We start from the raw sequence: 110033 nt of genomic DNA on the forward strand, positions 1-110033 counted from the left end.
GCCTCGATGCCAGGGATGCCGTTGTCGCGGGCGCCTTCCATGACCGTGAGGCCGTTCTTCACGTCGACGACGTGCTCTTTTCCGTTGTGCTCGACATAGGTGATCGTCGCCATGATCCTGTCTCCTCAAAATTCATCCGGTCTTTCCTAGCAAGACTGCGCGCGGGATAAAGACCTTATCGTGCGCGGGATTGCGTCCGCCGATATTTGTTCTATATTTGTTCCCATGCAGATCGTCGCGCCCCGCACCGAGGCCGGATGGCCCCGCCCGCCCTCCTGCCTTGTCGCCAGCCGCCTCGAGGAGCCGCCCCAGGGTGCGCGTATCGCCGTGGCGGGGCTCGTGATCCTGCGGCAGCGTCCGGGAACGGCGAAAGGCGTGATTTTCCTTACGCTGGAGGACGAAACCGGCGTCGTGAACGTCATCGTCTGGCGCGCGATGTACGAGAAGTTTCGCCGCGCGGTGATCTCGGGACGGATGCTGCGGGTCACCGGCCGGCTTCAGCGGGAATCGAGTGTGACGCATGTCATCGCCGAGGAGATCGAGGATATCTCGTCCCTGCTCGACCGCCTGCTCGATCCGCCCGAGGCGCTTTCACGGAGCGGCGAAACCGGGTAGGCTTGCGCGCAAGCGACAATCCGAGGCCCGAGCAGCCCGATGACACCGATCCTTCTGCGGACATTCTGTCTTGCCGCCGCCCTTGCGGCGGCCGGGTGCACTCCGCTCGATACGGGCGAGGACGAACAGCGCCCGGATTTCAACACGATGGGCCTTGGCGACGACGATTCCCGGCCCGCCCCGGGCGGCGGCTGCGTTGCGACCGAACGCACCGATCCCACCTACAAGGAGGTGCCGCGCCAGGTCGAGGTGATCCCGGCCGAATACGGAGCGGACGGCGTCCTGGTGAACCCGCCGGTCTATCGCAATACGAGCGTGCGCCAGATCGACCAGGAGGGAACGGTCCTCCGCTTTCCGGCCCCCTGCCCGCCGGTCTACACCCCCGAATTCATCGCCTCGGTGCAGCGGGCGCTCGCCGCGCGCGGGCTCTATTCAGGGGCGATCACCAGTCAGCTCGACCAGGGAACCCGCGCCGCGATACGCACATATCAAAGCGCGCGCGGGCTCGACAGCGACAAGCTCGCGCTGGAGACGGCGAGAGACCTCGGGCTTGTCGCGGTCGAGCTTGAGGACGCAGGCACCTGAAACGAAAGAGAGCGGCGCAGATCGCGCCGCCCTCCTCTGGCAGACATATATTGCCTGCGATCAGTCCTCTTCGTCGATGCTGAGCGCAACGAAGCGTGGATCGCCCGAGCGGCGCACCAGCAGAAGGAGTGACGTGCGTCCCGCATCGCGCGCCTCGTCGATCCGGTCCTCGAGATCGGCGATCTCCGCCACCCGCGACTGACCCGCCTCGGTGATGACATCGCCTTCGCGAAGTCCCTTTTCCCAGGCTTCCGACGTATCGTCGACGCCCGTCACCACCAGCCCCTCGGTGCCTTCGTCGAAGCTGTATTCCTCAGCCAGATCCGGCGAGGTCGGCGTTAGCGTCAGGCCGAGTACATCGGCAGAGGAGGGCTCTTCGGGCTCGGCCTCGGGCGCGCTCTCGGTTTCTGCGCTTTCAGCTTCCTCGCGGCGGCCAAGCGTAACCATCAACGTCTCGGTGGCGCCTTCGCGGTTGACGACCACACGCACGGTCTTGCCAACCGCGGTGTTGCCGACCTGACGCACGAGGCTGCGCGTGTCTTCGACATCCGTTCCGTCGAACCGCACGATCACATCGCCCGAGAGCATCCCGGCTTCCATCGCCGGTCCTTCGGGAACGTCCGTCACCAGCGCGCCGGCGGTGCTGTCGAGGTCCATTGCCTCTGCCACGTCTTCGGTCACGTCCTGAATACGCACGCCGAGCCAGCCGCGGCGCGTCTCACCGAACTCCCGGAGCTGGTCGACGACCCGTGTGACCACGTTTGAGGCCATCGAAAAGCCGATGCCGATGGAGCCGCCGGTAGGCGACAGGATCGCCGTGTTCACCCCGATCACGTCGCCCGAAAGATTGAAGAGCGGGCCGCCGGAATTGCCGCGGTTGATGGCGGCGTCCGTCTGGATGTAATCGTCATAGGTGCCTGACAGCGCCCGGTTGCGCGCGGAAACAATGCCCGCCGAGACCGAGAAGCCCTGCCCGAGCGGGTTGCCCATCGCGACGACCCAGTCGCCAACGCGGGCCGCATCGCTGTCGCCGAACGTCACGAACGGCAGCGGCGCATCGGCCTCGACCTTCAGCAGCGCGATATCGGTGTTCGGGTCGGTGCCCACGACCTCGGCGGCCAGCTCCTCGCCGGAGAAGAACTCGACGAGGATCTCGTCGGCGCCCTCGATGACGTGGTTGTTCGTCACCACATAGCCGTCTTCAGAGATCACGAAGCCGGAGCCCAGAGCAGAGGACCGGCGCGGCCGGTCGCCCGGACCGTTGCGGTCCTGGAACTCGCGGAAAAAGTCCTCGAACGGGGAGCCCTCGGGCACGATGCCTTCCGGCACGGTGCGCCCTTCGACCATCGTTTCGGTGGTGATGTTCACCACGGCCGGGCTCACCCGGTCGGCAAGGTCGGCGAAGCTGCGCGGCGCGTTGCCTTGCGCGGCGGCGAAAACCGACTGCGCGAGGATAAGCACCATCGACAGGCTTGCGAGCCAGAAATAGCGCAGCGCGGGCTGGGACCGCGCGTCTTCCCTACGGGCGATGGCATGGGCGTGAGAGGTCAAGGCAGTCTCCCTTTTGTGATCCGGTCCGAGGGCGGCCTCTGCCGGGCAGCGCGCCTCCATTGTCGCAAAGATAGGCCCTTTCGCGGCGGGCTCAAAGGCCCATCCGCAGGGTCAAGAGGTTGTGAGGGACACGCCCGCTAGAACGCGGCCCAGAGAATGACGATTCCCGTCGCTGCGGTCACGAGACCGAGCGTTCGCCGGGTCTCGATCGGCATGGCGGCCAGTGCTTCGAGCAGGCGCTCCACAAGCGAAGGGGCCAGCGCATAGGCCAGCCCCTCCACGATCAGTGCGCCTGCGAGCATCACCAGGATGATGTTCGCGTCCATACTCGCCGGCTCAGTTTGTCGGCTGCGGATCGCTTTCCTGCGTATCCGTCGCTTCCGGTGTCGCCTCGCCATCGTCCGGCTCGGCACCGAGCGGCACGTCGGTCGTCTCGTCCATGGGCTCCTCAAGCGAGCCGTCGTCCCGAACCGGGCCCTGACCGTCCCCGTCGGGGTCGATCTGGTCGCGGGCGCTGTCCGGCAGATCCGGCGAGATCTCGGTTTCGGGGGCCAGCTCGCGCAGGCGCTCGATATCGGTATCCGAGATTTCCACCGCCGAAAGACCATCGGCGCGGATCGCATCGAAGAGCGGACCGACGAAGGCGCTGTCGGGCGAGATCACCAACGTCGAGTTGTCCCGCTGAAGCGAGCGCTCAAGCGCCGAGAGAGAGCGATAGAAGGAGAAGAACTCGGGGTTGTCGCCGAAGGCCTCGGCATAGACCCGGTTTCTCTCCGCATCAGCTTCACCGCGGACGATCTCCGCTTCCCGGCTCGCGTTCGACGTGGTTTCGACCACGGTCCGGTCGGCTGCTGCTCGAACGCGCTGCGCCGCCTCGTTACCACGTGCGATCTCGTCCGCCGCCTCACGTTCACGCTCTGCCCGCATCCGCGAGAAGGTCGCATCGAGGTTCTGCTGCGGCAGGTTCGTCTGCTTGAGCCGGACGTCGACGATCTGCAGACCAAGACTATTGGCCTCGTTGCGAGCCTGCTCGCGAATGCGGAGGGCAAGGCTCCGGCGCTCTTCGGAGAGGATCGTGTCGGAGGTCACCTGGTCTGCACCCAGAACCTCGCGGATCTGCGCGTTCAGGATCGAGGACAGACGGTCCTCGGCGGCACGGATACCGCCGACGCCCGTCGCCTGACGGAAGCGCACGACATCCGCGATGCGGTAGCGCGCGAAGGCGTCGACGACGAGACGGCGGTCATCGGACGGCGTCACCTCGATCGTGTCCGTGTCGAGCGACAGGATTCGGTCATCGTATTTCACGACTTCCTGGATGAACGGCACCTTGAAGCCGATCCCCGGCTCTTCGCGAACCTGCTTGATTTGACCGAACTGCAGGACCAGAGCCTTCTCGCGCTCGTCGACAATGAAGATCGCAGACAGGATGCCGACAAGCGCCAGAATGACGACACCGATGAAAAGATTGAGTTTCGTCATCAGTTCGACCCTCCACCGCTTTGGGTCTGCGTACCTCGGTTGCGCGACAATTCATTCAGCGGCAGGTAGGGAAGCACGCCCTGGCCGTTGCCACCGTTCTCCTGGTCGAGCACGATCTTGTCGATGCTGCCGAGCGTCCGTTCGATCGTTTCGAGATAGAGGCGGCGCTGCGTGACTTCGGGTGCCTGATTGAATTCCTGCGCCACAGAGATGAAGCGCGACGCTTCACCGATCGCTTCGTTCACGACCTGCGCGCGGTAGCCTTCCGCCTGCTCGAGCGTCTGGGCGGCCTGACCGCGAGCTTCTGCGAGAACGCGGTTGGCATAGGCGTCGGCCTGACGCTGGAGCCGGTCGCGTTCCTGTTCGGCCGCCTGGACTTCGCGGAAGGCGTCGATCACCTCGGCGGGCGGGTCCGCCTGGTCGAGGTTCACACGAACGACATTGATGCCGGATTCGTATTCGTCGAGCGTCTCCTGAATATTCTGAAGCGCCGTATCGGCGATCAGACCCCGGTCCCGGTTGAGGATCGGCGCAAGGTTCGACGCGGCGATGATCTCGCGCATGACCGACTCGGAGACCGCCTCGACGGTCAGCTGCGGATCGCGGATGTTGAACAGCAGCATCGCCGGATCCTTGATGTTCCAGACGACCTGGAACTCGATATCCACGATGTTGGCGTCTGTCGTCAACATCAGCCCGTCATCGTTCACTCCTTGGCGCTCACCGATATTCTCGGTCCGCTCGGAGGTGACATTGATCACCTCGTAGGTGACGAGCGGCCACGGCGCGAAGTTCAGACCCGGATTGCCTGTCGACGAATACTCGCCGAGGAACAGCTCGACCGACTGTTCTTCGGGCCGGACGGTATAGAAACTCGAGAAGAGCCAGACCCCCAGCACGATGGCGCCGCCGATCATCAGCGTGCTGCGGCTGAAGCCGCCGCCACCGCCGCCGGAGCCGCCACCGTTGTCGGAGCCGCCTTTGCCGCCCATCAGCACGCGAAGGCGCTCCTGACCCTTGCGGACCAGTTCATCGATCTCGGGCATCTGGTTATTGTCCGGGCGACGTCCGCCGCCGCCACCGCCTTGAGGGCGCTCGGGGCCGTTATTGCCGCCTCCCGAGCTGCCGCCGCCGCCCCATGGGCCGCCGCTATTCCCTGCCATCTGCTTCCTTCCCTTTGGACACAGTATTTCTCTTCACTCTAACTGTGCAGCTTGAGCCATATTTCAAGCTGTTCTGACCGGTTGGCGCATCGTCACCATCTCTTCGGCCATCGTCGGATGCACCGCGCATGTGCGGTCGAAATCCTCTTTGGTCGCGCCCATCTTCACCGCGATGCCGGCGAGCTGGATCATCTCGCCCGCATGCGGTGCGACGATGTGACAGCCCAGAACGCGCCGCGTCTCCTTGGAGACGATGAGCTTCATGAGCACCCGGTCGGGCTTTCCGGCGAAGGCCGAATGCATCGGGCGGAAGGAGGTGCAATAGACTTCGATCTCCTCCTGCTCGGCCGCCTGCGCCTCAGTCATCCCGACCGAGCCGTATTCAGGCTGCGTGAAGACCGCCGAGGGGATCAGGGCATGATCGACCGGCGTCTTGTTGCCTTTGAACACGGTCTCGACGAACGCCATCCCCTCGCGGATCGCGACGGGCGTGAGGTTCACCCGGTCTGTCACGTCGCCGATGGCGTAGATCGAGGGCACCGAGGTCTGGCTGTATTCGTCAACCTCGACCTTGCCACCGCGACCCAGTTTCACGCCAACCTCCTCGAGGCCCATGCCATCCGTATTGGGCTTGCGCCCCGTTGCGAACAGCACCGCATCGAAGATTTTTTCGCGGCCATTGGTGGACTTGACCCAGATCGGGCCTTTCTTCGAGGTCTCCGAAGGCTTGCCGGTCGACCGCATGCCGCTGTCGCCCACCAGCGCGCCCGCGTCCTCGACCGGAGCGCCCATATGCGCTTCATCGGCGTCGGTGTAATCGGCATCCTCGGCGCAGCGCATCTCGACGATGTTGGTGCCGGTATGAATGTCGATCCCGCGCGTTTCCATCGCATCCGCGATCAGCCCGCGCGCCTCGTCGTCGAAGCCGTTCAGGATCTGCGCGCCGCGAATGTATTGCGAGACCTCGACGCCGAGCCCGTGCAGGATACAGGCCATCTCGCAGGCGATATAACCACCGCCGATGATGAGGATGGATTTCGGCAGGTTCTCGAGGAGGAAGATATCGTCCGAGACCATGCCAAGATCGGAATTCACCATGTCAGGCCGCACGGGGTGGCCGCCATTGGCGAGCAGGATGTGCTTGGCGGTCTTGGTGGTGCCGTCCGCCAGCTCGACCGTGTGAGCGTCGCGCAGCTTGGCACGCATGTCGAACCGCTCCACGTTGGAGCCATCGAGAAGCTTCTTGTAGACGCCTTCAAGGCGGTCCAGCTCCTCGCGCAACTGTGACGAGAACTGTTGCCAGGAGAAGGTCCCCTCCTGCATCGACCAACCATATCCCTGCGCCTCTTCGGCAATCCCGTGGAATTCGGAAGCGAAGACCATGAGCTTCTTGGGCACGCAGCCCCGGATCACGCAGGTGCCGCCGTAGCGGCTCTCTTCGGCCAGCGCCACGCGGGCCCCGGCTTCACCGGCCGCCACGCGCGCCGCGCGCACACCGCCCGATCCGCCGCCGATCACGAAGAGGTCGTAGTCGAATTCGCTCATGCATCACCCCTATTGCCGTCGCGCCCGAGGGTAGATCACAGGCCGACCGGGAAGGCCAGACGCAAGGGGTGCGGCGCGGGGTCCGGGCCGCGGTGTCGGATGACCTACCGCTGGAGCGTGCGGGACGACCTGCGCGGCGCGCAAATCACGGCGCGATCCTCGGTGACGCGGGCGGGTTGTCCGCCCGATGCCCTCAATCGCCGAGGTCGCTGAAGAGGTTGTCGTCCTCGACGAAATCGAGCCGGTCCGTCTCGACCGTACCTTCATTGATGTCACGCGTCTCAACGCGGCCATCGCCGTAGCCGATGATGACCTTGTCGCAGATGTCGATGAAGAGCCCGTTCTCCACCACGCCCGGCATCTGGTTCAGCACCAGCGCCATCTGGCGGGGATTGCCGATCCGCCCGAGATACAGGTCGATTATGTAATTGCCCTCGTCGGTGATGAAGGGGCGCTGTCCGCTCATGCGGAGCGAGCTTTGCCGGCCCATCACATCCATCGAGATCAGCGTCTCTTCCAGAAGCGCCTGGGTTGTCTGCCAGCCGAAGGGCACGACCTCGACGGGCAGCGGGAAGTGTCCCAGCGACGAGACTTCCTTGGCGGCATCGGCGATCACGACCATCTGGTCGGACGCGGTCGCGACGATCTTTTCCTGCAAAAGCGCGCCGCCGCCGCCCTTGATGAGGTTCAGCTCGGGGTCGAACTCATCCGCGCCGTCGATGGTGAGGTCCAGCCACCGCGCCTCGTCAAGCGAGATCACTTCGATCCCGACCTCTCGAGCCAGCTCTGCGGTGCGGGTCGATGTCGGCACGCCCCGGATCTCGAGCCCGTCCTCGCGCACCATCTCTCCGAGGCAGCGGACAAGCCAGGCGGCGGTGGAGCCGGTTCCGAGGCCGACGCGCATTCCGTCCTCGACCAGGTCGGCGGCGGTCTTGGCGGCCACGTACTTGGCCTTGTCGATGGGGGAGAGCTCTCCGGTCATGGGGCGTTCCTTCATAGCAGCGTCGCCCTTATAGGCCGCGGGCGCGCATGGTGCGAGAGGCAATCACCCATTGCGCCCGCATGTTTCAAATCATCGACAATGTGCCGCTTTTCGTCAGGCCCCCTTGCACCTGTCCGGCTATCCGTGCCGGGATGTACTTTCACGAGGCAGGAGCCGACGTCGATGTTTCTATCCGTCTTCGAGATGTTCAAGGTCGGGATCGGTCCGTCCTCGTCCCACACGATGGGTCCGATGGTGGCGGCAGCGCGGTTTCTGGACGCCATGCGGGCCTCCGAATACCGTTTCGCCGGGGTCCGCGCCTCCTTGCACGGCTCCCTCGCCTTCACCGGCGTCGGTCATGCCACCGATCGCGCCGTCATCCTGGGTCTCGCCGGCTTTGCGCCCGACACCTATGATGCGGGTGAGGCCGAGGCGGCGCTGGCCCGGATCGCCGAGGAAAAGACCGTCACGCCCGAGGGTCTGCCGACACTCGCCTTCGACCCCAAATCGGATCTCGTCTTCGACTACGACGAGGCCCTGCCCGGCCACGCCAACGGGATGCGGATCGCGGCGACCGACGCGCAGGGCGATACGCTCCTGCAGGAAACCTACTACTCGGTAGGCGGCGGTTTCGTTCTGACCGAGGCGGAGCTTGCCGCCGGGAAGGATACCGATGACGGCCCGGCCGTTCCCTATCCATTCAAATCCGCCGCCGAGATGCTGGACATGGCGCGCGCCTCGGGCCTCTCCGTGGCGCAGATGAAACGCGCCAACGAGCTGTCGCGCCGTCCGCAGGCGGCGCTCGATACCGGCGTGGCCCGCATCTGGGAAGTCATGGAAGGCTGCATCGACCGCGGGCTCGAAGGCACCGGCCATTTGCCGGGCGGTCTCAACGTGCGCCGCCGCGCGGGCGCGATCCGCGAGGCCCTCGAGGCCGAACGCGGGCTGAACCTCACCGCGCCGCACACGATCAACGACTGGATTTCGACCTACGCGATGGCGGTCAACGAGGAAAACGCCGCGGGCGGACAAGTCGTGACCGCGCCGACCAATGGCGCCGCGGGCGTGGTGCCCGCGACCATCCGCTACTGGCTCGATTTCGTGCCGGGTGCGAGCCGCGAGAAGCTGCCGGACTTCCTTCTGACCGCGGCCGCGATCGGCGGGCTTGTCAAATACAACGCCTCCATCTCGGGCGCGGAAGCGGGTTGCCAGGCCGAGGTCGGATCGGCCTCGGCGATGGCTGCGGCCGGGCTCTGCGCCGTGATGGGCGGCACGCCCGAGCAGGTGGAGAACGCGGCCGAGATCGCGCTCGAGCATCATCTCGGCATGACCTGCGATCCGGTGAAGGGCCTTGTCCAGGTGCCCTGCATCGAGCGCAACGGGCTCGGCGCGATCAAGGCGGTCTCTGCGGCCTCGCTGGCGCTGCGCGGGGACGGGCAGCATTTCGTGCCGCTCGACGCCTGCATCGAAACGATGCGACAGGTCGGCGCGGACATGTCCGAGAAATACAAGGAGACCGCGCTCGGCGGGCTCGCGGTGAACGTGCCCAATTGCTGATTGCCCCCGTATCGCCGCGCTCGTAACCTCGGCTTGGTTCAGTGAGGCGAAAGGCGACGCATGACCTCCGAGACGGATGTGTCCGGCTACCGGCAGATGCTGATGATCCGCCGCTTCGAGGAGAAGGCGGGCCAGCTCTTTGGCATGGGCCTGATCGAGGGGTATTGCCATCTCTGCATCGGTCAGGAAGCCGTGGTTGCCGGGCTCGAGGCGGCGCTCCGCAAGGGTGATCGCCGCACCGCCTCCTATCGCAGTCACGGCCATATGCTGGCCTCCGGCATGGACCCGGCCCGGATCATGGCCGAGCTACTGGGACGGACGGACGGATATTCGCGTGGCCGCGGCGGCTCGATGCACATGTTCAGCCCCGACGACGGCTTTTTCGGCGGCCACGGCATGCTGGGCGCACAGGTGCCTGTGGGTGCGGGACTGGCCTTCGCCGATCGTTACCGCAAGACCAACGCGATCACCGTCGTCAGCTATGGCGATGTCGCCGCCGATCTGGGGCACGTGGCCGAAACCTACCGCCTTGCCGCGATGTGGTCGTTGCCGCTGCTCTTCGTGATCGAGAACAATGCCGAGGCGAGCGCGCCCAAGGGCATGTGTCTTTCGGACCGGGCGGCAGCTTACCGCATCCCGATCTCGCGGGTGGACGGCATGGATCTGCGCGCGGTGCGAGAGGTCGCGCTCGATGCGGCCTTGCATGTGCGCGCCGGCAAGGGGCCGTGGCTGATCGAGGCCGCGACCTTCCGCTACCGGGGGCACTCGATGGCCGATCCCGCGAAATACCGCACCCTCGACGAGATGCAGCGCGTGCGCGCCGAGCGCGACCCCATCGCCCGCGAACGCGAGAAACTTCTCGAAGAGGGCGCCACGGAGGCCGAGCTGCGCGAGATCGACGCCGAGGTGAAGGCGCTGGTGAACGAGGCCGCAGACCGCGCCCGTGCGAGCGACAGCCCCACGCTTGGCGACCTTGCCCCACACATCGCTGCGGAGGTCCGGCACGATGGCGCATGAGATCCGCATGCCGGCGATCTCGCCAACGATGGAGGAAGGCCGGCTCGCCCGCTGGCTGATCTCCGAGGGCGACCACGTGGAGGAGGGCGACGTCATCGCCGAGATCGAGACCGACAAAGCGGTGATGGAGTTCGAAGCGCCGCAAAGCGGCGTGATCGAGCGGTTTCTCGTGGCAGAAGGCGGCGCGCCGGTGGCCGTCGAAACTCCGATCGCCGTTCTGGCAGAGAATGCAGACGCCGCGGCGGAGCCCGTGCCGGATGCGCCCGCTCCCCGGTCTCAGCGCAAGACGCCGCGCAGCGGGGCGCCGCGCCAGACTGTGCGGGAAGCACTGCGCCGGGCGCTCGCGGAAGAGATGGAGCGGGATGCCGACGTTTTCCTCATCGGCGAGGAAGTCGGCGCGGCGCAGGGAGCCTACAAGGTCAGCCAAGGCCTCATCGAGCGCTTCGGCGCGGCGCGCGTCGTCGATGCGCCGCCGACCCATTCCGCGCTGATGGGGCTCGCGGCGGGCGCGGCATTCGCCGGGCTGAGGCCAGTGGTGGAAGTGCTGAACGTCTCCTACGCGCTGCAGGCGCTCGACCAGATCGTCAACACCGCCGCGATGAGCGAGGCGATGTCGGGCGGGGCGGTGACCTGCCCGCTCGTTCTGCGCGGACCGCAGGGCGGCGGCGAGCGCATGGGCGCGCAGCATTCGCATGACCTTGCCGCATGGCTGGCGCATGTGCCGGGCCTCAAGGTCGTCGTGCCTTATGCCGCCGAGGACGCCCATGCCCTTCTTGTCGCAGCGATCCGCGATCCGGGCCCGGTCGTTCTTCTGGAAAGCGAGCGGCTCTATGGTCAAAACTTTCCGCTGCCCGATGACGAAGCGGAGCCCGCGCGGCTCGGTGCAGCCCGGATCTGGCGCGAGGGCAAGGATGTCACGCTGATCTCCTGGGGCGTCGCAATGGCCGCGACGTTGAAGGCGGCGGACACGCTTGCTGGCGAAGGTGTCGAGGCCGAGGTGATCGACCTGCGCTCCCTGCGTCCGTGGGACCGCGAGACCGTGCTGGCAAGTGTTCGCAACACGAACCGCGCGGTGATCGTGGAGGAAGGCTGGCCGGTCGCCTCCTTCAGCAAGGAGATCGCGACGACGATCATGCAGGAGGCGTTCGACGATCTCGACGCGCCCGTTGCAACCGTCGCGGCAGCCGACACGCCCCTGCCCTATGCCGGTGCGCTCGAGGACGCGGCGCTGCCCGGGGCCGAGGCGGTGCTGCAAGCCGCACGCGCGGTGCTCTACACATGAGCGTCGTGGAGGTCCTGGGCCGCGATGCGGGGGCCGAGGCCTATCGCGTGCGCGCCGAGGGCTGCGTTGCGCTTGTCCCCGAATTCCTGATGGAGAGCCTGCGTCCTGGCGCGCGGCCAAGCCACCAGGACGCCTATGAATGGATCGCAGCGCATCGCAGGGCGATTGCACGCGCCGTGGCCGAGCTGTCGCGCGGGGAGACACCGAATGCACCGTTCGACGTCGTGACCTTGACCGAGGGAGGGTCGTGACGGTGCGTGTTGCCGCCTCTCCCCTCGCGCGGCGGCTTGCGAGCGAGCGCGGTCTCGATCTCGCCGAAATGAAAGGCAGCGGGCCGGGTGGCAGGGTCGTCGCGGCGGACCTCGAAAGGCGGGTCGCTGCGACCGAGACGGGGCCCTTCGGCACCGCTCACGCCATCATCCTGCGCGTCACCGTCCCGGCCGATGCGGTCGCGGCGCACGAGGTCGCGCGGGATGTCTCGCGCCGGGACCTGCTGGAGGCCCTCATCCAAGACGCGGCCCCGCCAATGCGACGCTCTGTCCAGGTGATCGACTTGAGCTCCTACGGGATCGAAAGCCTTGATCCGCCGGTGCCTGCCGGACATGACGCCGCGCTTGGCGTCGGAGAGAGCCACGATGCGCGCGTCACGCTGACCCTGTCGGTCGCGCCCGGCGCGATAGGAACCGAGGATGCGGCGGCCTTTCTCGGCCGGATCGCAGGCCTTCTTGGCGATCCGGCCTGAGAGTGGCCGGGCCTTGCCGACCCGGCACGATCAAGCCCCGGAGCGCGACGCGCCCCGAGGCTACGAGGATCAGAAGTTGATCTGGAACGAGGTCTGGATGCGGTCGGTGTCGTAGGTGTCGCCGCCGAATTCCTCGCGCTCCCCGTTGAAGTACTCGACGCCCAGCGTCGCGTTCTCGAGAAGCTGGTACTCAGCATTGAGGTGAACCGAGCGCAGGCGTTCGGTATCACCCACCGCGCCGCTCTTGTTCTCACGCACGCCGTAGATGCCGCGGAAGGTCCACTTCTCGCCGACTTCCTGAGTGAGGCCCGCATAGGCGGATTCCACTTCGATCAGATCGCCGTTGGCGTCCACGTCGTCACCGAGGAACACCAGATAGGACGCAATGCCTTCGCCATAGGTATAGGCCGCATCGAAGGTCGCGCCCTGCCAGAGCTGCGCCGAGGTCGAGACGTTGACGCCGTAGAAGTTCTCGTCATCGCCCGTCTCGTCGTCGATAGAGCCGGTGATGCCCGAGAGGCGCAGCAGCAGGGGGTCGGTGTCGTAGGCCATCGCGGCCACGAAGACCGGATCTTCGCTGCCGGTGTTGTGATCCTCGATCGCGACCTCGCCCACGAAGCCGTTGCCGAACTCGTGAGTATAGCGCAGCTGTTCCTGCCGGGCGAAGGGGATGCCGACGACGCCCTGGAAATCGAGCGTGGACGGGTAGGACGAGAGCGGCATGAAGGTCGTCCAGTACTTGCCGACCCGGAAGCCGCCGAGTGTCGCGGTCGCGTGGCGCAGGCGCGGCTCGGCCTCGCCATCGGAGAACGCGCCATCCGCGCCGTAGAAGTCGAGTTCAACTTGTGTGCCGAGTTCGCCCAGCGCGGTCTGCGTCGTGGTGCGGAAACCGAGGCGCGTCTGGTTCACGGTGCCGGTGAAGCCACCGTCTCTAGATACAATGCGTTCATCGTCGTCATTCAGAACACCTAAACTAACGAGCCCGAAAGTCGTGTTCCCGAGATTGTAGTCGAAATCGTAGATGAAATCGGTCTTGAAGTAGCCGTAGAATTCGAGCGTCGTGTTCGGCCCGAGACCGAAAGACAAAGGCTCGTTCCCGCTTTCTTCGAGGGCCGCAACGCGGGCTTCAAGCTCGGCGATCCGCTGGGCGTCGGTGGTTTGCGCGAAGGCCGGCGCGCCGAGGCCGGCAGTCAGGGCGATAACCGCACTCGCGGCCGGGAAGGTCTTGCGGGAATTGGAATATGTCACGTCGTCTCCACTGTCATTTCGTTTCGGACAGCGGGTGACGTGGCGCGGCTCACGGCCGCGCACAGACCTTTCAAGAAAACGTGACTATTGGTGGCGTATTTTTATGGATCCGACGCTGTTCCGCCGAACAGATGATCCATGCTCACCGACGGCTGGTCGCACCCGGCCTCACCGACGATGCGCGCGGGCACGCCCGCGACGGTCTTGCAGGGCGGCACCTCGTCGAGCACCACGGAGCCGGCCGCGATCCGCGAGCAGGAGCCCACTCGGATATTGCCGAGCACCTTCGCCCCAGCACCGATCAGGACGCCGTCGCCAATCTTGGGGTGGCGGTCTTCTTCCTCCTTGCCGGTCCCACCCAGCGTGACGGAATGCAGCATGGAGACGTTGTTGCCGACGCGCGCGGTCTCGCCGATGACGATGGAGTGGGCGTGGTCGATCATGATGCCCCGCCCGATATGCGCCGCAGGATGGATGTCGACGCCGAACACCTCAGAGCAGCGCATCTGGAACAGGAACGCCAGATCGCGCCGACCTTGCCGGAAGAGCCAGTTCGCCACCCGGTAGGATTGCAGCGCCTGGAAGCCCTTGAAGAATAAAAGCGGCTGCAGGAAACGATGGCAGGCCGGATCGCGCTCATAGACGGCGACGATATCGGCCCGCGCAGCCAGTGCCAGCTCGGGATCGGACGCATAGGCCTCATCACAAATCTCGCGCAGGATCTGCTCCGAGATCTCGCCCGACGTCAGCTTCACGGCGATCCGGTAACTCAGAGCGCGCTCAATTGTCGGGTGATGCAGGACCGAATAATGGACCATGCCGCCCAGCAGCGGCTCCTCCTGCACGGCATCCTCGGCCTCGTCCATGATCCGGCTCCAGACCGGATCGAATTCGCTGAGGTTGGTCTTGGTCTCGGCCATCGCGGTCTCCTTTGCGGGCACGAGAATAGCAGATAGTCTCGACAAGGAGAAACGCCAAGCGCTTCGAGGAGGAACATCGCCGTGACCGAAGCTGATCCCGAACGGTTCCGCGCGTTGATCAAGACGCGCCTTGCGGCTCTCGACGAGGAGGACCGGCTCGGCCGCGACGGGCAGAAGGCGGTCGAGCTCGACCAGCAGGCGGTCGGTCGGCTCAGCAGGCAGGATGCGTTGCAATCGCAGGCGATGGCAAAGGCGACGCAGGCCCGGCGCGATATCGCCAAGCGCGGCCTCAAGGATGCGCTTGCCCGGATCGACGAAGGCGAGTTCGGGTATTGCGAGGAGTGCGGCGAAGCGATTGCAGTCAAGCGGCTCGAGCTCGACCCGACCGCGCGGCGTTGCATCTCCTGCGCGCGCTAGCCGGCGATCTCGATCCGAGCCGCGGGCCCCGGCCCGAAGCGCGCCGAAAGCTGCGCGACCGAAAGGATCACCGGCCCGCCTGCGAGATCGGCAGCGCGTGCGGCGGCATCATAAGCCCAGCGCGGCGTCGCGGTCTCGGCCTCCCGGAGGATTTGCTGTCCGCGCGTGACCGTGACGCGGTAGGCCTCTCGCTCCTCACCGAGAGGCACTTCGGGCACCGACCAGTCGTCACCGTCGATGCGCGTGCGCCGGATCCAGCTGAGAGTGATCGCGTCACCGGTCTCTTCCGCGCGAAGATGCACCGGCGCGTAAGGGCGCAGACCGATCCCCTCGAACGCATGAACGACGTAAGTATAGGTTGGATCGTCGACGGGACGGGAGGCCGGGCCGACCCGCAAATGCATCTCCTGACGCCGCTGCGCCGACGTCATCGCGATCTGCTCGGGCGCGGAATCGAGCCGCACGATGTAGGAGCCTTCCGGCCAGAGATCCGGCATCACGCCGTCGCTGCCCGCCTGCCCGCGAAGCCGCGCGGAGAGAAGCCAGCGACCTGCGGACACCATCTGAACGTCGCGCGCCTGGAAAACTTCCCAGTTTCCCGGTGATCCGTCACCGATGGCAAAGGCGTTCGCGCCGGCGAAGAGCGCGGTATCCGAGACCGATTGCAAGGCTCCGGACCAGAGCCGTACCTGCAATGCGGGGCCGTGATCGAACCGACCCACGGGCGCGCGAAGTAGCGGGCTTTCGGTCATGCCCATGATCGCGCGGCGCGGGAAGACGCCGTTCACCCGGTAATCGGCATCGCTTGGGGCCGCGTAGATCGCGACGGGGCCCGGCCAGGGCGCGGCGTGCGCGGCGAAGTGCGGCGCGTGGGGCACCTCGTCGCCGGTCAGCAGGGGCAGGTCCATGAAGAGCGACGTCACAGGCGTCGCGGCCACGTAAGGGGACAGGGACGCAGGGCTATCCTCCATAGCGGGTGCGGCATAGATGTCGTTCTCGATCCGCACCGCTTCGACAAGCTGGCGATCAGTAATCTCCACCCGGTCGATGCGCGCGCGCACCGCGCCACCCGCGCCCGGTAGCGTCACCACGTCGCCTGCCCTCACCGAAAGCGCAGATGGCGGCAGCGCGAAGCTTAACGTGTCGCGGGCAAGCCGCGCCTCGGCGAGCCAACGCTCGACGATCTGCCGCCCTTCGGCGCGGGTGAGGCTCAGCGCGACCTCGCTCGCCGCGACAGCATGGGTGCGGTCATCCGGCAGAACCGCCTCTTCGGCAACGGTGTCGTGATCCCCCTCGGCTTCATGGAAGGAAAGACGCACGCGCCCCGACATCGCCGCCTCAGACGCGCGGGTTCGAGAGAGCTTGCCCTCGATCTCGTCGTGTTCAGCCAGCGCTTCGGGGTCGAGCGGCACCGCCCGGCGCCCCTCGCGCATGAGGAAGACGAGCGTGCCCTCGCGCTCGACCGCATCGAACCCGTAGGTCAGCATCAGAGGCTGGAGCGCTTGCCGCGCATCGCCCACATCGGGAATGACATAGCCCCGCACCATGCCGACGAGGTCGCTCACGTCGAATGCCGTCACGCCTGAGCGCGTGCAAATATCGGCCACGACGCATCCGAGCCGCTGCGAGGAAAGCCGCCCTGTGATCCAGTGTCCGCGCCGGTAGTTCGGCCCGTCCGACCAGACTTCGGAGAGCGAAGGGAACCACGGGAAGGGCCGAGCGTCCCAGGCCCAGACGAAGGCGTGATCCATATCGACCATCGGCCCCTCGTAGATGGCCGAGACAGGGTTGTGTCTTGGATCCGTCCAATGAAGGTGCATCGCGCGCAGATATTGCCGCTGGATATCCTCGTCGGGCGCACCGGACGATGCCCGCGGCAAGGCGCTTTCGGAGGATTTCGCGTCGAGGAACACGTTCGGCTGATTGGTGCCTTTGTCGACGGCCGGGCATCCGAGCTCAGTGAACCAGATCGGCTTCGATTGCGCGATCCATTCGGTGGGCTGGTCCTGCCGGATACCGCCGATGCGGTTGTGGTGGCTCTGGCCCCACCAATTCGCGAGATCCTTGTAGCGGAAGACCCAATCCTCGCCGTAGGCGGTGTCGCGGATCGGCGTGCGGCGCTGCGCGGCGATGGCTTCGGGACTGGAGTAATACCAGTCGAATCCTTCCCCGCCTTCGATATTGGCGTCGAGGTAGCTGAGGTGATGGACCCGGCCCGCGCCGGCATCGGCGTGCTCCACACCGTCCCGCCAATCGGAGAGCGGCATGTAATTGTCGATCCCGACGAAGTCGATCTCGGGCGCGGCCCAAAGCGGATCGAGATGGAAGTAGTGATCGCCTGAGCCGTCGTCGGGGCGATAGCCGAAATATTCCGACCAGTCGGCGGCATAGCCAAGCTTCACCTCCGGCCCGAGGATCGTTCGCACCTCGCCCGCGAGATCGCGCAGTGCTTCGACAAATGGAAAACCAGCGTTGTCGCGGATCTGCGTCAGCCCGCGCAGCTCCGAGCCGATACAGAAGGATTCGACCCCTCCGGCCGCTTTGCAGAGCGCGGCATAGTGCAGGATGAAGCGCGAAAAGCTCCACTCCGCTGGGCCGGAATAGCTGACGCTCTGCCCCGAGACGTGGAAATCGGCGGCGCGGGCGGTGCCAACGAACGCGGCGACCTCGGCCCGCGCGGCAAGTGTGCCGTCATGACTGCTGTCCTGACCCGGCGCGCGGTTCAAGGTGATCCGACCCCGCCACGGCAATGGCGGCTGCTCGTCGCGGCCGTAAGGATCGGCTTTGCCGTTCCCGACGAGCTGCTCCATCAGGATGAACGGGTAGAACATCACGCGCTTGCCGCTCTCGCGCATCCGCACGATCGCCTCGATCACGGAACGGTCGGCGGGCGTGCCGCCGTAGACCGGCTTTTCCTCTATGCGCGGCACCGGGACGGCGCTGGCGCGGTTCAGCCCCGACACGCTCCAGGCCATGCCGCCCGCGTCATGCTCTTTCTGTTCGACCTTGGGGCGCAGCTGACATTGCCCGCAGCGCAGATCGTCCCCGAACCAGCTCACCACCAATGAGACCGCGTCGCAATTGGGGGCCTGATCCTCGAGCGCGGTCAGCGATTGGACAATATCTGCGACCTCGGATGCCGTATTGACGTTGATCGCCGAGGATGAGCCGCCGCCCGATCCACCGTAATATTGCTTGCTCGTCGCGAGCGTGTATTCGCCCGATCCCGGCAGCAAGGCGACGCCGCGCAAAAGCTGCGGCATGTCATCGGCGGCAAGGTTCGGTTTCAGAACTTCGAACGACAATTGCGGGACACGGTTTCCGAAGTCCTCGAGCTTGAAGTCCTCGATCACGACATAGGCCGTGCCGCGATAGGCGGGCACCGCCCCAGTGCCTTCGATCGCTTCCATCTTGGGGTCGGGCATCTGATCCTGCGAGCCGGGATAGACCCGGATCTGCAGATCGTTCATCGATATCTCGACACCGTCCGCCCAGATCCGCGTGACGCCCGCGATCTCGCCTTCGCAAAGCGCCAGGGCAAGGTTCACCAAGTAGTGGTAGGTCGTGATCTCGGGCGTCGCGGGCGCACCCTTTCCCCCGTCCCCGCCCTCGGTCGTCGTGGTTTCCGTGAAATGGCTCGCCCAGATCACCTGTCCGCCGAGCCGCGCCCTGCCATAAAGCCGGGGGATCGCGCGACCCTCGCCGGAATTGGCAAGATGGAAGCGTTCGATCCGGCCGGTCTCTACGGTCTCGGCGCCCTTGCCCATCAGGCTCTGGTCGATAGCGCGCCCGAGCGCGGCGCCGGCAAACCGGCCCCATGCGACCATCGAGAGCCCGAGAAAGGATCCCCCGACGGAGCCGCCAAACGCGGCACCGGCAGCGGAGAGAAGGATCGTGGCCATCAGGAGATCTCCTCATCTGTGGTCGGGGAGGCGAAAGGAAAGACGAAGCGCGCGACGATGCGGCGCGACCACGGCCGCGTGAGCTGCGACTCGATCACGCCGTGCCCGGAATAGGCGTGGATGAAGCGTGGGGCGGAACCGGCTACGGAGAGAATGCCGAGATGCTTGGCAACCGCGCCCTCGCGCATCCGAAACAGCAGGATCTCGCCCGGCCGGAGCGCGGCATGGCCAGGGCGCGCGATCAGATGCCGCCGCGCCGCCTCCCAGAGGGCCTCCTGCCCCTGAGGTTCGGCCCAGTCGCGGCTGTAGGCCGGCGCGACTTCCGGCTCGGCTCCTGCGATCTCGCGCCAGACGCCGCGCACGAGACCGAGGCAGTCGCAGCCCGCGCCGGCCTGCGAGGCCTGGTGGCGATAGGGTGTGCCGATCCAGCCCCGCGCAGCCGCAACGATCCTGTCCGCGCCGCTCATCTCCGGCTGCCCCCCGAGGTATCGGATGCGTTGGCCGGGTGCACGATCAGCCAATCGTCGCCGGGGATATCCGGAAATCCCTGGTAATTTAGGAGGTTATCGAACTTGGTCTTGCAGGTCTCCATCCTCTTGTCGCACCCCGCCGTCACGCGCAGCGCGTCACCCGGCGCGATCTCGGCGCACAAAGGTTCCCAAAGCGAGATCTCACGGCCGGCCTCGGTGATCGCGTCGCGCTTGATCCAGCCGGAAAGCCCCGCGCCGCTGCCGGAAAGAACATCGAGCCGTCCGCGCGAGAACCAGCCCTCAGGCACGCCCGTTAGCTCAGGGAGCGAGAATTGCCGCGCCTCGACAACGGCCAGCGCGGTGCCATCCCAGAACAGCCCCGGCGCAGAGAGATCCACACCGCAGGTCCGGTCGCCGAGTACCGCCGTGCAGGGCCGCTGGAAGATGCGTCCGATCGGACGGTTGAGCAGGTCCGACAGGCCGCGAAGCTCCGCGCGGAACGCGCCTTTGCCGCGCTGGATCTCACCGATATGGCCGCGGAACAGGATCTGCCGCGCGGTCACGTCCTGCCAATTGACAAGCCAGGCCACGACCTCTGCGCCGTCATAGCGTCCCGCCTCGATATCCGCGTCCGAGATGGCGGCGCTCGACAGCGCGCCCATCGCCTCGGAATTGTCGACGGCGAGCCCCGTGCCCTGTTCGAGCGCCCGCGCGGTCAGCCCGCTTTCGGCGCGGAATGTCAGCCCGTCGAAGACCAGATCGAGGTCATGGTCGGTGAAACCGAGGCGCACTCCGTCCGTGCGGATCACTTCCCAGCAGCGCACGACGCTGGTGGAACCCGTTGACAGATGAGCGTGCAGGGCCTCCGCCTCAGCGCTCATATCCGGACCTCCACCACTGGCACGTCCGGCACCTCACCTGCCTGGAAACTCGCGACGCTGGTCACGATCCGCGAGGTGGCAAAGCGCACCGGCACGTCGAACTCGAACCCCGCTGTCACGGCGATACCGTCCACGGGCGGCTCGGCGAATGTGACGCGCCCCGTCGCCAGATGGATCTCGTAATCGGTGCCCTGAACCTGCTCAGTATCGTGCAGCCCGATCCGCACGCTGCCCGCGACAGGCTTCGCGATGGGGCGATGATACTCCACCCCGCCCGAGCGATAGGTCTTCACGAGGTGAAACAGCGTCGTCTCGCCATCACCGATGCCGATCACCTGGTCCTCGAAATGCACCTCGCGGGATGGGACGCAGGATTTTAAATCCGCCCAGTCCTTCCAGCGAAATCCGAACATCTCGCCGCGCCGGGCCTCGTAGAAGGCGACGAGCTCCGCGATATCGTCGAGCGATCTGAGGCCGACGCCCGCATCGTAGCGCCTGCGCGAATGCGCCCAGGGCGTGTTGCGCTCTTCGTGCCCGTTCGCGAGCGCGACGATCTCGGTGCGACGCTCCGGCCCGCCCATCGAGCCGAAGCTCAGCCGGGCGGGAAATCTGACATCGTGAAAATCCATGCCTGTCTCCTCAGCGGTTGCGGCCGCCCTGCCCGATCATCCGCGCCATGCGCGCGGCGATCTGGCTCTGGCTGCGTTCGAAGCCCTGCACATCGGGCGTCGTGATGTTCATGGTGATGTTGATGGCTTGCCCACCGCCGCCCGCCCTCACCCCGAGTTTGCCGTCGGGTCCGCGAGCGAGTGGCATGATCGCTTCTGGCCCGGCCTCACCCATGAGCCCGGTGCCGCCCCGCATCGGAAAGGTCGTGGGCCCGGTGACGATGCCGCCCGTGGCGAAAGGCATCACCCGGCCCTGCGCGAAGCCAGCGCCCTTTTCGAACGGGGAGTATTGACCGAAGACGGAATTCACGCCGGCAGACACCAGCCCGCCCAGATGGTCGGCGACCGGATCGATCGCTGCCTTGTAGGCGGTGTCGATCATCGCCTGCGCGACCTCGTTCAGCGCCTGTGTCAGGCTCATCCCGTCGAGGATCACGCCGTCGATGGCCGAGGACAGCCCCGTGGACAGCGCCTTCTGGAGCCGCCGCACGCCGCCGCCCGTCTCCGAGAACGTCTCGTGGATGCGCTTCATCTCGGCGTTGAAGCTCGCGGCCATGCCGGTCGCGCCCGAGAGCGCGGCATCGAGCGCGTCGATCTCGGCCTCGAGCTTTTCTGGATCTGTCATCTCTTGGCCCCTTCATCGTCGGGAAAGTTCGCCATCAATTCATCGAGCCGCGCGCGCGCCATCGGGCGCGGCCCCTGGCCCTCGCCCAGCATCAGCCGAAGCTCGGCCGGTGTGAGCGACCAGAACGCCTCGGGCGGCAGCCGCAGACCCTGGAAGCCCGCGCGCATGAGGCCCGGCCAGTCAAACCGCATCGGCGGCCTCCACCGGGCCAAACGCCTGTGCCAGAAGAAGCGCCGCCGCTTTGGCGGCTGCCACGGGCCCGCCCGCGATCTCGGCTTGCATCAGATCGCCCGCGCGTCCTTGCCAGCCCCCGCCACGGAGCCCCGCGACGATCAGCGCCAGCACGTCGCGCGAGGAAAAGCGCCCTGTCTCGAACCGCTCCACAAGCGCGACGAGCGTGTCTTCGCCAAGGCTCGCCTCGAGCTCCGCGAGTGCGCCCAGGGTCAGCCGCATCGCTCGCGGCGCCCCGTCGATCACGATCTCCACTTCACCGCGCCAGGGATTCGTCATGGATCAGCTCGCTTGCGCGACGAACGAGAGCGCACCCGCCGAAGCCATCGAGACCTCGTAGGTCGCCTCGCCGTCATGGGTGCCGGCATATTCAAGGCCGGTGACCTGGAACGGGCCGGTGACTGTCCCGAAATCGGGGATCACCACTTGGAATGCCGGCGTTTCGGAGCCGAAGAAAATCTGTCGCGCGCGCTCGTCGGTATCGGCATCGCGAAAGACACCCGAGCCCGAGATCGCCGCGCTGCGGACGCCCGCGCCTGCCAGAAGCTCGCGCCATCCCCCTTCGCTTTCGAGCGAGGTCACGTCCACCTGCTCGGCGTTGAAGGCGATCCGCGTCGCACGCAGGCCCGCCATTGTATGGAACTGCCCGTCCCCGGTCAGGTCGAGCTTGATGAGAAGGTCCTTGCCGTTCTGAGCGGTCATGTCGCTACACTCCGTTACTGGGATTGATCGTCGTCGACGCGGGCACGGAAGATCATCTCGATCCGCCGAAGCCCGCCGCTTCTGTGCCGCGCCTCGGCCCGGAGGAACCTGAGGCTGGTGAGGCGCCCCCGCGCGAGCGTCAGGTCCGCTCCTTCGAGCGCATCGGACAGCGCCACCGCGGCGCGTTTGGCCTGCCGAAACCCGCCCGCATCGGTCACGACGGTGACCGAGATGTCGTGCCAGGCTCCATCCGCGCTCGCATCCGAGGCCGCGCGCACTTTCTCGGGCCCGAGCGAGACGTAGAGGCTCGGGACCGGCCCCGCCGGCAGCGCATCGTAGATGTGGCTGCCAACCTCGGCGGTGAGCGCGGGATCAGCGGCAAGGCGCGTAAAGATCGCCGCCTGCAGCGCTTCTGATATGGCATAGCTCATGCGCTGGCTCTCTCTTCGGCAGTGCAGATCAGGTACCGCGCGGCAGGCCCCTCCTCCTGCACTGCAAGGATTTCGAAGCGGCGCGTGCCGCTCGCGAACCGATCCTGAACCCGCGGACGGGCGAGCGATCCGGCAGGAGCCGCGCGCACGATGATGCGGACGCCCGACCGCGTGAGCGCGCCGCCCTCACCCTGGACCTCGCGGCCGGCGCGGGGCGTCATCTCGCCCCAGAGCGTGCCGACCTCCTGCCACCCCTCCGACCGTCCACCGGCGCCGTCCGGCAGCTCGGTCTTGCGCTCGAGAACGAGCTTTCGATTGAGACGCGGGGCCGTCATGCGGAAAATCCCATTCGCATCGGGCGATAGCGGCTGAGAAGGCTGGTGACGCCAAAGGGCATGCATCCCGCCGCGAGTCCGGTGTCTTCACGGTGATCGTAGAAATGCGCGGCAAGCATCAGCACGGCTTGCGACAGGTCCGGCGGTAGGTCATCGAAGGCCTCTGCGAAGCCCGCGACGAAGCGCAGCTCGGCCGCACCACCTTCGGGTATGGCGGGCAGGCTTGTGGCGAGCGCACGAAGGTTCGGCGCCTGGGCATCGCGGACGAGCCGATATGCCGAGGGCGCAACCGGGCTGGCCGCCCCGAAGCGGTCGACCAGCGACACGCTCTCGACGGAGCGGACGGGCGCGATTGCGAAGGTCTGGGCATCGGGTCGCGTCCATCCCTGCACGATCTGCAGGAACTGACGCGCGATCAGCGCTTTCGCCGTGCGCCCCTCGATGGCGGCGATGGCTGCGCGCAAGAACGATCCGAGAACCGCATCCTGCAGATCGTCTTCGCCAAAGCCCGACCCCATTCGGAGGTGCTGTTTCAGCGAGTCGACGGGCAAGGCCGCCTCGGGCACGAGTGTCTCTTCGGTCAGCATCATCGGTCTTCTTCTCATTGGCGCGGGGAGCCGCGCTTTGGGGTCGGGCGGCGGCACGTCGCGCCGCCCGCACGTCTCTGGGTCAGCTCGCCGCGCAGCGCAGGAGTTTGATCGCCGCGAAGTCCGACACGTCGCCGCCGACGCGCTTGGTCGCGTAGAACAGGACATGCGGCTTGGCGCTGAACGGATCGCGCAGAACGCGCAGGTCCGGGCGCTCGGCGATCGTGTAACCTGCGCCGAAATCACCGAAAGCGATGGGCGTCGCATCCGCGCCGATATCGGGCATGTCCTCGGCGATCACGACGCGGTAGCCCAGCAGGCGCGCAGGCTCGGCGCTGGCGAACCCGTCCGACCAGAGGTGCCGTCCGTCCGCATCCTTGAGCTTTCGCAGCGCGCCTGCGGTCTTGGAGTTCATCACGAACGCCGCCTTCGCGCGGTAGTCCGCGCCAAGGGCGTAGACCAGCTCGATCAGCGCATCGCCGTCTCCGATATCGCCCGCAGTGCCGCTTGCGACATAGCCGAGGCTGCCCCAGGCCCATGTCTCGTTTTCAACCTGCGGATGGCCAAGAAAGCCCTTGGGCTTGTCCACGCCGTCGCCGGAGACGAAGGCCGCGGCCTCGGCACGGGAGAACTTGTCGGCGATCCGGCCTGCGAGCCAGGTCTCCACGTCGAAGGCCGCATCGTCGAGAAGCCGCTGTGACGCTTTCGGCATCGCGTTCAGTTCGAAAAGAGGGATGGAGATCCGCTCGATCGTCGGCGTGCCGGTCTCGCCGGTGGCGCTCGTCTCGTTTGCCCAGCCCGCGCCCGCATCGTTGCGGTCGATGAGCACGTCGAAGGAGGTCGCCTCCACATTCACGACATTGGCGACCGAGCGGATCGACCCCGCCCCCGCCAGCACCGAGGCGATCGTTTCGGAGGTCTGCGGATCGACGAGATAGCCGCCATCCGAATTGACCGCCGTCGACAGCGCCTTGCCTTCAAGCTCGAGTCCCCGGAGCGCATCGTCGTCGCCGCTGCGAAGATAGGCGGTGAACGCCTTCTGATGCGGGGCTCCGGTCTCGGTCGTGGCGGCCAGAGCCGGCCGTGCGGCGCGGATGGCGGATTTTCTGTCCAGCATGGTCAATCGCTCTTCCTGTGCGTCTAGTTTCTGGTGCAGTTCGGCCTGCATGGCCCTGATGTCCCCCACGAGGCCCGCCATCGCGGCCCCGACCCGGGCGACCGGAGACACATCTTCTCCGGCCCGAGAGGTCGTCTCGGTTGTCGTCATCACTCTGATCCCGTTCAGTGAAGCGCGCGTCAGCCGCCCGCCATGTCGCAACGAAGCCGCGTCAGCGTCTCCGCCAATTCGCGCCAATCCGCGGCGAGAGGATCATCCCCCTTGCCCTCGATCCGCGCACTGGGAAGCATCGGGAAGGTGACAAGCGACACCTCCCAGAGCTCCAGTTCGGTAAGGACCCGCTGGCCCTTGTCGTTCTTGGTGGCCCGGAGCGTGCGGTAGCCGATCGACAGCCCGTCGATCGCGCCCGCCCGCAGCAGCTCCGCCGCCTCCTCGGCGCGCGCCACACCGCGCAGAAGGCGGCCTTTCACGTGAAGTCCGATCCCGTCTTCCCGCACCTCGCTCCAGATCCCGATGGGCTGAGCGGGGTCGTGCTGCCAAAGCATTTTCACCGCCCGTCCTTCCCGCGCCATGCGCCCCAGCGAGGCGGCGTAGGCCCCTTTCGCGACGATATCGCCGCCCTGGTCGCAGGCCCCGAAGCGCGAGGCATAGCCCTCGATCTCGAGCCCGTCATCGACGGTCACGTTCGTCGAGAAGCGGCAGAGTTTGTGTTCCAGCTCGATCATCGGGCTTCCTTTCGTTCGGCGCATCACGGCACCAGGTTCATCAGGTCGACCGCGCCTTGCAGCAGGATCGCGGCCACGACGCCGTAGACGGCGAGCCAGAGCCGGCGCTCGATCCGCTCGATCAGGCTCTCGATCCGGTCAAGCCGCTGGGTCAGCGTGTCGACCTGCAGCTTCGAAAGCCGCTCGTGGGCCGCCAGTTTCAGTCCAGGCGCACATTCGAAGCTCTCGGGCGCGATCCGTCCTTCAATCATCCCCTGCCTCCGCAAGCGGCGGCAGGCCCAGTAGGCGACGCTTTTCGGCGGGCGACAGGAAATCCACCGCGGCCACGCGCTGCCATTGCTGGTCGCGCTCGGCAGCAAGCGCGGGCACCTGGTCGAGATCGGGTTTGAGCGCGAAGTCCTGCCCCGCGAATCCCGAAAGCCACGCCCCGAGGCTGGCCGCGACGCGGGTCGCAAGCGGCAGCACCGTCAGGCGATAGAACGCGCGGTGCGCCTCCTGGTAATTGGCGAACGTGGCCTCGCCGGGGATGCCCAGCAGCATTGGCGGCACTCCGAAGGCAACAGCGATCTCGCGCGCAGCCGCTTCTTTGGATTTGTGGAATTCCATATCGGACGGCGAAAAGCCCATTGGCTTCCAGTCGAGCCCGCCCTCGAGCAGCATCGGCCGTCCGGCATTGCGCGCGCCCATGTGATAGCTCTCCATTTCGGAGACGAGCCGATCATATTGCTCGGGGCTGAGCGTGCCCGCCCCGTCGCCACCGGAGAAGACGATGGCGCCCGAGGGCCGCGCGGCATTGTCGAGCAGCCCCTTCGACCAGCGCGAGGCGGCGTTGTGCACATCCATCGCTTGAGCCGCCGCCTGCATGGGCGAAAGTCCGTAATGATCGTCCTGCGGATGAAAGGATTTCAGATGACAGATCGGGCTTGCACCGGCGCCGACCGCGAACCGGTGGGTCTTGGCCCCGACCGTGTATTCATAGGCGACCGGCCAGCCATCGGCACCGGGCACGAGCCGCATCCGGTCAGAGCGCAGCACATGCAACTCGAACGGCAGCCCTTCTTCGTCCGCGACCGCCTCGACATAGGCATCCCCTGCGAGAAGCAGCTGGCCGAAGAGAGCCTCGAAGAGTTCCGCCCGCCCCTGCGCCGGGTTCGGACGGGCCAGGAGGGTGAGCGCGGGATGCGACTCGTACCGCATCTCGGCATCCTGCAAGACGAGGGGAATAGCGGCGGCCGCCTCGGCGATGAGTTTGACTGCGCGGAAGCCGATGGGATTGCCCGCAAAGCCGGTCTTGGTGAGCGAGACGGTGTCGCGCGGCGACCAGGCGATCCGGCCAGAAGTCGCATAGGCGACGACCGGTCCGGTGGCCGACGCCTTCGCCTCGATCGCGGGCGTCTCGTTTTTCCTGCGGAAGATGCTGACGACCATTTCGCCCGACCTCGTGTCCCGTTTCCATTCCTGCCGCTGCGAGCGGTGCTCTCTCGGCGTGGAAACAGATTGGTCGCCAAACGGTTAACGCGGATTGACGGTGCCGCGCGGTTCAGGGGAAACCGCGCAACACCGCCCTCTCTCAGTCAGTTAGAGGCATCGCAGAGCCGGCCGCGCGCGCCCGGTTTTCTGCAGGCAGAGCTCCGTCAGCGCCCAGACCAGCGCATCGACCCGGTCCGGTGAACCCTGCCCCGCATAGCCCGACAACGTCATGCGGCACATCTCGTCTTCCAGCAGATCGAGCCCCTTGAGATGCCGCACCCGACCCTGCTCATAGAGCGCCGCCACAGGTTCGGCCCTTGCGGATTTGCCCCGCGAGGCGTGAACCTTCCGGAGAGGAAGATCCGGATCGACGGAGCGCAGCACGGCCTCGACCATGTCGCCGCCCTGGTTCACCTCCGCCACCATGCGCTCCGCACCCCAACGCGTCATCGCCGCGATGGCGGCCTCGGCCCAGCCCGTCGGGCTGACGCCCTGGACGCTGGCATCCTCCAGCACAACCGCCCGCCCGTCGGCGGTGAGACCGGCTGCGACGATCCCGCAAGCATCCGAGGTCTTGGACCCCGTCGCGGGCGGATCGACAGCCACGACGACGCGCACCATCGCGGGCACCTCCTCCTGCCGTCCAGCCTCCAGCATTGCCGGATTCCAGAGCGCGCCAGGCACATCCTCCATCAGCACCCCGTCGAGTTCCTGCCTGCCAAGGCGCGTGCCCGCGTAGCGCGCGGACATCTCCTCGAGAAAGGAGGCGGCAAGGTTCGCCCGGTTCGCCTCCGTCGCGGCATGGGTGACGACCGTGGAGGGCCGCGCCAAAAGCACCTTCAACGTCGGCTGGTTGCGCGGGGTCGTGGTCACGCAGACCTGCGGCAGGTCGCCAAGGCGCAGGCCGAATTGCAGCATGTCCCAGACATCCTGCGCCTTCGCCCATTTTGCGAGCTCATCCGCCCAGGCTCCGTCGAATTGCGGCCCGCGCAGCGCCTCGGGCGATTGCGCCGAGAAGGCCATTGCCTCGGCCCCATTCGGCCAGACGAGGCAGGACCGCGAGGCTTGCCAGACGGGTCGCCGGTCGGGCGGGCAGCAGGCCATGATCCCGCTGTCACCGAAGACCATCACCTCGCGCACCTGATCGAAGGTCTCACCCAGAAGCGCGATGCGCCGGCAGCGCCCCGGATCTTTGGGCCGAGCGCCCTCGACCTGACCGCGCACCCACTCAGCCCCGGCGCGGGTCTTTCCCGCGCCGCGTCCGCCCAGAATGACCCAGGATCGCCAGCGACCCTCGGGCGGCAGCTGATACGGCAGCGCCCAGAGATCGAAGAGATACGGCAACGCGATCTCGGAGCCGGGATCGAGCCCCTCAAGTGCCGCCGCCCGCGCATCCGCATCTCGGCAGTTTCGCCAAGAGGCAGCGAACGGCCTCGCGGCTCTGGTCGAGATCGAGCCCCCAGGCCCCTGAAATTCCTGCTTTCTCGCGTTCGATCCTGACAAGTTCCGCCTCCGTTTCTCTAAGTGCCTTCAGCCAGTAGCGGGCCTCGTCCAGAAGCCGCTTGCCGTTCGTCTTGTCCTCCTTGGTCATCTCTCCGGCCCGGACCTTTTCCTTCAGGTCTCTGAGCGCCAGTCGCAGCTCGGCGAGCGTCTCCCGGAACTCTTCGCGTTCCTCCTCGAGCGCCGCGTCCCGCAGCGTCGGTTCGATCAGGCTCATGCGTGTCTCTGCCTCGTCTTGTTGCACGGTATCGCTCGGAGGCGGGTCACAAGGAGCGCCCCCGAGACTGGCAAAATTCACGAGAATCCTTCAGCACGCGGTAAGGCCGCCGCGCTTTACCGGCTGGCAACAGAGGTTGTCAGGGTGTCAACGGCCAGATCAGAGGGATCAGAAGCGACGAGACGATCGCCATGAGAGCGTTCATCGGGACACCGATCTTGATGAAATCCGTGAACTGGTAGCCGCCCGGACCATAAACCAGCGTATTCGTCTGATAGCCGATCGGGGTCGCGAACGCGCAGGAGGCCGCCACCATGACCGCCACGACCAGCGGGCGCGGGTCGATGCCGAGCGCCGAGGCCAGCGAGATCGCGATCGGCGTCATCACCACCGCGACCGCGTTGTTGGAGACAAGCTCGGTGAGGATGGACGTCAGCAGGAAGACCGCGAGTATGATCCACATCCCGCTCAGGTCCGACATCCATGGCGCGACCCAGCCCGCCACCATCTCGACAGCCCCGGTCTCATCGAGTGCGGCACCGACAGCCAGCATGGCGAAGATCAGAGCGAGGAGCTGTCCTTCGACGAAGGAGAACGCCTCGTCCGCATCGATACAGCGCGTCAGAAGCACGACGGCGACCGCGATCACTGCAAGCGCGAGGATCGGTGCGATGCCAAGCGCGGCAAGGATGACAATCCCGGCTAGCGCCGCGAGCGCGATCGGTGCATGGCCGCGCCGGAACGCCCGTGCTGAGGGCTGCGCAACATCGACGAGCGCCATCTCGTCAGCCAGCCGCTTGATGTCTTCAGGCGTCCCTTCGAGCAGAAGCGTGTCCCCGACCCGCACGACGAGATCGTCAAGCTGCCGCCCGATATTCTGGTTCCGCCGATGCACTGCCAGCGGATAGACCCCGAAGCGTCGACGAAGACGCAATGCCCCGAGGGAACGTCCGACCATCTTGCAGCCCGGCGTGATCAGAACCTCGACGGTGGTGGTCTCGACCGAGGACACCTGGTCCACCCGTTTCAGCGACTTGTTGCGCTGCAGGCTCAAAAGCTCGGTCATCTGGGTTCGCAGCACCACCCGGTCACCAAGCTGCAATTGCACGTCATCCAGGTTGCGCCGCAGCGACTGATCGCCCCGGATCACGTCGATGAGCCGCACGCCTTCGCGTTTGAAGAGCTGCACACTGAGCACATCCCGACCGATCAGGTTCGAATCCGGCGGGATCACGGCCTCGGTAAAGAATTTCATGCGGCTGCGATCCTGCAGCATCCCCGCCATACTCGACCGCTCTGGAAGCAGCACCGGCCCGAAGAAGTAGAGGAAGACCATCCCGACCACGACAAGGACTGTCGCGAGCGGCGTGATCTCGAAGATGGAGAACGGCTCGAGCCCGCGACTGCGCGCGACGCCATCGACAAGAAGGTTCGTGGATGTGCCGATCAGGGTCAGCGTGCCACCAAGGATCGCAGCATAGCTGAGCGGGATCAAAAGCCGCGACGGCGCCTGCCCCAGCGTGCGTGAGAGCTGCACGAAGATCGGCAGCATGACCACCACGACCGGCGTGTTGTTCATCACGGCCGAGGCGAGGACAACGACCGTCATGATCGCCAGAAACGCGACTTTCGGGCGTTTCTCCGCCTTGGCCTGCGCGAAGTTCGTGAAGGCTTCGAGCGCCCCCGTCCGCACGAGCGCCCCCATCACGACGAACATCGCCGCGATGGTCCAGGGCGCAGGGTTCGACAGCACTTCGAGCGCCGAGTCGTAAGGCAGCGCGCCCAACACCAGAAGAACCGCGACGCCGCCCAGCGCCACCACCTCCACCGGATAAAGCTCGGTCACGAAGAGCACGAACATGCCGGCAATCACGGCGAGCGTGATATAGGCCGCAACATCCTGGCTGAAGGTGAAAATTTCCATTGCGGCTCGCTGCTGGTTCGTGGGGGCGTCGGCGCATATTGCAGAGGCCCGCCAAGCGCCACAAGCGCTACCTCCGCCGCGGGCAGCTGCGCCTAGAAGGGCACGTCGTCGGCGGCGCAGACGAAACGGGAGACGACCTTCTTGGTGCCCGCCTTCTCGAAGGCCACTTCCAGTTTGTCCCCTTCAATGCCGGTGATCTCGCCGTAGCCGAATTTCTGATGAAAGACGCGCTCGCCCATGACGTAGGACGAGGTCGCATCTAGGTCGATCACCTGGTTCCGGCTTTCCCGCGGTTGGCTCAGGGGCCGTTCCTGCGAGCGCGATTGCAACCGCCTCCAGCCGGGGCTGTTATAAACGTCGGCACGGCTCGCGCGTTCGTGCAGATCGCTCTGCGCGTTCGCCATGCTCTCGGGCGAGGCGCTGGCCGCCATCCCCGCGGCGCCGTAGCCGCCCCCGTAAAGGCCCGGCGGCGTCAGCACCTCCACATGCGCTTCGGGCAGCTCATCGATGAAACGCGAGGGCATCTGGCTCTGCCATTGGCCAAAGACACGACGGTTGCCGGCGAAGGAGATCGTGCAAACCTCCTCGGCCCGCGTGATTCCGACATAGGCGAGCCGCCGCTCCTCCTCGAGCCCTTTCATCCCCGACTCGTCCATCGAGCGCTGCGACGGGAACAGACCATCTTCCCAGCCTGGAAGGAAGACGGCGGGAAATTCGAGGCCCTTCGCCGCGTGCAGCGTCATGATCGAGATTTTCGCGCCGCCATCATCGGACTCGTTATCCATCACGAGGCTGACATGCTCGAGAAATCCTTGCAGATTCTCGAAGCCTTCAAGCGCCTTGACGAGTTCCTTGAGGTTCTCGAGCCGCCCCGGCGCTTCGGGCGTCTTGTCGTTTTGCCACATGCCCGTGTAGCCCGATTCGTCGAGCACGATCTCGGCCAGTTCCATGTGGCTCAGATCCGCATCTCCGGTCATCCGGCTCCAGCGCGCCAGATCCTCGACCAGCACTTTCAGGGCCGCGCCACCCTTGCCCTTGATCGCGCCATCCTCGACCGCGAGGCGAGCCCCCTCGATGAGCGGCACGCCTTGGCTGCGCGCGATCTGCTGGATCGTCTGCTGCGCCTTGTCGCCGAGCCCGCGCTTGGGCGTGTTCACAATCCGCTCGAACGCGAGATCGTCCTCGGGGCTGGTGACGAGGCGGAAATAGGCCATCGCGTCGCGGATCTCCATCCGCTCGTAGAAGCGTGGCCCGCCGATGACGCGATAGGGCAGCCCGATCGTCAGGAAGCGGTCTTCGAAGGCGCGCATCTGGTGGGAGGCCCGCACGAGGATCGCCATATCGTCGAGGGAGAAGGCACGCATCCCGCGCGTGCCCTTCTGCATCGCCTCGACTTCCTCGCCGACCCAGCGCGCCTCTTCGTCGCCGTCCCAATGACCGATGAGGCGCACCTTCTCACCGTCCTCCGCCTCGGTCCAGAGCTCCTTACCGAGCCGTCCCTGGTTGCCCGCGATCACCCCCGAGGCGGCGGCCAGGATATGCGGCGTCGAGCGGTAATTCTGTTCGAGCCGGACCACATGCGCGCCCGGAAAGTCCTTCTCGAAGCGCAGGATGTTGCCGACCTCCGCGCCGCGCCAGCCATAGATCGACTGGTCGTCATCGCCGACGCAGCAGATGTTCTTGTGCCCCCCCGCCAGCAGCCTGAGCCAGAGATACTGCGCAACGTTCGTATCTTGGTATTCGTCCACGAGGATGTAACGGAACCAGCGTTGATACTGCGCGAGCACGTCCTCGTGGGTCTGGAAGATCGTGACCATGTGCAAAAGAAGATCGCCGAAATCGACAGCGTTCAACTCGCGCAGGCGCGCCTGGTATTCCGCGTAGAGCGCGGGGCCTTCGTGGTTGAACGCGCCCGCATCGCCCGCCGGCACCTTGTCCGGAGAGATCGCGCGGTTCTTCCATCCATCGATGATCCCGGCGAGTTGCCGGGCGGGCCAGCGCTTCTCGTCGATATTCCGCGCAAGGATGAGCTGTTTCATCAGCCGCACCTGGTCGTCGGTGTCGAGAATGGTGAAGTTCGACTTCAGATCCACCAGTTCCGCATGCCGGCGCAAAAGCTTCACGCAGATCGAATGGAAGGTGCCAAGCCACGGCATCCCTTCGATCGCCTGACCCAGCATACCGCCGACCCGGCTCTTCATTTCGCGCGCGGCCTTGTTCGTGAAGGTCACGGCGAGGATCTCGTTCGGGCGCGCGCGGCCGGTGTTCAGAAGATGCACGATCCGCGCCGTGAGCGCCCGCGTCTTGCCGGTGCCGGCGCCAGCCAGCATCAGAACGGGGCCGTCCAGCGTCTCCACGGCTTCGCGCTGCGCGGGGTTCAGCCCGTCGAGATAGGGCGCGCCGCGCGATTGCATGGCCCGTGCCGACAGCGAGGCCCCTTCGAAGGCATCCATTTCGTCAAAACTGCTCATGTGTGAGAAAATAGCGGACGACGCAGCGGAGATAAAGCGGCGTTCGCAAAATGTTCTTCACACCAATCCGCGACCCTTCCCTGCTTTGGGTTGGCCCAAATACCCGCGGGGGTCCGGGGGCAGCGCCCCCGGCTTTCGTTGAAGCTCGCAAGGCGGCTGGACAATCCTGCCCTCGCACCTTCTTATCTGGCCCATGTCGCTCGACGCCCGTTACCCCGCCATCTCCGACCTGCGTGACCGCGCGAAACGCCGGCTTCCGCGCTTTGTCTGGGATTATCTCGACAGCGCCACGGGGCGCGAAATAACCCAAGCCGCCAATCGCCGCGCGCTTGACGATATCCGGTTCCTGCCCTCGATCCTGCACGGCGAGATCGAGACCGATCTCTCCACCACCTTTCTCGGCGAAGACTGGAGCGCGCCGTTCGGCATCTCGCCCCTGGGTATGTCCGGACTGTTCTGGCCGCATGCGGAACGGCTCCTTGCCGCGCACGGGCACAAGGCGGGCATCCCCTATGGCCTGTCCAGCGTCGCGGCGACGACGCCCGAAGCTGTCGGCCCCGAGACGGGCGGGCGCGGATGGTACCAGCTTTACCCCCCGCGGGATCCCGAGATTCGCAAGGATCTCCTCGCCCGCGTGAAGGAGTCCGGCTTCTCGACGCTCGTTCTGACGGCCGACGTGCCTGTCGCCTCGCGCCGAGAACGCCAGCTCAAGGGCGGGCTGACGCAGCCGCCGCGGCTGACGCCACGCCTTCTGGCGCAAACCGCGCTGCGCCCGGCCTGGGCACTCGCGATGGCCCGCCGCGGCTCCTTGCCCCGGATGGAGACGCTCGACCGCTATACCAGCTCAAGCCAGAACCTCTCGTCGACCGCGCATGTGGGCTACCTTCTGCGGACCTCGCCAGGCTGGGACTATCTGAATTGGCTGCGTGAACATTGGCAGGGGCCGCTCATCGTGAAGGGCGTTCTGCGCCAAGAGGATGCAAGCCGGCTCGAAGCCGAAGGCGTCGATGCGATCTGGGTGTCGAATCACGCGGGCCGCCAGTTCGACGCCGCCCCGCCGACGATCGAGGTCTTGCCGGGCATTCGCGCCGCCACCAATTTGCCGCTGATCTTCGACAGCGGCATAGAGGGCGGGCTCGATATCCTGCGGGCCATCGCGCTCGGCGCGGATTTCGTCATGCTCGGCCGCGCATGGCATTATGCGCTTGCGGCTCTCGGCGCGGAGGGCCCTGCCCATCTTCATCACATCCTCACGGCGGACCTTGCCGCAAATCTGGGCCAACTGGGCGTTTCGCGCCCTCTGGACCTTCGCGGCGGCAGCTTACCTATCGCTACACGTTGAGGATGTTCCTCGACTTGCCTAACACATAGACAACACACTCTCGGACCGAGGACCTTTCATGCCCGATTTCCAGAAAATCCTCATCGCGAACCGCGGCGAGATCGCCATTCGGATCATGCGCGCCGCCAACGAGATGGGCAAACGCACCGTCGCGATCTTCGCCGAGGAGGACAAGCTGGGCCTGCACCGCTTCAAGGCCGACGAGGCCTATCGTATCGGTGAAGGGCTTGGACCCGTCCAAGCCTATCTCTCGATAGAAGAGATCATCCGCGTCGCGAAGGAATCGGGCGCGGACGCTATTCACCCAGGTTACGGGCTCCTGTCCGAGAACCCCGATTTCGTCGACGCCTGCGACGAGGCGGGCATCACCTTCATCGGACCGCGCGCGGAGACGATGCGAGCGCTCGGCGACAAGGCCTCCGCGCGCCGCGTCGCGATCGAGGCGGGCGTTCCGGTGATCCCCGCCTCGGACGTGCTCGACGACGACATGAAGAAAACCCGCGCTCAGGCCGACGAGATCGGCTATCCGCTGATGCTCAAGGCGTCCTGGGGCGGCGGCGGGCGCGGGATGCGTCCGATCCTCTCGGCCGACGAGCTCGAGGACAAGGTCAAGGAAGGCCGCCGCGAGGCCGAAGCCGCCTTCGGCAATGGCGAGGGATATCTCGAGAAGATGATCACCCGCGCCCGCCACGTCGAGGTACAGATCCTCGGCGACAAGGAAGGCAACATCTACCACCTTTTCGAGCGGGATTGCTCGGTCCAGCGCCGCAACCAGAAGGTCGTCGAACGCGCGCCCGCTCCGTATCTCTCGGACGCGCAACGCGAAGAGCTCTGCGAGCTTGGCCGCAAGATCTGCGCCCATGTGAATTACGAATGCGCCGGCACCGTCGAGTTCCTGATGGATATGGAAACCGGCAATTTCTACTTCATCGAGGTGAACCCGCGCGTTCAGGTGGAGCACACGGTGACCGAGGAAGTCACCGGCATCGACATCGTGCAGGCGCAGATCATGATCGCCGAGGGCAAGAGCCTCTCCGAAGCGACCGGCAAGGCCAGTCAGTATGACATCTCCCTGAACGGTCACGCATTGCAGACGCGGATCACGACCGAGGATCCGACGAACAACTTCATCCCCGATTACGGCCGCATCTCCGCCTATCGCTCGGCCACGGGCATGGGCATCCGTCTCGATGGCGGCACCGCCTACGCGGGCGGGGTCATCACCCGCTATTACGACTCGCTTCTCGTGAAGGTCACGGCCTGGGCTCCGACCCCCGAGAAGGCGATCAAACGGATGGACCGGGCGCTGCGCGAGTTCCGCATCCGGGGCGTCAGCACGAATATCGACTTCGTGCAGAACCTGCTCAAGCATCCGACCTTCCTGAACAACCGCTACACGACCAAGTTCATCGACGAGACGCCGGACCTCTTCGATTTCAAACCGCGCAAGGACCGTGGCACGAAGGTGCTGACCTACATCGCGGACATCACGGTGAACGGGCACCCCGAGACCGAAGGCCGTGTGCGACCGGCCGCCGACCTCAAGCCCGCCAAACCGCCGAAGCCACGCCTCGAGACGCCTCCGCCCGGCACGCGCAACCTGCTCGACGAGAAGGGCCCGCAAGCCGTCGCCGACTGGATGGCCGAGCAGAAACAGCTTCTGATCACCGACACGACGATGCGCGACGGGCACCAGTCGCTGCTGGCGACGCGGATGCGCTCTCTCGACATGATCAAGGTGGCACCCTCCTATGCCGCCAACCTGCCGCAGCTCTTCTCGGTCGAATGCTGGGGCGGCGCGACCTTCGACGTCGCCTACCGGTTCCTGCAGGAATGCCCGTGGCAGCGCCTGCGCGACATTCGCGCAAAGATGCCGAACCTGATGACGCAGATGCTGCTGCGTGCCTCGAACGGCGTGGGCTACACCAATTATCCCGACAACGTGGTTGAGTTCTTCGTCAAACAGGCCGCGACATCGGGCGTCGATGTCTTCCGCGTCTTCGACAGCCTGAACTGGGTTGAGAACATGCGTGTCGCGATGGATGCGGTGATCGAGTCCGGGAAGGTCTGCGAAGGCACGATCTGCTATACCGGGGACATCAACGATCCCGACCGCGCGAAATACGATCTCAAGTATTACGTTGCGATGGGCAAGGAACTGAGGGACGCGGGCGCGCATGTCCTCGGCCTCAAGGACATGGCCGGCCTTCTGAAACCCGCCGCAGCCGGGCCGCTCATCACCGCCCTCAAGGAAGAGGTCGGCTTGCCGATCCATTTCCACACCCACGACACCTCCGGCGCGGCGATAGCGACGGTCATGGCCGCGGCCAACGCAGGCGTTGACGCGGTCGATGCGGCAATGGACGCACTGTCCGGCAATACCTCGCAGCCGACGCTCGGCTCCATCGTCGAGGCCACGCGCTTCACAGATCGTGAAACCGGCCTCGATATCGATGCGATCCGCGAGATCTCGAACTACTGGGAAGGGGTGCGCGGCCAGTACGCCGCCTTCGAAACCGGCCAGCAGGCCCCGGCCTCCGAGGTCTACCTGCACGAGATGCCCGGCGGGCAGTTCACCAACCTCAAGGCGCAGGCGCGCTCGATGGGTCTGGAAGAACGTTGGCACGAGGTCGCAAAGACCTATGCCGACGTGAACCAGATGTTCGGCGATATCGTGAAGGTGACGCCCTCCTCGAAAGTCGTTGGCGACATGGCCCTGATGATGGTCAGCCAGGGCCTCAGCCGTGCCGATGTCGAGGATCCGAAGAAGGATATCTCCTTCCCCGACTCGGTGATCGACATGATGAAGGGCAATCTCGGCCAGCCTCCGGGCGGCTTCCCGGACAAGATCCAGAAAAAGGTTCTGAAGGGCGAGAAGCCGCTGAAGGATCGTCCTGGCAAGCATCTCAAGCCGGTGGACCTCCAGAAAAAGCGCGAAGAGCTCGCCGAGAAGTTCGAGGATGTCGAATTCGACGACGAGGATCTCGGCGGCTACCTGATGTATCCCAAGGTCTTCACCGACTATATCGCCCGTCACGAGACCTACGGCCCCGTCCGCACGCTGCCGACTCGCACCTTCTTCTACGGTATGGAGCCGGGCGAGGAGATCACGGCGGAAATCGATCCCGGCAAGACGCTCGAGATCCGGCTCATCACCGTCGGAGAGACGCAGGAAAACGGCGAGGCCCGCGTCTTCTTCGAATTGAATGGCCAGCCCCGCTCCGTTCGCGTGACCGACCGCAAGGCCACCGGCGGCAAGGCAGCCGCGCCCAAGGCGGAAATGGGCAATCCAAAGCATGTCGGCGCTCCGATGCCGGGCGTTGTGGCCTCGGTCGCGGTCGAGGCGGGCAAGGAGGTCAAGAAAGGCGATCTGCTCCTCACCATCGAGGCAATGAAGATGGAAACGGGCCTCCACGCCGAGCAGGACGGCAAGATCAAGGCCGTCAACGCGACCCCCGGCGCCCAGATCGACGCCAAGGATCTCTTGGTCGAGTACGAGTGATGCAGGACCATCTCGAAGGCGGAGACACGTAGATGTCACAACTCAAACTCTCGGCCGCCGACCTCGTGGCGGAGGCACGCAGCCAGGTCGCAGAGGTCTCCACGGACGAGGCGCTGACGATGTTCTCCGAACCGGACGTGGTCGTCGTCGATATCCGCGATGTGCGCGAGCGGACGAAGACGGGCTACATTCCCGGCTCGGTTCACGCACCGCGCGGCATGCTCGAATTCTGGATCGACCCGGACAGCCCCTATTACCGCGAGGTCTTCGGGCAGGAAGACAAGCGCTATGTTCTGCATTGCGCCTCGGGATGGCGCTCGGCGCTTGCCGCGTTCCAATTGCAGAAGATGGGCTTCGAAGCGGCGCATCTGCGCGACGGGTTCAATGACTGGGTCGCCAAGGGCGGCGCGGTTGAAAAGGACGAGGCCAAGTCATGAGCGTCGCGATCTCGGCAACCTATGCGGCTCTTCTGACCCTCATTTTCATCGTCCTTTCCGTTCGCGTGATCCAACGGCGGGGCGAAACGAAGACATCGCTTGGCGCAGGAGACGACGTCGCGCTGGAGCGGCGGATACGCGCGCATGGCAACTTCGCCGAATTCGCGCCGCTCGGGATCGTCCTGCTGCTCCTGACCGAACTCATGGGCGCCCCGGCCATCGCGGTGCACGCGGCGGGCCTGACGCTGCTCATCGGGCGTGGCATGCATGCGTTGGCCTTGTCGCGTGTGACGCCCTCGATGCCGCTCCGCGCGGGCGGCATGGTGCTGACATTCGCGATGCTCGGCCTCACGGCGCTCGGGCTGCTGACCCACGCAATCTGGTGATCGCGGTCTTCGGGCGCGAAAATCCGTAGGGTCGGCGACATTTTCCCCTTGCAGCGCGCGCGGCGATTTTCTACATCCCCGCTAATCGATTGGTAAGCGGGCGTAGCTCAGGGGTAGAGCATTACCTTGCCAAGGTAAGGGTCGGGCGTTCGAATCGCCTCGCCCGCTCCAAATCGAGCCAGACGATGGATTTGCGGGCGTAGCTCAGGGGTAGAGCATTACCTTGCCAAGGTAAGGGTCGGGCGTTCGAATCGCCTCGCCCGCTCCATCGGTCTCTTTTTCCGGCAGAGAACCAGGCGCCATTGACCGCCGCCCCTCAGAACGCCTTGAAGGTCAGCGTCGTCAGCGATCGCTCGATCCCCGGGATCACCAGCAGATGCTCGTTGATGAATTTCCCGATATCCTGATCCTCCGGCACGTACATTTTCAAAAGAAGATCGTATTCTCCCGACGTCGAATAGAGCTCCGAATGGATCTCCCTGAGGGCGATCTCCTCGGCGACCTGATAGGTCTTGCCGGGCGTGCAGCGGATCTGGATGAAGACGCAGGCGCTCATGAGGGGTCCTTTTCTCTCGCGGCGTCAAGCTGGCACGGAAGTCACGGGCGCACAATGGGCCCTGCCCCACCCTTTTCCTCGCCGTGCGCTGACCCTATAACCCGCCCGAACCGCTCGAAGGACGAACCCGATGCGTAAGGCCGACATCACACGCAAGACCGCCGAGACCGACATCACCGTGTCGCTCGATCTCGACGGCACGGGCAGCTACGACAACCAGACCGGCGTCGGCTTTTTCGACCACATGCTCGATCAGCTCGCCCGGCATGCGCTCATCGACATGAAGGTGCGCTGCGAGGGCGACCGGCATATCGACGACCATCACAGCGTCGAGGATGTCGGCATCGCGCTCGGCCAGGCGCTGCGCGAGGCGCTTGGCGACAAGCGCGGCATCCGCCGCTACGGCGCGTGCCTTCTGCCGATGGACGATGCGCTCGTGCGCGCCGCGCTCGACCTTTCGGGCAGGCCCTACCTCGTCTGGAACGTCGAGATGCCGACCGCGCAGATAGGCACGTTCGACACCGAGCTCGTGCGCGAATTCTTCCAGGCTTTCGCCACCCACGGCGGCATCACGCTGCATGTCGATAGGCTGCACGGCCTCAACAGCCATCACATCGCGGAGGCCGCGTTCAAGGCCGTCGCCCGGGCATTGCGCGAGGCCATCGAGCCCGATCCGCGCAAATCCGATGCCATCCCATCCACGAAGGGAACGCTCTGACCATGCTGACCGCGATCATAGATTACGAAAGCGGCAATCTGCACTCGGCCGACAAGGCCTTCCAGAAAATGGCCCGCGAGGTGGATGGCGGCGACGTCGTCGTCACCAACTCGGCCGATGTCGTTGCCAAGGCCGACCGGCTCGTTCTGCCCGGCGACGGGGCCTTTCCCGCCTGTGCCGCGGCTTTGCGCGGCCAGGGCGGCGTCTACGAGGCTCTGGTCGAGGCCGTCGAAGAGAAGGGCCGCCCGTTCATGGGCATCTGCGTCGGCATGCAGCTCATGGCGCGCAAGGGCCACGAATACGAAGAGGCCGATGGGCTCGGCTGGGTCGACGGCGAAGTCCTGAAGATCGTACCCTCCGATCCGTCGCTAAAAGTCCCTCATATGGGCTGGAACGATTTGGTCATCGAGCAGCCTCACCCGGTCCTCGAGGGCATCGAGACTGGCGATCACGCCTATTTCGTGCATTCCTACCAGATCCGCATGGCCGATCCCGGACAGCGCATCGCTTATGTCGATTACGGCGAGCACGTCACCGCCATCGTGGGCTCGGAGAACCGCATCGGCTTGCAGTTCCATCCCGAGAAGAGTGCGGAAAGCGGCCTGCGGATGATTGCCAACTTCCTGACCTGGCGGCCCTGACGGCGCGCAAAAAAAAGGGGGCTAGAGCCCCCTTTTTCGTCACCGGCGTCAGGGTGAAGCTCAGTTCACCCGCGCCCAGGTCTGGCTCGAGCAGAGCAGGCCGCCCGCCACGCAGCCCTGAAGCTGCAGCGTGTTGCCGTTGAGGTTCATCTTGCCGAGATAGACCTTGTTGTTCGACGGTCGCCACACGCGGCCCTCGTAGCGGCCATTTCCTTGCGGAACCATGTTCCGGACAAGCACTTCGCCCTTGTTCGGCGAATTGTATTCGCCCTGCGCGTTGAAGGTGCGGTCGATCGTGCCGCAGATCTTGCCGCCGTTGCAGGGCTTGAGGCCCACATAAGCGTAGGAGCCGTCATCGACCTCGGTTTTCCAGGTTCCGAGAATCGGGTCGGCGAAGGCGGCGGTTGCGCTCAGTGCGAGGCCCGCAATGGCTGTCAGAATGGTTTTCATGGCTCTCCTCCCTTGAATGGGATACAGCCTGACGCCCAATCCCCGCACCGATCAAGCTTGACGCAAGGTCGCGTTGCATGTGCCGTTCCGTCATGTCATCTGGCTCGGCGACGCAAATCTCCGGGGTATGCCGCCAGATGATCCTCTTTCCCGCCATCGACCTCAAGGACGGCCAGGCCGTCCGCCTCCTGCGCGGCGACATGGAGAAATCCACTGTCTTCAACGACGATCCAGCGGCGCAGGCACGCGCCTTCGTGGATGCCGGGTGCGAATGGCTGCACCTCGTGGACCTCAACGGCGCGTTCGCGGGAACGCCGGTGAACGCCTCGGCGGTCGAGGCGATCCTCGCCGCCTGCCCCGGCACTCCGGCGCAGCTTGGCGGCGGCATCCGCGACATGGCCACGATCGAAACCTGGCTCGACAAGGGCCTCGCCCGCGTCATTCTGGGCACGGTCGCAGTCGAGAACCCGGACCTCGTTCGACAAGCCGCGCGCGCCTTTCCGGGTCGGGTCGCAGTCGGGATCGACGCGCGCGGCGGCAAGGTCGCGACCAAGGGCTGGGCCGAAGAGACGGATGTCGACGCGACCGAGCTTGCAAAAAGCTTCGAGGACGCCGGTGTCGCGGCGATCATCTATACCGACATCAACCGTGACGGCGCGATGGGCGGCCCGAATATCGAGGCGACCGAGGCACTGGCCCGTGCCGTCTCGATCCCGGTCATAGCCTCGGGCGGCGTATCCTCTCTCGCGGACCTGACAGCCCTTCGCGACACCGGAATCATCTCGGGCGCGATCTCGGGCCGTGCCCTTTATGACGGCGCGCTCGACCTTCGCGAGGCCCTGAGCGCGCTCGCCTGATCCGTTACTCGGCGACGGCCGCGCTCGTCAGATTGTCGAGCGCGCCTTCCATCTGCCTGATGTATTCCGCATCGTCGTCGATCTCGAACTCGTCGAAGGTTTCCTCGGGCTCGACATAGGCGACGCGCACCTGGCCCGTCGCATCCTCGTAAGCCAGAACCTTCAGCGGCAATACGAGCCCCGCCAGCGGATCATCCTGCATCGCGGGGGTCCCGATCTGAGGATTGCCGAAAATGAGTAATTCGCTCGCGCCGAGATCCATATCGACACTCTGGGCGCCGCTGCCGTGATCGACACGGGCGAAGATCGTTGCGCCCGCATTTTTCACGGCGGCCTCGAGCTTGTCGATCGTCTCGGCCACTGTATGCGGGCTGTCCTTGGTGATGACATGATCGTCCGCCAAAGCGGGCGCGCCGACGCCGAGCGCGAGGACGAGAGGGGCGGCAGTACGGATCAGAACGCGAATCATCGAAACCTCCTGTTGGTTAACAGAGGCGCAACTCGCAGTAGGGCTCTCTGGGTTCCCTGACTGGCCGACTTGTGATCCGTGCCAGCCTTCGGCATATCCGGGAGTGAGCCAACGAGAGCGAGCCCATGCTGAAGACCCGCATCATTCCCTGCCTCGACGTGGCCGATGGCCGCGTCGTCAAGGGCGTCAACTTCGTCGATCTGCGCGATGCAGGCGATCCGGTGGATGCCGCGCGCGCCTACGACGCCGCCGGCGCGGACGAGATCTGCTTTCTCGACATCACCGCGAGCCACGAGGATCGCGACACCATGCTCGACGTGGTGACGCGCACCGCCGAGCAATGCTTCATCCCCCTTACCGTGGGCGGCGGCGTTCGCAGCGTCGAGGATGTCCGCAAGCTGCTTCTCGCGGGCGCGGACAAGGTCAGCTTCAACTCCGCCGCCGTCGCCGACCCGGACGTCGTCTCGCGCGCCTCCGACCAGTTCGGCAGCCAATGCATCGTTGTCGCCATCGATGCCAAGTCCGTGGGCGAGAACAAATGGGAGATCTTCACCCATGGCGGCCGCCGCGAGACCGGGATCGACGCCATCGACTTCGCGCTGACCATGCAGGCCAAGGGCGCGGGCGAGATCCTGCTGACCTCGATGGACAAGGATGGCACCCGCTCGGGCTTCAACATCCCGCTGACCCGCGCGATTTCGAACGCGGTGACAATTCCCGTCATCGCCTCCGGCGGTGTCGGCACGCTCGATCACCTCGTGGAAGGCGTGACCGAAGGCGGAGCGTCTGCCGTCCTCGCAGCCTCGATCTTTCACTTCGGAGAATTCACCATCGCCGAGGCGAAGGATCACATGGCCGCGCACGGTATCCCGGTGCGCCGATGACCCTTGAGGAACTTGCCCGGATCATCGACGCGCGAGCCGAAGCCGCGCCGGACGAGAGCTGGACTGCGAAGCTCCTGGCAAAGGGCCCCGAGAAATGCGCTGAGAAGTTCGGCGAGGAAGCGATCGAGGCGATCATCGAGGCCGCGCGCGGCGACCGCGCCCGCCTGACCTCGGAGGCTGCCGACGTGCTTTTCCATTTCCTCGTGATGCTGAAATCGCAAGGCGTTCCGCTTGCTGACGTCATGGCCGAACTCGAGACCCGGCAAAGCCGTTCAGGTCTCGCGGAAAAGGCCGCACGAGAGCACTGACGAGGCCCGTCCTGTCGGGCGGCATAGCCTGAAGCAGCACCGCTCTTTCGCGCTCGAACTTTCGCCGCGTTCCTTCAAAGTGGGCCCGTCACAGGTTTGAAGCTCAAGGGCGCAGGCTGCGCTCTCAGGTTGGGCAGCTCCGCTTTACCGTCCTCGCCCAGCCAAAGTGCCCATTCTTCCGGCTCGACGATCACGGGCATCCGGTGATGCAAGTCCGCCATCTCTGCATTGGCCGCGCAGGTGACGATGGCAGCAGTCCTGCAGGTGACGCCGTTGCGTTCCCAATCCTGCCAAAGACCGGCAAAGGCGATGGGAGCTTCGTCGGTTCGCGTGATGTACCAGGGCTGCTTCGCGCCACCTTCGTCCTTGGTCCATTCATAAAAGCCTGAGGCAGGGATCAGACACCGCCGATGACGCGCCGCGTCGCGGAAGGCCGGTTTCTCTGCCATGGTTTCCGCCCGGGCATTGATGAGAAGCGGTCCGTCTTTCAGCGCCTTGTACCAACGCGGCAGGAACCCCCACCGCATCGCCTCCAGCGATCGCGGAGCATCATCCTCTCCGCCTCGCCGGATGACGTGAATATCGTCCGTGGGACAGACGTTTGAATTCGGCACGACCGGCAGGTCGTTCGCCGGACGCGCGTTGAAAAGTTGCGCCATCGCATCCTGCGGCAGCGTGACGGCGAAACGCCCGCACATCAGCGCACCCTCCTGTAAAGCGAGGAATAGAGCAGGATGCCCCACGGCGCGAGCGCCGCCTCGAGCGGCTGCCAGAGCCGCCAGAATGCCAGCGGGTCCAGCCCCGCCATCGCCGCGATCTCATTCAAGTTTCGCGTCCCGTCAATCGACCCGATCAGTGGCGCTGTGCGCTTGTCGAGCGAAAGCGGAACCGACACGCCGCACGCTTTGAGGCTCGGCCGTTTGCCAGCGCCGATTGCCTGCGCCAACGCGCGTGGATCGAGCCCCCTCAGATGCGGCACGTTCGCCCTTCGGTGCCCGCTGGCAGGCTCGGGCCGCTGCGCTTCTGCCGGGACGAGATAGGCATTGTGAACCTTGATCGTGCCACGCAGCTTTTCGGCGAGCGCCATGCGCCTGTGCTCGGGCAAATCCGCGCCCTGCCCCGTGATCCGGCTGAGATCGTATAGCCCGGGCGTTGCGAAACTGGCCAATTGCCACCCGGTGGCATCCAGCGTCTCGCTGAGTTCCGACACGCTGTAGGCTCGGTCCTGCGAATGCAGGAGCAGATCGTAGAACCCGGCATCGCTTTGTTCGTGATCTACGAGGTTGGTATTGGCGCGAAACGGATGCCCGGCGGGCAGCTCCGCAACGATCTTCCGGGCCTCGGCAAGCCGCACCTCCGGGCTTGCGCCGTCGAAGAGCGCGCCAAAGGCCTCCTGCAGCGGATAGACACCGGACCGACCGTAAGGCGCATACACCATGACCCCGGCCGCGCCTCCCGGTGCCAATGCCTCGCGCAGGGCCCGGAAGCCCGCCTCTGGCTCAGGCAAGTGATGCAGCACTCCGCAGCAATCCACGTAGTCGAAACGCCCGAAATCCGGCGCATCCAGAAGGCTCGCGGTGTGAAAGGTGATCGAGGTGAGCCCGCGCGCGGAGGCACGCGCCTCCGCGATCTCGCGCGCCCGGCGCGACAGGTCGAGATAGGTGATCTCGCACTCCCGTCCCGCCCAGGCCAGGATCTGCGCGAGCTGAATCGTGCCATCGCCGGTGCCACCCCCTGCCACCAGGATGCGTAGGGGTTTGGACCAGTCCCGCGCGCCGCCCCAGAGGAAGTGATCCATCTCGAGGGGATGCGAGGGAGAGCCCGTCACCAGCCGCGTCTTTTCCTCCGCGGGATCGCGGTCGGGATAAGGATACGCTTCGTATTGTTCGGCTACGCTGACCATGCCGGCTCCGTTCACAAGGGCCCTCCCTCTGATCGCACAGCCCGCGCCGAGGCGCGAGTACCTCTGTCGCCGGCAATGGACGCGAACTCGGCTCCAAGCCGCCCTGTGATCGGACTTGACCGACGCTCGGCAAGGCGGCATCCCAACGCCCATGATCATTTACAAGATTTTACGCGCGGACGAATGGACTGAACTCGATGCAAAGGGCGAGAGCCGGGGCGCGCCGATCGATGTCGAAGATGGCTACATCCATTTCTCGACTGCCGAGCAAGCGCCCGAGACGGCGGCGAAACACTTCGCGGGCGAGACCGGACTGAAGCTCCTGGCCTACGACAGCGACATGCTCACGCCGCTCCGTTGGGAGGCCTCGCGGGGCGGTCAGCTGTTCCCACATCTTTATGCCCGTCTCCGGCGGGACCAGGCGCTCTGGGTCGCGGATCTGCCACTCGGCCCGGACGGGCATATTTTTCCGCACGGAATGGCATGAGAATCGCCGAACGCGCGGGGCTCGCGCTGATGCACCGCGTCGAGCCCGAGCGCGCACATGGGTTGGCCTTGGCCGCATTGAAGGCCGGGATCGCGCCAGCGCCGGGCCTTGTCACCACCGAGCGCCTCGAAACCGAGGTCGCCGGGCTGCGCCTGCCAAACCCGCTGGGCCTCGCGGCGGGCTTTGACAAGAACGCCGAAGCGATGCGGGGTCTCTCCCGCGCGGGGTTCGGCTTTCTCGAAGTCGGAGCCGCGACGCCCCGCCCGCAGCCGGGCAACCCGCGCCCGCGCCTTTTCCGCTTGAGCCAGGACCGCGCCGCGATCAATCGCTTCGGCTTCAACAATGACGGGATGGAGGCGATTGCCGCGCGGCTCGAGACCCGCCCCCGCGATAGCGTGATCGGGCTCAATCTTGGTGCCAACAAGGATAGTGACGACCGCGCTTCCGACTATGTCACGGTGCTGCGCCGAACCGCGCCTCTGATCGACTTCGCGACGGTCAATGTCTCGTCTCCGAATACCGAGAAGCTGCGCGATCTGCAGGGGCGCGCGGCGCTCGAGGCGCTGCTTGGAAACGTGATCGAGACGCGGGACGAGCTGGGCGCGCGGCTGCCTGTTTTCCTGAAAATCGCGCCCGATCTCGACGCGGATGCGCTGCGCGACGTGGCCGAGGTCGCGCGAGCGGTGAAGATCGACGGGATCATCGCGACCAACACAACGCTCGCCCGCGATGGGCTGACCTCGCCACATGCTGGCCAGGCTGGCGGTCTCTCGGGTCGCCCCCTGTTCGAGCGTTCGACCCGGATCCTGGCGAAGCTCTCCGAGCTGACAGGCCGCGAGATCCAGATCATCGGCGTGGGCGGGGTCGAGAACGCCGAGACCGCTTACCAGAAGATCCGCGCAGGCGCGTCAGCGCTGCAACTCTATACCGCGCTTGTCTATGGCGGGCTCGGTCTCGTGCGCGAAATTCTCGAGGGGCTCGATCGCCGTCTAGCTGCGGACGGCTTCAGCAACGTGGCCGAAGCCGTGGGATCAGGTCGGAAAAGCTGGCTTTAAAGGCGCGGCGCGGCCTCGCCATCTTTCGCGGCCGCGATGAAAGCCCGGATTTTCCCGGCATCCTTGATCCCCGGCGACTCCTCGACGCCTGAAGAGACATCGAGCTGCTGCGCGCCGGTCATCGCGACCGCGCGGCGCGCATTTTCGGGCGTGAGCCCCCCTGCCAGCATCCAAGGCACTGGCCAGCGGCGACCCTGCACGAGCCGCCAGTCGAAGGCGAGTCCGTTGCCGCCCGGCAGTTCCGCCCCTTCCGGCGCTTTCGCGTCGATGAGGAGCTGGTCCGCGACGCGCCCGTAAGCGGCAACCTTGGCGAGGTCGTCTTCGCTGGAGACACCGAGCGCCTTCATCACGGGCAGCCCCATGCGCGCGCGCACCTCGGCCACACGTTCGGGCGTCTCGCGGCCGTGCAGTTGGATCATGTCGAGAGGTACCGCCGCGTCGATCTCATCTAGAAGCGCGTCACTCGGATCGACCAGCAACCCGACCTTGGCGATGCCGGGAGGCACCTCGAGAGCAAGTTCACGCGCGGCCTCGACGGACACATTCCGCGGCGATTTGGGAAAGAACACGAAGCCGACATAGGCAGCCCCCGCCTCCGCGGCGGCGCGCACGTCTTCTACGCGGGTCAGGCCGCAAATTTTGACGCGCACGGAATCCATGACACTCTTCGTCCCGGTATTGAAATGCGGAGCGTGGCGGGGCCCGATCAGCCCGCGCGGTCCAGAAGTGCGAGAACCTCGTCCTTGTCCTTGTCCCGCTCGTCGCGGGTGCGGCGCAGCTCGCGCTCGAGCTGACGCACTTCGCGATCCTTGCGCGCAGCCTCGGCACGGTGCTTGTGCTCGCGCAGCCATTCCCACACGAAGCCGAGGATCAGACCGACGACGATGCCGCCGAAGATCACGATGAACAGCGGCAGGGAGACGTCTCTCTGAATGCCGAGAAGCTCCGCCATCTCCGTCGGCAAGAGCTGCAACGTCACCATGCCCCGGTTGGCAAGCGCAACCGCGATCAGCACCACGGCCACGGCGGCAAGAAAGAAGTAACGGAGATATCGTGTCACGAAGTCAGGCCTTTCCGTTCAGTCGGTCGCGCAGGAGCTTGCCGGTCTTGAAGAAGGGAACGTGCTTTTCCTCGACCTCGACCGCCTCGCCGGTCCGCGGATTACGGCCGGTCCGCGCGTCGCGCTTCTTGACCGAGAACGCTCCGAAGCCGCGAAGCTCCACGCGATCGCCACGCGCCATCGCGTTGGTGATCTCCTCGAAGATCGTGTTCACGATCCTCTCAACGTCGCGTTGGTAGAGATGCGGGTTCTCGTCCGCGATCTTCTGGATCAATTCCGATCGGATCATCTTCACCCCTCCCGGCACGATTTCGCCCGCACCGTTAAACGAGAGTATAGGGCGCAAACGTCTGTGTTGAAACCAATTCTTGCGCTGATCCCTGGCCCGAACATGGCCGAGATGATGATTTTTCGGCCCCCTGCCCGCTTCTGCGCCGGCCTCGACCCGGTCAAATCGCCGGAAGACGCGACGCCCGATTCGCGCAACGAAAAGGCCCCGGCCATGATGACCGGGGCCCGTGCCGACGCCCGAAGGCGGCGACAGATTACTCGTCGTTCTTGTTCAGCGCTGCGCCGAGAATGTCGCCAAGCGATGCACCGGAATCGGAGGAGCCATACTGCTCGACCGCTTCTTTCTCTTCGGCGATCTCGCGCGCCTTGATCGACAGACCGAGACGACGGGACTTGCTGTCGACGTTGGTGACACGCACGTCGACCTTGTCGCCGACCGAGAAACGCTCGGGGCGCTGCTCAGCGCGGTCACGCGACAGGTCGGAGCGGCGGATGAAGGATTTCATGCCTTCGTATTCCACCTCGATGCCGCCATCCTCGATCGCCGTCACTTCGACGGTGATGATCGAGCCGCGCTTCACGCCGCCAACCGCATCGGCGAACTTGTCACCGCCAAGCGCCTTGATGGAGAGCGAGATGCGCTCCTTCTCGACGTCGGTTTCCTGAACGACTGCCTGGACGACATCGCCCTTGCGGTAGCTCTGGATGGCGTCTTCGCCACGCTCGTCCCAGCTGAGATCCGACAGGTGGACCATGCCGTCGATGTCGCCGTCGAGGCCGATGAACAGACCGAATTCGGTGATGTTCTTGACTTCGCCTTCGACCTCGGTGCCGGACGGATGCGTCTCTGCGAAGACTTCCCACGGATTACGCATGGTCTGCTTGAGACCGAGCGACACGCGGCGCTTGGCCGGGTCGATCTCGAGCACCATCACCTCGACCTCCTGGGAGGTGGAGACGATCTTGCCCGGATGCACGTTCTTCTTGGTCCAGGACATCTCGGAGACGTGGACGAGGCCCTCGACACCCGGCTCAAGCTCAACGAACGCACCGTAATCGGTGATGTTCGTCACGCGGCCCGTATGGACCGAGCTCAGCGGGTATTTCGCGCCGACGAGATCCCACGGATCTTCCTGCAGCTGCTTCATGCCGAGGGAGATGCGGTGCGTCTCGCGGTTGATCTTGATGACCTGCACCTTGACTGTCTCGCCGATGGCGAGGATCTCGGAGGGGTGGTTCACACGGCGCCATGCCATGTCGGTGACGTGCAGCAGGCCGTCGACACCGCCCAGGTCCACGAAGGCCCCGTATTCGGTGATGTTCTTGACGACGCCGTCGACCGCCTGACCTTCTTCGAGGTTGGCGATGACTTCCGCGCGCTGCTCTGCACGGCTTTCCTCGAGAATGGCGCGGCGCGAGACGACGATGTTGCCCCGGCGGCGATCCATCTTGAGGATCTGGAACGGCTGCTTGAGGCCCATGAGCGGGCCCGCGTCGCGCACGGGGCGCACATCGACCTGGGAGCCGGGCAGGAAGGCCACGGCGCCGCCGAGATCGACGGTGAAGCCGCCTTTGACGCGACCGAAGATCGCGCCTTCGACGCGCGCATCGTCTGCATATGCCTTCTCGAGACGATCCCACGCCTCTTCGCGGCGCGCCATCTCGCGGGAGATGACAGCCTCGCCGCGCGCGTTCTCGGCCGCGCGGAGATAGACTTCGACCTCATCGCCGACCGAGATGTCGGGCGTCTCGCCCGGATTTGCGAATTCCTTGAGATCGACGCGGCCTTCCATCTTGTAGCCGACATCGATGATGGCCTGGCCCGCCTCGACGGCGATGACCTTGCCCTTGACGACAGTGCCCTCGTCGGGCGTGTCCATTTCGAGGCTTTCATTAAGGAGGGCCTCGAATTCCTCCATGCTTGCGTTCTGAGCCATGTGGCGTCTTTTTCCTTTACTTCACGCTATTCCGGCCGCGCGGTTGTCTCCGCCGGTCTTGAGTTGGTCCTGGGCCCGCAAAACAAAGAGGGCCGGACGGGACCGACCCTGCTCGCCTCTTTGCTTCGCGGCGTTTATCGCCGTTTCGACGGGGCGGGACATACCGCCCCATCGGGCTTTTGGCAAGCCCTGAGCGCTATTGGTCGGTTCCAAGATGCGCCTTCAAGGCGCGCGCGATCCGCGCATTGAGCACCGGATCCTCCTGCGCGTCGCGATTGATCCGCTGGTATTCCGAAAAGCTGAGCCCCGGCGTTGCCGCGACATGCGCCGACAGACGCGCGTTCGCCTCCGCGATCAGGCTCGCGCGGTCCGCGTCATTGTCGACCTCGTAGTAGCGCATCATGTAATCTTTGCGGATCTTGGAGACCGCGATCGCCGTTTCGGCGAACCGCTCGATCGTGGCATCGCTGATGGCCGGGACATAGCGCACCGTCTCCGGGTGCGGCTCAGGCCCCGCCACGGCAGCCCCGCCGAACACCAATGCAAAAGCCACCGCTGACACGATACGGTGTTTCATATCGTCACCTCTGGTCTTTCCCTGTGCGGGCAAAGGCTTCCAGAGAGATCGATTCGGGTAAAGCGACGCGTCAGGTTTTTGCGGTTAATCGCGTAAAGGCGGCCTCGGCCTCCCGGTCAGGCGCGGTGTTTTCAGGCGTCTTCAAGCGGCCCTTGTTCTTCCAGTTCGTATTCACGCCGCGGCAATGCAGGAACCGGAAGCCTTTCGCAGCAAAGCGATGCAGGAAGGGCAACCGTTCGAGCCCGTGAATATCCCAGCTGAAGCCGCCCAAGGGCCCCGAAGGATCGAGGCACCATTTCGGAGGCGACGGCCGCGGGGGGTCGAAGCGATGGATATGGTCCTCATGGGTAAACGGCGGGTCGGCACCGGGCGGCGGAGACATCCATTCGCCCGCGATCTGCACGAAACCCAGCTTCGATGCGCGCGCCGCGTCGAAGAGGCTGCCCTGCCCGATCGCGATCTCGTCGATATCAAGGTTCAGAATGCCGCCCGCCCGGTCCAGGCCGCGGAGCCGCAACGCGTTGAATAGCGCGGTCTGAAGGTATTTCTCGGTCCGGCGGTAAGGCTTCAGGCCGACCGGGCCGTAGCGATACGGCGCATCGAAGACGTAAGGCTCGACGCCAGCCGCGCGAAGCGTCTCGGCAATCTCGCCGATGCCGTAGCGCGCCGAGCCGTTGTCGATCAACGCGACCGCGTCGAGCCCATGTCCGGCCTTCGTCAGCCGCGCGTGTTCGGCGATCCATTCCAGATCGTTGTCCTTGTTGATGCAGAAATGCACCCTTTTGCCATCGAGACCCGGCAGACCGGCCTCGTGCACAAGGGTTTCGCCGGTCCAGCCCGCCAGCGTGACATCGATGCGGTCGGGCGCACGCGGCGCGGCCAGCTCGAGAACCGTATGGCGCTTGTAGCGCCGCTCGCGCGCGATCTGGGCGGGCTCACCGTCGAGGCGGAACTCGCCCCCCAGCACCAAGGCGCGCAGGTTGTTGAGCGGTGGGCAAACCAGATGCACAACACCCTTCCGCCAGATCGCGTCATACCAGAACGTGTCCGCATCGAAGCCGTCCGCGTAGGTCTCGGGGCGATAGGCCTCGGGCAGTTTCGAGTGGCGGCGAAGATCTTCGGGAAAAGCGAGCCGGTGGAACTGCATTACGCCGTCCGCGTGCCTCCAGCCGCCTCGATGGCGGCGATGGCGGCGGCGACGGCCTCCTCGATGGACAGGTGCGTCGTGTCGATCTCGGTCGCGTCGTCGGCGGGACGCAGCGGCGCATCGGCGCGGCCCATGTCACGGGCGTCGCGCGCGCGCACATCTTCGAGCACGCGGGAATAATCGACATCTTCCCCCGCCGCGACGAATTCCTGGAAGCGGCGGCGTGCGCGGGTCTCCGGCGAGGCGATCACGAACAGCTTGGCCTCGGCCTCCGGGCAGATCACCGTACCGATATCCCGGCCGTCGAGCACCGCGCCCCCGTCGCGCCGCGCGAAGGCGCGTTGGAAATCGACAAGCGCTGCCCGCACTTCAGGAATCGCCGCGACCTTGGAGGCCGCCTCGCCGACCGCTCCGGTCCTGAGCCCGTCTTTTTCGAGATCGGCGGGCATCAACGCCCTCGCCGCCTCCAGCGGCTCTTCGCCCTCGAGCATCCGCAGACCGACAGCGCGATATAGAAGCCCGGTGTCGAGATGCGCGCAGCCGAAGACGCGCGCCACTTCGCGCGAGATCGTGCCCTTGCCTGAGGCTGCAGGTCCGTCGATGGCAATCGTAAAGGCCATGAGGTCTTCCTATCCCGGACGCGTTGCCAATGCGAGGGCCGGATCGTCCTGAGCGGCCTGCGGCAGGCCGTCGGCTATCTCGTAGTACCGCCCCTTGTCGGCACAGAAAATATGGCTGGCGAGCTTCAGATCGTCCGGATGCGTGTCGAGCGTGCCCGCCCAGATCGAGAGATGCCCAGGCCGCCGCCAGAACAGGTTCGACCCGCAGGTCGGGCAGAACCCCCGCTCGGCGCTGTCCGAAGAGCGGTACCATCGGGGCTCACCCTCGATTGTGACGCAGTCTGCCGGGGCCGAGGTCGCGGCGACGTGATGGCCGGTCGTCTTTCGGCATTGGCTGCAATGGCAGGCGACAACCGGACGGAGCGGGCCGTCCACCCGGTAGCGGATCGCGCCGCAAAGGCAGGATCCCGTCGCGGTGCTCATGCCTCGTCCCGTGCGACTGCAGCGCCGAGCCCCTGCATCAGCGGCTCGAAGATCGGGAACGAGGTCGCGATCGGGCTGCCGTCATCGACGCGCACGCCGTCCCGCGCGGCAAGGCCGAAGACGAGGAACGACATGGCGATGCGGTGGTCGAGCCGGCTTTCCACCGTCCCGCCCCCGGTGACATTGCCGAAGCCGCGCCCCTGCACGCGCCACCAATCCTCGCCCTCCTCGACCTCGATGCCGTTTGCGCGCAGCCCTTGCGCCATCGCATCGATCCGGTCGCTTTCCTTGACCCGCAACTCCTTGACGCCGGGCATGTAGGTCGGACCCTCCGCAAAGGCCGCGACCGCCGAGAGGACGGGATATTCGTCAATCATCGAGGCCGCGCGCCCGGGCGGCACCTCGATGCCCTTCAGGTCGGGCGAGAAGCGCGCGCGCAGGTCGGCGACCGGCTCGCCCCCCTCTTGGCGCTCGTTCTCGTAAGTCAGGTCCGCGCCCATCTCGCGCAGGGTCGTGAAAAGGCCCGCACGCGTCGGGTTCAGCCCGATATTCGGCACCAGCACGTCCGAACCTTCGGTGATAAGCGCCGCGCAAACGGGGAAGGCCGCCGACGACGGGTCGCGCGGCACGGCGATGGTCTGGGGCCTGAGCTCGGGCTGGCCCTTCAACGTGATGATGCGGCCCTCGGGGCTGTCCTCGACCGAGACATCCGCACCGAAGCCAGTCAGCATCCGCTCGGAATGATCGCGTGTCGCCTCCCGCTCTATCACCACGGTCTCGCCTGGCGCGTTGAGACCCGCGAGAAGCACCGCCGATTTGACCTGCGCCGATGGCACGGGCGTGGCATAGCGCACGGGCACCGGCATCTGAGCACCGACAATGGTCATGGGCAGACGGCCACCCGCGCGACCGTATGCGCGCGCGCCGAACAGCGCGAGCGGATCGGTCACGCGCGCCATTGGCCGGCCGTTGAGGCTCGCATCGCCGGTGAAGGTCGCGGTGATCGGCGAGGTTGCCATCACCCCCATGATGAGCCGCACGCCGGTGCCCGAATTCCCGCAATCGATGACCTGCTCGGGCTCGGCAAGCCCGCCAACGCCGAAGCCGTGCACGACCCACGCATCGCCGTCCTTCCAGACCTCGGCTCCGAAGGCGCGCATGGCCGCTCCGGTGTCGAGCACATCCTGCCCTTCCAGCAGCCCCGTCACGCGAGTTTCCCCAACCGACAGGGCGCCGAGAATGAGCGCGCGGTGAGAGATCGACTTGTCGCCGGGCACATGCGCCTCTCCCGACAGCGGGCCCGAGGGCTTGGAGATCATGGGAATGGCGCGGCCATGGGCTGACATGTGACATCCTTCACGTGGTATCTGCGGCGCTTTAGCAATCCCGCTCGTCGGGGTCTATCCGGCGCGTAAGAAAAGCCCGCATCCTGCCCTTCAAAACGACAAACGCGGGCTCCAAGGCCCGCGTCGTCGTGTCACTTGGTCTTGGCCGTATCGGTTTATTGCACCAGCGTCGCGGCGGCGGCTGCGGCGGCCGCTTCGATCCCGAAGAGGTTCACGACACCCGCCACCATCGCGAAAGCCGACAGAGCGAGGAAGCCCCACAGCACCGGTGAGACACCCCGATCGAGTGTGTCGTCCCGCTCTTCGCCGAAATACATGAAGTACACGATCCGCAGGTAATAAAAGGCGCCGATCACGCTCGCGATCACACCGGCGATCGCAAGCCAGACAAGCCCGCCATCATAGGCCGCGCGCAGCACGTAGAGTTTGCCGAAGAAGCCGACCAGTGGCGGCACGCCCGCGAGGCTGAAGAGCAGGATCAGCATCGCGAAGGCCCGGCCCGGCTCGACCCGGCTGAACATGTTGAGCGATGCGATATCGGTGACAGGCTGGCCGTCCCTCTCCATCGACAGGATGAAGGCGAAGGTGCCGACGTTCATGGTGACGTAAATCGCCATGTAGATCAGCATCGCCTGCACGCCGAACTGGGTGCCCGCTGCGAGCCCCATGAGCGCATAGCCCATATGCGCGATCGAGGAATAGGCCATCAGACGCTTGATATTGGTCTGACCGATCGCCGCGATACCGCCGAGGAACATCGACAGGACCGACAGGAAGGCGAGGATCTGCTGCCAGTCGCCCGTGACGCCGCCGAAGGCTTCGAACAGAAGACGCGCGAACAGGCCCATCGCCGCGACCTTCGGGGCTGTCGCGAAAAAGGCGGTGACCGGCGTCGGAGAACCTTCATAGACGTCCGGCGTCCACATGTGGAACGGAACAGCCGAGACCTTGAAGGCAAGCCCGGCCGACAGGAAGACGAGGCCAAAGAGAAGTCCGAGCGAGGTTTGCCCCTCGCCCGCTGCCTCGATGATGCCCGAGAACAGAGTGGTGCCCGCAAAGCCGTAGGTCAGCGAGGCACCATAGAGCAGCAGACCCGAGGAGAGGGCGCCGAGGACGAAATACTTGAGGCCCGCCTCGGTCGAGACCGCGCTGTCGCGGCGCAGCGACGCCACGACATAGAGCGCCAGCGATTGCAGTTCGAGCCCCATGTAGAGCGCCATCAGGTCGCCCGCGGAGACCATGACCATCATGCCGACCGCGGCAAGCGCGATCAGGATCGGGTATTCGAACTTCAGGATGCCCCGGCGCTGCATGTAATCCTGGCTCATCACCAGAACCGCCGCGGCCGAGACCAGGAGCATCACCTTCGCAAACCGCGCAAAGCCGTCGTCGATGAACATGCCGCCAAAGGCCGTCGCGGTCCCGCCGCCGCTCGTGGCGATCCAGATCGCAACGAGCGCGAAGAGGCCCGCGGTCAGCCAGACGAGCGTGGGGGCAAGCGCGTCCTTGCCCGTATAGACGCAGCCGACGAGGGCGAGCATCGCGTAGATCGCGATGACGATCTCGGGCAGGATGATGGCGAGGTCAGAGGAAATCATGTCTCGGTCCTCAATTGCTGTGGCTCGCGACCTGCGTCGCGTGCGGCATGTTGGCGATTTCGGTCTCGTAATCCGAAACCAGTGCCTCCACCGAGGGCCCGATCCGGTCGAGGATCGGCGCGGGATAGACCCCGAGCCAGATCGTCATGAAGACGAGCGGGGCGAAGATGGCCTTCTCTCGGCGAGTCATGTCCGTGATTGTCTTGAGGCTTTCCTTGATCAGGTCGCCCATGACCACCCGGCGATAGAGCCAGAGCGCGTAGGCCGCCGACAGGATCACCCCCGTCGTGGCGAACATCGCGACCCAGGTGTTGACTTGGAAAACGCCCATCAGCGTCAGGAATTCGCCGATGAAGCCCGACGTGCCGGGCAGGCCGACATTGGCCATCGTGAAGAGCATGAAGATCAGCGCATAGGCCGGCATACGGTTCACGAGCCCGCCATAGGCATCGATCTCGCGGGTATGCATTCGGTCGTAGATCACGCCCACGCACAGGAAGAGCGCGCCGGAGATGAAGCCGTGGCTCAGCATCTGGAAGATCGCGCCGTCGATGCCTTGCTGGTTCGCCGCGAAAATCCCCATCGTCACGTAGCCCATATGCGCGACCGACGAATAGGCGATCAGCTTCTTCATGTCCTCCTGCACGAGCGCGACAAGGCTGGTGTAGACGATCGCGATGACCGAGAGCCAGAGAACGAAGGGCCCGATCACCTCGGAGCCGACGGGGAACATCGGCAGGTTGAAGCGCAGGAAGCCGTAGCCGCCGAGTTTCAGAAGGATCGAGGCCAGCACCACAGAGCCCGCCGTCGGCGCCTGAACGTGCGCGTCCGGCAGCCAGGTATGGACTGGCCACATCGGCATCTTCACAGCGAAAGAGGCGAAGAACGCCAGGAACAGGAGCGTCTGCATACCCCCCAGAACCTGGATGCCGAGCACGTTCATGCCGGCAGCAGAGAATTGGTGGTTGAGAAGCGTCGGAATGTCCGTCGTGCCCGCATCGGCATACATCGCGACCATCGCGACCAGCATCAGCACCGAGCCGAGGAAGGTGTAGAGGAAGAACTTGAACGCCGCGTAGATCCGGTTCTTGCCGCCCCAGATCCCGATGATGAGGAACATCGGGATAAGGCCCCCCTCGAAAAAGAGGTAGAAGAGAACGAGGTCTAGCGCCATGAACACGCCGAGCATCAGCGTCTCGAGGACGAGGAAGGCGATCATGTATTCCTTGACCCGCGTCTTCACGTCCCAGGAAGCGGCGATCACGAGCGGCATGATGAACGTCGTCAGCATTACGAACAGGACCGAAATCCCGTCGACGCCCATCTTGTAGCTGAGCCCGAGAAGCCACTGCCCCTCTTCCACCATCTGGAAGCCCGTATCCTCCGGGTCGAACTGCGCCAGGATGAAGAGCGAGATCAGGAAGGTCGCCGAGGTCGCGATCAGGGCAAGCCACTTGGCATTGCGGTCTGCCGCCGCGCTGTCGCCGCGCAGGAACACACCGAGGATCAGAGCGGCGAGCGCCGGCAGGAAAGTGACGATGGAAAGCAGGTTGTCCATGTTACTGCGCTCCTCCGGAGAGCGACATCCAGGTGATCAGCGCGGCAATGCCGATCACCATCCAGAAGGCATAGGTGAAGATGTAGCCGGACTGAGCGCGGCCCGCGAGGCGCGTGAAATAGGGGATCACGCCCATTGAGAGTCCGTTGATCGCCCCGTCGATCGTGCCGCCATCCCCGCGCTTCCACAGGAAACGGCCAAGCGACTTGGCGGGACGGACGAAGAGGAAGTCGTAGATCTCGTCGAAATACCACTTGTTGAGGAGGAACAGATAGAGGGGCCGCTGGTTCTCCGCGAGGCGCTTCGGCAGCGCCGGGTTCACGATGTAGAACAGGTAGGCCGTGCCAAGCCCTATGAGCATCGCGACGAAGGGCGATAGCTTGACCCAGGTCGGCACGTAATGCGCCTCGTGCAGAATCGTGTTCTCGGGCGCGATATAGATCGCCGCCTCGCCCGGTGCGCTTTCCATCACGTAGTGCAATTCGGACGCTTTCGGGCTGCGCTCGGCCACCTGCTCGACGAGTTCCTCGGACGGTTCGGTATATTCGCCACCGAAGAAGCGGACGACCTCGTTCGTATGGCCGAAGAAGCTCGAATACCAGATCGCGCCCGCGAACACCGCGCCAAGCGCCAGAACGCCGAGTGGGATCAGCATGACCTTCGGGCTCTCGTGTGCGTGCTCATGGGTGTGCTTGTCACCCCGCGCCTCGCCGAAGAAGGTCAGGAAGATGAGACGCCAGGAATAGAAGCTCGTGAAGAGCGCCGCGATCACCAGCATCCAGAAGGCGTAGCCCATCGGCCCGGCCGCATATGCACTCTCGATCACGGCATCCTTCGATGCGAAGCCTGCGAAACCGATCCAGCCCGTCAGCGGAATGCCGACGCCGGTGATCGCGAGCGTGCCGATCATCATCGCCCAGAACGTGTAAGGCAGCTTGTGGCGGAGACCGCCGTAATTCCGCATGTCCTGCTCGTGATGCATTCCGTGGATGACCGAGCCCGCGCCGAGGAACAGCATCGCCTTGAAGAAGGCGTGCGTGAGGAGGTGGAACATCGCCACCGAATAGACGCCGACGCCCGCGGCCACGAACATGTAACCGAGCTGCGAACAGGTCGAATAGGCAATGACGCGCTTGATGTCGTTCTGAACGAGACCCACCGTCGCCGCGAAGAAGGCGGTGGTCGCGCCGAGGAAGGTCACGAAGGCCATCGCTTCGGGCGCGAATTCCATCAGCGGCGACATGCGGCAAACGAGGAAGACACCTGCCGTCACCATCGTTGCGGCGTGGATCAGCGCCGAAACCGGTGTCGGGCCTTCCATCGCGTCGGGCAGCCAGGTGTGCAGGATGAGCTGCGCCGACTTGCCCATCGCGCCAACGAAGAGGAGGAAGGCAATGAGGTTCGCCGCGTTCCACTCCGTCCAAAGGAAAGTGAGCTGTGTCTCCGCGATCTCGGGCGCGGCGGCGAAAATGTCGTCGAACCGCACGCTGTCCACAAGGAAGAAGAGCGCGAAGATACCGAGCGCGAAGCCGAAATCGCCGACGCGGTTCACAATGAAGGCTTTCATCGCCGCAGCGTTGGCCGACGGTTTCTTGTAGTAGAAGCCGATCAGGAGATAGGACGCGACCCCCACGCCCTCCCAACCGAAGAACATCTGTACGAGGTTGTCCGACGTCACCAGCATCAGCATCGCGAAGGTGAAGAAGGACAGGTAGGCGAAGAAGCGGGGCTTGTAGACCTCGCCTTCCTTGAAGTTCTCGTCATGGGCCATGTAGCCCATCGAATAGAGGTGCACGAGCGCGGAGACGGTCGTGACGACGATCAGCATGATCGCCGTCAGCCGGTCAAGCCGGATCGACCAATCGGTCGAGAGCGTGCCGCTCTCGATCCAGCGCAGGATCTGGACCTTCTCGGTCACGCCGTCATGGGCAAGGAATACGATCCAGGACAGAAGGCAGGCAAGGAACAGAAGGCCCGTGGTGAGCCACATCGCGCCCTTTTCGCCGATGATGCGCCAGCCGAACCCTGCGAGGATCGCGCCCACGAGCGGGGCGAAGAGGATGATCGTTTCCATCGGCTCAGCCTTTCATCACGTTGATGTCTTCCACCGCGATGGTGCCGCGGTTGCGGAAGAAGCAGACGAGGATCGCAAGGCCGATGGCCGCCTCGGCGGCAGCGACGGTCAGCACGAAAAGCGTGAAGACCTGCCCCACCAGATCGCCCAGATGCGCCGAGAAGGCCACGAGGTTGATGTTAACTGCGAGCAGCATGAGCTCGATCGACATCAGAAGGATGATCACGTTCTTCCGGTTCAGAAAAAGCCCGAAGATGCCGATGACGAACAGCACGGCCGCCACCGTCAGGTAATGTTCCAGTCCGATCATTCTCGGTCCCTCATCCGTCCTGAGCGCGGAAAATCCCGGATTTTCCGGCCTGTTTTCTTGGCGAAGAAAACGGCCAGCGCCGCTTCCCGCGTCTTGCTCCGGCCCGGGCTTGTCACCCGTGGCCGGAAAACTCGTCAATGCTCCCGCGCGATCTTCACGCCGGATATGTTTGTCAGAGCCCTTGACCGGGCTTCACGTCCTTCAGCTCCATCGAGGTCTTCGGGTCGCGGTAGATCTGCGCGAGGATGTCCTGCCGCTTGACGTCCGAGCGATGGCGCAGCGTCAGCACGATCGCCCCGATCATCGCGACGAGAAGGATGAGCCCTGCCAGCTGGAACAGCAGGAAGTACTGATCGTAAAGGATCAGACCCAGGGCCTCCGTGTTGTGACGGTCGACCGGGATGGCCTGCGCGACATTGGACGCCGCCACTTCCGAACTCTCCCAGGCACCGAAGACGATCGCGAATTGCATCAGGATCACGATCCCGATTAACAGCGCCACCGGCACGTAGCGCGCCATCTCGGCCTTGAGCGCGGCGAAGTCGATATCGAGCATCATCACCACGAACAGAAAGAGAACCGCGACCGCGCCGACGTAGACGATGATCAGCAGCATCGCCACGAATTCCGCGCCCATCAGGACGAAGAGCCCGGCCGAGCTCAGGAACGCAAGGATCAGCCAGAGCACCGAATGCACCGGGTTGCGGCTGATGACGGTAAAGAGCCCGCCCGCCAGCGTGGAAATCGCGAAGAGATAGAAGGCAAAGGCGCTCATGTGGTCTCGTCCTTTCCGTCTGCCTCCATGACTTCGCGCGCCAGGTCCATGGCACGGGTCATGGCGGGAATGCCGGCGAACATCGACATCTGCGCGATGGTCTCGGCGATCTCGTCCTTGGTCGCTCCGGCTTCACGCGCATGGCGCACATTCATCCGGAACGGGGTTTCTGCCTGCGCGCCTTGCATCGTCAGACCTGCCAAGGTCAAGAGCAGCCGCGTCTTTGCATCGAGCCCATCCTTCGACAGGCCCTTGCCGAAGGACATCTCCATGAACTCTTTCGGCATGGTCGGCCAGTACTGCTCGAACTCGCGGACGTTGAACGTCTCGAGCGCCGGATTCCAGGCTTTCGCCATCTCCTGCGCCTGCCGCATGAACAGCTCGAAAGGATTCTGGGTGTCGCTCATCTGTAGGGCGCGTCCAGCTCGAGATTGCGCGCGATCTCGGCTTCCCAGCGTTCACCGTTCTCGAGGAGCTTCTGCTTGTCGTAGTAGAGCTCTTCGCGGGTCTCCGTGGAAAACTCGAAATTCGGCCCTTCGACGATGGCATCGACCGGACAGGCCTCCTGGCAGAAACCGCAATAGATGCATTTCGTCATGTCGATGTCGTAGCGCGTGGTGCGGCGCGAACCGTCCTCGCGGGGCTCGGCGTCGATGGTGATCGCCTGGGCGGGGCAGATCGCCTCGCAGAGTTTGCAGGCGATGCAGCGCTCTTCGCCGTTGGGATAGCGGCGCAGCGCATGCTCGCCGCGGAAACGCGGGCTCAGCGGCCCTTTCTCGTGCGGATAATTGACCGTCGCCTTCGGGCCGAAGAAGTATTTCACCCCGAGTTTCAGCCCCTTCCACACATCCGAGAGAAGGAAGTAGCTGGCGGCGCGGGAATAGTCAGTCTGGGCCATGATTAACCCCCAATCGTTTGCAAGTGGCGCATCATGCGCCGACGCTCCAGCGCGCGAAGACGCCCCAGAACCATCCGAATTTCGCGGCGAAGGCCACGAAGACCACCCAGACGAGGCTGAAGGGCAGGAAGACTTTCCACCCCAGCCGCATCAGCTGGTCGTAGCGATAGCGCGGCGTGATCGCCTTCACCATCGCGAAGAGGAAGAAGAAGAAGGCCATCTTTGCGACCATCCAGAGCGGCCCATCGGGCAAGAACGGAATGGGCGACAGCCAGCCACCGAAGAACAAGAGCGAGGTCAGCGCGCACATCAGGAAGATGGCGATGTATTCCCCGGCCATGAACAGAAGGAACGGTGTCGAGGAATACTCGACCTGGTAGCCCGCCACGAGCTCCGATTCCGCCTCCGGCAGATCGAAGGGCGGGCGGTTCGTCTCGGCCAGCGCCGAGATGAAGAACAAAAAGACCATCGGCAGGTGCGGCAGCCAGTACCAGTTGAAGAAACCCAGATCGCCTTCCTGCGCGCGGACGATGTCACCGAAATTCATGGAGCCGGTCGAGAGGATCACCCCGATGATGATGAGGCCGATAGAGACCTCGTAGGAGATCATCTGCGCCGCGGAGCGCAGCGATCCGAGGAACGGGTATTTCGAGTTCGACGCCCAACCGCCCATGATGACCCCGTAGACCTCAAGCGAGGAGATCGCGAAGACATAGAGAATGGCGACGTTGATATCGGACAGAACCCACGTGTCGTTGAACGGGATCACAGCCCAGGCGACCATGGCGAGCACGAAGGACGTCAGCGGCGCGAGGATGAAGACCGTCCGGTCCGAACCCGCCGGAACCACGACCTCTTTCACCACGTATTTCAGTGCATCGGCCACCGTCTGCAGAAGGCCGAACACGCCCACGACGTTCGGGCCGCGCCGCAACTGGACGGCGGCCCAGATCTTGCGGTCGCCATAGACGAGAAACAGCAGCGAGATCATCACGAAGCTCACCACGGCAAGGCACTGGGCGACGATGATCAGGGCTGTACCGCCGGTGGACATCATGAAGTCAGACATCGGGTCCTCATACCATCGGTATTCCGTTTTCCCTGCAGGCGGCGGCGACGACTTCGGCGTCGATCGTCCTCAGCCCACGGGGGAGCGCTGGCGAAATGGTGTAAACCGCATCTGCGCGCCAGAGGCCACCCTCTTCCTCGACATTTGTGCGTAAATGCCGCGCGAATCCGTAGCCCCTGATCAATGTGTACTGCGCCACGGCGCATTCGACATAGTCTTCGAGGTCTCCGGCGTCGCGTGCGCCGCGCATTTCGACCAGGAACTGCACCAGGTCGCCGTCGAGAAGCCGCGTTTCGATTCCCTGGTACTCCGGGGTGAACGGCAACTCGTCACGGGTTTCACCAGAATCGGCGCAGGCCGCCACGAGGGCGGCCAGCGATATCAGGGCCAGGCGCAAGCCTGTCATCGGCGTCACTCCGCGGCGATCTTGGTCTCGCGACGCGCCTTGGCATTGGCGCTGAGCTCCGCCATCAGGCTCGAGGCCCGTGCGATCGGGTTGGTCAGGTAGAAATCCCGGATGGGCAGGTCGAACGCGCCCTCGCCAAGTCCGGCATCGGTCTTGTGAACCAGCCAGTCATTGCCCGGCACCGTGTCGATCTCTGCAAGATGGGGCGTGCCCTTGACCATGTCCGAGCGCAGCTCTGCGATGCTGTCGAAAGGAAGCTGCTTGCCCGCCTCGGCCGACAGCGCCCGCAGGATCGCCCAGTTCTCCTTGGCCTCGCCCGGCGCGAAACCGGCGCGGAGCGCAAGCTGCGGGCGGCCTTCGGTGTTCACGAAAAGACCCTGCTCCTCGGTGTAGGCCGCGCCCGGCAGGATCACGTCGGCACGATGCGCACCGCGATCGCCGTGGCTGCCCTGATAGATGACGAAGGGCCCCTGCTCGATGTCGATCTCGTCGGCACCGAGGTTGTAGACCACATCCGCGCCATTCATCGCAGCCGGAAGACCACCGTCCGTCACCGCGCCCAGATCGAGGGCACCGACCCGCGACGCGGCGGTGTGCAGGACCATGAACTTGGCATCCGCGCTCTCGGCAAAGGACATGAGCTCGGACAGCACAGCCTCACCGTCTTCGCCGCGAAGCGCGCCCTGACCGACGATGACCACGAGGCGCTCGCGCTCCTTCATCGCGTCCGAGACGCCACGCTCCAGCACCTTCTTGAGCGCCGCGCGGTCGGATCCGAGGTGTTCGTATTCGTAGGTCAGCTCGACCGGCTCGCCGATCAGCGCCACATCGCCGCCCGCGGCCCATGCCTTGCGGATGCGCGCGTTGAGCACCGGGGCTTCAACCGCCGGGTTCGTGCCGACGAGGAGGACCATCTCGGCGGTATCGAGATCCTCGACCGCCGCTGTGCCCACATAGGCCGAGCGGTTGCCAGCCGGCAGCTTCGCGCCATCCGTGCGGCATTCCACCGAACCGCCGAAGCTCTCTACCAGCTCTTTGAGCGCATAGGTCGCCTCGACCGGGGCAAGATCGCCCACGAGGCCGGTAAGCTTCTTGGCACCCTTGATCGCCGATGCCGCCTTTTCGAGGGCTTCGGGCCAGGTCGCCGGACGCAGCTTGCCGTTTTCGCGGATGAACGGCTTGTCGAGGCGCTGGCGCTTGAGACCATCCCAGACGAACCGCGTCTTGTCGGAGATCCATTCCTCGTTCGTGCCGTCATGATTCCGGGGCAGGAAGCGCATGACTTCGCGGCCTTTCGTGTCGACGCGGATCGAGGAGCCGAGCGCGTCCATAACGTCGATGCTCTCGGTCTTGGTCAGCTCCCACGGACGGGCGGTGAAGGCATAAGGGCGCGACACCAGCGCGCCCACAGGGCAAAGGTCGATGATGTTGCCCTGCAAGTTCGAATCCAGCGTCTCGCCCAGATACGCGGTAATCTCGGCATCCTCGCCGCGGCCGGTCTGGCCCATCGTGTTGATGCCAGCGACCTCGGTCGTGAACCGCACGCAGCGGGTGCAGGAGATGCAGCGCGTCATATGCGTCTCGACGAGCGGGCCGAGATCGAGATCGTCCACCGCGCGCTTGGGCTCGCGGTAGCGCGAGAAATCGACGCCATACGCCATCGCCTGGTCTTGCAGGTCGCATTCCCCGCCCTGGTCGCAGATCGGGCAATCGAGCGGGTGGTTGATGAGCAGGAACTCCATCACCCCCTCGCGGGCCTTCTTGACCATCGGCGAGTTGGTCCGCACGACAGGCGGCTGGCCCTCGGGTCCGGGACGCAAGTCGCGGACCTGCATCGCGCAGGAGGCGGCCGGCTTCGGCGGACCGCCCACGACCTCGACAAGGCACATCCGGCAATTACCGGCGATCGACAGCCGCTCATGGTAGCAGAAGCGCGGAATCTCCTTGCCCGCCTCTTCGCAGGCCTGGAGCAGCGTCATCGCGCCGTCCACTTCGATATCCTTGCCGTCGATATTGATCTTGCGGAGGTCTGACATCGTCTCGTCTCACCTTTCCCTGAGAAGGACGCCGATCTGGCTGCCCCTCGCTATTTCCTCGCGCCCGAAGGTGCAATAGTCGCCTGTGCTGGCCGGATCGAAACCGCGTTGGCGCAAAAGCGCCTCGCCGCGCCGGCGCATCCGGGCCTTTTCCTCGTCCGAGGTCACGTAATCCTCGATCTCTTCTGCGGTGTAGCCGAGGCTCTTGGCCCGGCTCTCGAGGCCCCGGATCCGGGACCAGGCATTGATCATGCGGGCGTCGATATTGTCACAGCGCTTGCGGATCTCGTCAGCGATGCCCACCATCAGAAGCCCGTCGTCGATCTCGCGCACCTGGTTCAGCGGCGGTTTCGACTGCGCGGCGGCCCCGGTCGCCCCAAGGACCAACGCAATCGACAGGATCAGGTTCACACTCCGCATGGTCTTTCTCCTCTTGACCGGTCGCCGCGTTAGAAAAGCGGCGCTTGCGACAAGAGATGGGGCCGTCGGGCCGGGCTATCCAATATCAGACGCGGTTTCGGCGGTCTGTCGCCGCGTCAATTGCAGTCAACTTTCCTCGATGCAGGTGCCACGCAGGACCACGCGGTCGCCGTCGCGCGGCAAAGCCTGCGGCGGAGTGCCCTCGGGCACGGTGTAGTCGATGACGGAGGTGCCGAGGAAGCGGATGCAGTGCTGCACCGCCTCGTATTGCGCGGCAGCGGCCGCGCCCTCGATCCCCTTGGAGATCGGCCCCGCGCTCGCCACGAAATTTGCGCGGTCGCGCGCCGGTGCGCTGGCATTGGCACGGTAGAACTCACCCCCGAAGGCGACGCGGTTCTCGCCGCAGGAGGCGAGCGCCATCGCCGCGCCGGCCAGGATCACGACAGACCGCATCCGCATCACCCCTTTTTCCGACACCACGCTCATTCCGCGGCCATGACGGTGGCTTCGCGGTTGGTCCGCTTATGCTTGATGCGGTCCTCGATCTCATCCCGGAAATTGCGGATGAGGCCTTGGATGGGCCACGCCGCCGCATCACCGAGCGCGCAGATCGTGTGACCCTCGACCTGCTTGGTCACGTCGAGCAGCATGTCGATCTCGTCGACTTCCGCCTCGCCTTTCACCAGCCGATCCATGACGCGCATCATCCAGCCGGTGCCCTCGCGGCACGGCGTGCACTGTCCGCAGCTTTCATGCTTGTAGAATTTTGACAGCCGCCAGATCGCCTTGATGATGTCGGTGTCCTTGTCCATCACGATCACCGCCGCGGTGCCGAGACCCGATTGCAGCTCGGAGCGGAGATAGTCGAAATCCATCACCGCATCCTTCATTTTCTCGCCGCGCACGCAGGGCACGGAAGAGCCGCCCGGAATAACCGCCTTGAGGTTGTCCCAGCCGCCGCGGATGCCGCCGCAATGCGTCTCGATCAGTTCCTCGAACGAGATCGACATGCTCTCTTCGACGACGCATGGGTTGTTGACGTGGCCGGAGACCGCGAAAAGCTTGGTGCCTGCGTTGTTCGGACGACCGAAAGACGAGAACCAGCTCGCCCCGCGCCGCAGGATCGTCGGCACGACCGCGATGCTTTCGACGTTGTTCACAGTGGTCGGGCAGCCATACAGACCCGCGCCCGCCGGGAACGGCGGCTTCATGCGCGGCATGCCCTTCTTGCCCTCGAGGCTTTCGATCAGCGCCGTTTCCTCGCCGCAGATATAGGCCCCTGCCCCGTGCGTGAGGTAGATGTCGAAATCCCAGCCCGAACCCGCTGCGTTCTTGCCGACGAGACCCGCATCATAGGCTTCGTTGATCGCACGCTGCAGCGCTTCCTTCTCGCGGATGTATTCGCCGCGGATATAGATGTAGCAGGCATGGGCCTGCATCGCGAAAGAGGCGATCAGGCAGCCTTCGATCAGCGTGTGCGGATCGTGGCGCATGATTTCCCGGTCCTTGCAGGTGCCCGGCTCGGATTCGTCGGCATTGACCACGAGATATGCCGGACGTCCGTCGCTTTCCTTCGGCATGAAAGACCACTTGAGGCCGGTCGGGAAGCCCGCGCCGCCGCGCCCGCGCAGACCCGATTCCTTCATTTCCGAGACGATCCAGTCGCGCCCCTTCTTGATGATGTCGCCGGTCCCGTCCCAGTGGCCGCGCGCCTGCGCGCCTTTCAGCGAACGGTCGTGCATCCCGTAAAGGTTCGTGAAGATCCGGTCCTGGTCTTGCAGCATCGTTCAGTCCTTATCCTTCTGGCGGTCCCGCCAGAGCCCGTAGAGCATAAATATCGCGTATCCGAACGCGGCCAACGCGACGAGATCGCACAGCGCGCGAGTGCGCTGATCCCAGCCGAGATAGGCACCGAGCGCGGTTGCGGCGATCCAGAAGAGGCCGGTTCCGGCGATCAGGAGGGCAATCGCCCGTCCGCGCCGCGCCTGGCTGTCATCCTGCATCGCCGCCCCGCTTGACCTCAGTAGACGTCGCCCTTGTCGACGCGCTTGGAGAACTCCGTCTCACCGCCCGACGCAAGGACTTTCGCCTGTTCGACCCAGTTGTCCCGGGTGACCCGACCTCTGAAACCGGTGAGGTTCTGGTTCACCCAGTTCACCTCGTCATCGCTCCAGCCCGCGATCTGGTCGAAATGATAGAAGCCGAGCTCGTTCAGAACCTTCTCGAGCTTCGGCCCGACACCCTTGATTTCCTTCAGGTTATCGGCGCTGCCGCCCCGTGGGCCGTCAAGCGCTTCGGGCTTTTTCTGCGGCGCGTCGGGATCGAGGCTCGCGGCTGTGCGCGCCTCGGCATCCGCGCCGGCACTCGCGCCCGTGGCTATCGCCTGCCCGCCAGACGCAGCGGTCGGCTTCTTGGTGTCCTCGTCGGCGCCGTATTTCCAGTTGCCCTTGCGATCGGAGAGCTCCTTCTGGCCCGGCAGATCCTTCGAAGGCTTTACCTTCACCCCGGCCTCGGCATCGGCGCTTGCGGGCGCGGCATGCACGTCAGGCTGCGAGGCCGCGGCCTTTGCTCCGACGGCAGAAGCGGGTGCAGCCGGCTGATCGTTGCCCGAGGCGCCCCCTGCGGAGGACGATGCCCCTGCGCTTCCGGGCGCGACACCCGCGGTGCCCGGCGTCTTCGGGCCGTTCGCGCTGCCGAGCTTGACTTCACCTGGCCGTGTCAGCGGTGTGCAGAACATCCAGCTGAACAGGAAGCCCAATACGATGAACGCTACGCCTGCGAGGAAAATCGATCCGATCCATCCCGTGCTGCCGACGACCAGCAGCATCAGAAATGTGATGAACCCGACGCCGGCGGCAAGCCCCCAGCACCCCGTTTGGCAAGAGATGCCGTTGCTCTGTCCACTCATTCTCTCACTCCCTCTCGCGTGTTTTTAGTCAGTGTGTCCCGTCGTACACCTGTTTTAACACGCGAATCTATCTACGTCTCGTCATCCGACGTCAGAGCTTTCGCCTGCGAGACCCAATCATCACGGCTGACCCGGCCTTTGAAGCCCTCGAGATGGTGGTCGACCCATGCAACCTCCGCCTCGGTCCAGCCGGCGATCTGGTCGAAGTGATAAAATCCGAGCGAGTTCAGCATCTTCTCGAGCTTCGGTCCGACACCCTTGATCTTCTTGAGATCGTCGGCGCCGCCACCGCGAGGACCGGACAGCTGTTCGGGCTTTTCGCCGATGTCTTCCTCGGCCTCTTCCGCCGCCTGTGCCGGCTCGTAGCTCTTGGGGTGCGCCTTGCCCCCTGCAACCGCTTCGCGCTTGTCAACACCGGTCTCGTCGATCGGGTGATCCGGCGCTTTTTCGACGCCGCGGGACGGCTCCGCCTCCCCGACCTCTTGGCTGAAATCGTGCCAGGGCGCTTCAAGCTCGACTTCACTTCCGTCGATCCGCTTGATCGTGTCGCCGATAGTGGTGGCCAGTTCAACCGATGCATTTTCGGGATGCCGGTCGGCCTCGTAGTCCTTGAGCGAGGTCAAACCCATCGCGGGCTCGGAGGCGTAGCGGCCGTTTTGCGGACCCGGTGTCGGCACCTTGCCGGCGAGGATCTCGTCCAGGATCTCCCCCAGACGTTCGGCGGTCAGATCCTCGTAATAATCCTTGCCGATCTGCGCCATCGGCGCGTTCGCGCAGGCGCCGAGGCACTCGACCTCCTCCCAGGAGAGCTTGCCGTCCGGAGAGGTTTCGAAGGGTTTCTGGGCAATCTTTTCCTTGCAGACCGCCACAAGATCTTCGGCGCCGCAGATCATGCACGAGGTCGTGCCGCAGATCTGGATATGCGCGACAGAGCCGACGGGCTGGAGCTGGAACATGAAGTAGAAGGTCGCGACCTCGAGCGCGCGCATATACGCCATATCGAGCATCTCGGCGATATGCTCGATCGCGGGGCGCGAGAGCCAGCCTTCCTGTTCCTGGGCCCGCCAGAGAAGCGGAATGATCGCCGAAGCCTGACGGCCCTTCGGGAACTTCGTGATCTGCGTCCGCGCCCATGCGAGGTTGTCGGGCGTGAAGGCGAAGCTCTCGGGTTGCTCTTTATGCAGTCGTCTCAGCATGGCGTTCTTTCCGTTGCGCACTCGGCGCGCATGTCAGTCTCTGGCTCAGGCCGTCTCTTCGTCCGCAGGTTCGGCGGCGGGCTCGGCCGGCGCGCAGCTGCCCGTCACGAGGCGCATTCCGCCATTCGACAGGCGCACGGCCGCATCCGTTTCAACGCGGAAGGAAGCCATTTCCTGCGTCTGGGGGCGCGACAGGCCGGTCTGGATCTCGACCGCCTGGTAATCGCCCTCATCAACAAGATCGCAGCCGATCGAGGCAACAGCCCTGTCGAAGCTCGCGACATCGGCTTCGTCGGTGCCTTCGGGCGGCATCGCACAACCCGCGACCAGACCCAGCCCCAAAAGGCTCACAAAAATTCGGCGCATCCCCCGCACTCCTGTTTTTATTGGCGGACCGCTTCGCTCAGCGGTCCACTTCCCCGAACACGATATCCATCGAGCCCAGAATGGCGGCCACATCGGCCAGCTGGTGGCCCTTGGCCATGAAATCCATCGCCTGAAGGTGGGCGTAGCCGGGCGCACGGATCTTGGCCCGGTACGGCCGGTTCGTGCCATCCGCCACCAGGTAGACGCCAAACTCGCCCTTCGGAGCCTCGACGCAGGCATACACCTCGCCTTCGGGCACGTGGAACCCTTCGGTATAGAGTTTGAAGTGATGGATGAGCGCCTCCATCGAGGTTTTCATCTCGCTCCGCTTCGGCGGTGTGACCTTGCCGCGCGCAAGGATGTCGCCCTTGTTCTCGGGCATCCGAAGCTTCTCGATGGCTTGCAGCATGATGTGGATCGACTGGCGCATCTCTTCCATGCGGACGAGATAGCGATCGTAGCAATCGCCGTTCTTGCCCACGGGAATGCGGAACTCGAACTCGTCGTAGCATTCATACGGCTGCGCCCGCCGCAGATCCCACGCCATGCCAGAGCCGCGCACCATGACGCCGGAGAAGCCCCATTCCTGCGCGTCGGCTTGCGTGATGACGCCGATATCGACGTTACGCTGCTTGAAGATGCGGTTCTCGGTCAGAAGCCCGTCGATATCGTCGAGCACCTTCGGGAACTCGCGGCACCATTCCTCCATATCCGCCAGGAGCTCGTCCGGCAGATCCTGGTGCACGCCGCCGGGACGGAAATAGCTCGCATGCAGGCGGGCCCCCGAGGCACGCTCGTAGAAGACCATGAGCTTCTCACGCTCCTCGAAGCCCCAGAGCGGCGGCGTGAGCGCGCCGACGTCCATCGCCTGCGTGGTGACGTTGAGAAGGTGGTTCAGGATCCGGCCGACTTCGCAGAAAAGCACCCGGATCAGCTGCGCGCGACGCGGCACCGGCGTGTCGGTCAGTTTCTCGATGGCGAGGCACCAGCCGTGCTCCTGGTTCATCGTGCCGACATAGTCGAGACGATCGAAATAAGGCAGGTTCTGCAGGTAGGTGCGGCTCTCCATCAGCTTCTCGGTGCCGCGATGGAGGAGGCCGATATGCGGATCGCACCGCTCCACGATCTCGCCGTCAAGCTCGAGCACGAGACGAAGCACGCCATGCGCCGCCGGGTGCTGCGGCCCGAAGTTGATATTGAAGTTGCGGATCCGCTGTTCCTGCGTCTGCGCGTCGTCGAACTGATTGGTGCCGTCCATCATTTCGCGCCCTCCTCGGCCTTCTCGTCGCCCGGCAGCACGTATTCCGCGCCTTCCCAGGGGCTCATGAAGTCGAACTGGCGATATTCCTGCACAAGGCTCACGGGCTCGTAAATCACCCGCTTCTGCTCTTCGTCGTAGCGCACCTCGACATAGCCGGTCGTCGGGAAATCCTTGCGCAAGGGATGCCCGCGGAAGCCGTAATCGGTGAGGATGCGGCGCAGGTCCGGGTGACCGGAGAACAGGAGGCCGAACATGTCGAACACCTCGCGCTCGAACCAGTCGGCGGACGGATGCACGGAGGTGATCGAGGGGACGATGTCCTCCTCGCGCGCCGCGACCTTGAGACGGATACGGTGGTTCTGGTGCATCGAGAGGAAGTGGTAGACCACGTCGAACCGCTTTGCGCGCTGCGGGTAATCCACTGCCGTGATGTCGATCAGGGTCGTGAACCGGCAGGTCGGCTCGTCACGCAACCACTCCACGAGACCGCGGATGTTGGCGGGCGCGACCTGCATGGTCAGCTCGCCCTGCGTGACCTCCCAGGTGACGATGCATTCGGGGCGCTTGGCCTCGATGTAACCGCCGAGTTCCTGCATTTCGCTGCTCATGAGCGGGTCTCCTTCAGCGCGTCAGCGTGCCGGTGCGCCGGATCTTCCGTTGCAGGGCCATGACCCCGTAAACGAGCGCCTCGGCGGTCGGCGGGCAGCCGGGCACGTAGATGTCCACCGGCACGACGCGGTCGCAGCCGCGCACGACGCTGTAGCTGTAATGGTAATAGCCGCCGCCATTGGCGCACGATCCCATCGAGATCACGTAGCGCGGCTCCGGCATCTGGTCGTAGACCTTACGCAGCGCGGGGGCCATCTTGTTCGTCAGCGTGCCCGCGACGATCATCAGGTCCGACTGGCGCGGGCTGGCGCGCGGCGCGACCCCGAAGCGCTCGAGATCGTAGCGCGGCATCGAGGAATGCATCATCTCGACCGCGCAGCACGCGAGCCCGAACGTCATCCAGTGCAGCGAGCCGGTGCGCGCCCAGTTGATGATGTCCTCGGTCGAGGTCAGCAGGAAGCCCTTGTCGGTGAGTTCCCGGTTGAGGTTCTGCGTGGCCACCTCGCGGTCGGGACCGGCGGTGTTCGCGCCTGTCATCACTCCCATTCGAGTGCCCCTTTCTTCCATTCATAGGCAAAGCCGATGGTCAGAACTCCGAGAAAGACCATCATCGACCAGAAACCGACCATCGAGACATCCTGGAACGCGACGGCCCAGGGAAACAGGAAGGCGATTTCAAGATCGAAGATGATGAACAGGATCGAGACCAGGTAGAAGCGCACGTCGAACTTCATCCGCGCGTCATCGAAAGCGTTGAACCCGCATTCATAGGCCGACACCTTCTCGGGGTCGGGATTGCGGACCGCCAGCACGACAGCGGCGAGGATGAGCACGAGGCCAAGCCCGATGGCAATGGCCAGGAACACGAGAATCGGGAGGTATTCCCTCAGCATCTCTTCCACGGAGATCTTTCCTTTCCCTGTTTCTGCGCGCCGCGATCATGACAGATCAACGGGCGCACGTCATCCGGTAGCGGAGTTGGCTAGGGCTCATCTATCCCTCGCCCTTCTGGGGGTCAACGGCCCGGGTGCCCCTTACGGTCCATAGAGAGCGCCTTTTCCGGCCTCTGCGCGAAGAGGACGCAGGATCGGTCGCGCGTCATTCGGCCCAGCGCGGCTTTCGCTTGTCGAAAAAGGCCGTGAGCCCCTCGCTCGCCTCCTCGGTCTCCCAACGGGTGGCGAGCGCATCGATCGCCATGTCGACATCGTCCTGCGTCACGCGGCCTGCAAGAGCGTTGAGAAGAGCCTTGGCCTCCGCGACGGCGCCCGGCGCGCAGGTCAGGTAGGGCGCGATCTCGTCCTCGACGGCAGCGTCCAGTGCCTCCTCGTCCGCCGCGACCCTCGCCAGGAGGTTCAGCCGAACTGCCTCCTCAGCCTCGAAGATGCGCGCGTTCATGAAGACCTCGCGCGCCCGCGCCCCGCCCATCCGAGCGATCACGTAAGGCCCGATATTGGCGGGAAGCAGCCCCAGCCGCACCTCGGTGAAGCCCATCTTCACGCCGGCAACGCCGATCGCCACGTCGCACACCGAGATGAGCCCGACCCCTCCGCCGAACGCATTGCCGTGAACGCGTCCGATCAGGGGCTGTGGCAACGCGGCCAGTGCGCCCAAAGCCTCCGCGATCCGGCGGCTTTCACGCTTGCGGGTTTCTGCGTCCATCTCGCGCTGCTCGCGCATCCAGGCCAGATCACCCCCGGCCGAGAAGGTCTTGCCCTCCGCGGCCAGCACGACGACACGCACCTCGGTGTCACGCGCCAGCGCCTCGGCCACGTCCACGAGCTCGGTCATCATCTGCGCCGAAAGCGCGTTGTGCTTGTCCGCCCGCGCAAGCCAGAGCGTCGCCACGCCGCGCGCATCCGTTTCGGTCCGTATCAGATCAGCCATGCTGCGCCCCTTCTGCCCTCAGCGATTGCGCGATGACCTCGGCCTCCTCAAGTACGGCCATGTCGAGCCCGGTCTCGTAGCCAAGCGCTTTTAGCCGCGCCGCGACCTTGCCAGTCGCCACATTGCCCTTCGCGCCGGGCGCATAGGGACAGCCGCCAAGCCCGCCGATCGCCGTGTCGAAGACCCGAAGCCCCCGTCCGAGCGCAACCTCGATATTCTCAAGAGCCCGTCCCGAGGTGTCGTGAAAATGCCCCGCAAGCTTCGGCGCGGGCATCTCCTCCAGCACCGCGCTCAGCATCGCGTCCACCGCCTCGGGTGTCCCCTGCCCGATCGTATCCCCTAGGCTGACCTCGTAGACGCCCATATCCCGAAGCGCCGCGACAACCCGCGCGGTCTCGCTCGGCGCGACCGGCCCGTCATATGGGCATTCGACGACGCAGGAGACATAGCCTCTGACTGGCAAGCTGGCCGCGCGCGCGGCCTCGGCCACGGGCGCGAACCGCTTGAGGCTCTCTGCGATGCTTGCGTTGATATTGGCCTTGGAAAACCCCTCCGAGGCCGAGCCAAATATCGCGACCTCGTCTGCTCCCGCCTCGAGCGCCGCCTCGAGGCCCCGCATGTTCGGCGTCAGCGCCGCGTAAGAGATGCCCGGAGCCCGCGTGATTCCGGCCAGCACCTCCCCGGAATTTGCCATCTGCGGTACCCATTTCGGGCTCACGAAAGAGGCCACCTCGATCCGCCGGAACCCCGCGCGGCTGAGGCAATCTATCAGTCGCACCTTGCCCGCGACCGAGATCTCACCCGGCTCGTTCTGAAGCCCGTCGCGCGGCCCCACCTCGAAAAGCTCGACCGGCCCGCTCATGTCTCTTCTCCAGGCAAGGGATAGAAGTCGCGGTCATAGAGATCCTGCTCCCCGTCGCGTGCCTTCGCGGCGATGTATGCCGGGCGCGCCTTGAGCCGCTCCCAATAGTCCATCAGCGTCGGAAACTCCTCCATCCGCACGTAATAGCGCGCAAGCTCGAACCCGTAGGAGAGCATGATATCAGCCGCAGAAAAGCCGCTCGGAAGAACATAATCGCCCGATAACAGCGCCTCGGCCCCTCGCAGCGCGCCGCGCAGACGCGCGGTCAGAAGCTTGATGACCACGGGCGAGGCATCCTCGGGATTACGCAGGAAAACGCGGTTGAGGTTCAGATTCTCGACAAGACAGCCGATCGTCTCTGAATACGCCAGCGTCTCGAGATACCGCGCGCGCCCGTCCTCGCCGGGTGCCGGTTGCAAGCGCGGCTCGGGATGGCGCTCGCACAGGATCTGCAGGATCGCGCCGCTCTCGACCATCGTCTCGCCATGGTAGTCGAGCGCAGGCACACGTCCCGCGGGAGAGAGCGCCAGAAAGTCGGGGCTCCGCATGGAGCCGTCGCGGATCGAGTAATAGGCCACCTCGTATTCGAGACCGAGTTCCTCCATCAGCCACATGACCCGGAAGGACCGCCCGAGCGGCACATGGTGCAGCCGGATCATGCCTCGTCCTCGGGCTCGAGCCGCAGAAGCGCCGCGCCTGCCTCGACCTGGTCGCCTTCCGCGACCAGAACCTCCGCCACGCGTCCGCTGCGCCCGGCCTTAAGCCCATGTTCCATCTTCATCGCCTCGAGCACGGCAAGGCGCGCGCCCGCCTCTACCGCGTCGCCTGCGCTGACAAGGATCTGGGCGACACGGCCCGGCATCGGTGCCTCGATCGCGTCGCTCGAATGCGCCGCCGCTGCGCGTGCCAGGGGATCGACGATATCGAAGCCCTGCCCGTGATGGGCGAAGACGGTGATGCGCCCGCCATGCCGCACCGCACCGCAGGCGGGCATCCCGTCAAAGCGCCAATGTCCTGCCTCGCGCTCGGCAAGAACGGTATCGCCCGGCAACCGAAACTCGATCCGGTCGGGCCCGAGCACGGCCAGCCGCACCACGAGTTCCTCGCCGCCCCGGACCAGCACGACGCGCTGCATGAGCGGCTGCCAGAGCGAGAACCCCTGGTGCGCCGCCGCCGGTCCGTCGAGGCCGAGCGCGGTCAGCGCCGCCTCGGCGACGACGTGCGGCGCCGTTTCCGGCTCCGTCGTCAACGTCTCGAGGTCGCGGCCGATGAGCCCGGTATCGACATCACCCGCGGCGAATCCCGGATGCCGCGTCAGCGCGCCAAGAAAGGCAAGGTTGGTCACCGTTCCGGCAACCTCGGCCTCTTCGAGCGCGCGGCTCATTCGCGCCAGGGCGATCTCGCGCGTCGCCCCGTGGGTGACGAGCTTCGCGATCATCGGATCGTAATGCGGGCTGATCGTGTCGCCCGCGCGCACGCCGGTATCCGCCCTCACTCCTTCAGGAAAGCGCAGGTGATCGAGCCGCCCCGTTGCCGGCAAGAATCCCTTGGGCACGTCCTCGGCGTAAAGCCGCGCCTCAAAAGCATGGCCCACGAGCGGGATCTCCTCCTGCAAAAGCGGCAGATCCTCCCCGGCGGCCACGCGTAGCTGCCATTCCACGAGGTCGATCCCCGTCACCGCCTCGGTCACCGGATGCTCGACCTGGAGGCGTGTGTTCATCTCCATGAAGAAGAAGCCGTCGGGCGAAAGCCCACCCTCTCCGTCCACGATGAACTCGACCGTGCCCGCGCCCTTGTAGCCGATGGCCTCGGCGGCCCGGACCGCTGCCTCTCCCATCGCGGCGCGCATCTCGGGGGTCATGCCGGGCGCTGGCGCTTCCTCGATCACCTTCTGGTGCCGCCGCTGAAGCGAGCAGTCGCGCTCGTAAAGATGCACCGCCCGCGTCCCGTCGCCGAAGACCTGCACCTCGATATGCCGTGGCTTGGTGACGAATTTCTCCACGAGCACGGCCTCGTTGCCGAAAGCGCCCCTCGCCTCCGCGCGTGCAGAGGCCAGCGCTTCGGCAAAATCCGCCTCCTCCTCGACGAGCCGCATGCCCTTGCCGCCGCCGCCCGCGACCGCCTTGATGAGCACCGGATACCCTATCCGCCCGGCCGCCTTCGCCAGATGCGCGTCGCTCTGCTCTGCGCCATGATAGCCAGGCACGACCGGAACGCCGGCCTCTTCCATAAGAGCCTTGGCGGCATCCTTGAGTCCCATCGCCCGGATCGCCTTCGTGGACGGGCCGATGAAGACGAGCCCCGCCGCTTCGACCGCTTCCACGAAATCGGGGTTTTCCGACAGAAAGCCGTAGCCCGGATGGATCGCCTCCGCCCCGCGCTCGAGCGCCGCCTCGATGATCGCCTCGCCACGCAGGTAGCTCTCCGCAGGCGCAGGCCCGCCGATATGCGCGGCCTCGTCCGCCAGGGCGACGTGCCGGGCGGTGCGGTCCGCGTCGGAATAGACGGCGATCGTGCGGACACCCAAGGATCGCGCCGTCTCCATCACCCGGCAGGCGATCTCGCCCCTGTTGGCGATCAGGATCTTCTCAAACATCGCCGCTCCTTGCATCGCTCGTCATGCGCGCTCTACCCCCTCCTTGGGTTGGCCCAAATACCGCGGGGAGCGCGAGGGGCTGGCCCCTCGCTCCCGCGCTATCCGCCGGAACCCGGTCTGTCTCAAGCGCCGCCATCACATCCGGAACACGCCGAAGCGCGTCTCCTCGATCGGCGCACAAAGCGCCGCGCTCAGCGACAGGGCGAGCACGTCGCGGGTCTTGCGCGGATCGACGATGCCGTCATCCCAAAGCCGCGCCGACGCATAAAGCGGATGCGATTGCCGCTCGAACATCTCGACCGTTGGCCGCTTGAAGGCGGCCTCCTCTTCTTCGGACCAGGTCTCGCCGGCTTTCTCCATCGCCGCGCGCTTGACGGTGGCCAGAACGCCTGCCGCCTGCTCGCCGCCCATCACCGAGATCCGGCTGTTGGGCCAGGTCCAGAGAAACCGCGGCGAATAGGCCCGCCCTGCCATGCCGTAATTGCCCGCGCCGAAAGAGCCCCCGACAAGCATGGTGATCTTCGGCACCGAGGTCGTCGCAACCGCCGTGACCATTTTCGCCCCGTGCCGGGCGATGCCTTCGTTCTCGTAGCGCCGCCCGACCATGAAGCCGGTGATGTTCTGCAGGAACACGAGCGGGATCTTCCGCTGCGAGCAAAGCTCCACGAAATGCGCGCCTTTCTGCGCGGCTTCGGAGAACAGCACGCCGTTATTCGCCACGATCCCGACAGGGCAGCCCTTCACATGCGCGAAGCCCGTGACCAGCGTATCGCCGAAGCGGGGCTTGAACTCGTCGAACCGCGATCCGTCGACAACCCGCGCGATGACCTCGCGGATGTCGTAGGGCGTCCGCAAATCCGCCGGCACCGCGCCGAGGATCTCCTCGGGATCGTAGGCGGGCTCTTCCGGGCTCTGCCAGACCACGCTGCCCGGCTTGGTGCGGTTGAAGCCAGCCACGGCCCGCCGTGCCAGTTCCAGCGCGTGATAATCGTCTTCGGCCAGATAATCGGCGACGCCCGAGAGCCGGGTATGCACGTCGCCGCCGCCAAGGTCTTCAGCCGTGACCTCCTCGCCGGTCGCGGCTTTCACGAGCGGTGGCCCCGCAAGGAAGATCGTCCCCTGGTCCTTCACGATGATCGTCACATCCGACATCGCGGGCACATAGGCCCCGCCCGCGGTGCATGAGCCCATGACCACGGCCACTTGCGGGATATTCTTCGCGCTCATCCGCGCCTGGTTGTAGAAGATCCGCCCGAAATGATCGCGGTCGGGAAAGACCTCGTCCTGGTTGGGTAGGTTCGCGCCACCACTATCCACAAGGTAGATGCAGGGCAGATGGTTTTCCTCCGCGATTTCCTGGGCGCGCAGATGCTTTTTCACGGTCATCGGGTAATAGGTGCCGCCCTTCACCGTCGCGTCGTTCGCGAGCACCATGCATTCCTGGCCCGCAACGCGCCCGATCCCGGCAATGGCGCCAGCGGCCGGCGCGGCCCCGTCATAGAGGCCATGCGCTGCCGTCGCTCCGACTTCGAGGAAGGGCGAGCCTGGGTCGAGCAGCGTCGCCACCCGCTCGCGCGGCAGGATCTTGCCACGATCGAGATGGCGTTGCCGGGCCTTGGCACCGCCGCCCTCCGCGGCCTGCGCGGCAGCCTCCTCGACGACGCGCAGCGCGTCGAGATGCGCCTGCCGGTTCGCCTTGAATTCAGCCGATCCGGCCATGACCTGGGATTGCAGTTTCATGACGCGTCTCCTTCGCGCGCGGCCCGCGCTTTCAGCTCCTTGCGGATCACCTTGCCGGTCACGGTCATCGGCAGCGCCTCCACGAAGGTGATTTCCCTTGGGTAGGAATGGCTTGCGAGCCGCTCCTTCACCCATGTCTTAAGTTCGGCGGCAAGGGAGGCCGTCTCTTCGCGATCACGAAGGACCACGTAGGCTTTCACCGCCTCGCCGCGCACGGGATCGGGTTTGCCAACCACGCCGACCGTGGCCACGGCGGGGTGCATCATCAGGCAATCCTCGATCTCGCCCGGTCCGATCCGGTAGCCCGAGGACGTGATGATATCGTCCTCGCGGCCCACGAATCGCACGAAGCCATCCTCCATCACGCCGCGATCCCCGGTCAGCAGCCACCGGCCGCGGAACTTCGCTTCGGTCGCCCGCGGATTTCGCCAGTATTCCAGCATCATGGACGCTGATCCTCGCTTTACCGCGATGTCGCCCTCACCCTCGCAAGGCTCGCCACTTTCGTCGATCACCGCAAGCCGATGGCCCGGCACAGCGCGGCCGATGAAGCCCGGTTTCGGGCTGAAAAGGCTGCCCGCCGAGGCGGCCACCATGTTGCATTCGGTCTGGCCGTAAAACTCGTTGATGCTCACGCCCAGCGCCTCGCGCCCCCAGACCAGCATCTCCGCGCCAAGAGGCTCCCCGCCGCTCGCAACCGAGCGCAGGCCGTCGATCCGCGCGCCCTCGGACTTCAATATCCTCAACACGGTCGGCGGAAAGAAGACGCAACGGACCGCCGCGTTTTTACAAATTCGAACGCATTCGTCCGCCGAGAACTTCTCCATTCGCGCTGCGACGACCGGAACGCCCAAGGCGAGCCCCGGCATCAGCACGTCGAAGAGCCCGCCGATCCAGGCCCAATCCGCAGGCGTCCAAAGCACATCGCCCCGCTGACCGAGGAAATCATGGCTCATCTCGACGCCCGGAAGATGCCCCGTCAGGATACGGTGACCGTGCAGCGCCCCCTTGGGCCGCCCCGTCGTGCCGCTCGTATAGATCAGGACCGCCGCATCGTCCGGCCCCGTCGCCACGCCCGCCTGCGTGCCTTTCGGCTCGCGCGGCAGAGACGCCCGGGTGACGATGCCCAGACCGAAGCCCTTCAGGCGCTCCTGCCCCTCTTCGTCGGTCACGACCACGCCAAGCCAGCTATCGTCGATCCGGGTCTCGAGCGCGTCGCGGCGGAACAGCGTGAACAGCGGCACCGAAATCGCGCCAAGCCGCCAGGCCGCGATATGCGCCGCGGCGCAGAGCGGGCGTTGCGACAGAAGCACGCCGACCCGGTCACCCCGCATCACGCCCTTCTCGATCAGCGCCGCTTCGACACGCCGGGACAAATCCCAGAGTTCGCCATAGGTGATGTCGCGTCGCGCGCCGCCCGAGAGGTCGATGATCGCGATCCGGTCGGGCTCCGTCGCCGCCCAGCCATCGCAAACCTGGTGCGCGAGGTTCAGCTCGTCCGGCAGATCCCACCGAAAGCGGGCATAGAGCTCGTCATAAGGGCGGCGACGCAGCATCATTTCACTCGGGCCCCACCAGCCGTTCGAGCCCGCCCGAGCGGTTCACGTAGTAGGTGTAGTGCCGCGCCGGATCGTGCGGGCTCGGCCCGCAGATCACGACGAGCCACCCGGACCCTTCGGGCGCAGGTCGCGCCCGGCAGTCCGACCGCGCCGCGCCTTCCCCGGTGCCTGCGGCCTGCCGGTCGGCCATGTACCGCTCTGCATAGGCGTCGATCACTTGGGTCTCGGTCACGTTGGCCACGATCCATCCCTGCCGCCACCCGACGAGCGCGGCCATCGCGACCAGAAGCGCGAAGGGAAGAAAACGCAGCCATTCCGGCATCACCCCATCGCGGCCATGAGCTCGCGTCCGACCAGCATACGCCGAATCTCGGACGTGCCCGCGCCGATCTCCATCAGCTTGGCATCGCGGAAAAGGCGGCTGACGGGTGTCTCGTTCATGAAGCCGGCGCCCCCCATCGCCTGAACCGCCTGATGCGCCTGCACCATCGCCTGCTCGGAGGCGTAAAGACAGCAAGCGGCCGCGTCCTGGCGCGTCACGCGCCCCGCATCGCAAGCCTTCGCGACCTCGTAGACATAGGCGCGGGCGGAATTCATGGCGGTGTACATGTCGGCGATCTTCCCCTGCATCAGCTGGAACGAACCGATCGGCTTTCCGAACTGCTTCCTCTCCGCGAGATAGGGCATGATCTCGTCGAGGCAGGCCGCCATGATGCCGAGCCCGATCCCGGCGAGTACGACACGCTCGTAGTCGAGGCCCGACATCAGCACCTGCACGCCGCGCCCTTCCTCGCCGAGCACGTTCTCGAACGGCACTTCCACGTCCTCGAAGATCAGCTCCGCCGTGTTCGACCCGCGCATGCCGAGCTTGTCGAAATGCGGCGAGGTGGAGAAGCCTTTCATCTCCTTCTGGACAAGAAACGCCGTGATCCCCTTGGAGCCGGCGTCCGGGTCGGTCTTGGCATAGACGACCAGCGTATCGGCATCGGGGCCGTTGGTGATCCAGTACTTGTTGCCGTTCAGCACGTAGCGGTCATTGCGCTTGTCGGCCTTGAGGCTCATCGACACCACGTCCGAGCCGGACCCCGCCTCGGACATGGCAAGCGCGCCCACATGCTCGCCCGAGACGAGACGCGGCAGGTACTCGGCGCGCTGTTCGGCCGTGCCGTTGAGGCGGATCTGGTTCACGCAGAGATTGGAATGCGCGCCATAGGACAGCGACACGGAGGCCGAGGCGCGGGCGACTTCCTCGATCGCGACGGTATGGGCCAGGTAGCCCATGCCCGCGCCGCCATATTCCTCCTCGACGGTGACACCCAGAAGACCGAGGTCACCCATCTCGCGCCACAGCTCGTTCGGAAAGGCGTTCTCCCGGTCGATCGCGGCGGCCATCGGTTTCACTCGCTCCTGCGCCCACCCGTGAACGGTCTCGCGCAGCGCGTCGACATCCTCACCAAGATCGAACCGCATGACAGCGTTGAACATGAGGACGGCCCTCCCAAGCCATTATTGAACACTTGTTCAAATCTATAGGGCCAGAGACCCCCTTCCGTCAATCGGTCTGGAACCCGGCCGCTCCGCGCAGGGTTGCATGGGAAACCTCACTCGAAAAGGATTCTTCAAATGAGCACCGAGCTGAAACAGACCTTCTGGAAACGCATGGACGATGTGACCGCGGGCCTTCTGTCCGCCGCGGGCGAGCGCCCCGTGCCGATGGCGCCCCATGCCGACAAGGATGCCGAAGTCATCTGGTTCGTCTGCCCACGCGGCTCCGCCGCCGACCGCGCCGCGCATGGCGGTGACGTCGCGACCTTCCAGGTGGCCGATCCCAAGGCGAACCTCTTTGCCAATCTCGACGGCAAGCTTTCCATCGTCGATGACAGCGACAAGCTCGACGAGATCTGGGACGCGACCGTGGCAGCCTGGTTCCCCGACGGCCGAGACGACGATTCGATCCGTCTCATCAGCTTTTCCCCCGATGACGGAGAAATCTGGGCCACCGCGAAAAGCATGGGCTTCCTTTACGAAGTTGCAAAGGCCAACGTGACGAAGGATACCCCTGACGCCGGTCAACACGGTCGGGTCGCGTTCTGATCGGAGCTTGTCGCATGTTCACCCGGCTTGCCGCCTTATGCCTCTCCCTGGCGGCAACTCCGCTCGCTGCCGAGGAGATCGGCGAGATCGGCGTCGACTGGGTGGGCAACGATATCATCGTCGAGGCAATCTCGGACCCCGATGTGGCAGGCGTGACCTGCCACATCGCCTATTTCGACCGAGGGCTGATCGACCGGCTGTCCAAGGGCAACTGGTTCGAGGATCCGTCGAACGCATCCATCTCCTGCCGCCAGACCGGCCCCATCGAGATCGGCGAGATCGACCGCAGCCCGAGCGGAGAGGACGTCTTCCGCACCTCGCGGTCCATCATCCTGAAATCGCTGCGCGTCAAACGCATTTGGGACGAAGCCAACCAGACCCTGGTCTACGTCGCCCACGCGGCGGAGCTGACCGATGGCTCGGCGAAAGTTGCGATCTCAACCGTGCCGCTCTACGCGCCGGAATGAAGCGGCGGGTCAGGCCGCCCGATCCGCGAGCGCCTCAATCTCCTCGCGCAGGATACGCGCAATGAGGCGGCAATCCTCTTCGGAAAAAGTCAGTGGCAGACGCAGGTCGAACAGACCCGCGAGCACCCTGTCTGTACGTGGCAGCGCCATCGGGGCCGCATAGCGCCAGTGCGCGTAGCGCGACGTGAAGGCGACGGGATCCTCCGCGCCGAACCACTTCATCTCGACACCGCGCGCACCGGCACGCGCGACGAGCTCCGCCGCCTTCTCCGGTGGCCAGTCAAGCGCGAGAAACTGGAAGGACGACGCGACGAATCCCTCAGCGTCGGGCCGGTGCGGCAGCGATATGCCTGGCGCGCCCCAGATCCCCGCCTCGAGCGCACGGTACCGTGCGTTCCATGCCTCGGCCCGCTCCGCCAGCCGCGAGAGCTGCGGGCGCAGGATCGCAGCGCGCAGGTTGTCCATCCGGCCCGAGACGTTCGGCACGTCGAGACGCAGCTCCTCGAAGACCTCCTTCGGCGGCGCGGCGAGATGCCGCTCATAGAGCATGTACGAGCCCGACAGGAGAATCATCCGCGCTGCGAGGTCCGCGTCGTCCGTCACCAAGAGACCCCCTTCGCCGGAATTCACGTGCTTGTAGGTCTGGGTGGAATAGCAGCCGATCGCTCCGTGCCGCCCCGAGGGCACCCCGTTCCAATGGGCCCCCATCGTGTGCGCGCAATCCTCGATGAGTGTCAAACCCTTGGCGCGGCAGAGCTCGGTCACGCGTTCCATATCGGCGATATGTCCGCGCATATGCGACAGCATCAAGACCCGCGCATCGGCGGCCTTGACCTCGAGATCGTCAAGGTCGATGACCAGATCCTCGGTCGTCTCAACGAAAAGCGGGCGCGCGCCGAGCGCCGCGATGGCTCCGGGTACGGGCGCAAGCGTGAAGGCATTGGTCAGGACCGCATCGCCCGGCCCGACGCCTGTCGCCCGCAGCGCCGCGCCCAAACCGTAGCCGCCAGAGGCAACCGCGAGACAATAGCGCGCGCCGGTCAGGGCCGCGAAATCCTGCTCGAGAAGCGCGGTCTCGCCCAGCTCTCCCTCGGCCAGATTGTAGCGGTGCAGCCGCCCGTGGCGAAGAACGTCGAGTGCGGCGGCGATTCCCTCTTCCGGGATCGCTTCTTGCTGGGTGAAATTGCCGTGGAAGGTCTCGCTCATGGCGCTCAGAACACGCGGAAACGCGCGCCCCGTCAATCGCCGAGAAGCCGCAGAGCGACGCCGGGCAATTCGTCGTAATGGCCGATGATCGCCTCGGGCTTGAGTCTGGCGATGCCCGAACCTTCCGGCCCGAAGCCCACGAGAACTGAGGCAAGGCCCGCGGCGCGCGCGGTTTCGCGGTCTGTCTCGGTGTCACCGACCAATACCGCGCGGGTCTCAGTGCCGCCTGCGCGCCGGATCGCTTCGCGCAAGGGCTCGGGATCGGGCTTGCGGACCGGCAGCGTGTCCGCGCCGATCATGGAGGCAAAAGCGTCGCGGATCTCGAGATCGGCAAGAAGCTGCTCGGCCAACCCCTCGGGCTTGTTCGTGCAGATGCCCACGCGAAACCCGCTCGTCGATAGCGCCGCCACTGCCTCCATCGCGCCGGGATAGAGCGTGGTGTGCCGTGAAATATCCGCCCCGTACGCCTCGAGGAGCCGGGGATACCATGTCTCGACCGCGTCCGGGGAATATGCGCCTTCGCGTTCAAGCCCGAGCTTCAGCATGGCGCGCGCCCCGCGAAACGCCGTGCGCGCGTCCATCTGCGGATCGAGCCGCGTCGTCGCCCCCATCTCGGAGAGGCACAGATTGGCCGCCGCGATGAGATCGCCGCTGGTATCGGCCAGCGTTCCGTCGAGATCGAATATCACGCTTCGCATTGCCCTGCTCCTTGTCACAGCCGGACACATGCCGTGATCCGTATCGCCTTGCTACCTTGGCATGAGCGGTTAAAACGGGGCCGACGTTAAAGCAAAGAGATTTTCAATGAGCATTGCCCTGGTCATTCTCGCCGCCGGGAAAGGCACGCGGATGGAATCGGACCTGCCGAAAGTGCTGCACAAGATCGGCGGCGCGCCGATGCTGCACCATGCCATGCAAGCCGGATCGAGCCTTTCGCCGGAGCGGATCATCGTCGTTGCCGGCCACGGCGCCGAAGCGGTGACGAAGGCGGCGCAGGATTACGACCCGGATTGCACCGCCGTGATCCAGTCCGAGCAGAACGGCACGGGCCATGCGGTCGATCAGGCGCGGGAGGCACTGGCCGATTTCGAGGGCGACGTGATCGTTCTCTACGGCGACACGCCCTTCATCAGCCATGAGACGCTGGAAGACATGGCGGTCGCCCGCGGCCGCGCCGATATCGTGGTTCTGGGCTTCGAAGCTGCGGACCCCGCGCGCTACGGCCGGCTCGTGGCCGAAGGGGATCGGCTCGACAAGATCGTCGAGTACAAGGATGCCAGCGAGGCCGAGCGCGCCATCACCTTGTGCAATTCGGGCGTGATCGCCGCGGATCGCAAGACCCTGTTCGAGCTGATCGGCAAGATCGGCAACGACAACGCTTCGGGCGAATATTACCTCACCGACATCGTCGGTCTCGCACGCGAGGACGGGCTGACGGCGACGGTCGTGACCTGCCCCGAGGCGGAAACGCTGGGCATCAATTCCCGCGCCGAGCTGGCCCGCGCCGAGGCGATCTTCCAGACCCGCGCCCGTGTCGAGCTGACCGGCAACGGCGTGACCATGCAGGCCCCGGACACCGTCTTCCTGAGCTTTGACACGACAATCGGGCGCGACGCGGAGATCGAGCCCAACGTCGTCTTCGGACCGGGCGTCACAGTCGAATCCGGAGCGCGGATCCGTGCCTTCAGCCATCTCGAAGGCGCGCATGTCTCGCGCGGGGCCGTGGTCGGCCCCTACGCCCGCCTGCGCCCGGGAGCGGAACTCGCCGAGGACGTGCATGTCGGCAATTTCGTCGAGATCAAGAACGCGTATCTTGGCGAGGGCGCCAAGGCCAATCACCTGAGCTACATCGGCGACGCCGATATCGGCGAGGCGGCCAATATCGGCGCGGGCACGATCACCTGCAATTACGACGGCGTCTTCAAGCACCGCACCGAGATCGGCGCACGGGCCTTCATCGGATCGAACACGATGCTGGTCGCGCCCGTGCGCGTCGGTGACGAGGCACTGACGGGCTCGGGGTCGGTCATCACCGCCGACGTGCCCGATGGCGCTCTCGCGCTGGGCCGTGCGCGGCAAGAAACGAAGACAGGATATGGCCGCAAGCTGATGGACATGCTGCGTGCCAAGAAACGCAAATTGACAGAAGGGGCATCCTGATGTGCGGGATTGTTGGCGTACTCGGCAAGCACGAGGTCGCGCCGGTTCTGGTCGAGGCGCTGCGGCGGCTCGAATATCGCGGCTATGACAGCGCGGGCATCGCAACCGTGCATGACGGCCATCTCGACCGCCGCCGCGCCGTGGGCAAGCTTGTGAACCTCTCGGACCTTCTGGTCCACAACCCCCTGCCCGGCAAGTCCGGCATCGGTCACACGCGCTGGGCGACGCATGGCTCTCCCACCGAAGTCAACGCGCATCCCCACAAGGCCGGCCCCGTCGCGGTCGTGCATAACGGCATCATCGAGAATTACCGCGAACTGCGCGAAGAGCTGACCGGCGCGGGATACGAATTCTCGACCGAGACGGACACCGAAACCGTCGCGCATCTCTGCCAGAGTTACATCGCCGCGGGCCTCAATCACGTCGAGGCCGCCGAGAAGACGCTCTCGCGGCTCGAAGGGGCGTTCGCACTCGTGTTCCTCTTTGACGGTCAGGAAGATCTTATGATCGCAGCCCGCAAAGGAAGCCCGCTCGCCATCGGGCATGGCGACGGCGAGGTCTTCGTGGGGTCCGACGCGATCGCGCTGGCCTCGCTGACCGATCAGATCACTTATCTTGACGAGGGCGATCGCGCGATCCTGACCCGCACCACCTGCGAGATCCGGGACGAAGCGGGCAACCTCGCCAATCGCCCGGTCAAGAAGGTCAATATCGCCGCCACACGGGTCGACAAGGCGGGCTACCGGCACTTCATGGCGAAGGAGATCGCCGAGCAGCCGACCGTCCTCGCCGGAGCCCTCAGCGCCTATCTCGACGGCGACGACATCGATTTCGGCGAGGCCGGGCTCGATTTCACGGGCACCGAGCGCCTGACGATGGTGGCCTGCGGCACGGCCTATTACGCGTGCCTTACGGCGAAATACTGGTTCGAGCGCCTCGCCGGGTTGCCCGTCGAGGTCGATATCGCCTCCGAGTTCCGGTACCGCGAGCCTCCGATCACGAGCGGCACCACGGCCCTCTTCGTCAGCCAGTCCGGAGAGACCGCGGACACGCTGGCCGCGCTGCGCTATTGCCGGGACAAGGCCGATCGCATCTTGTCGGTGGTTAACGTCGATGAAAGCTCCATCGCGCGGGAAAGCGATCTGGCGCTGCCGATCCATGCGGGCGTCGAAGTCGGTGTCGCATCGACCAAGGCGTTCACCTGTCAGCTCAACGTCCTCCTGCTCATGGCGATCGAGGCGGCCTTCCAGCGTGGTCGGATCACCGCGAAAGAAAAGGCCCAACATCTTGCGGACCTGCGCAGCCTGCCCGGCATTTTCAATGTCGCTCTCGAGCGCGACGAGATCATCGCCGACTCCGCCCGCGACATGGTCGAGGCGCGCGACGTGCTCTTTCTCGGGCGCGGACTGATGTATCCGCTTGCGCTCGAGGGTGCGCTGAAGCTCAAGGAAATCAGCTATGTCCACGCTGAGGCCTACGCGTCGGGAGAACTCAAGCACGGCCCCATCGCGCTGATAGACGCAAGCGTGCCCGTTGTGGTCATGGCTCCGCGCGACTCGCTTTTCGACAAGACGGTGTCGAACATGCAGGAAGTGATGGCGCGCGGTGGGAACGTTCTTCTCGTGACCGATGCAGCAGGTGCCGCGGCAGCGGGCTCCGAGGTCTGGCGCACGATCATCCTGCCGGAAGTGCCCGAGATGCTCGCGCCCCTACTCTACGCCTTGCCCGCACAGCTTCTGGCCTATCACGGCGCGGTTGCGAAGGGCACGGATGTGGATCAGCCGCGCAACCTCGCCAAGTCGGTGACGGTCGAGTAGGCCGCGCGGTCAGAGAATACGGGTCAGGGCCGACAGGAACGCGGCCACTTCGGCGCGGCTGTTGTAGTGACAGAACGACACCCGCACCGCCGCCTCGATACCGAGCGGATCGAGGATGTTCCCCGAATAATGGTCGGCCTTGCGGATATGCGTCCGGATGCCTTCGGCATTCAGCGCATCGACAATATCGGCAGCCGGAACGGTCGCATGAGCGAAGGTCACAAGTCCCTCGCGTCGGGCATTCTCCGGCCCGCCGATCACCGTGACCCCCTCCATCTCGGCAAGACCGCGCAGGTTGTCGGTCCCGTATAGCGCCGCGTTGCAGAGCATCTGCTCCTGCCCCCGGATCGCCTCTGCCGCCGCTTCGAGCCGGGCACGGGGATCGGTGTCGTCTGAAACCTCGCCGCCGAGCCAGTCGAAATAGGAAACGACATCGGACATCGTCGCATAAGCCCCGGTGTCGCGGGTGCCCAACTCCCAACCGCCCGGACCGCCGATCAGTGTGTCATGGCCGAGAGCGGCCAGCCGGTCCGATGCCCAGGCGATGCCGTATCCGTGGCGTGAGAACACCTTGTAAGGCGAGATCACGTACCCATCGACGTCAGCCGCCGACAGATCGATACCGCCGTGGCAGGCGTGCTGAATCCCGTCTACGATGATGAAAGCCTCGGGCGCGATTTTGCGGATCGCCGCCGCGATGGACGCGATATCGTTGCCGATCCCCGTCACGGGCGACGTGTGCAGGATGGTCGCAACACGCGTCTCGGCGGTCACGAGCCGGGCATAATCGTCCGCAGAGACACTGCCAGTATCGCTGTCATGCGGCACCTCGACATAGGGCCTCCCAGTCTCGGAGGCCCATCGGCGCAGGGCAGACCGCGACGCCGGATGCTCGACCGACGATCCGATCACCGAGCCGCCTTCGGGTGCCCCGAGACAGGCCTCGCGAACGAGCCGGAAAAGAAGCTCGGTGCCGCTTTCGCCGACGATCACCGCGCCGCCGGCCGCGTTGAACAAGCGCCGCACATCGGCGCGGGCCTTGTCGATCACCGCCTGAAGAGCAGCGCTCGCCGGGTTCGCGCGGCCCTGGTTGTCGGGAATCGCGGCATAGGCGCCGGACGTTTCGACGACACTTTTCAAGGTCAGCGCCCCGCCCGCATTCTCGAAAAAGATGCGCGGGCCGGTGAAAGGACAGGTGTCGACATGAGCAAACCGTTCGCGCACCTGCGCGATAAGCTGGCCGTTGGTTTCCAAGGTCAATGCGTGCTCTCCCCGTCTTCGCCCGTCGCGCGGGCCCGAAGCGCCTGATCGACCGCTTCTTCGATATCTTCGGGATTGTCCGACGGAACCGCGTAGCTGCCGGAGAACCATTTCGACAGGTCCACATCCGCGCAGCGCCGCGAACAGAACGGGCGGTATTTCGGATCCGTCTCGTTTTTGCAGATCGGACAGCTCATCGCAGGATCTCCGTCAGCGCGATCCGGTCGCGCTTGCGTTGCAGCTCTATATTCCCCATTGGCGTCCAGCCGACGAAATTCGTCTCTACCGGATCAGCCCGGAGCGCGGCGCGCAAGACCTGCTCGATTTGCCGGCGCTCTTTCTTGGGGAAGGGCGCAGGGTCGATGACGATCACGCCGCCCAGACCGCGAACGCGCAACTGACGCGGCAGATCACGCAGCGCGGCGATCGTGGCTTTGAGCCCGGCCGCGGGGGAGGTATCCCCGCCGGTATTCACGTCGACCGCGACGAGCGCCCGCGTCTCCTCGACTGCCATGCTCGCACCGCCGCCCAAGGGCACGATGGGCGAGGACAGCGCCTCGATCGCCTCGAGCGCGCCCGTTGCTTCCAGAGCTTCGGGCCCGCGCTCAACACTCGCTGGCACCGTCCATTCCCGCCACGCCCGCGCTTCCGGGCCGTCGCCTTCGACCAGAAGCTCGGCCCCCCGGCTCTTGTCCGCCATCACGCTCTCGGCGAGGGTACGCATCTCTGCGATATCCTCCGCGATGGTGGCCTCATCGGCACCGTCGCACGACGAGCGCAGGATCAGCCCGTATTCCGAGCCCTCCATCAATTCGTGCGCGATCTCGAGAAGCGCATCGCGCAGATCGTCGTCCTTGATCTGCCGCGAGACATTGAGCCCCGGCGCTTCCGGCGTCACGATGGCATAACGGCTCTTGAAAAGGATCTTGTGCGTCACCGGAACCGCCTTGCCCGGCTCGGCATGGCTCGTGACCTGCACAAGGAGTGTCTCGCCGGGAGAGATGCCCTTGATCTGGCGCAGATAGACCGGCCCGTCCGGCGTCTCGAGGAAGATGCCGCCCTGCCCTTTCATCGGCCGTCCCGCCACGGCGCGGTAGATCGCGCCCGGCACTGGGCCGTCATGGGCCACGAACAGATCGTCGAGCTTTCCGTCCTTCATCAGCGCCGCCGCCTCGCGGCCCGCGATCTCGCCCAGAACGATGGTTGCGCCTTTCATGATCTGCGTCCTTTCCAGACGGGTATGCCAGCGGCTGCCAGAAGCTGCGCGGTCTCGGCAAGCGGCAGCCCCACCACCGCTGTGAATGAGCCGGAGATCCACGGGATCAACGCCCCAGCCGGCCCCTGGATGCCATATCCGCCCGCTTTTCCCTGCCAATCGCCGGTTGCGAGATAGCCCTGAATTTCCTCTTCGGAGAGCCGCTTCATCTTCACTTGCGTGACCACGTCCCGCTCCCAAAGCTCCGTCCCGCGGCGCACGGCGACAGCGGTAATGACGCGGTGTCGGCGCCCCGACATGGCTCTGAGGAAGGCCTCGGCCTCGCCGGCATCTTCAGGCTTGCCGAGGATTCGCCGCCCAATCGCGACGGTGGTATCGGCGGAGAGCACCACGTCCTCGGCCTCGGCCGTCACAGCCTCGGCCTTTTCGCGCGCCATGCGAATACAGTAAGGACGCGGCAACTCACCCTTGCGGGGCGTTTCGTCGATATCGGGCGGGCGCACGTCGTCGGCCACGAGCCCCAGCTCGGCCAGCAGATCGCGCCGGCGCGGGCTTCCCGATCCCAGAATGAGTGCCATATCCCTGCTCCCGACATGAAAGAGGGGCCCGAAGGCCCCCTTTTCGCCTGCGTCGCCGCAGCTTACTTGAAGCGGTAGTTGATCCGGCCCTTCGTCAGATCGTAGGGCGTCATTTCTACCTGAACCTTGTCGCCAGCCAGAACGCGGATGCGGTTCTTGCGCATCTTGCCTGCCGTGTGTGCGATGATCTCATGGCCGTTTTCAAGCTCGACCCGGAACGTCGCATTCGGCAGGAGTTCCTTCACGACACCGGGAAATTCGAGCGTATCTTCCTTGGCCATGGTCTCTCCTGAATTGCGTCTTTGCACGAAAGAGGCTGCCCCCAATCATGCGATGCATGTAAATGGTCCGGTTCGGGCGCTTTTTCAAGGGCCAATATGGCGCAGGTCAATCCGGGCGGGCACGCCGTCGCGTCCTGCCTGGTCATTCCAATGGGCCCGGTTGAGAACTCCGCCATCGGCCCGGACATGAGTGATCGCGTCCACGTCAATCTCCGCGAAGGTCCAGCCGGCCGCGTCGAGCCTGCCTTCGGCCAGAACGCCCGTCGCCGGGAAGCCGGTATCGGGCGGACCGAAGACGCCGCCCGCCCCGCAATTGGTATCCACCGCCTCCGACCAGGCCGCATCGCCCACGGTCGAGGACATCACGCTCACGCATTGCGCCTCGAGCGCGCGCGCCATCGCACCGATACGGACCCGCGAATATCCGGCCCGCGCCTCGGTGCAGGAGGGCACGAGCAGGATCTCGGCCTCCGACAGCGCCCGGCCCAGAAGGGGATATTCGCTGTCATAGCAGATGAGGATGCCAATCTTGCCCAACGCGGTCTCGAAGAGCCGCAGCGGCCCGCCGCCCACGACGCCCCAATCCTCGCGCTCGAAGCGCGTCATGATCTGCTTGTCCTGGTGCCCCGACATGCCATCGGGCGTAAAAAGCCATGCGCGGTTGACCGGGCGCTTTCCGATCTCGGTATCGAACACCGTCGCGGAAGCGCCAAGAATGTGGACCCCATGGCGAGCCGCCAGTTCGGCGTGCAGGGCATTCGCCTCGGGCATCCGGTCCGAGACGGCGTGAAGCGACTTCTCGAGATCGCCCGCAACATCGAGCCCCGCCAACGTTGCAAGCTCCATCGCGCCGTATTCGGGAAAGACAAGCAGGTCCGCGCCCTGCCCGGCCGCGTCCGCCACCCAGGACGAGAGCTTGGCCTCGTATGCCGCCCAGTTCGGCAGGATATCGAGCGGATAGGCGGCGGCGGCGACTTTGAATGTCATTTCGTCAGACCTGGAAGGCGTCCGCCCAGTCGGGATGGCGGCGACGCTGCGCGTTCACGAACGGACAAAGCGGCACGATCTTCACGCCCTCGGCGCGCGCATCCTCGACGAGCCGTTCGACCAGCGCCTGCCCTGCCCCGGTCCCGCGCATCGCGTCCGGCACCCCCGTGTGGTCGGCGATGATGAGCGTTGGCGAGGAGATCGAATAGGTCAGCTCCGCCTCCGCGCCGTTCCGGCGGATCACGTAGCGGCCGCGGCTGCCCTCGACCTCGCGGGTGATGTCGAACTCAGTTGACAATGGTGGCTTCGGTCGCGGCGCGGATATCGTCCTCGCTGACACCATCCGCGGTCTCGACGATCTTCAGCCCGCCCTCGACCACGTCCAGAACACCAAGATTGGTGATGACGCGATTGACGACGCCGGTACCGGTGAGCGGCAGCGTGCATTCCTTCAGCAGCTTGGACTCGCCGGCCTTGTTCTGGTGATCCATCACCACGACGACCCGCTGCACTCCCGCAACGAGGTCCATCGCGCCGCCCATGCCCTTCACGAGCTTGCCCGGGATCATCCAGTTCGCGAGATCGCCGTTCTCGGCGACTTCCATCGCGCCCAGGATCGCCATCGCGATCTTGCCGCCCCGGATCATGCCGAAGGAGGTCGCGCTGTCGAAATAGGAGGTGTGCGGCAGCTCGGTGATCGTCTGCTTGCCGGCGTTGATAAGGTCGGGATCGGCTTCTCCCTCAACCGGGAAAGGCCCCATTCCGAGCATGCCGTTCTCCGATTGCAGGGTGACGTTCACGCCTTCGGGGATGTAATTCGGCACGAGCGTCGGGATGCCGATGCCGAGATTGACATAGGTGCCGTCTTCCAGCTCCTGCGCGGCGCGGGCCGCCATCTGCTCACGATCCCAAGGCATGTGTCACTTTCCTTCCTGAAGCGTATCGTAGGGGTCCATCGGCACGTCGATCATGACGATCGTTCCGGCCGCGCCCCGCACGACGTTGATGGTTGCATCGAGGCCGTCCAAGAGGGACGAAATCAGCCGTCCGCCCACCGTCGTCGTCGAGGGCCAGTTGATATTCTGCGGGATGCCGACGCCGTCATCGGCGATCAGGAACCGCAAGCCGCCCGCCGCAAGCTGCGTCGCCCGGAGCTCGATATACCCGCTGTCGAGCCCGTCGAAGGCATGGCTGAACGCGTTCGAGAGCGCCTCGGAGAGAACGAGGCTCAGCCGCACGGAAGCATCGAGGCTCACGTGCAATCTCTCGAGTTGTTGGGAAAACCGGATGCCGGGGCGACTTTCGTTATAGGTCACGTTCGCGGCGACCCGCGTCATCAGCGAGCCGAAATCGATCTGGCTGTCACCGCCCGACAATTCGGACGCCTGAAGCTCCTCGTAGACGAGTTGCAGGCAGTCGAGCCGGCGCGGCAAGGCCTCGATCTCGTGCACCGGGTCGACCTGGCTACGGCCCGGATTGGGATGCGAGATCGACGCGAGTATCAGAGACAGGTCTTCCTGAACGCGCGAGCGGATCACCTCGAAGGACCGGTCCAGATGCTCGTGCGAATGCGCGGGATCGCGCAGCTCTTTCTGAAGACCGAGGAAATAGAGCGGCTTGCCATCATCATTGGTGATCGGCGCGATCACCAGACGGTTCGTGAAAGGCTCTCCGGACGCGCGGTAGTTCAGAATGTCGACCGACACGTCACGACCATTCTCCACGGCGGCCCGGACCCGATCCACGTCTTCCTTGCGGGTGCGTTGACCCTGCAGGAAGCGGCAGTTCCGCCCGATCACCGAAGAACGGTTGTAGCCCGTGACACGCTCGAACGCCTCGTTCACGTAAACGATCGGATTGTCGGGCGCATTGGGGTTGGTGATGACCATTGCGACCGAAAGGCGCGCGAATCCCGCCAGGGCGGCCCTGTCGTCCAGAACCGCGCTGAGGTTGCGAGACGTGGTCTGGGCCCCGCTCACCAAATCAGGCTGCCGACCGCGTGGTCAGCTTCTCGATGCGCTTTTCATGCTCGCCCTGGATGATGCGATGCACGTAGACGCCCGGCAGATGGATGTGATCGGGGTCGAGTTCGCCCGGCTCGACGATCTCTTCGACCTCCATGACGCAGACCTTGCCGCACATGGCCGCCGGCGGATTGAAATTGCGCGCGGTCTTGCGAAAAATACAATTGCCGGTCGTGTCGGCCTTCCACGCCTTCACGATAGACAGATCGGCGAAGATCCCACGCTCGAGAATGTAGGTCTCGCCGTCGAATTCCTTGTGTTCCTTGCCCTCGGCGATCTGGGTGCCGACACCGGTCTTGGTGTAGAAACCCGGAATACCCGCGCCGCCGGCGCGCATCCGCTCGGCGAGCGTGCCTTGCGGGTTGAATTCGAGCTCGAGTTCCTCGGAGAGATACTGGCGCATGAATTCGGCATTCTCGCCAACATAGGACGACATCATCTTTCTGACCTGCTTGGTCTGCAAAAGGATGCCGATGCCGAAATCGTCAACGCCCGCATTGTTCGAGGCGAAGGTCAGATCCTTCACGCCCGCATCGCGGATCGCCGAGAGAAGCAGCTCGGGAATGCCGCAGAGACCGAACCCGCCGGCCGCGATCAGCATGCCGTCATGCAATAGCCCATCAAGCGCTTCCGCCGCGGATCCGTAGATTTTCTGCATCTCTGTCATCCCTCCGAGCCGTGTTGTGTGGGAGTCTTGGCGCTCCACCGAAAGAGAGTCAATGCGAGCAGGCCCGCCGCCGCTCGGCGGACGCGCGCTGCATTATGGAATGCTGTGAACCCCCGGCCATGACCGGGGACATGAGCATTATTTCTTCGCAGCGCTCTTCGCGGTCGATTTCTTGGCGGCGGGTTTCTTGGTCGCGGGCTTTTTAGCGGCAGCCTTCTTGGGAGCGGCTTTCTTCTTGCCGCCCTTCTTGGCCTGCTTCTCCGCGATGAGCTCGACCGCCATCTCCATCGTCACGGCGTCGGGTTCGACATCCTTGGGCAAAGTCGCGTTGACCTTTTCCCATTTGATGTAGGGGCCGTAGCGCCCGTCCATGACGTTGACCGGACCGCCGTCCTCGGGATGCTCGCCAAGCTCTTTCAGCGGCTTGGCTGCTGCCCGCCCGCCGCCGCGCTTGGCAGCCTTTTCGGCCAGCACATCGACCGCCCGGTTGATGCCGATCTCGAAGACCTCGTCGACCTCCTTGAGGTTGGCGTAGAGCTTGTTGTGCTTCACGAACGGGCCATACCGCCCGATCCCGGCTTCGATGGGCTCGCCATCCTCGGGATGCTTGCCGACCTCGCGCGGTAGCGACAGAAGCGTCAGCGCCTTTTCGAGATCCATGTCATCCGGCGACCATCCCTTCGGCAGGGAGGCGCGCGGCGGCTTCTTGTTTTCTTCGGTCACCTCGCCGCGCTGGACGTAAGGTCCGAACCGGCCCGAGCGCAGCGAAATCTCGTCGCCGTTATCCTCGCCGAGAATGCGGTCGCCTTGCTCCGCCGCATCACCGCCGATGGGGCGCGTATAGCGGCATTCGGGATAGCGCGAGCAGCCCACGAAGCCGCCCGAACGCGATGTCTTGAGATGCAGTTGCCCCTCGCCGCAGAGCGGGCAGATGCGCGGATCAGAGCCATCCTCTTTCGGGGGATAAAGCTGCGGCGCCAGCGCGTCGTCGAGCACGTCCAGCACCTCGGCGATGCGAAGCTCGGACGTCTCCGCGATCGCGGCGGAGAAGTCGCGCCAGAACTTCGACAGAAGCTCCTTGTAGTCGCGCTGTCCGGCGGAGACGTCATCCAGCTCTTCCTCGAGCGCGGCGGTGAAATCGTATTCCACGTAGCGCTTGAAGAAGTTCAGAAGGAAGATCGTCACGATCCGGCCCTTGTCCTCGGGAAAGAGCCGGTTCTTGTCCTTGCGGACATATTCTCGGTCCTGGATCGTCGAGATCACCGAGGCATAGGTCGAAGGCCGGCCGATCCCGAGCTCTTCCATCTTCTTGACGAGCGTCGCCTCGGTGTAGCGCGGCGGCGGCTGGGTGAAGTGCTGCTCGGGGGTGACGCCGCGCTTCTCGGCGGGCTCGCCTTCTGAAATCTGCGGCAGGCGCTTGTCGTCGTCATCGACGACATCGTCCCGGCCCTCTTCGTAGACGCGCAGGAAGCCGTCGAACAGGACGACCTGTCCGGTGGCGCGCAGGCCCACCTGCTGGTCCTGGCTGCCGATCTCGACCGTGGTGCGTTCGAGCCGCGCGGCCTCCATCTGACAGGCGAGCGTGCGCTTCCAGATCAGGTCGTAGAGCTTCTTCTGATCCGCGTCGCGAAGGCCAAGGCTGCCGGCATCCTTGGTCATGTCGGTCGGCCGGATGCACTCATGCGCCTCCTGCGCGTTCTTTGCCTTGTTCTTGTACATGCGCGGGCTGGAGGGGACGTATTCCGCGCCGTAGCGATCCTTGATCGCATCCCGCGCCGAGTGAACGGCTTCGGCGGCCATGTCGATCCCGTCGGTCCGCATGTAGGTGATGTGACCGGCCTCGTAGAGCCGCTGCGCAGTCGACATGCACATCTTCGCGCCCATGCCGAATTTGCGGCTCGCCTCCTGCTGGAGCGTCGAAGTCATGAAGGGCGCGGAAGGGTTGCGGCTTGCGGGTTTCGCTTCAACCGAAGTGATCTTCAGATCGCGCGACGTGATCGCCTGAACGGCCATCTCGGCCTGCGTCTCGTTCTCGAGATCATAGCGGTCGAGCTTCTTGCCCGCGAGCGTGGTCAGCCGCGCCTCGTATTCCTGGCCGCGCGGTGTCGCGAGCAGAGCCTTGACCGACCAGTATTCACGGGCGCGGAATGCCTCGATCTCCATTTCGCGCTCGACGACGAGACGCAGGCAGACCGACTGAACGCGGCCAGCCGAGCGCGCGCCCGGCAGTTTCCGCCAGAGCACCGGCGAGAGATTGAACCCCACGAGATAATCGAGCGCCCGGCGCGCGAGATAGGCCTCGACGAGCGGCGCGTCGATCTCGCGCGGGTTCTGCATCGCTTCGGTCACCGCCTGCTTGGTGATCGCGTTGAAGGTCACGCGGCTGACCGCCGTGTCCTTCTTGATCGAGCGGCGTTTGGTCAGCGCCTCCTTGAGATGCCATGAGATCGCCTCGCCTTCTCGGTCGGGGTCAGTGGCGAGGATCAGGGAATTGTCGGTCGCCAGCGCGTCCGCGATGGCCTTCACGTGCTTCTTGGAATCGCTCGCGACTTCCCAGGTCATGTCGAAATCGTGCTCGGTATCGACCGAGCCGTCTTTCGGAGGCAGGTCTCGCACGTGTCCGTAAGAGGCGAGCACCGTGTAGTCGGATCCCAGGTACTTGTTGATCGTCTTGGCTTTGGCCGGGGACTCGACAACGACAACAGGCATCTGGAACGGACCTTCTTTAAAACTGCAGGCGATATGGCCGGGCAGCATGTGTGGTGCAAGATGTGATTGTCAATCAAGCCGGGAAATCGGCGACGTCTCGGACCCGCGCGTTCAGAACCTGCCGCGTTGCACGAAAAAAGGCCCGACGCCGCGACGGCACCGGACCTTTCCTCGCGTCGGGATGCGACGCGATTGGAGCTCAGTCTTCCTCGACCGGATAGGTGTTCACCACGGTCCAGTCGGGCTCGACCACGGTGCCGTCCTTGGCGAGGATCGGATCGTAGGCGAGTTCGACGGCATAGAATTCTCCGCCGCCGCAAGCAGCCAGAAGCGTCAGCGGGAGCGCCAGAAGCGCGATACGGGGCAGTCTCATGATAAAATCCTTATCGTTCAGGCAAAGGTTGACCGTCATTCTCACCTGAAAAACCTAGCCAATGAACACAACCGATCAAGAAGATTCACGATTTCGCTGTTGCGCCTTTGTAACGTCGGCCTACCCGACAAGCGCCAGGAACCCGCCTGGCGCGCGCCTTACCCGGCCCTCCAGTTCGAGATCTGTGAGGATCGGTGCGACCTGACCGGCGGGGCGCGCGAGATCCCTCAACAGCTGATCCTCGGTAACCGGAGAGGGGCCGAGCCGGGCCAGGATCTGCCGGTGGAGATCCAAGGTGCCGGGATCGAGCTGGGCCGGCTTCATTTGCCGTGGCGCAGACTGCCGTTCCTGCGCGGCGGGCCCTCTCTCGCCGGTCGGCATCGCCGAGATCGCCTCGATCACATCCTCCGGCCCGCGTACCAGGGCCGCGCCGTCCCGAATAAGCATGTTGCATCCCGCGGCCCGCGCATCGAACGGATGGCCCGGGACAGCCAGCACCTCGCGCCCTTGGTCGAGCGCGGTGCGCGCGGTGATCAGGGAGCCCGACTTCGCCGCCGCTTCCACCACGACGACAGCGCGGGCAAGGCCCGAGATGAGGCGATTGCGCGCGGGAAAGTGCCGCGCCTGCGGCGCCAGCCCCATCGCCTGCTCGCTGATCCGCAAGCCGCCCGCGCCGGGTATGTCCTGCGCGAGTTGCGCGTTCTCCTGCGGGTAAAGCACATCGACGCCGCCGCCCATCACGCCGATCGTGCCGGTTTTCAGCGTCGCCTTGTGGGCCTCCGCATCGATGCCGCGCGCAAGACCGGAGACCATGACGTAGCCCGCCTCGCCCAGCCCCGCGGCAAGCGCGCGCGCCATACGCAGACCAAGCGACGAGGCGTTGCGTGCACCGACCACGGCGATCATCGGACGTGCGAGGCAAGCCGGATCGCCCACCGCCCAGAAAAGCGGCGGTGCGTCGGAAAGATCGCAGAGCGCTTCGGGATATTCGGCCTCGCCCCGGCAGATGAGCCGGGCGCGATGAGTGCGGGCCAGCTTCATTTCAGCGGCGACGATACGTTCGGGACAGATCTCGTAGCCGGAGACTCCGGCCTTGGCGGCGATCTCGGGCAATGCGCCCAGTGCGGCGCGGGCAGTCCCGTGTTCGGCCATGAGGCGGTAGAAGGTCGCCACCCCGACACGCCGCGAGCGCAAGAGACGGAGCCAGTCGAATCGGTCGTCTTCCGTCCTGGGTGGGAGTAGGGGGTGAGTGGAAGAAGGTGATTCCTCGGCCATTCGCCAACCCCGTCTGCTTGCTGAGCAAGGAGTAGCGCGCCGAGGGTTAAAAGCTGGTTAAGACGCTCAAGATCCCGAGCCGCCGACGGTCAGTCCGCCGATCAGAACGCTCGGCTGACCGACGCCTACGGGCACCCACTGCCCCTGCTTGCCGCAATTGCCCATGCCGGGATCGAGCGCCATGTCGTCGGCCAGCCCGCGAATCTGCTGGAGCGCCGTCGCGCCGTCGCCGATCAGCGTCGCGCCTTTGACCGGCGCGCCGACCTTGCCGTCCTTCACCCGGTAAGCCTCGGTGCAGGAGAAGACGAACTTGCCGCTCGTGATGTCCACCTGTCCGCCGCCGAACCCGGTTGCGTAGATGCCATCCTTCAACTCCGCCACGAGATCGTCTTTCGTAGCCGAGCCGCCGAGCATGTAGGTATTGGTCATCCGTGGCATCGGAATATGCGCGTAGCTCTCGCGTCGGCCGTTGCCGGTAGGCTCCACACCCATGAGCCGCGCATTCTGGCGGTCCTGCATGTAGCCCACCAGGATCCCGTCCTCGATGAGCACGTTCCGCGCCGAAGGCGTGCCCTCGTCGTCGATGGTGATCGAGCCGCGCCTGTCGGGCATCGTGCCGTCGTCGAGCACGGTCACGCCGGGTGCCGCAACCCGCTGCCCCATCAGGCCCGCGAAAGCGGAAGAGCCCTTACGATTGAAATCCCCCTCAAGCCCGTGACCCACGGCCTCATGCAGAAGAATGCCCGGCCAACCGGGGCCAAGCACGATATCGAAGGTTCCCGCGGGCGCGGCCTCGGCCGAGAGATTGACGAGCGCGATCCGAAGCGCCTCCCGCGCCTTGGCTTCCCAATCCTCGCGCGCGACGAGGCCATCCAGAAGAACACGTCCGCCGCCGCCTGCGGTGCCGCTCTCGCGGCGGCCGTTCTCTTCGACGATCACGGAGACGTTGAGCCGCGTCATGGGCCGCGTGTCGGAAACGAGGCTGCCATCGGCCCTCATGATCGTGACTTCCTGCAGCGACGCCGCGAGGCTCGCGGAGACCTGCACGACACGGGCATCGAGATCGCGCAGGAAGGCGTCGATCTCGCGCAGCGTGTCGAGCTTGGCCGCGAAGGGCAGGCCCGCGATCGGATCGGCATCCGTATAAAGACGACGATTCGTTTGCACCGGACCGGGCGACATGACGCCGCCGCCATCCCCCACGGCGAGCCGCGCGGTCTCGCTCGCGCGGCGCAGCGCCGCCTCGGAAATTTCGGTTGAATGGGCGTAGCCGGCCACCTCGCCCTTCACCGCGCGCAGGCCAAATCCCTCTGACGCATCGTAATTGGCGGTCTTCACCCGACCATCGTCGAAGAGCACGCTTTCACTGCGCTTGCGCTCGAAAAACAGCTCTCCGTCCTCGGCCCCGTCGAGCGTGTGGCGCAGAATATCCCGCGCGGTGTTGGCGTCCATGTGGGTTTCGAGGGGGCGGAAAGGCGCGTCGGTCATGAAGGCTCCGGTCGGAAGGTCGGGGACAAGCGGCTGTTTGCCGCAAGGATGCGGCTTTACTCCGTGTGCAAGAATATGGTTTTAACCGGCCTCGAAACAACGGGGGAATCCGTGCGGCGCCCTTCACAGCCGCCTTGCCCTCGACCCGGCCTTACGCGAACGACGACAACCACCAGGTGTTACATGCGACTCAAGACGATGATTGCGGGCATGATCCCGGCATTTCTCTCGGCTCCGGCCTTCGCCCAGAGCGATGAGGTGATCGGCGCTCCCGTCAATGGCGGCATGGGCTTTCAGCCTGCGGCGACGGAACTGGCCCGCGACCTGCAATGGCTCGACGGAATGATCACGGTCATCATCGCAGCCACAACGCTGTTCGTCCTTGGCCTCATGATCTGGTGCATCGTGCGCTACAATCAGCGGTCCAATCCCAAGGCGGCCAGCTTCACCCACAACACGCCCGTGGAGATCGCCTGGACGATCGTACCGATCCTGATCCTTGTGTTCATCGGCTCCTTCTCGCTGCCGACGCTGTTCAAACAGCAGGAAATCCCGGAAGGCGACGTCGTTATCAAGGCCACGGGTTACCAGTGGTACTGGGGCTATGAATATATCGGCGAGGACTTTTCCTTCGACAGCTACATGATCGGCTCCCCCGCGACCGGCGGCGACAACCGCTACACCGACGAAGTCGAGGCACAGCTGACCGAAGCGGGCTACGAGCCCGAGCATTTCCGCCTCGCCACCGACACGCAGGTGGTCGTGCCCGTGGGCCAGACCATCGTTATGCAGGTGACCGCCGGCGACGTGATCCACTCCTGGACGATTCCGGCCTTCGGCGTGAAGCAGGACGGCGTTCCGGGCCGCCTCGCGGAGTTGTGGTTCACCCCCGAGCAGGAAGGCATCTACTTTGGCCAGTGCTCGGAGCTTTGCGGCATCGCGCATGCCTACATGCCGATCACCGTCAAAGTGGTCAGCGAGGAAGAATACGCCGAATGGCTGACCCAGATGAAAGAGGAATACGCCTCGAACGACGCGCCTCGCGCCGTCGAAGTCGCCTCGGCCGAGTGATCGCAGTACCGGGCGGCCGGATGACGGCCGCCTGCCCTTCCCCAAGCTAACTCCCGTGATGCCTGCATGACCGATGTCAGCCTCCAGACCTTCGACGAGCACGAGCCGCAATTCGGCGATTATTTCGCGCTGCTGAAGCCGCGCGTGATGACGCTTGTCGTGTTCACGGCATTTGTCGGGCTTCTGGCCGCGCCGGTCGCGCTGCACCCCTTCGTCGCCTTCTGCGCGATCCTGTTCATCGCCATCGGGGGCGGCGCGTCGGGGGCGCTCAACATGTGGTGGGACGCGGATATCGACGCGGTGATGCGTCGGACCGCAAAGCGCCCCGTTCCCTCGGGCCGGGTCAAGGGCGACGAGGCTCTGGCCATAGGGCTTGCCCTTTCGGCCTTCTCGGTCGTCTTCCTCGGCCTTGCGACGAATTGGTTCGCAGCGGGCCTCCTGGCGTTCACGATCTTCTTCTACGCCGTCGTCTACACCATGTGGCTCAAGCGCACGACACCGCAGAACATCGTCATCGGCGGCGCGGCCGGCGCATTCCCTCCGATGATCGGCTGGGCCGCTGCGACCGGCGGCGTGTCCGTCGAAAGCATCCTGATGTTCGCGCTCATCTTCATGTGGACACCCCCGCATTTCTGGGCGCTCGCACTCTTCATGCGCTCCGACTACGACGATGCCGGCGTTCCGATGCTGACCGTGACGCATGGCCGCCCGGCAACGCGCCGCCACATCCTTGTCTATACCGTGCTTCTGGCAGCCCTTGCCCTTGCAATGGGCCTGACATCCGCTGGCGGTCCGATCTATCTCGCAACGGCACTGGTGCTGAACGCGATGTTCCTGAAGGGCGCGGTCGAGATCTGGCGCCGCGACGAGGTCATGGCCGAGGCGGACAATTACGGCGTCGAGAAGCGCTTCTTCAAGCTCTCGCTTCTCTACCTCTTCGCCCATTTCGGCGCGATCCTCGCCGATCGGGCGCTCGAGACGCTGGGCTTTGGCTTCGGAGGTCTGTTATGAGCCTGATCCGCAAGCACGAAATGCATGAGCGCCGCTTCAGCCGGAACCTTGGGGTCGGCCTGACGCTCACCGCGCTCATCGCGATCATCTTCGGCCTCACGATGGTGAAGGTGACCAACGACGATTTCTCGCTGAGCGGAAGTGGCGTGCCCACGCAGACTGAGGAGGCGAACTGATGGCGATGGACCAAAAGAACAAGACCCTCTTGCAGCTTGTGGGTGTCGTGACCTTCATGGGCGCGATGGCCTGGGCCTCGGTGCCTCTTTACAACTGGTTCTGCGCCGTCACCGGCTATGGCGGCACGACCGGTGTCGCGGAAGCCGGGAGCGACCGTGTTCTCGACCAAGAGATCACCGTGCGCTTCGATGCCAATACCGAGGCGGGCATGGGCTGGGAATTCAAGCCCATGCAGACCGAAATGAAGGTCAAGATCGGCGAAGACGGACTTGCCTTCTATGAGGCCTACAATCCGACCGACAAACCGATTGCCGGCCAGGCAGGCTACAACGTGGCGCCCTTCATCGCGGGCGGCTTTTTCGAAAAGGTGCAGTGCTTCTGCTTCACCGAGCAGGTCCTGATGCCCGGCGAGCGGGTCGAGATGCCGGTGAACTTCTTCGTCGATCCCGATATCGCCGACGACGCGGATGCGAAGCACCTCAAGCACATCACGTTGTCCTACACGTTCTACGAGATCGATATGCCCGAAGAGGTGCAGGCCGAGCTCGACGCCGGTACGGACACCACAACCACAGTCAACTAAGCGGGAGCGAGCGAGGGAACCGAAATGGCGCACGCAAAGAACCACGATTACCACATCCTGTCGCCCTCGATCTGGCCGTTCCTCGGCGCGGTCGCGGGCTTCATCATGCTGTTCGGCGCTGTCCTCTGGATGAAGGACATGGGCCCCTGGGCGTTCCTCATCGGCTTCGTCGGCGTGCTATATGTCATGTTCGGCTGGTGGTCGGACGTCGTCGCCGAAAGCCAGGTCGGCGATCACACGCCGGTCGTGCAGATCGGCCTGCGCTACGGCTTCATCCTCTTCATCATGTCCGAGGTGATGTTCTTCTTCGCCTGGTTCTGGTCCTTCTTCAAACACGCGATGTACCCGATGGGCCCGAACTCGCCCGCCGAGGACGGCGTCTGGCCGCCCGCGGGAATCGAGACCTTCGACCCCTGGCATCTGCCGCTCATCAACACGCTGATCCTGCTCTGCTCCGGTGCGGCGGCGACCTGGGCGCACCATGCCCTCGTGCATGAGAACAACCGCCAGGACATGAAGAACGGCCTGATCCTCGCAGTGGTGCTCGGCCTGATTTTCACGGTGTTCCAGGCTTATGAGTACAGCCACGCGGCCTTCGGCTTCTCTGGCAACATCTACGGCGCGAACTTCTTCATGGCGACGGGCTTTCACGGCGCGCACGTGATAATCGGCACGATCTTCCTGTTCATCTGCCTCCTGCGGTTGATGCGCGGGCATTTCACCCAGAACAAGCATGTCGGCTTCGAGGCCGCTGCCTGGTACTGGCACTTCGTCGACGTAGTCTGGCTCTTCCTCTTCGCAGCCGTCTACGTCTGGGGCGGCTGACAACGCCTGCATAGAAACTGGACAACGCCCGCTGGACCTTCGGCGGGCGTTTTTCATTGGAGCGACGCAACCGAACGGCGAGCGATCGCAGACCCTCGGAACCATCATGGACCATGGTCCGAGGGCGGAAATCACCGGCGACACCTGCGCGCTGCGACGCCAAGCCATACGCGGGCGGATTGAACCCGGCCGCGTCACCGGCTAGAGCAACGCGGACCAAACCGACCGGAGCCTCGTGCCGCCCGTGAAACGACTTCTCGCCCCGCTGATCTTTGGCCTCGCCGGATGCGCGATCCTGATCGCGCTTGGCGTATGGCAGGTGCAGCGTCTGGCCTGGAAGGAAGGGATCCTCGCCGAGATCGAGGCGAAGATCGACGGCGCAGCCGAGCCCCTGCCCGACGTAGTCTCGCCATCCGAGCAAAGGTACCAGCCCGTCGCCTTGTCAGGCGAGATCGGCGCAGGCGAGCTGCACGTGCTCGTCTCCGTGAAACAGCGCGGTGCGGGCTATCGGATCATTGCGCCCTTCACGACCGATGCGGGACGGCAGATTCTGCTGGATCGGGGCTACGTCGAGAACGAGGCTAAGACGTCCGAGCGGCGGATCGGCGAGACGGAGGTGACCGGCAACCTGCATTGGCCGGACGACCGCACCTCGTCGACGCCTCGGAATGATGTTGAGGGCAACACATGGTTCGCCCGCGATATCGGCCCGATGGCCGAGGCGCTCGGGACAGAGCCCCTCCTCGTGATCGCGCGAAGCGAGACGCCGCCCGCGCCCGGCATCACGCCGCTTCCGGTCTCGACAGAGGGTATCCCGAACAACCATCTGCAATACGCGATCACCTGGTTTTCGCTTGCCGCCATCTGGGCGGTGATGACCGGGCTCTACATCCGCCGCAGCCGTGCGGCCGAGAAAGGCACAGTGACATGAACTACGTCTCGACACGGGGGAAGGCCCCGGTTCTTGGCTTCGAGGAGACGATGCTGTCCGGTCTCGCGCGCGACGGCGGCCTCTACGTGCCCGAGACCGTGCCGCAAATGTCCGCCGGAGACATCCGCGCGTTGCATGGCCTGCCCTATGAAGAGGTCGCCTTTCGCGTGATGCGTCCCTTCGTGGCGGACGCGTTCGACGACGACACGTTCGGCAGCCTCATCGAGAACGCTTATCGCGGGTTCGGCCATGTCGCCCGCGCGCCGCTGGTGCAACTCGCCCCGGGGCATTTCCTCGCCGAGCTCTTCCACGGGCCGACGCTCGCCTTCAAGGACTTCGCGATGCAGCTCATCGGGCAGATGTTCGAGGAGGCGCTGAAGCGGCGGGGCGACCGCGTGACAATCGTGGGCGCGACCTCGGGAGATACCGGCTCCGCCGCGATCGAGGCGTTCCGGGGGCTCGATGCGGTCGACGTCTTCATCCTCTACCCGCACGGGCGCGTCTCCGAAGTGCAGCGGCGGCAGATGACGACGCCGGTCGAAGAGAACGTTCACGCCATCGCGCTCGACGGGCATTTCGACGATTGCCAGGCACGTCTGAAGGACATGTTCAACCATTTCGAGTTCCGCGACGAGGTTCGGCTCGCGGGTGTCAATTCGATCAACTGGGGCCGGGTGCTGGCGCAGGTTGTCTACTACTTCTCCTCGGCCGTGGCGCTCGGCGCGCCGGAGCGCAGCGTCAGTTTCACCGTGCCAACCGGCAATTTCGGCGACATCTTCGCAGGCTACATCGCCAAGCGCATGGGCCTGCCGATCGACAAGCTGGTCGTGGCCACGAACCAGAATGACATTCTCGACCGCTGCCTGCGCTCGGGCGCCTACGAGACGGCGGGCGTCGCGCCGTCGATCTCGCCGTCGATGGACATCCAGGTCAGCTCCAACTTCGAGCGCGCGCTCTTCGACGCCTATGGTCGGGACGGCGCGGCGGTGGCGCAGCTCATGGACGAGTTGAAGGCGGGCGGCTTCCATGTGAGCCAGGGCGCGCTGGAAAAGCTGCGCGAGGATTTCACCTCGGGCTGCGCCTCGGAGGAGGAAACGCTCGCGACGATCGCCCGCGCGCACCAGACGATGGGCGAGCTCCTCTGCCCGCACTCGGCGGTGGGCGTGAAGGTCGCCGAAGAACATCTCGACCCCGCGGTGCCGATGGTCACGCTCGCGACAGCGCATCCGGCGAAATTCCCCGACGCGGTCGAGCGGGCGACGGGCATCCGCCCGCCCCTGCCCGAGCGCATGGCCGACCTCTTCGAGCGGCCCGAACGCATGACGCGCGCCGAGAACGACCTCGGCGCCCTCGAAACCCTGATCAAGGATCGCATCCCCCTTTGACCTGCCAGATCACAACGCTCCCCAACGGCTTTCGCATCGTCACCGAACACATGCCGCATCTGAAATCCGCCGCGCTCGGCGTCTGGGTCGGCGCAGGCGGGCGGCATGAACGCGAGGCCGAGAACGGGATCGCGCATTTTCTCGAGCACATGGCCTTCAAAGGCACGGCCTCGCGCTCAGCCCTGAAGATCGCCGAGGAGATCGAGGATGTGGGCGGCTACATCAACGCTTACACCTCGCGCGAGACCACGGCGTTTTTCGCGGGCGTGCTGGAGCCGGACGTGCCGCTGGCGCTCGATCTTATCGCGGATATCCTGCGCGCCCCCGCCTTCGAGCAACGGGAGATCGAGACCGAGCGCGGCGTGATCCTGCAAGAGATCGGCCAGGTGCGCGACACGCCCGACGACATCATCTTCGACTGGCTGCAGGAGACAGCCTATCCCGGCCAGGCCATCGGACGGTCGATCCTCGGCCCCTCTGCCAATGTCTCCCGCTTCGGCAAGGAAGACCTCGCGCGCTTTGTCTCGGAGCATTACGGACCCGACCGGCTGATCCTCTCGGCGGCGGGCGCGGTCGATCACGACGCGCTCGTGCGACAGGCGGAGAAGCTGTTCGGCGATCTTGCCCCGCGTGATGCCCGCGATGCCGATCCTGCCCGCTTCGGGGGCGGCGAGATCCGCGAGAGCCGCCAGCTCGAACAGGCGCATTTCGCGCTCGCCTTCGAAAGTCCGGGCTACCGCGATCCCGCCTTCTACGCGGCGCAGATCTATTCGACCGCGCTTGGCGGCGGCATGTCCTCGCGCCTTTTCCAGGAAGCGCGGGAGCGGCGCGGTCTCTGCTACACGATCTTCGCCAATTCGGGCGCCTACGCCGATACGGGCACGACCACGATCTATGCGGGCACCTCGGGCGAGGAACTGGACGGACTGGCGCGGCTGACCATCGACGAGATGAAGCGCGCCGCCTCCGATCTGCGCCCCGAGGAGATCGACCGGGCCCGCGCTCAGTTGAAAGCCGGGCTCCTGATGGGCCTCGAATCGGCGTCAGCGCGGGCGGAGCGGCATGCCCGCATGATCCAGATCTGGGGCCGCGTGCCCGAGATCGAGAGCACCATCGCGCGCATCGACGCGGTTACGCTCGAAGATGTCCGCACCTTCGCCGAAGACCTCGCGACCAAGGCACCGGCCGCGATGGCGCTTTACGGGCCCGTGGACAGCGCACCGACGCTCGAGGCACTGAACGAGGCCCGCGCCGCCTGATGCTGACCCGCCGCAGGAAATTGCGCATCGAGACCGAGCGGCTGACCCTGCGCCCGCCGGTTCATGGCGATTTCAGCGCCTGGTCCGCGCTCCGGCAGGATAGCCGCGATTTCCTTGTGCCGTGGGAGCCGACCTGGGCGTCGGATCATCTGACGCGGCGGGCCTTCACCAACCGCGTCTATTGGGCCAACCGCTCGATCTCGGGCGGCACGGCGGTGCCGCTCTTTCTCATCCGCCGCGAGGATCAGATGCTGATGGGCGCGCTGACCCTCGACAATATCCGCCGCGGACCGGCGCAATCGGGCACGTTCGGCTACTGGACCGGGCAGCCCTTCGCGCGGCAGGGCTATATGCAGGAAGCGATCGAGGCGATGGTCCATTACGCCTTCGGCAAGCTGGATCTGTCACGGCTCGAAGCCGCGTGCCTGCCAGAGAACGTCGCCTCGCGCGGCCTTCTGGAGCGGTCAGGCTTCAAATACGAGGGCGTCGCGCAGAGCTATCTGCAGATCAACGGCCGCTGGCGCACCCATGTGCTTTATGCGAGCCTCAGGAGCGATCGGCGCGGACGCACCCAGGTCGGGTAGCATCGCGCGATCCGCCAGGGCCGAGTGGGGGCGCTGCCCCCACACCCCCGCGGTATTTCCGCCAACCCAAATCAGGAGCGCGGCGCCTCGCGCGGACGTGAAGCGCGGGGGCGCGAAGGCTTGGTAGCCTGACCCTCAAAGGGAGGTTTCTCATGCCGCGCGGTCTCATTGCTCTTCTGGCGCTTGTCCTGCTCGGAGCGCTGCCCCAGGCGGGCGCCGCGCAGGATCGACGTGCCTCGCATTGTATCGCCATCGCCGATGCCGCGCCCGAGATGCAGTATCTTCACAAGGCGTCCTGGCAGGAGCCTGTGGCGGAATATTCCGTGCGGATCCACTACATCGCCCATGCCTCCTTCCTGATCCAGACGCGCGGCGGTCTCGATGTCGTCACCGATTACACGGGCTTCATCGGCAATACGGATCTTATCCCGGATGTCGTGACGATGAATCATGCCCATGACACGCATTGGACGGCGAACCCCGATCCCGCGATCGGGCACGTCCTGCAAGGTTGGGGCGAGGAATTCGGCGCGGGTATCGACCATCACGTCGATCTCGGCGAGATGCTGGTGCGGAACGTCTCGACCGATATTCGCTCGCAATTCGGCGGGCGCGAGGACAACGGCAATTCGATTTTCGTCTTCGAGGCCGAGGGGCTTTGCATCGGCCATCTGGGGCATCTGCACCACGAGCCGAACGAGGCGCAATACGCCGCGCTCGGC

Annotated in this window: 120 protein-coding genes and 2 tRNA genes (2 of these 122 running past the window's edge); 35 read left to right on the top strand and 87 right to left on the bottom strand. The window is 65.1% G+C overall.

Features of this window, described 5'->3' with window-relative positions:
* A protein-coding gene (locus tag BM171_RS03345) for a 2Fe-2S iron-sulfur cluster-binding protein (RefSeq protein ID WP_093009413.1) crosses the window boundary here: on the bottom strand, positions 1-113 show its beginning. The gene continues 211 nt to the left of window position 1, outside the view; the window shows 113 of its 324 coding nt (coding positions 1-113); its start codon is at positions 111-113; its stop codon lies beyond the left edge, outside the window.
* 112 nt (positions 114-225) lie between these two features.
* On the opposite strand from BM171_RS03345, the gene BM171_RS03350 reads away from it, so the two are divergent.
* Positions 226-615 (top strand): OB-fold nucleic acid binding domain-containing protein, encoded by a 390-nt coding sequence (locus BM171_RS03350; protein WP_093009414.1) that lies wholly within the window; start codon positions 226-228, stop codon positions 613-615.
* Positions 616-654: 39 nt separating this feature from the next.
* Positions 655-1200 carry a peptidoglycan-binding domain-containing protein gene (locus tag BM171_RS03355; protein WP_245760175.1) on the top strand — a complete coding sequence of 182 codons (546 nt, stop codon included), beginning with the start codon at positions 655-657 and terminating at the stop codon, positions 1198-1200.
* Between the two features lie 60 nt (positions 1201-1260).
* Here BM171_RS03355 and BM171_RS03360 read toward each other — a convergent pair whose 3' ends face one another.
* The 6 genes from BM171_RS03360 to rpiA form a co-directional block, all read right to left on the bottom strand.
* Positions 1261-2664 carry a Do family serine endopeptidase gene (locus BM171_RS03360; protein WP_245760185.1) on the bottom strand — a complete coding sequence of 468 codons (1404 nt, stop codon included), beginning with the start codon at positions 2662-2664 and terminating at the stop codon, positions 1261-1263.
* Between the two features lie 224 nt (positions 2665-2888).
* A complete protein-coding gene (locus tag BM171_RS03365; RefSeq protein WP_093009416.1) occupies positions 2889-3077 on the bottom strand; it encodes a DUF2065 domain-containing protein in 189 nt (62 codons plus the stop codon).
* Between the two features lie 10 nt (positions 3078-3087).
* A complete protein-coding gene (gene hflC / locus BM171_RS03370; RefSeq protein ID WP_093009417.1) occupies positions 3088-4233 on the bottom strand; it encodes a protease modulator HflC in 1146 nt (381 codons plus the stop codon).
* Positions 4233-5396, bottom strand: coding sequence for an FtsH protease activity modulator HflK (gene hflK / locus BM171_RS03375; protein ID WP_093009418.1), 1164 nt, complete (start codon positions 5394-5396; stop codon positions 4233-4235). Before hflK ends, hflC begins: the two co-directional genes overlap by 1 nt.
* Positions 5397-5459: 63 nt before the next feature.
* A complete protein-coding gene (locus BM171_RS03380) occupies positions 5460-6941 on the bottom strand; it encodes an FAD-dependent oxidoreductase (RefSeq protein WP_093009419.1) in 1482 nt (493 codons plus the stop codon).
* Positions 6942-7134: 193 nt separating this feature from the next.
* Positions 7135-7923 (bottom strand): ribose-5-phosphate isomerase RpiA, encoded by a 789-nt coding sequence (gene rpiA / locus BM171_RS03385; RefSeq protein ID WP_093009420.1) that lies wholly within the window; start codon positions 7921-7923, stop codon positions 7135-7137.
* 183 nt (positions 7924-8106) lie between these two features.
* On the opposite strand from rpiA, the gene BM171_RS03390 reads away from it, so the two are divergent.
* From BM171_RS03390 to BM171_RS19430, 5 genes are read left to right on the top strand one after another with little or no spacing between them, the layout of a single operon-like run.
* On the top strand, positions 8107-9480 hold the full coding sequence (locus BM171_RS03390) for an L-serine ammonia-lyase (protein WP_093009421.1): 1374 nt from the start codon (positions 8107-8109) through the stop codon (positions 9478-9480).
* A gap of 60 nt (positions 9481-9540) precedes the next feature.
* Positions 9541-10497 carry a thiamine pyrophosphate-dependent enzyme gene (locus tag BM171_RS03395; RefSeq protein WP_093009422.1) on the top strand — a complete coding sequence of 319 codons (957 nt, stop codon included), beginning with the start codon at positions 9541-9543 and terminating at the stop codon, positions 10495-10497.
* Positions 10487-11779: a pyruvate dehydrogenase complex E1 component subunit beta gene (locus tag BM171_RS03400; RefSeq protein ID WP_093009423.1), complete on the top strand. Its 1293-nt coding sequence runs from the start codon at positions 10487-10489 to the stop codon at positions 11777-11779. The genes BM171_RS03395 and BM171_RS03400 overlap by 11 nt, the downstream gene beginning before the upstream one ends.
* Positions 11776-12030: a hypothetical protein gene (locus BM171_RS03405; protein WP_093009718.1), complete on the top strand. Its 255-nt coding sequence runs from the start codon at positions 11776-11778 to the stop codon at positions 12028-12030. The genes BM171_RS03400 and BM171_RS03405 overlap by 4 nt, the downstream gene beginning before the upstream one ends.
* Positions 12027-12521 (top strand): E3 binding domain-containing protein, encoded by a 495-nt coding sequence (locus tag BM171_RS19430; RefSeq protein ID WP_425438934.1) that lies wholly within the window; start codon positions 12027-12029, stop codon positions 12519-12521. Before BM171_RS03405 ends, BM171_RS19430 begins: the two co-directional genes overlap by 4 nt.
* 69 nt (positions 12522-12590) lie before the next feature.
* Here the strand turns inward: BM171_RS19430 and BM171_RS03415 are convergent, their stop codons facing one another.
* The gene (locus BM171_RS03415; protein WP_093009425.1) at positions 12591-13769 is read right to left on the bottom strand and encodes a DcaP family trimeric outer membrane transporter; all 1179 of its coding nucleotides are present in this window, start codon (positions 13767-13769) and stop codon (positions 12591-12593) included.
* A gap of 101 nt (positions 13770-13870) precedes the next feature.
* Positions 13871-14689 carry a serine O-acetyltransferase gene (cysE, locus tag BM171_RS03420; protein WP_093009426.1) on the bottom strand — a complete coding sequence of 273 codons (819 nt, stop codon included), beginning with the start codon at positions 14687-14689 and terminating at the stop codon, positions 13871-13873.
* An 81-nt stretch (positions 14690-14770) separates the two neighbouring features.
* Here cysE and BM171_RS03425 point away from each other — a divergent pair, with 81 nt between their 5' ends.
* A complete protein-coding gene (locus BM171_RS03425) occupies positions 14771-15106 on the top strand; it encodes a TraR/DksA family transcriptional regulator (protein WP_093009427.1) in 336 nt (111 codons plus the stop codon).
* Here BM171_RS03425 and BM171_RS03430 read toward each other — a convergent pair.
* The 19 genes from BM171_RS03430 to BM171_RS03515 form a co-directional block, all read right to left on the bottom strand.
* A complete protein-coding gene (locus BM171_RS03430; RefSeq protein WP_093009428.1) occupies positions 15103-19008 on the bottom strand; it encodes a baseplate multidomain protein megatron in 3906 nt (1301 codons plus the stop codon). The genes BM171_RS03425 and BM171_RS03430 overlap by 4 nt on opposite strands.
* Positions 19008-19475 (bottom strand): NlpC/P60 family protein, encoded by a 468-nt coding sequence (locus tag BM171_RS03435; RefSeq protein WP_093009429.1) that lies wholly within the window; start codon positions 19473-19475, stop codon positions 19008-19010. Before BM171_RS03435 ends, BM171_RS03430 begins: the two co-directional genes overlap by 1 nt.
* Positions 19472-20359, bottom strand: a complete 888-nt coding sequence (locus tag BM171_RS03440; protein ID WP_093009430.1) for a DUF2163 domain-containing protein — start codon at positions 20357-20359, stop codon at positions 19472-19474. The genes BM171_RS03435 and BM171_RS03440 overlap by 4 nt, the downstream gene beginning before the upstream one ends.
* The gene (locus BM171_RS03445) at positions 20356-20988 is read right to left on the bottom strand and encodes a DUF2460 domain-containing protein (protein ID WP_093009431.1); all 633 of its coding nucleotides are present in this window, start codon (positions 20986-20988) and stop codon (positions 20356-20358) included. Before BM171_RS03445 ends, BM171_RS03440 begins: the two co-directional genes overlap by 4 nt.
* Positions 20989-20998: 10 nt before the next feature.
* Positions 20999-21652, bottom strand: a complete 654-nt coding sequence (locus BM171_RS03450) for a phage tail tape measure protein (protein ID WP_093009432.1) — start codon at positions 21650-21652, stop codon at positions 20999-21001.
* Entirely contained in the window at positions 21649-21843 is a 195-nt protein-coding gene (locus BM171_RS03455) for a rcc01693 family protein (RefSeq protein ID WP_093009433.1), read from the bottom strand. Before BM171_RS03455 ends, BM171_RS03450 begins: the two co-directional genes overlap by 4 nt.
* Entirely contained in the window at positions 21833-22162 is a 330-nt protein-coding gene (locus tag BM171_RS03460; RefSeq protein WP_093009434.1) for a gene transfer agent family protein, read from the bottom strand. The genes BM171_RS03455 and BM171_RS03460 overlap by 11 nt, the downstream gene beginning before the upstream one ends.
* Before the next feature lie 3 nt (positions 22163-22165).
* Positions 22166-22585 carry a phage major tail protein, TP901-1 family gene (locus tag BM171_RS03465; RefSeq protein ID WP_093009435.1) on the bottom strand — a complete coding sequence of 140 codons (420 nt, stop codon included), beginning with the start codon at positions 22583-22585 and terminating at the stop codon, positions 22166-22168.
* 14 nt (positions 22586-22599) lie between these two features.
* Positions 22600-23016, bottom strand: a complete 417-nt coding sequence (locus BM171_RS03470) for a DUF3168 domain-containing protein (protein WP_093009436.1) — start codon at positions 23014-23016, stop codon at positions 22600-22602.
* The gene (locus BM171_RS03475; RefSeq protein ID WP_093009437.1) at positions 23013-23351 is read right to left on the bottom strand and encodes a head-tail adaptor protein; all 339 of its coding nucleotides are present in this window, start codon (positions 23349-23351) and stop codon (positions 23013-23015) included. Before BM171_RS03475 ends, BM171_RS03470 begins: the two co-directional genes overlap by 4 nt.
* Positions 23348-23941, bottom strand: coding sequence for a head-tail connector protein (locus BM171_RS03480; RefSeq protein WP_093009438.1), 594 nt, complete (start codon positions 23939-23941; stop codon positions 23348-23350). The genes BM171_RS03475 and BM171_RS03480 overlap by 4 nt, the downstream gene beginning before the upstream one ends.
* 79 nt (positions 23942-24020) lie before the next feature.
* Positions 24021-25205, bottom strand: coding sequence for a phage major capsid protein (locus BM171_RS03485; RefSeq protein WP_093009439.1), 1185 nt, complete (start codon positions 25203-25205; stop codon positions 24021-24023).
* 29 nt (positions 25206-25234) lie between these two features.
* Positions 25235-25780 (bottom strand): HK97 family phage prohead protease, encoded by a 546-nt coding sequence (locus tag BM171_RS03490; RefSeq protein WP_093009440.1) that lies wholly within the window; start codon positions 25778-25780, stop codon positions 25235-25237.
* A gap of 23 nt (positions 25781-25803) precedes the next feature.
* Positions 25804-26031: a GTA head formation protein, RCAP_rcc01685 family gene (locus tag BM171_RS03495; protein WP_093009441.1), complete on the bottom strand. Its 228-nt coding sequence runs from the start codon at positions 26029-26031 to the stop codon at positions 25804-25806.
* Positions 26024-27208 carry a phage portal protein gene (locus BM171_RS03500; RefSeq protein ID WP_093009442.1) on the bottom strand — a complete coding sequence of 395 codons (1185 nt, stop codon included), beginning with the start codon at positions 27206-27208 and terminating at the stop codon, positions 26024-26026. Before BM171_RS03500 ends, BM171_RS03495 begins: the two co-directional genes overlap by 8 nt.
* 150 nt (positions 27209-27358) lie before the next feature.
* The gene (locus tag BM171_RS03505) at positions 27359-28600 is read right to left on the bottom strand and encodes a DNA-packaging protein (RefSeq protein ID WP_093009719.1); all 1242 of its coding nucleotides are present in this window, start codon (positions 28598-28600) and stop codon (positions 27359-27361) included.
* A 22-nt stretch (positions 28601-28622) separates the two neighbouring features.
* A complete protein-coding gene (locus tag BM171_RS18675) occupies positions 28623-28967 on the bottom strand; it encodes a hypothetical protein (protein ID WP_139218665.1) in 345 nt (114 codons plus the stop codon).
* Positions 28968-29106: 139 nt separating this feature from the next.
* Positions 29107-30891, bottom strand: coding sequence for an SLC13 family permease (locus BM171_RS03510; protein ID WP_093009443.1), 1785 nt, complete (start codon positions 30889-30891; stop codon positions 29107-29109).
* A gap of 92 nt (positions 30892-30983) precedes the next feature.
* Positions 30984-33362 carry an ATP-dependent helicase gene (locus tag BM171_RS03515; protein WP_093009444.1) on the bottom strand — a complete coding sequence of 793 codons (2379 nt, stop codon included), beginning with the start codon at positions 33360-33362 and terminating at the stop codon, positions 30984-30986.
* A 193-nt stretch (positions 33363-33555) separates the two neighbouring features.
* Here BM171_RS03515 and BM171_RS03520 point away from each other — a divergent pair, with 193 nt between their 5' ends.
* The 6 genes from BM171_RS03520 to BM171_RS03545 all read left to right on the top strand — a co-directional run bounded on the left by BM171_RS03520 (position 33556) and on the right by BM171_RS03545 (position 39297).
* The gene (locus tag BM171_RS03520; RefSeq protein WP_175497481.1) at positions 33556-34704 is read left to right on the top strand and encodes an alpha-hydroxy acid oxidase; all 1149 of its coding nucleotides are present in this window, start codon (positions 33556-33558) and stop codon (positions 34702-34704) included.
* 58 nt (positions 34705-34762) lie between these two features.
* Entirely contained in the window at positions 34763-38206 is a 3444-nt protein-coding gene (locus BM171_RS03525; RefSeq protein WP_093009446.1) for a pyruvate carboxylase, read from the top strand.
* Positions 38207-38238: 32 nt separating this feature from the next.
* Complete coding sequence (locus BM171_RS03530) at positions 38239-38643, top strand: rhodanese-like domain-containing protein (protein WP_093009447.1); 405 nt, start codon at positions 38239-38241, stop codon at positions 38641-38643.
* Entirely contained in the window at positions 38640-39029 is a 390-nt protein-coding gene (locus tag BM171_RS03535) for an MAPEG family protein (RefSeq protein ID WP_093009448.1), read from the top strand. The genes BM171_RS03530 and BM171_RS03535 overlap by 4 nt, the downstream gene beginning before the upstream one ends.
* A 96-nt stretch (positions 39030-39125) precedes the next feature.
* Positions 39126-39200, top strand: a tRNA-Gly gene (locus BM171_RS03540).
* Positions 39201-39222: 22 nt separating this feature from the next.
* Positions 39223-39297, top strand: a tRNA-Gly gene (locus tag BM171_RS03545).
* A 48-nt stretch (positions 39298-39345) separates the two neighbouring features.
* Here BM171_RS03545 and BM171_RS03550 read toward each other — a convergent pair.
* Positions 39346-39585: an Lrp/AsnC ligand binding domain-containing protein gene (locus BM171_RS03550; RefSeq protein ID WP_093009449.1), complete on the bottom strand. Its 240-nt coding sequence runs from the start codon at positions 39583-39585 to the stop codon at positions 39346-39348.
* Between the two features lie 130 nt (positions 39586-39715).
* Here BM171_RS03550 and hisB point away from each other — a divergent pair, with 130 nt between their 5' ends.
* Together hisB and hisH are read left to right on the top strand one after the other, a co-directional pair.
* Positions 39716-40303: an imidazoleglycerol-phosphate dehydratase HisB gene (gene hisB / locus BM171_RS03555; RefSeq protein ID WP_093009450.1), complete on the top strand. Its 588-nt coding sequence runs from the start codon at positions 39716-39718 to the stop codon at positions 40301-40303.
* A 2-nt stretch (positions 40304-40305) separates the two neighbouring features.
* The gene (gene hisH, locus BM171_RS03560; protein ID WP_093009451.1) at positions 40306-40944 is read left to right on the top strand and encodes an imidazole glycerol phosphate synthase subunit HisH; all 639 of its coding nucleotides are present in this window, start codon (positions 40306-40308) and stop codon (positions 40942-40944) included.
* A gap of 60 nt (positions 40945-41004) precedes the next feature.
* On the opposite strand, the gene BM171_RS03565 is transcribed toward hisH, so the two are convergent.
* The gene (locus BM171_RS03565) at positions 41005-41394 is read right to left on the bottom strand and encodes a DUF2147 domain-containing protein (RefSeq protein ID WP_093009452.1); all 390 of its coding nucleotides are present in this window, start codon (positions 41392-41394) and stop codon (positions 41005-41007) included.
* Positions 41395-41531: 137 nt separating this feature from the next.
* On the opposite strand from BM171_RS03565, the gene hisA reads away from it, so the two are divergent.
* Entirely contained in the window at positions 41532-42251 is a 720-nt protein-coding gene (gene hisA, locus BM171_RS03570) for a 1-(5-phosphoribosyl)-5-[(5-phosphoribosylamino)methylideneamino]imidazole-4-carboxamide isomerase (protein WP_093009453.1), read from the top strand.
* A 4-nt stretch (positions 42252-42255) separates the two neighbouring features.
* On the opposite strand, the gene BM171_RS03575 is transcribed toward hisA, so the two are convergent.
* Positions 42256-42720 carry a DUF302 domain-containing protein gene (locus BM171_RS03575; protein WP_093009454.1) on the bottom strand — a complete coding sequence of 155 codons (465 nt, stop codon included), beginning with the start codon at positions 42718-42720 and terminating at the stop codon, positions 42256-42258.
* Positions 42721-42845: 125 nt separating this feature from the next.
* Between BM171_RS03575 and hisF the strand changes: the two genes are divergently transcribed.
* A complete protein-coding gene (hisF, locus tag BM171_RS03580; protein ID WP_093009455.1) occupies positions 42846-43604 on the top strand; it encodes an imidazole glycerol phosphate synthase subunit HisF in 759 nt (252 codons plus the stop codon).
* Positions 43601-43912, top strand: coding sequence for a phosphoribosyl-ATP diphosphatase (locus BM171_RS03585; RefSeq protein ID WP_093009456.1), 312 nt, complete (start codon positions 43601-43603; stop codon positions 43910-43912). Before hisF ends, BM171_RS03585 begins: the two co-directional genes overlap by 4 nt.
* A gap of 74 nt (positions 43913-43986) precedes the next feature.
* Here BM171_RS03585 and BM171_RS03590 read toward each other — a convergent pair whose 3' ends face one another.
* Both BM171_RS03590 and BM171_RS03595 read right to left on the bottom strand, forming a co-directional pair.
* Positions 43987-44610, bottom strand: coding sequence for an SOS response-associated peptidase (locus BM171_RS03590; protein WP_093009457.1), 624 nt, complete (start codon positions 44608-44610; stop codon positions 43987-43989).
* The gene (locus BM171_RS03595; protein WP_093009458.1) at positions 44610-45815 is read right to left on the bottom strand and encodes a class I SAM-dependent methyltransferase; all 1206 of its coding nucleotides are present in this window, start codon (positions 45813-45815) and stop codon (positions 44610-44612) included. Before BM171_RS03595 ends, BM171_RS03590 begins: the two co-directional genes overlap by 1 nt.
* A gap of 151 nt (positions 45816-45966) precedes the next feature.
* Between BM171_RS03595 and BM171_RS03600 the strand changes: the two genes are divergently transcribed.
* The gene (locus BM171_RS03600; RefSeq protein WP_093009459.1) at positions 45967-46302 is read left to right on the top strand and encodes a DUF952 domain-containing protein; all 336 of its coding nucleotides are present in this window, start codon (positions 45967-45969) and stop codon (positions 46300-46302) included.
* Entirely contained in the window at positions 46299-47357 is a 1059-nt protein-coding gene (locus BM171_RS03605) for a quinone-dependent dihydroorotate dehydrogenase (RefSeq protein WP_093009460.1), read from the top strand. Before BM171_RS03600 ends, BM171_RS03605 begins: the two co-directional genes overlap by 4 nt.
* Here BM171_RS03605 and BM171_RS03610 read toward each other — a convergent pair.
* The 38 genes from BM171_RS03610 to BM171_RS03795 all read right to left on the bottom strand — a co-directional run bounded on the left by BM171_RS03610 (position 47354) and on the right by BM171_RS03795 (position 82368).
* Entirely contained in the window at positions 47354-48016 is a 663-nt protein-coding gene (locus BM171_RS03610) for a phosphoribosylanthranilate isomerase (protein WP_093009461.1), read from the bottom strand. The two genes, BM171_RS03605 and BM171_RS03610, sit on opposite strands and share 4 nt — an antisense overlap.
* Before the next feature lie 47 nt (positions 48017-48063).
* Entirely contained in the window at positions 48064-48417 is a 354-nt protein-coding gene (locus BM171_RS03615) for a LapA family protein (RefSeq protein ID WP_245760176.1), read from the bottom strand.
* Between the two features lie 4 nt (positions 48418-48421).
* Positions 48422-48706, bottom strand: coding sequence for an integration host factor subunit beta (gene ihfB, locus BM171_RS03620; protein WP_093009462.1), 285 nt, complete (start codon positions 48704-48706; stop codon positions 48422-48424).
* Between the two features lie 256 nt (positions 48707-48962).
* Entirely contained in the window at positions 48963-50645 is a 1683-nt protein-coding gene (gene rpsA, locus BM171_RS03625) for a 30S ribosomal protein S1 (protein WP_093009463.1), read from the bottom strand.
* 196 nt (positions 50646-50841) lie between these two features.
* Positions 50842-51222, bottom strand: a complete 381-nt coding sequence (locus BM171_RS03630) for a DUF4168 domain-containing protein (RefSeq protein WP_093009464.1) — start codon at positions 51220-51222, stop codon at positions 50842-50844.
* A 70-nt stretch (positions 51223-51292) separates the two neighbouring features.
* The gene (locus tag BM171_RS03635; RefSeq protein WP_093009465.1) at positions 51293-52369 is read right to left on the bottom strand and encodes a hypothetical protein; all 1077 of its coding nucleotides are present in this window, start codon (positions 52367-52369) and stop codon (positions 51293-51295) included.
* The gene (locus BM171_RS03640) at positions 52369-52989 is read right to left on the bottom strand and encodes a (d)CMP kinase (RefSeq protein ID WP_093009466.1); all 621 of its coding nucleotides are present in this window, start codon (positions 52987-52989) and stop codon (positions 52369-52371) included. Before BM171_RS03640 ends, BM171_RS03635 begins: the two co-directional genes overlap by 1 nt.
* A 9-nt stretch (positions 52990-52998) precedes the next feature.
* Positions 52999-53412, bottom strand: a complete 414-nt coding sequence (locus BM171_RS03645; protein ID WP_093009467.1) for a GFA family protein — start codon at positions 53410-53412, stop codon at positions 52999-53001.
* Positions 53409-54758 carry a 3-phosphoshikimate 1-carboxyvinyltransferase gene (gene aroA, locus BM171_RS03650; protein ID WP_093009468.1) on the bottom strand — a complete coding sequence of 450 codons (1350 nt, stop codon included), beginning with the start codon at positions 54756-54758 and terminating at the stop codon, positions 53409-53411. Before aroA ends, BM171_RS03645 begins: the two co-directional genes overlap by 4 nt.
* Before the next feature lie 155 nt (positions 54759-54913).
* Entirely contained in the window at positions 54914-56356 is a 1443-nt protein-coding gene (nuoN, locus tag BM171_RS03655) for an NADH-quinone oxidoreductase subunit NuoN (protein ID WP_093009469.1), read from the bottom strand.
* Between the two features lie 10 nt (positions 56357-56366).
* Entirely contained in the window at positions 56367-57914 is a 1548-nt protein-coding gene (locus BM171_RS03660; RefSeq protein WP_093009470.1) for an NADH-quinone oxidoreductase subunit M, read from the bottom strand.
* 1 nt (position 57915) lies between these two features.
* The gene (gene nuoL, locus BM171_RS03665; RefSeq protein ID WP_093009471.1) at positions 57916-59988 is read right to left on the bottom strand and encodes an NADH-quinone oxidoreductase subunit L; all 2073 of its coding nucleotides are present in this window, start codon (positions 59986-59988) and stop codon (positions 57916-57918) included.
* Between the two features lie 4 nt (positions 59989-59992).
* Positions 59993-60298, bottom strand: a complete 306-nt coding sequence (nuoK, locus tag BM171_RS03670; protein WP_048532290.1) for an NADH-quinone oxidoreductase subunit NuoK — start codon at positions 60296-60298, stop codon at positions 59993-59995.
* A gap of 172 nt (positions 60299-60470) precedes the next feature.
* Positions 60471-61073 (bottom strand): NADH-quinone oxidoreductase subunit J, encoded by a 603-nt coding sequence (locus tag BM171_RS03675; RefSeq protein ID WP_093009472.1) that lies wholly within the window; start codon positions 61071-61073, stop codon positions 60471-60473.
* On the bottom strand, positions 61070-61480 hold the full coding sequence (locus BM171_RS03680; protein WP_093009473.1) for a carboxymuconolactone decarboxylase family protein: 411 nt from the start codon (positions 61478-61480) through the stop codon (positions 61070-61072). Before BM171_RS03680 ends, BM171_RS03675 begins: the two co-directional genes overlap by 4 nt.
* Entirely contained in the window at positions 61477-61971 is a 495-nt protein-coding gene (gene nuoI, locus BM171_RS03685; protein WP_093009474.1) for an NADH-quinone oxidoreductase subunit NuoI, read from the bottom strand. The genes BM171_RS03680 and nuoI overlap by 4 nt, the downstream gene beginning before the upstream one ends.
* A gap of 31 nt (positions 61972-62002) precedes the next feature.
* Positions 62003-63040 (bottom strand): NADH-quinone oxidoreductase subunit NuoH, encoded by a 1038-nt coding sequence (nuoH, locus tag BM171_RS03690; RefSeq protein ID WP_093009475.1) that lies wholly within the window; start codon positions 63038-63040, stop codon positions 62003-62005.
* Between the two features lie 7 nt (positions 63041-63047).
* Complete coding sequence (locus BM171_RS03695; RefSeq protein ID WP_172975014.1) at positions 63048-63446, bottom strand: hypothetical protein; 399 nt, start codon at positions 63444-63446, stop codon at positions 63048-63050.
* Between the two features lie 5 nt (positions 63447-63451).
* Positions 63452-65482 (bottom strand): NADH-quinone oxidoreductase subunit NuoG, encoded by a 2031-nt coding sequence (gene nuoG / locus BM171_RS03700; protein ID WP_093009476.1) that lies wholly within the window; start codon positions 65480-65482, stop codon positions 63452-63454.
* A 9-nt stretch (positions 65483-65491) separates the two neighbouring features.
* On the bottom strand, positions 65492-65902 hold the full coding sequence (locus BM171_RS03705; protein ID WP_093009477.1) for a DUF5333 domain-containing protein: 411 nt from the start codon (positions 65900-65902) through the stop codon (positions 65492-65494).
* A gap of 126 nt (positions 65903-66028) precedes the next feature.
* A complete protein-coding gene (locus tag BM171_RS03710) occupies positions 66029-66388 on the bottom strand; it encodes a hypothetical protein (protein ID WP_093009478.1) in 360 nt (119 codons plus the stop codon).
* Entirely contained in the window at positions 66385-67686 is a 1302-nt protein-coding gene (nuoF, locus tag BM171_RS03715; RefSeq protein WP_093009479.1) for an NADH-quinone oxidoreductase subunit NuoF, read from the bottom strand. The genes BM171_RS03710 and nuoF overlap by 4 nt, the downstream gene beginning before the upstream one ends.
* A 3-nt stretch (positions 67687-67689) precedes the next feature.
* Entirely contained in the window at positions 67690-67905 is a 216-nt protein-coding gene (locus BM171_RS03720; RefSeq protein WP_093009480.1) for a DUF5337 domain-containing protein, read from the bottom strand.
* Between the two features lie 17 nt (positions 67906-67922).
* A complete protein-coding gene (locus tag BM171_RS03725; protein WP_093009481.1) occupies positions 67923-68810 on the bottom strand; it encodes an NADH-quinone oxidoreductase subunit E in 888 nt (295 codons plus the stop codon).
* A gap of 71 nt (positions 68811-68881) precedes the next feature.
* A complete protein-coding gene (locus BM171_RS03730; RefSeq protein ID WP_093009482.1) occupies positions 68882-70006 on the bottom strand; it encodes an NADH-quinone oxidoreductase subunit E in 1125 nt (374 codons plus the stop codon).
* Between the two features lie 45 nt (positions 70007-70051).
* Positions 70052-70372 carry a hypothetical protein gene (locus BM171_RS03735; RefSeq protein ID WP_093009483.1) on the bottom strand — a complete coding sequence of 107 codons (321 nt, stop codon included), beginning with the start codon at positions 70370-70372 and terminating at the stop codon, positions 70052-70054.
* A 37-nt stretch (positions 70373-70409) separates the two neighbouring features.
* Positions 70410-71630, bottom strand: coding sequence for an NADH-quinone oxidoreductase subunit D (locus BM171_RS03740; RefSeq protein ID WP_093009722.1), 1221 nt, complete (start codon positions 71628-71630; stop codon positions 70410-70412).
* Positions 71630-72241, bottom strand: coding sequence for an NADH-quinone oxidoreductase subunit C (locus tag BM171_RS03745; RefSeq protein WP_093009484.1), 612 nt, complete (start codon positions 72239-72241; stop codon positions 71630-71632). Before BM171_RS03745 ends, BM171_RS03740 begins: the two co-directional genes overlap by 1 nt.
* 13 nt (positions 72242-72254) lie before the next feature.
* A complete protein-coding gene (locus BM171_RS03750) occupies positions 72255-72788 on the bottom strand; it encodes a NuoB/complex I 20 kDa subunit family protein (RefSeq protein WP_172975015.1) in 534 nt (177 codons plus the stop codon).
* The gene (locus BM171_RS03755; protein ID WP_093009485.1) at positions 72779-73144 is read right to left on the bottom strand and encodes an NADH-quinone oxidoreductase subunit A; all 366 of its coding nucleotides are present in this window, start codon (positions 73142-73144) and stop codon (positions 72779-72781) included. The genes BM171_RS03750 and BM171_RS03755 overlap by 10 nt, the downstream gene beginning before the upstream one ends.
* A gap of 196 nt (positions 73145-73340) precedes the next feature.
* Entirely contained in the window at positions 73341-74126 is a 786-nt protein-coding gene (locus BM171_RS03760) for a crotonase/enoyl-CoA hydratase family protein (RefSeq protein WP_093009486.1), read from the bottom strand.
* Positions 74119-74988, bottom strand: coding sequence for a hydroxymethylglutaryl-CoA lyase (locus BM171_RS03765; protein ID WP_093009487.1), 870 nt, complete (start codon positions 74986-74988; stop codon positions 74119-74121). Before BM171_RS03765 ends, BM171_RS03760 begins: the two co-directional genes overlap by 8 nt.
* A complete protein-coding gene (locus BM171_RS03770) occupies positions 74985-75647 on the bottom strand; it encodes a glutathione S-transferase family protein (RefSeq protein ID WP_093009488.1) in 663 nt (220 codons plus the stop codon). The genes BM171_RS03765 and BM171_RS03770 overlap by 4 nt, the downstream gene beginning before the upstream one ends.
* Complete coding sequence (locus BM171_RS03775) at positions 75644-77584, bottom strand: acetyl/propionyl/methylcrotonyl-CoA carboxylase subunit alpha (RefSeq protein WP_093009489.1); 1941 nt, start codon at positions 77582-77584, stop codon at positions 75644-75646. Before BM171_RS03775 ends, BM171_RS03770 begins: the two co-directional genes overlap by 4 nt.
* Positions 77585-77719: 135 nt before the next feature.
* A complete protein-coding gene (locus tag BM171_RS03780; RefSeq protein ID WP_093009490.1) occupies positions 77720-79324 on the bottom strand; it encodes a carboxyl transferase domain-containing protein in 1605 nt (534 codons plus the stop codon).
* Positions 79321-80880 (bottom strand): AMP-binding protein, encoded by a 1560-nt coding sequence (locus BM171_RS03785; RefSeq protein ID WP_093009724.1) that lies wholly within the window; start codon positions 80878-80880, stop codon positions 79321-79323. Before BM171_RS03785 ends, BM171_RS03780 begins: the two co-directional genes overlap by 4 nt.
* A gap of 4 nt (positions 80881-80884) precedes the next feature.
* Positions 80885-81205: a hypothetical protein gene (locus tag BM171_RS03790; protein WP_093009491.1), complete on the bottom strand. Its 321-nt coding sequence runs from the start codon at positions 81203-81205 to the stop codon at positions 80885-80887.
* The gene (locus BM171_RS03795; RefSeq protein WP_093009492.1) at positions 81205-82368 is read right to left on the bottom strand and encodes an isovaleryl-CoA dehydrogenase; all 1164 of its coding nucleotides are present in this window, start codon (positions 82366-82368) and stop codon (positions 81205-81207) included. Before BM171_RS03795 ends, BM171_RS03790 begins: the two co-directional genes overlap by 1 nt.
* Positions 82369-82506: 138 nt before the next feature.
* Here BM171_RS03795 and BM171_RS03800 point away from each other — a divergent pair, with 138 nt between their 5' ends.
* Together BM171_RS03800 and BM171_RS03805 are read left to right on the top strand one after the other, a co-directional pair.
* Entirely contained in the window at positions 82507-82977 is a 471-nt protein-coding gene (locus BM171_RS03800; protein ID WP_093009493.1) for a pyridoxamine 5'-phosphate oxidase family protein, read from the top strand.
* Positions 82978-82991: 14 nt separating this feature from the next.
* Positions 82992-83444: a CreA family protein gene (locus BM171_RS03805; protein ID WP_093009494.1), complete on the top strand. Its 453-nt coding sequence runs from the start codon at positions 82992-82994 to the stop codon at positions 83442-83444.
* 9 nt (positions 83445-83453) lie between these two features.
* On the opposite strand, the gene BM171_RS03810 is transcribed toward BM171_RS03805, so the two are convergent.
* A complete protein-coding gene (locus tag BM171_RS03810; RefSeq protein ID WP_093009495.1) occupies positions 83454-84650 on the bottom strand; it encodes a DegT/DnrJ/EryC1/StrS family aminotransferase in 1197 nt (398 codons plus the stop codon).
* A 32-nt stretch (positions 84651-84682) separates the two neighbouring features.
* Entirely contained in the window at positions 84683-85348 is a 666-nt protein-coding gene (locus tag BM171_RS03815; protein WP_093009496.1) for an HAD-IA family hydrolase, read from the bottom strand.
* A 106-nt stretch (positions 85349-85454) separates the two neighbouring features.
* On the opposite strand from BM171_RS03815, the gene glmU reads away from it, so the two are divergent.
* Both glmU and glmS read left to right on the top strand, forming a co-directional pair.
* On the top strand, positions 85455-86810 hold the full coding sequence (glmU, locus tag BM171_RS03820; RefSeq protein ID WP_093009497.1) for a bifunctional UDP-N-acetylglucosamine diphosphorylase/glucosamine-1-phosphate N-acetyltransferase GlmU: 1356 nt from the start codon (positions 85455-85457) through the stop codon (positions 86808-86810).
* Positions 86810-88627, top strand: coding sequence for a glutamine--fructose-6-phosphate transaminase (isomerizing) (glmS, locus tag BM171_RS03825; RefSeq protein WP_093009498.1), 1818 nt, complete (start codon positions 86810-86812; stop codon positions 88625-88627). Before glmU ends, glmS begins: the two co-directional genes overlap by 1 nt.
* Before the next feature lie 9 nt (positions 88628-88636).
* Here the strand turns inward: glmS and BM171_RS03830 are convergent, their stop codons facing one another.
* The 14 genes from BM171_RS03830 to tldD form a co-directional block, all read right to left on the bottom strand.
* The gene (locus BM171_RS03830) at positions 88637-89887 is read right to left on the bottom strand and encodes an aminotransferase class V-fold PLP-dependent enzyme (protein WP_175497476.1); all 1251 of its coding nucleotides are present in this window, start codon (positions 89885-89887) and stop codon (positions 88637-88639) included.
* Positions 89884-90084 carry a DNA gyrase inhibitor YacG gene (locus BM171_RS03835; protein ID WP_093009500.1) on the bottom strand — a complete coding sequence of 67 codons (201 nt, stop codon included), beginning with the start codon at positions 90082-90084 and terminating at the stop codon, positions 89884-89886. Before BM171_RS03835 ends, BM171_RS03830 begins: the two co-directional genes overlap by 4 nt.
* Positions 90081-91103, bottom strand: coding sequence for a ribonuclease E/G (locus BM171_RS03840; protein ID WP_093009501.1), 1023 nt, complete (start codon positions 91101-91103; stop codon positions 90081-90083). Before BM171_RS03840 ends, BM171_RS03835 begins: the two co-directional genes overlap by 4 nt.
* The gene (locus BM171_RS03845; protein WP_093009502.1) at positions 91100-91681 is read right to left on the bottom strand and encodes a Maf family protein; all 582 of its coding nucleotides are present in this window, start codon (positions 91679-91681) and stop codon (positions 91100-91102) included. The genes BM171_RS03840 and BM171_RS03845 overlap by 4 nt, the downstream gene beginning before the upstream one ends.
* A gap of 62 nt (positions 91682-91743) precedes the next feature.
* Complete coding sequence (gene infA, locus BM171_RS03850; protein WP_005978431.1) at positions 91744-91962, bottom strand: translation initiation factor IF-1; 219 nt, start codon at positions 91960-91962, stop codon at positions 91744-91746.
* 84 nt (positions 91963-92046) lie between these two features.
* On the bottom strand, positions 92047-92949 hold the full coding sequence (locus BM171_RS03855) for a carbon-nitrogen hydrolase family protein (RefSeq protein WP_093009503.1): 903 nt from the start codon (positions 92947-92949) through the stop codon (positions 92047-92049).
* A gap of 4 nt (positions 92950-92953) precedes the next feature.
* Positions 92954-93247 (bottom strand): GNAT family N-acetyltransferase, encoded by a 294-nt coding sequence (locus BM171_RS03860; RefSeq protein WP_245760177.1) that lies wholly within the window; start codon positions 93245-93247, stop codon positions 92954-92956.
* Positions 93237-93866, bottom strand: a complete 630-nt coding sequence (locus tag BM171_RS03865) for a 3-oxoacid CoA-transferase subunit B (RefSeq protein ID WP_093009505.1) — start codon at positions 93864-93866, stop codon at positions 93237-93239. Before BM171_RS03865 ends, BM171_RS03860 begins: the two co-directional genes overlap by 11 nt.
* Positions 93867-93869: 3 nt before the next feature.
* On the bottom strand, positions 93870-94928 hold the full coding sequence (locus BM171_RS03870; RefSeq protein WP_245760178.1) for a PAS domain-containing protein: 1059 nt from the start codon (positions 94926-94928) through the stop codon (positions 93870-93872).
* Between the two features lie 4 nt (positions 94929-94932).
* Positions 94933-95631 carry a CoA transferase subunit A gene (locus BM171_RS03875; RefSeq protein WP_093009506.1) on the bottom strand — a complete coding sequence of 233 codons (699 nt, stop codon included), beginning with the start codon at positions 95629-95631 and terminating at the stop codon, positions 94933-94935.
* A gap of 147 nt (positions 95632-95778) precedes the next feature.
* Positions 95779-98349 (bottom strand): type I DNA topoisomerase, encoded by a 2571-nt coding sequence (topA, locus tag BM171_RS03880; RefSeq protein ID WP_093009507.1) that lies wholly within the window; start codon positions 98347-98349, stop codon positions 95779-95781.
* Between the two features lie 199 nt (positions 98350-98548).
* Positions 98549-98722: a hypothetical protein gene (locus BM171_RS18840; RefSeq protein ID WP_172975016.1), complete on the bottom strand. Its 174-nt coding sequence runs from the start codon at positions 98720-98722 to the stop codon at positions 98549-98551.
* Positions 98723-98842: 120 nt separating this feature from the next.
* Positions 98843-99997 carry a DNA-processing protein DprA gene (dprA, locus tag BM171_RS03890; protein ID WP_093009509.1) on the bottom strand — a complete coding sequence of 385 codons (1155 nt, stop codon included), beginning with the start codon at positions 99995-99997 and terminating at the stop codon, positions 98843-98845.
* A gap of 66 nt (positions 99998-100063) precedes the next feature.
* Positions 100064-101485, bottom strand: coding sequence for a metalloprotease TldD (gene tldD, locus BM171_RS03895; RefSeq protein ID WP_093009510.1), 1422 nt, complete (start codon positions 101483-101485; stop codon positions 100064-100066).
* Between the two features lie 183 nt (positions 101486-101668).
* Here tldD and coxB point away from each other — a divergent pair, with 183 nt between their 5' ends.
* From coxB to BM171_RS03945, 10 genes are all read left to right on the top strand, one after another.
* Entirely contained in the window at positions 101669-102556 is an 888-nt protein-coding gene (coxB, locus tag BM171_RS03900) for a cytochrome c oxidase subunit II (protein WP_093009511.1), read from the top strand.
* Positions 102557-102622: 66 nt separating this feature from the next.
* Positions 102623-103567 (top strand): heme o synthase, encoded by a 945-nt coding sequence (gene cyoE, locus BM171_RS03905; protein WP_093009512.1) that lies wholly within the window; start codon positions 102623-102625, stop codon positions 103565-103567.
* A complete protein-coding gene (locus BM171_RS03910; protein ID WP_093009513.1) occupies positions 103564-103743 on the top strand; it encodes a hypothetical protein in 180 nt (59 codons plus the stop codon). Before cyoE ends, BM171_RS03910 begins: the two co-directional genes overlap by 4 nt.
* Positions 103743-104327 carry a cytochrome c oxidase assembly protein gene (locus BM171_RS03915; protein ID WP_093009514.1) on the top strand — a complete coding sequence of 195 codons (585 nt, stop codon included), beginning with the start codon at positions 103743-103745 and terminating at the stop codon, positions 104325-104327. The genes BM171_RS03910 and BM171_RS03915 overlap by 1 nt, the downstream gene beginning before the upstream one ends.
* Before the next feature lie 24 nt (positions 104328-104351).
* Positions 104352-105152, top strand: a complete 801-nt coding sequence (locus BM171_RS03920) for a cytochrome c oxidase subunit 3 (protein ID WP_093009515.1) — start codon at positions 104352-104354, stop codon at positions 105150-105152.
* A 244-nt stretch (positions 105153-105396) separates the two neighbouring features.
* Complete coding sequence (locus tag BM171_RS03925) at positions 105397-106083, top strand: SURF1 family protein (protein ID WP_093009726.1); 687 nt, start codon at positions 105397-105399, stop codon at positions 106081-106083.
* The gene (gene thrC / locus BM171_RS03930) at positions 106080-107468 is read left to right on the top strand and encodes a threonine synthase (RefSeq protein ID WP_093009516.1); all 1389 of its coding nucleotides are present in this window, start codon (positions 106080-106082) and stop codon (positions 107466-107468) included. Before BM171_RS03925 ends, thrC begins: the two co-directional genes overlap by 4 nt.
* The gene (locus BM171_RS03935; RefSeq protein ID WP_093009517.1) at positions 107465-108727 is read left to right on the top strand and encodes a M16 family metallopeptidase; all 1263 of its coding nucleotides are present in this window, start codon (positions 107465-107467) and stop codon (positions 108725-108727) included. Before thrC ends, BM171_RS03935 begins: the two co-directional genes overlap by 4 nt.
* Positions 108727-109311 (top strand): GNAT family N-acetyltransferase, encoded by a 585-nt coding sequence (locus tag BM171_RS03940; protein ID WP_093009518.1) that lies wholly within the window; start codon positions 108727-108729, stop codon positions 109309-109311. The genes BM171_RS03935 and BM171_RS03940 overlap by 1 nt, the downstream gene beginning before the upstream one ends.
* A gap of 152 nt (positions 109312-109463) precedes the next feature.
* Positions 109464-110033 carry the 5' portion of an MBL fold metallo-hydrolase gene (locus BM171_RS03945; protein WP_093009519.1) on the top strand. The gene runs 270 nt beyond the window's last position, so 570 of the gene's 840 nt are visible here — the first part of the coding sequence; its start codon is at positions 109464-109466; the stop codon falls past the right edge of the window.

Source organism: Roseivivax halotolerans (assembly GCF_900115815.1).
GTDB lineage: Bacteria > Pseudomonadota > Alphaproteobacteria > Rhodobacterales > Rhodobacteraceae > Roseivivax > Roseivivax halotolerans.

Bases quoted from the DNA above. Each gene is read 5' to 3' on its own strand.
- BM171_RS03475 (WP_093009437.1), bottom strand. From the start codon at position 23,351: ATGACGGCCCCGCGTCTCAATCGAAAGCTCGTTCTCGAGCGCAAGACC.
- BM171_RS03845 (WP_093009502.1), bottom strand. From the start codon at position 91,681: ATGGCACTCATTCTGGGATCGGGAAGCCCGCGCCGGCGCGATCTGCTG.
- BM171_RS03390 (WP_093009421.1), top strand. From the start codon at position 8,107: ATGTTTCTATCCGTCTTCGAGATGTTCAAGGTCGGGATCGGTCCGTCC.
- BM171_RS03575 (WP_093009454.1), bottom strand. From the start codon at position 42,720: ATGATTCGCGTTCTGATCCGTACTGCCGCCCCTCTCGTCCTCGCGCTC.
- BM171_RS03400 (WP_093009423.1), top strand. From the start codon at position 10,487: ATGGCGCATGAGATCCGCATGCCGGCGATCTCGCCAACGATGGAGGAA.
- BM171_RS03675 (WP_093009472.1), bottom strand. From the start codon at position 61,073: ATGAGCGCCTTTGCCTTCTATCTCTTCGCGATTTCCACGCTGGCGGGC.
- BM171_RS03530 (WP_093009447.1), top strand. From the start codon at position 38,239: ATGTCACAACTCAAACTCTCGGCCGCCGACCTCGTGGCGGAGGCACGC.
- coxB (WP_093009511.1), top strand. From the start codon at position 101,669: ATGCGACTCAAGACGATGATTGCGGGCATGATCCCGGCATTTCTCTCG.
- BM171_RS03440 (WP_093009430.1), bottom strand. From the start codon at position 20,359: ATGAGCGCTGAGGCGGAGGCCCTGCACGCTCATCTGTCAACGGGTTCC.
- nuoI (WP_093009474.1), bottom strand. From the start codon at position 61,971: ATGGCCCAGACTGACTATTCCCGCGCCGCCAGCTACTTCCTTCTCTCG.
- BM171_RS03600 (WP_093009459.1), top strand. From the start codon at position 45,967: ATGATCATTTACAAGATTTTACGCGCGGACGAATGGACTGAACTCGAT.
- BM171_RS03435 (WP_093009429.1), bottom strand. From the start codon at position 19,475: ATGAGCGGCGCGGACAGGATCGTTGCGGCTGCGCGGGGCTGGATCGGC.
- infA (WP_005978431.1), bottom strand. From the start codon at position 91,962: ATGGCCAAGGAAGATACGCTCGAATTTCCCGGTGTCGTGAAGGAACTC.
- BM171_RS03835 (WP_093009500.1), bottom strand. From the start codon at position 90,084: ATGAGCTGTCCGATCTGCAAAAACGAGACGGATCCGAAATACCGCCCG.
- BM171_RS03535 (WP_093009448.1), top strand. From the start codon at position 38,640: ATGAGCGTCGCGATCTCGGCAACCTATGCGGCTCTTCTGACCCTCATT.
- tldD (WP_093009510.1), bottom strand. From the start codon at position 101,485: ATGACCGACGCGCCTTTCCGCCCCCTCGAAACCCACATGGACGCCAAC.
- nuoL (WP_093009471.1), bottom strand. From the start codon at position 59,988: ATGGAAACGATCATCCTCTTCGCCCCGCTCGTGGGCGCGATCCTCGCA.
- BM171_RS03515 (WP_093009444.1), bottom strand. From the start codon at position 33,362: ATGAGCAGTTTTGACGAAATGGATGCCTTCGAAGGGGCCTCGCTGTCG.
- BM171_RS03660 (WP_093009470.1), bottom strand. From the start codon at position 57,914: ATGGACAACCTGCTTTCCATCGTCACTTTCCTGCCGGCGCTCGCCGCT.
- BM171_RS03915 (WP_093009514.1), top strand. From the start codon at position 103,743: ATGGCGATGGACCAAAAGAACAAGACCCTCTTGCAGCTTGTGGGTGTC.
- rpiA (WP_093009420.1), bottom strand. From the start codon at position 7,923: ATGACCGGAGAGCTCTCCCCCATCGACAAGGCCAAGTACGTGGCCGCC.
- BM171_RS03520 (WP_175497481.1), top strand. From the start codon at position 33,556: ATGTCGCTCGACGCCCGTTACCCCGCCATCTCCGACCTGCGTGACCGC.
- BM171_RS03470 (WP_093009436.1), bottom strand. From the start codon at position 23,016: ATGAGCTATGCCATATCAGAAGCGCTGCAGGCGGCGATCTTTACGCGC.
- BM171_RS03770 (WP_093009488.1), bottom strand. From the start codon at position 75,647: ATGATCCGGCTGCACCATGTGCCGCTCGGGCGGTCCTTCCGGGTCATG.
- BM171_RS03565 (WP_093009452.1), bottom strand. From the start codon at position 41,394: ATGAAAACCATTCTGACAGCCATTGCGGGCCTCGCACTGAGCGCAACC.
- BM171_RS03840 (WP_093009501.1), bottom strand. From the start codon at position 91,103: ATGAAAGGCGCAACCATCGTTCTGGGCGAGATCGCGGGCCGCGAGGCG.
- BM171_RS03640 (WP_093009466.1), bottom strand. From the start codon at position 52,989: ATGGCCTTTACGATTGCCATCGACGGACCTGCAGCCTCAGGCAAGGGC.
- BM171_RS03745 (WP_093009484.1), bottom strand. From the start codon at position 72,241: ATGAGCAGCGAAATGCAGGAACTCGGCGGTTACATCGAGGCCAAGCGC.
- BM171_RS03695 (WP_172975014.1), bottom strand. From the start codon at position 63,446: ATGACAGGCTTGCGCCTGGCCCTGATATCGCTGGCCGCCCTCGTGGCG.
- BM171_RS03460 (WP_093009434.1), bottom strand. From the start codon at position 22,162: ATGACGAATCCCTGGCGCGGTGAAGTGGAGATCGTGATCGACGGGGCG.
- aroA (WP_093009468.1), bottom strand. From the start codon at position 54,758: ATGTCAGCCCATGGCCGCGCCATTCCCATGATCTCCAAGCCCTCGGGC.
- BM171_RS03630 (WP_093009464.1), bottom strand. From the start codon at position 51,222: ATGAAACACCGTATCGTGTCAGCGGTGGCTTTTGCATTGGTGTTCGGC.
- BM171_RS03595 (WP_093009458.1), bottom strand. From the start codon at position 45,815: ATGGTCAGCGTAGCCGAACAATACGAAGCGTATCCTTATCCCGACCGC.
- BM171_RS03510 (WP_093009443.1), bottom strand. From the start codon at position 30,891: ATGGAAATTTTCACCTTCAGCCAGGATGTTGCGGCCTATATCACGCTC.
- BM171_RS03775 (WP_093009489.1), bottom strand. From the start codon at position 77,584: ATGTTTGAGAAGATCCTGATCGCCAACAGGGGCGAGATCGCCTGCCGG.
- BM171_RS03525 (WP_093009446.1), top strand. From the start codon at position 34,763: ATGCCCGATTTCCAGAAAATCCTCATCGCGAACCGCGGCGAGATCGCC.
- hisA (WP_093009453.1), top strand. From the start codon at position 41,532: ATGATCCTCTTTCCCGCCATCGACCTCAAGGACGGCCAGGCCGTCCGC.
- BM171_RS03445 (WP_093009431.1), bottom strand. From the start codon at position 20,988: ATGGATTTTCACGATGTCAGATTTCCCGCCCGGCTGAGCTTCGGCTCG.
- BM171_RS03365 (WP_093009416.1), bottom strand. From the start codon at position 3,077: ATGGACGCGAACATCATCCTGGTGATGCTCGCAGGCGCACTGATCGTG.
- BM171_RS03645 (WP_093009467.1), bottom strand. From the start codon at position 53,412: ATGAGCACCGCGACGGGATCCTGCCTTTGCGGCGCGATCCGCTACCGG.
- glmS (WP_093009498.1), top strand. From the start codon at position 86,810: ATGTGCGGGATTGTTGGCGTACTCGGCAAGCACGAGGTCGCGCCGGTT.
- BM171_RS03910 (WP_093009513.1), top strand. From the start codon at position 103,564: ATGAGCCTGATCCGCAAGCACGAAATGCATGAGCGCCGCTTCAGCCGG.
- BM171_RS03395 (WP_093009422.1), top strand. From the start codon at position 9,541: ATGACCTCCGAGACGGATGTGTCCGGCTACCGGCAGATGCTGATGATC.
- BM171_RS03865 (WP_093009505.1), bottom strand. From the start codon at position 93,866: ATGCCTTGGGATCGTGAGCAGATGGCGGCCCGCGCCGCGCAGGAGCTG.
- BM171_RS03785 (WP_093009724.1), bottom strand. From the start codon at position 80,880: ATGCTGCGTCGCCGCCCTTATGACGAGCTCTATGCCCGCTTTCGGTGG.
- BM171_RS03720 (WP_093009480.1), bottom strand. From the start codon at position 67,905: ATGCAGGATGACAGCCAGGCGCGGCGCGGACGGGCGATTGCCCTCCTG.
- BM171_RS03750 (WP_172975015.1), bottom strand. From the start codon at position 72,788: ATGGGAGTGATGACAGGCGCGAACACCGCCGGTCCCGACCGCGAGGTG.
- BM171_RS03765 (WP_093009487.1), bottom strand. From the start codon at position 74,988: ATGAGCGGGCCGGTCGAGCTTTTCGAGGTGGGGCCGCGCGACGGGCTT.
- BM171_RS03920 (WP_093009515.1), top strand. From the start codon at position 104,352: ATGGCGCACGCAAAGAACCACGATTACCACATCCTGTCGCCCTCGATC.
- nuoF (WP_093009479.1), bottom strand. From the start codon at position 67,686: ATGCTGCAAGACCAGGACCGGATCTTCACGAACCTTTACGGGATGCAC.
- BM171_RS03485 (WP_093009439.1), bottom strand. From the start codon at position 25,205: ATGACGACAACCGAGACGACCTCTCGGGCCGGAGAAGATGTGTCTCCG.
- BM171_RS03730 (WP_093009482.1), bottom strand. From the start codon at position 70,006: ATGCTGAGACGACTGCATAAAGAGCAACCCGAGAGCTTCGCCTTCACG.
- BM171_RS03800 (WP_093009493.1), top strand. From the start codon at position 82,507: ATGAGCACCGAGCTGAAACAGACCTTCTGGAAACGCATGGACGATGTG.
- cysE (WP_093009426.1), bottom strand. From the start codon at position 14,689: ATGGCCGAGACCAAGACCAACCTCAGCGAATTCGATCCGGTCTGGAGC.
- BM171_RS03940 (WP_093009518.1), top strand. From the start codon at position 108,727: ATGCTGACCCGCCGCAGGAAATTGCGCATCGAGACCGAGCGGCTGACC.
- glmU (WP_093009497.1), top strand. From the start codon at position 85,455: ATGAGCATTGCCCTGGTCATTCTCGCCGCCGGGAAAGGCACGCGGATG.
- BM171_RS03780 (WP_093009490.1), bottom strand. From the start codon at position 79,324: ATGAAACTGCAATCCCAGGTCATGGCCGGATCGGCTGAATTCAAGGCG.
- hisH (WP_093009451.1), top strand. From the start codon at position 40,306: ATGCTGACCGCGATCATAGATTACGAAAGCGGCAATCTGCACTCGGCC.
- BM171_RS03490 (WP_093009440.1), bottom strand. From the start codon at position 25,780: ATGATCGAGCTGGAACACAAACTCTGCCGCTTCTCGACGAACGTGACC.
- BM171_RS03710 (WP_093009478.1), bottom strand. From the start codon at position 66,388: ATGAGCGTGGTGTCGGAAAAAGGGGTGATGCGGATGCGGTCTGTCGTG.
- BM171_RS03405 (WP_093009718.1), top strand. From the start codon at position 11,776: ATGAGCGTCGTGGAGGTCCTGGGCCGCGATGCGGGGGCCGAGGCCTAT.
- nuoH (WP_093009475.1), bottom strand. From the start codon at position 63,040: ATGTCTGACTTCATGATGTCCACCGGCGGTACAGCCCTGATCATCGTC.
- BM171_RS03855 (WP_093009503.1), bottom strand. From the start codon at position 92,949: ATGACATTCAAAGTCGCCGCCGCCGCCTATCCGCTCGATATCCTGCCG.
- BM171_RS03480 (WP_093009438.1), bottom strand. From the start codon at position 23,941: ATGATGCTGACCGAAGAGACACTCGTGCCCGAGGCGGCCTTGCCCGTC.
- nuoG (WP_093009476.1), bottom strand. From the start codon at position 65,482: ATGTCAGACCTCCGCAAGATCAATATCGACGGCAAGGATATCGAAGTG.
- BM171_RS03610 (WP_093009461.1), bottom strand. From the start codon at position 48,016: ATGGATTCCGTGCGCGTCAAAATTTGCGGCCTGACCCGCGTAGAAGAC.
- BM171_RS03740 (WP_093009722.1), bottom strand. From the start codon at position 71,630: ATGGACGGCACCAATCAGTTCGACGACGCGCAGACGCAGGAACAGCGG.
- BM171_RS03735 (WP_093009483.1), bottom strand. From the start codon at position 70,372: ATGCGCCGAATTTTTGTGAGCCTTTTGGGGCTGGGTCTGGTCGCGGGT.
- hflC (WP_093009417.1), bottom strand. From the start codon at position 4,233: ATGACGAAACTCAATCTTTTCATCGGTGTCGTCATTCTGGCGCTTGTC.
- nuoK (WP_048532290.1), bottom strand. From the start codon at position 60,298: ATGATCGGACTGGAACATTACCTGACGGTGGCGGCCGTGCTGTTCGTC.
- BM171_RS03590 (WP_093009457.1), bottom strand. From the start codon at position 44,610: ATGTGCGGGCGTTTCGCCGTCACGCTGCCGCAGGATGCGATGGCGCAA.
- BM171_RS03705 (WP_093009477.1), bottom strand. From the start codon at position 65,902: ATGCGGAGTGTGAACCTGATCCTGTCGATTGCGTTGGTCCTTGGGGCG.
- BM171_RS03495 (WP_093009441.1), bottom strand. From the start codon at position 26,031: ATGATTGAAGGACGGATCGCGCCCGAGAGCTTCGAATGTGCGCCTGGA.
- BM171_RS03380 (WP_093009419.1), bottom strand. From the start codon at position 6,941: ATGAGCGAATTCGACTACGACCTCTTCGTGATCGGCGGCGGATCGGGC.
- BM171_RS18675 (WP_139218665.1), bottom strand. From the start codon at position 28,967: ATGAGCCTGATCGAACCGACGCTGCGGGACGCGGCGCTCGAGGAGGAA.
- thrC (WP_093009516.1), top strand. From the start codon at position 106,080: ATGAACTACGTCTCGACACGGGGGAAGGCCCCGGTTCTTGGCTTCGAG.
- BM171_RS03725 (WP_093009481.1), bottom strand. From the start codon at position 68,810: ATGAGTGGACAGAGCAACGGCATCTCTTGCCAAACGGGGTGCTGGGGG.
- BM171_RS03760 (WP_093009486.1), bottom strand. From the start codon at position 74,126: ATGGCTGATCTGATACGGACCGAAACGGATGCGCGCGGCGTGGCGACG.
- BM171_RS03455 (WP_093009433.1), bottom strand. From the start codon at position 21,843: ATGCGGTTTGACTGGCCGGGCCTCATGCGCGCGGGCTTCCAGGGTCTG.
- BM171_RS03605 (WP_093009460.1), top strand. From the start codon at position 46,299: ATGAGAATCGCCGAACGCGCGGGGCTCGCGCTGATGCACCGCGTCGAG.
- ihfB (WP_093009462.1), bottom strand. From the start codon at position 48,706: ATGATCCGATCGGAATTGATCCAGAAGATCGCGGACGAGAACCCGCAT.
- BM171_RS03350 (WP_093009414.1), top strand. From the start codon at position 226: ATGCAGATCGTCGCGCCCCGCACCGAGGCCGGATGGCCCCGCCCGCCC.
- BM171_RS03635 (WP_093009465.1), bottom strand. From the start codon at position 52,369: ATGCAGTTCCACCGGCTCGCTTTTCCCGAAGATCTTCGCCGCCACTCG.
- cyoE (WP_093009512.1), top strand. From the start codon at position 102,623: ATGACCGATGTCAGCCTCCAGACCTTCGACGAGCACGAGCCGCAATTC.
- BM171_RS03680 (WP_093009473.1), bottom strand. From the start codon at position 61,480: ATGAGCGACACCCAGAATCCTTTCGAGCTGTTCATGCGGCAGGCGCAG.
- BM171_RS03795 (WP_093009492.1), bottom strand. From the start codon at position 82,368: ATGTTCAACGCTGTCATGCGGTTCGATCTTGGTGAGGATGTCGACGCG.
- BM171_RS03450 (WP_093009432.1), bottom strand. From the start codon at position 21,652: ATGACAGATCCAGAAAAGCTCGAGGCCGAGATCGACGCGCTCGATGCC.
- hflK (WP_093009418.1), bottom strand. From the start codon at position 5,396: ATGGCAGGGAATAGCGGCGGCCCATGGGGCGGCGGCGGCAGCTCGGGA.
- BM171_RS03550 (WP_093009449.1), bottom strand. From the start codon at position 39,585: ATGAGCGCCTGCGTCTTCATCCAGATCCGCTGCACGCCCGGCAAGACC.
- BM171_RS03875 (WP_093009506.1), bottom strand. From the start codon at position 95,631: ATGCAGAAAATCTACGGATCCGCGGCGGAAGCGCTTGATGGGCTATTG.
- nuoN (WP_093009469.1), bottom strand. From the start codon at position 56,356: ATGATTTCCTCTGACCTCGCCATCATCCTGCCCGAGATCGTCATCGCG.
- topA (WP_093009507.1), bottom strand. From the start codon at position 98,349: ATGCCTGTTGTCGTTGTCGAGTCCCCGGCCAAAGCCAAGACGATCAAC.
- BM171_RS03355 (WP_245760175.1), top strand. From the start codon at position 655: ATGACACCGATCCTTCTGCGGACATTCTGTCTTGCCGCCGCCCTTGCG.
- BM171_RS03465 (WP_093009435.1), bottom strand. From the start codon at position 22,585: ATGACCGCTCAGAACGGCAAGGACCTTCTCATCAAGCTCGACCTGACC.
- dprA (WP_093009509.1), bottom strand. From the start codon at position 99,997: ATGGCCGAGGAATCACCTTCTTCCACTCACCCCCTACTCCCACCCAGG.
- BM171_RS03430 (WP_093009428.1), bottom strand. From the start codon at position 19,008: ATGGCCACGATCCTTCTCTCCGCTGCCGGTGCCGCGTTTGGCGGCTCC.
- hisB (WP_093009450.1), top strand. From the start codon at position 39,716: ATGCGTAAGGCCGACATCACACGCAAGACCGCCGAGACCGACATCACC.
- BM171_RS03810 (WP_093009495.1), bottom strand. From the start codon at position 84,650: ATGAGCGAGACCTTCCACGGCAATTTCACCCAGCAAGAAGCGATCCCG.
- hisF (WP_093009455.1), top strand. From the start codon at position 42,846: ATGCTGAAGACCCGCATCATTCCCTGCCTCGACGTGGCCGATGGCCGC.
- BM171_RS03360 (WP_245760185.1), bottom strand. From the start codon at position 2,664: ATGGTGCTTATCCTCGCGCAGTCGGTTTTCGCCGCCGCGCAAGGCAAC.
- BM171_RS03815 (WP_093009496.1), bottom strand. From the start codon at position 85,348: ATGCGAAGCGTGATATTCGATCTCGACGGAACGCTGGCCGATACCAGC.
- BM171_RS03585 (WP_093009456.1), top strand. From the start codon at position 43,601: ATGACCCTTGAGGAACTTGCCCGGATCATCGACGCGCGAGCCGAAGCC.
- BM171_RS03805 (WP_093009494.1), top strand. From the start codon at position 82,992: ATGTTCACCCGGCTTGCCGCCTTATGCCTCTCCCTGGCGGCAACTCCG.
- rpsA (WP_093009463.1), bottom strand. From the start codon at position 50,645: ATGGCTCAGAACGCAAGCATGGAGGAATTCGAGGCCCTCCTTAATGAA.
- BM171_RS18840 (WP_172975016.1), bottom strand. From the start codon at position 98,722: ATGAGACTGCCCCGTATCGCGCTTCTGGCGCTCCCGCTGACGCTTCTG.
- BM171_RS03790 (WP_093009491.1), bottom strand. From the start codon at position 81,205: ATGCCGGAATGGCTGCGTTTTCTTCCCTTCGCGCTTCTGGTCGCGATG.
- BM171_RS03500 (WP_093009442.1), bottom strand. From the start codon at position 27,208: ATGGTCGTCAGCATCTTCCGCAGGAAAAACGAGACGCCCGCGATCGAG.